Source organism: Ruminococcus sp. AM26-12LB (assembly GCF_003480785.1).
GTDB classification, from domain to species: domain Bacteria; phylum Bacillota; class Clostridia; order Lachnospirales; family Lachnospiraceae; genus Blautia_A; species Blautia_A fusiformis.
Genome location: NZ_QUJX01000010.1, coordinates 1 through 115,343 on the forward strand (window position 1 = coordinate 1; position 115,343 = coordinate 115,343).

Consider the following 115,343-nt stretch of genomic DNA (forward strand, 5'->3'; position numbering starts at 1 on the left):
TTGGGAAAGGTGTGCAGGATAACGGGTACGGGCAGTTTCTGTTCATGTTGGGATACAAGCTGGAAGAATATGGAAAACATCTTATAAAAGTAGACCGTTATTTTGCATCCAGTAAGATCTGCAGTGTATGCGGACATAAGAAAAAGGAACTGGCATTGTCGGATAGAATGTATGTTTGTGAATGTGGAAATAGGATGGACCGGGATGTGAATGCAGCAGTCAACATCCGTGAAGAAGGAAAAAGAATCTATAAAGAATGTGCCTGACGGCACAAGAAAAAAATCCGTAACCGGATAAACATAAAAAACAAAACCGCGGGACACGCGGGGATAGCCTGTTTTAGCTTTGCCCTAAAGGGTAATCGAGCAGGAAGCCCCCACTTCAAAATCGTAAGATTTAAGTGGTGGGAGCATGTCACTTGCTTTGTGGAACAGATTGATATTTACAGGGAGGAATCGTATTTCAGATTCTTCAAGTACATAAGAGTTCACTTTTCGTTGTATTTTAAAGAAAGAGAGACATGGAAACTTTGGAACAACAGCGAAAGTATCTTTGAAAAAGATCAAGGGATTACAATAAAATGATATGTAAATGAAGAGTAAGGGGAAAAATGCTGATTACGGATATTATTAACATTTTGGGGAATGAGTTTAGTAGTATATATTGCGTAAATCGTCAAGATCAGTACATTCAGATTTATAGACATCTAAATGAAAACACAGAGTTAGATGAATTAATGAACGAGAAGAAAACATATGAAACCGTAATACAAAAGTATATAGAGACCAATGTATTTGAAGAAGACAGAAATAAAATGCTGGTTGCTACGGATTTTAATAATATATGCAAACAACTGCAACTGGTCTCACAGTTCACAATACATTACAGGATAAAAAATGGTAATGATATTTTGCGTTATCGTATGAAATGTGCAAGAATTGGAAATGCAGATACATTCGAAAAAATAGTGTTTGCGTTTGCAAGTGAGGATTCAGATATAAGATTAGATGAGTTAGGCATTATGAACTTGAGCAGCACCGGTGAGAAAAGAAAAAGCATCTTTTCTCTGCTTATTAAGTGATGATTGTGAGCTGGATCATCGGAGAATGGACAATGTTATTAATGAGTTTGTAGAGAATGCTCCGATTAAAGGAATAAAGATTAAATATGGTATTTACAAAAATATAGATAAGAATCTTTCAATAGCTACCATATATGATTATGCATCTATGGCGGCAGAAACAGTTATGGAAGATTATAATCATGACTATGCGTATTATACAGATGAACTGGCGCAGAAGAGACTTTATAACCAAATGATAGAAAACGATTTTACAGATGCTTTGAAAAATAAGGAGAGATTGGTATAGACGATATTATTTGGATTATTAATCGGCAGGGATAGTCACTTTCCCTTTATATTCCTGCAGGTTTTACATAAGAAGATGGATTTCGGTCAGCAAAGGCAGCTCCCACAATGCCTTTTGGATATCCGCTTCTGCAAGTTGTAGTAAGTAATTGCTTCCCATCAAAATCATGGGGAAAGCGAACTGGTCTGAAAGACCGCCAGTTAGTGTGATGATGATAAGGAGATTTTGAAACTGATGACAGACAGAGATTATGCAATTAAATCAGTGAAAGAAATTACCTTCCATATGGCAAGTCATGCACAGGATTAAGACATTATACTGATATTAAAGAACTGATGACAAGCTACCAGAAACTGATTTTAGAAAACCAGTTGTATTGGAAGAACTGGATATGGAGTGCCAGGAGAAAATCAATGAAGATATGGCATATGCATTGAGTTATCTGAGCATTTATAACAATCAGCTGAATGTGCCAAAGATGCACCGGGAAATGAATAACCTGATGATCATTTATGGCTTGTCTGATATGATCTATCGTGGAATGACACTGGTGAAGTTCTATGCACCGAATGGTGTGATGCTCAGTGAAATCCTTCATTCCTGTTTTTGCAGTCATTATAATAAGACAGATGTGGAAGTACAGCAGGAGCTAGGAATAGGCAGGACTTCTTTTTATAAAATGAAGAAGCAGGCACTTGGATATTTAGGATTTTATTTTTACGAGATCGTGGTACCGCAGGCAAAGGATAAAAGATTTAAACCGTCACTGGGCGTTGAGGAAGAGTAGGTGAGTAATATGAGATACGAAGATTCGATGAAAGGTGTAGCTGATCAAATAATCAAAGAACAGCAGCGAGCCAGTAAAATTAAAAACAATCCAGAAGAGTTCCATTGGCATGACGAATATGCAACGTTGAATTTCTTTCGGTTTATCTGCAAAAATATCGGTAACTTGAGAAATGGAGAAATTGAAAAAATGGTCACACGTTTAAAGTACATAGATCAGAAAGCAGTGGAAAACCATGTGAATGGTGCTGTTTGGGCATTTGATTATGATAAGATGTTCTGTGTATTGATGGAAAATGAAATTTGTCGAAAGGTGTGTGAAAAGAATAAATATAACAGTTGGATGAATCTGATGGGACAGTATTGTGTTTCAAGGACTTAAAGACGAAGAAAGTTGTTGGAGAGAAATAATTTCCAGCAACTCTGTCTTTAATGAATAGAGTTCATTTTTTTATTCAACTATTCCCATGATATATACAATATGTAAATGTGCAATTCAAATATCAGTTTATGCTAAGTGCAAAAATAATAATAATTACTATTATTGACAAAAGAATAATTATCATGTATAATACAGATATACAAGAAACAAAGTGTTAGAAAAATTGCTAGGAACTTGGTAACAAAAATAAATCGACATTGAAAATGGAAAATGACTATGAAAAAATATGAATGTGAACCATGTGGATATATTTATGATCCGGCAGTAGGAGATCCAGACGCCGGTATCGCTCCAGAAACTGCATTTGAGGATATTCCAGATGACTGGACATGCCCAATCTGCGGATTAGGAAAAGATGTTTTCGTTCCTGTAGAAGACTAAGCAGAAAATGCAGGTACGAAACTGCCAGACATTAAAAGAGCCTAAGAGAACATATAAAAGAAATGGAGGTCAAATTATGACTTACGATTTAAACATTACCTTTGATGACAATTTAGTAACAGGAAATAAAACAATCGATACACAGCACAAAGAATTGATTGACCGTATCCAGAACTTTGTAACTGCCTGTCAAAATGGCGACAGCAAAGTAAAAGCAATCAAAATGCTGGATTATCTGGATGAATATACTGACTTTCATTTCAAAGAAGAGGAAAAGCTTCAGGAAAAATCCGGTTATCCAGAGCGTGAAAAACATTATGAAAAACATGAAGAGTTTAAAAAGACAATTCAAGAACTGTATGAATACCTTCAGGAGTATGAAGGACCAACAGATCGGTTCAGTGAACTTGTACAGAAAAATGTAATCGACTGGCTGTTTGGACACATTAAAACATACGACCGCTCTGTGGCAAAATTTATCTTTATGAAACAAAATCCAGACCGATGCTAAAATAAACCAGGGAACGAGTTCACTCAGAATGTAGACAACGTGATGAAGTAAATTAGGGGCTGTCACAATGCAGCCCCTTTCCTGTTATAGCGATATTCTAGGTAATATATTGCGCTGGCATGACATATTATTTTACTACTACTATATGGGAAGAGCAAGCAGCTCTTCTTTTTTTTGTCCTTTTTATCCAATTTTAAGTTGTAAAGTCTCTTTTCATTCGACAAAATTCTCCACAGACAGAGGATATGCGACGAGCATTGATATGAACATCTATTTATGGAAAGAGGATATTGAAGACGGGGAATCGGTAATGACAGCCGAATATAGACCTGTAGAATACGGAAAGGACTATGATGTTGTCAATAATCCTGATAAATTTCAACTATATATAGATGGAAAAGAGATTAAATAGTAATCTCCTGAAAGCAAGCTTTTTGTCAATTATTTCAAAGAAAAATTAAAGGATAACAATACATAGTTTTGACAATGATATTTTGAAAAAATTTATAGGAATGCTCTATTATCAAATTGACATAGGAATATGGTAGCGTATAATTAGAATTGAATACACTGAAAAAATGGAGGAATTACATGAAAGCACATAAATATTGGTCAGTAGGAGCATTGATCACAATGCTTGGGACTTTTTACACTGGATATAAAAAGCAAAAATCAAGTCACAAATACTTTGCTTTAAGTTCTATGTTATGTATGGTAATGGCGATATATACAGGTCATAAAATGATTACCGGGAATAGGAAGAAAAAGGCGAATAAAGAGAAAGATACAGAAAGGGAGGGATAAATAATGTTGGAAGTAGGGGTTAAGGCACCGGATTTTGAGTTGCCAGATCAAAATGGGAAAATACATAGATTATCGGATTATACAGGAAAAAAAGTGATTTTATATTTCTATCCCAAGGATAATACAGCGGGATGCACGAAACAGGCATGTGGGTTTTCTGAGCGATACCCTCAGTTTACCGAAAAAGGAGCAGTTATTCTTGGAGTCAGTAAGGATTCTGTATCCTCTCATAAGAGATTTGAGGAAAAATATGGATTGACATTTACACTTTTAGCAGATCCAGAGCGGAAAGTTATTGAAGCATATGATGTATGGAAAGAAAAGAAAAATTATGGCAAAGTCTCTATGGGAGTAGTAAGAACCACATATCTTATTGATGAACAGGGGATTATTATAAAGGCAAATGATAAAGTCAAGGCTGCAGATGATCCTGAAAATATGCTCAAGGAATTAGATTAATGAAGATAATATTATCCCCTGCTAAAAAGATGATTACAGATACTGACAGCATAGCGCCGGATGGATTGCCTGAATTTATTGAAAAGACGACAGAGATACAAAGTTGGTTGAAAAGTAAGTCAAAAGAAGAACTGAAGACTATCTGGAAATGTAATGACAAAATTACAGAACAGAACTTCAATAGATTGGAAAACATGGATCTTTATCATTTACTTACCCCAGCTGTCTTATCATATGAAGGAATTGCTTTTCAATATATGGCTCCATCCGTGTTTGAGGACAGTCAATTCGAGTATGTACAAAATCATTTGAGAATAATATCTGCATTTTATGGTGTGCTAAAACCAAGGGATGGTGTGACACCTTATCGTTTGGAAATGCAGGCGAAGGTTGGAATAGGAGAAACAAAAAATCTGTATGAGTACTGGGGAGATTTATTATACCGCTCAGTGATTGATAACAGCAGGATTATAATCAATCTGGCATCGAAAGAATACTCTAAGTGCATAGAAAAATATCTGACACGACAGGATAGATACATTACGATTACATTTTGTGAGTTATCAGGAGATAAACTGGTGACAAAAGGTACATATGCTAAGATGGCCCGTGGTGAAATGGTTAGGTTCATGGCTGAAAACAGAATTGAAAATCCTGAGGATATTAAGAAATTTGATAGACTAGGCTATTCATTCCGCTCTGATTTATCATCAGATGCAGAATATGTTTTTGAACGGAAAAAATGATGATTGAATGATTATTTTAAATAAAAGGTAATCAGTAATATTGATTATTATAATAATAGTAATTATTACTATTATCTATTGACAATAAACAGATTGAGATGCACCACGAAGAGAGATATCGTGCACTTCTTAAGAATATTGAAACTGCACAGGTGTTTGAAAAGAGTGAAGTTAAGGTATGGGAATGCCGTAACTGTGGACATGTTGTGGTAGGAACAAAGGCACCTGAGATATGTCCAGTATGTAACCATCCACAGAGTTATTTCGAAATACGTGAAGAGAACTATTAAAGAGAAGGAGATTATTACAAAGAAGAAAGTGATTATTAAAAAAAGCAGTAATGATAGGCTGTGGCTTTGTTGGTTCTGCATCGGTTGGTAAAGAAGCATTAAAGTTTAAGAATCGACGGATGCTTTGAAGAAAGTTATAGAAACAATTGGATTTTAAATTTTAAACATAGGAAGATAAAAAAGATGGAAGTAAAATATTATGTATGCAATCATTGTGGAAACATTATTGAAATGTTAAAGGATCAAGGCGTACCAGTAATGTGTTGCGGAGAGGCTATGCATGAGTTAAAAGCTGGAGTGACAGATGCTGCTGTTGAGAAGCATGTACCTGTATATACAGTGGACAAACAGCATGTACATGTTGTGGTCGGTGAAATAAAACATCCAATGCTTGATAATCATTTCATTGAATGGATTACACTAAATACAAATCAGGGTATTTATAGAAAACAGCTAATTCCAGGACAGGAACCTATTGCGGATTTCTGCCTCTGTGATGGAGAATATGTAGAAGAAGTATACGCATACTGCAATCTTCATGGACTCTGGAAATGCTAAAAACACTTGACTTTCGTGCTAAGATTACAAAATAATTCAGATACAACAGTAATATATGCTGTGTATTAATATATTTATAAGGAGGAATAAACTAATGAAATATGTATGTGACGTTTGCGGATGGGAATATGATGAAGAGGAAGGTTATCCTGAAGGTGGTATTGCACCAGGAACAAAGTGGGAGGATGTTCCAGAAGATTTTGAATGCCCATTATGTAATGTTGGAAAAGATCAGTTTTCAGAAGTTGAATAGAAGCCTAATCTTGTGTTAAATACAGATGGATAAACCAAAACCCTGGTGCGTGAGCAACAGGGTTTTTTATTGCGATATTTTGTGATGATATCACAGAAAATAATCTACCTTTTGCTTATAATGTAGTTAGAAACTAAGTAAGGAGGTAGTCTAAATGAGATTAAAAGATAAAGTTGCAATCATTACGGGTGGAAGCCGTGGTATAGGATTTGCTACAGCTGATAAATTCTTGAAGGAAGGTGCTTCAGTTGTGTTGGCAGCAAGTTCACAGGAATCGGCAGATGTTGCTGTAGATAAATTAAAAGAAAAATATCCCAATGCAATAGTTGCTGGAATTAGTCCAAATCTGGCAAGCATGGAGTCTGTCAGAAAGGCTTTTAAAGAGGCAACTGAAAAATATGGATGTGTCGACATACTGGTAAATAATGCAGGGATTTCAGAAAACACCTCATTTATGGATTATACAGAGGAGACTTTTGATAAAGTCATGGATCTAAATGTAAAAGGAGTATTTAATACTACTCGTGTAGCAGCAGAATGTATGGTGGCAAGAGGCAAGGGGGTCATTCTCTCAACTTCTTCCATGGTGAGTATTTCGGGACAGCCAAGTGGGTTTGCTTATCCGGCATCGAAGTTTGCAGTAAACGGATTGACTGTATCATTAGCAAGAGAACTAGGACCTAAAGGTATTCGTGTTAATGCTGTTGCACCTGGAATTACAGAAACTGATATGATGAAGGCCGTGCCAAAGGAAGTTATCGAACCTATGATTGAAAGAATTCCATTGCGTCGTCTTGGACAGCCAGAAGATATTGCCAACGCGTTTGTGTTTCTTGCTTCAGATGAGGCGAGTTACATTACAGGTGTTATATTAAGTGTAGATGGTATGGCAAGAAGTTAAGTTAATGAGGTATGGTGATGTAATCACGGAAAATAAATGAAATTAAGACTATAATAAATCTACAAAAAGAGAAAGATAAGGAGGACTGTAAAATGTCTGCTATTAATATCAATAAAAATAATTTTCAGAACGAAGTACTGAATTCCGATAAACCCGTTCTTTTAGATTTTTGGGCATCTTGGTGTGCGCCTTGCCGTATGGTAGTACCTATTGTAGAGGAGATTGCAAGTGAGCGTAGAGATATTAAAGTTGGAAAGATTAATGTAGATGAAGAGCCTGAACTGGCAAATAAGTTCAGTATTATGAGCATTCCAACTTTAGTGGTTATGAAGAATGGGAAGATTGTACAGCAGGTTTCAGGGGCGAGACCTAAGAATGCGATTTTAGAAATGCTTTAGGGGGGGTGTGCTAATGGGATTTTTTGATCTCTTTAAACAGTCGAATATTAATCAAGGCATAGAAGAATATAAAAGGACTGATGATGCAGTTCTGCTGGATGTACGTACACCGCAGGAATATCAGGAAGGACATATACCAGAAAGTAAAAATGTGCCGTTGCAGCAACTTGACAATATTGCTTCTGTAGCGAAGAATAAGGATATCCCACTGTTTGTATACTGTTATTCCGGTTCACGAAGCCGCCAGGCAACTGGGATACTGCAACGAATGGGATATTCTAAAGTAAATAATATCGGTGGCATTGTAGCTTACTCAGGAAAGGTGGAAAAATAAGATGAAGGTAATAATTGTAGGAGGTGTAGCCGGAGGAGCTACAGCCGCAGCAAGAATACGCAGACTGAATGAACATGCTGAAATTACTGTGTTTGAAAGATCCGGATACATATCCTATGCAAATTGTGGACTTCCATATTATATTGGAGACGTGATCACAGACCCGGAAGAACTTACACTACAGACACCAGAGAGTTTTTTTAAACGCTTCCGTATTAACATGAAAATTCATCATGAAGTTATCTCCATACATCCGGAACGTAAAACGGTTTCAGTGAAAAATTTAGAGAATGGTGAGATATTTGAAGAAAAATATGATAAGCTGATCCTCTCTCCAGGTGCAAAGCCAACACAGCCGAGACTTCCCGGAGTAGGTATTGATAAACTTTTTACACTTCGTACTGTAGAAGACACTTTTCGGATAAAGGAATATATAAATAAGAATCATCCAAAATCGGCTGTATTGGCAGGTGGTGGTTTTATTGGTCTGGAACTGGCAGAAAATTTGAGGGAGCTTGGCATGGATGTTACGATTGTCCAGCGGCCTAAGCAGCTGATGAACCCTTTTGACCCGGATATGGCATCCATGATCCATAATGAAATGAGAAAACATGGGATAAAACTGGTACTGGGCTATACAGTAGAAGGATTTAAAGAAAAAGACACCGGAGTGGAGGTCCTGTTGAAAGATAATCCATCCCTTCAGGCTGATATGGTAGTTCTGGCAATCGGAGTCACACCAGACACAGTATTAGCAAAAGAAGCCGGTCTGGAACTTGGCATCAAGGAAAGTATTGTAGTGAATGACAGAATGGAAACCTCTGTACCGGATATTTATGCTGCAGGTGATGCAGTTCAGGTAAAACATTATGTTACGGGTAATGATGCGCTGATTTCTTTGGCAGGACCAGCCAATAAACAGGGCAGAATCATCGCTGATAATATTTGTGGCGGTGATAGTCGTTACCTGGGCAGTCAGGGAAGCTCCGTTATAAAAGTGTTTGATATGACAGCAGCCACTACAGGTATCAATGAAACCAATGCCAAAAAGTCAGGATTAGAGGTAGATACAGTAATTCTTTCTCCTATGAGTCATGCCGGTTACTATCCTGGTGGAAAAGTGATGACCATGAAGGTGGTTTTTGAAAAAGAGACCTATCGTTTGCTTGGTGCTCAGATTATTGGATATGAAGGAGTTGATAAACGTATTGATGTGCTGGCAACAGCAATTCATGCAGGGCTGAAGGCAACCCAGCTGAAGGATTTGGATCTCGCATATGCACCGCCTTATTCCTCTGCCAAGGATCCTGTAAATATGGCAGGATTCATGATAGACAATATAGCAAAAGGTACCTTAAAACAATGGCATCTGGAAGATATGGATAAGATTTCTAGAGATAAAAGTGTTGTGTTGCTGGATGTGAGAACTGTAGGTGAATTTAACAGGGGGCATATGGATGGATTCAAAAACATTCCTGTAGATGAACTGAGGGAACGTATCAATGAAGTTGAGAAGGGAAAGCCTGTTTACCTGATATGCCAGAGTGGGCTACGCAGTTATATTGCAAGCCGTATTTTGGAAGGAAATGGATATGAAACATACAACTTTTCAGGTGGATTCCGCTTTTATGATGCAGTGGCTAATGACCATGCACTGATTGAAAGATCATATGCATGTGGTATGGATTATTAGAAATAAATAAAATATTTTTATAGTTTGATTGTAATATAAAAAGATCCCCCATTTATTAGAATGACTTCCATAATTCTGATAAATGGAGGATTCTTCTTTATATGTTACAGAAAAACAATTTTATGACCTTTGGAGTGTTTCCAGTCTTTTTGGATCAAGGATTGTGATTTTGCCGCGGGAGAGTTTGACGAGACCCTCGCCTTGAAAGTATCGAAGCATTCGAGTGATAACTTCCCTGTGGGAACCAAGATGATTAGCAATCGTCTCATGAGTGATTTTCAGCTCGTTTGTTCCTTCGATAGAGGTCTCTTCTAAAAGAAATGAAGCAACACGCTTATCCAAACTCTTCCACATGATTTGTTCAATCAGCCACATGACATCAGAAAAACGGGTGGCCATTAACTCATTGGTATAGTTTGCGACGGGAGCAGATTCCTTCATAATGTCCTTATAGATTTCAGCAGGGATGATCCAAAGATCAGTATCTTTTTCTGCTTCAATGGTTACTTCAAATTGAATGGAGCGTATGATACATGAGGCGGATAAAAGACACATATCCATATCGAACAGACGGTAAAGTGTAATCTCCCGTCCTTCATCTGAAAGTATGTAAGTTCGAAGCTGCCCGGATTTAACCAGTAATAATCCAGTACAGTCCAGGTTTCCATTGTGAATGATTGTCCCTTTTTTTACATACTGTGTGATTAAATTGTCTGAAATTATTTTTTTCTGTGTTGTATTTAAGTCATTCCATAGTGGAAAACAATTTTCGAAGTTCATAACCGTTATCTCCTTTACGAACATAGTATACTTGCTTTTTTTAGATGCGTCAATTATGTAACTGGCATATGCCATAAATAGAAATAAAAAGAAGTGTAATAAAGTAAATTATCTTTTCTGTGATATCATCACAGAAGCAAGATCTTTTATGCGATATATTAAGTTCAAATAGGAGAAGGAGTTGAAAAATATGACATCTATAAATATAAATAAAGAAAAGTTTGGACAATTAATTCATAAGGAAAAACCGGTTTTGGTTGATTTCTGGGCACCGTGGTGTGGTTATTGCCGTAGAATTGGAGCGGCTTATGAAAAAATAAGTGAAGAATACAGCGATATTCTTATTGCTGGAAAAGTAAATATTGATGAAGAACCACAGATTGCAGAAGCTGAAAAGATTGAGATAATTCCTACGCTGGTTTTATATCGGGATGGAAAGGCAATAGATTCTATTGTTGCACCTGAATCAAAAATAATGATAGAGAATTTTATTAATGAAGCATTGGAAAAATAAAAGGAGGACTGCTGTATGAATGAAAATCATGTTTACGATATGATTATCGTGGGTGGAGGACCTGGAGGGTATACTTCAGCATTATACGCAGCCAGAGCAGGACTTGATACAATTGTTATAGAAAAATTATCTGCAGGTGGTCAGATGTCATTGACCTGGCAGATTGATAACTATCCTGGTTTTGAAAATGGAATTGACGGATTTTCATTGGCAGAGAAAATGCAAAAACAGGCGGAAAAATTTGGCGCTAAAAGTGAATATGCTGAAGTTTATAATATGGATTTAACAGGAAAGCTTAAGAGAGTAGAAACTAGTTCGGGAATTTATATTGGGAAAACAGTAGTGATTGCTACTGGAGCAAATCCAAGAGAACTTGGTCTTGCTAAAGAAAAAGAATTGATAGGTCATGGGGTTGCTTATTGTGCCTCCTGTGATGGTATGTTTTATAAAGATAAGATCGTGGTGGTTGTTGGTGGTGGAAATTCTGCTGTATCAGATGCTGTTCTTTTAAGTCGAATTGCTAAGAAAGTCATCATTGTTCATCGAAGAGATACATTACGTGCAACGAAAATCTACCATGACCAGCTGATGAAAACTGAAAATATAGAGTTTCGATGGAACAATACAGTAAATGAACTGATTTATGGAGAACGATTGACTGGTGTGCGGTTGAAAGATACAGTTACAGGAGAAGAAAACATTATAGAATGTGACGGCCTGTTTGTGAGTATAGGAAGAAAACCGACAACAGATTTTTTAGATAATCAGATAGAACTGGATAATAAAGGATATATTGTGGCAGGTGAAAACACTGAAACGAGTATTCCGGGTGTTTATGCTGTAGGAGATGTCAGAACAAAGTTACTTCGTCAGATAGTAACAGCAGTGGCAGATGGTGCTATGGCAGTACATATGGCAGAAGAGTATGTGGAGAAATAACAATCAGAATTTAATTGTTTAAGAAATTGTTCTTTGGTTAATGGCATTTTTATGTATCCTCTAGTTTTACTAAAATTCAATATGTATTATGTATATAAATAACAGATAATCAGGTATTATCCTTCAGCTATTTGAAAAAATATATATCTACTGCAACTGTTCCGTAATATCTATAGTTTAAAAATGTACAAGAAGCTCGGTTGTCTTATTGGGGACGATTAAGAGGAAGAAATAAACACTATATAATGAAACAATTACATATGAGATGGAATTTTCTATAAGGACACAGGAATCTGGCAGTTCTTAGTGTTACCAAATCCTTCTGTCGTACAGGCTTCATAAAAGGAACTAATATGCGACACTATTGCAATCGAGGTAATATTGACATAGAATTCCATGTATTATAGAATGGTATCTGTAAAAAGAAGGCATGAAGAAAGCAGCTTTAAACGGGCTGCTTTTTTTGTGTCTTCTTTTGTCTTTCCTGAGTACCGGAGGAAAAGGAGTTTTCTGGATGGAGCAGAGAAGACAAAAATAAATAAGAACAGGAGGAAGTATATGGAGGATACCAAAAAAACAGTTTTGGCGGGAAACGGGGAAAAAGATGTTCCGCGTGCGGTCTACGATGGTGTTTTGACAATCGATGTAGACGCGCAGGTTGAAAGCATGGAGGAACAGGAAGAAGCCAGATGGCATCAGCTTTTGAATGCACATCGTACCAGAAAGATCCTGACGGGCCAGCTCGGGGGCATTGAAAAACTGGAGAGTGGATGGATGGTTGCTGTTACATACTTTAATGGTTTCCGGATCATTATCCCAATGAATGAAATGATGATCAACCTTCAGGGAGACGGGCGTGAAAACGCGGATACCTTAAACCGTCAGGTCCGTATTGCTAACAACATGCTCGGCTGTGATATTGATTTCATCATCAAAGATCTGGATAACAAGAGCCGGAGCGTTGTAGCATCCAGAAAAGATGCAATGCTTAAAAAGAGACAGACTTTTTACCTTGGGGAAGATACAGAAAAACCAATGCTCTATGAAGGCAGGATCGTAGAAGCAAGGGTGATCGCGGTAGCTCCCAAAGCAGTCCGCCTGGAAGTCTTTGGTGTAGAAGTATCTGTCCGGGCCAGGGACATGGCCTGGGAGTGGATGGTAGATGCCGGAGAAAAATTCCAGGTAGGTGATCTGGTGCTGGTCATGGTCAATAAGGTGGAAGCAAGCTCTGTTGACCAGATCATTATAGAAGTGGATGCAAAGAGTCCGACAGCCAATATCAATAAAGATAACCTCCGGAAATGCCATAAACAGGGAAAATATACAGGGATCATTACGGAAGTCTATAAGGGAACCTATTTTATCCGCCTTGATATCGGAGTCAATGCCGTGGCACATTCCTGCAATATGTCCGCACTTCCGGGAAAGAAAGATAAGATTGGATTTGTGGTGACCCGCATCAACGACAACTATGAAGTGGCAGAAGGCATTATCACAAGGCTTATCAAAAGAGCTTCCTGAAAATGTTTTTATGATTTTCAAAGAATTCTGTTGACACAGAAAAAGGGATTTCTTTAACATCGGAGATAAAGATGGAAAGGAGTGACGTCAGATGGCAAAAAAGAAGAAAAAACAGATACGGGAAACCTTGTACTGCCCATATTGCAAAAGACCCGGGGTACTTAGGCCTGCAGCTTATGTCTATGGAGATAACAACCTGGATCCGGAGAAATACCTGTATGTATGCAGCGGCTATCCTTCCTGTGATTCATACATTGGGGCACACAAAAAAAGTATGCGTCCCATGGGAACCATGGCTGACAGCAATCTGCGTAATAAGCGGATCGAAGCACACAGAGCTTTGGATGCAATCTGGAAAAATGGTTATATGACCAAACATAGCACGTATATCTGGCTTCAGAACCGTTTGAATCTCCGGGAAAAGGACACACATATCGGGAAATTTTCTTATTACCTGTGTGAACAGACCATCCGGGAATGTACAGACTATATAAAAAGCCGAGAGGAGAAAAAGAAATCCCCGGATAAAATAAGCGTGGCATGACGGAAAGGATGGATGCCCTTGAGACTACAGGCGACAGAAGATGATGTATATCATCTGATGGACCTTAAAGAACAGTATTTTATTATGACAGCAATATGCAGTGTGGCAGAGGGAATCAGCGCATACTTTTTCATATACCAGAAAAGATGCTGGGATCTTGTATATTTGTGTACTGCACTGGCGCTTGCGATAATCCTGCTTCTTCGTCAGGCCATAAAAATCAGCCGGAGGATCATGGAGGCAGAAAACTGTTATATGGCACTTGAAGAGGACAGCCTGGCAGTCTGCCAGCCGGAAAAGAACGGAAAATATGAGTCCTGCAGGATCTTTTACGATGAGATGGACAAGATCGTAGAAGGAACCAGGCGGGGAGTTCCGGAATTTTATATCGTGATCCGAAAAGAAGGGAAAGAACAGAAAAGCTTTTTCCTTTTGGATGAAGAAGAACAGGAACGGGATGTTTTCTGTGTACGATCCTTTGGCTTTGACAATCAGGGATTCATGGAGTTTTATCGGAAACTCAGGTGGATCGTACCGGGAAGAACAAGGATTATCGGGACCAAAACACAGGAAGTATGGAAACTGCGGCGGCCGAATATCGGAATCTGTACGGCAGCAGGCATGCTTTTGGGGTATGTACTTCCAAAACTCCTGGAAATGATGTATGGGTAACAAGTTATATGAAAGAAAACAGATCAGAAGCAGAGATTAGAAAGAGTGAAAATGACAAGGAGGAAATGTCATGAGATGGTATACAGCAATCGGAATGAAAAAAGATGATGCAGATGGAAGGTTTTGTGTCTGGGTAGATGGGGAAGAAAAAGTACTTACAGAAATGGAAACTATTTTGTGGGCTGCGCTCACCTGGTCTTTCTGTGAAGAGGATAAGGTCCATTCCCAGATGCATCGTCTTCTTGTATTTAGCCTTGGAGAAAAACAGGCACAGGAATGGGCGGACAAAGAGGATTTTCAGTTTTGCCTGAACCGTCTGGTAAAGCGGGGCCTGGTTGTGCTGACAGAAGGATGTACCAGAGAGGAAGCTGTATACAGCATTATCAGCCGGTCAGTCATGGCTCCCATGATCTTTTCACCGGCGGAACGCATGAAACATTTTATGGAATCCCTTTCCATGGGAAAAGGACTGAAGTTTTCACTGAGGGCCTTTAAAAAGCCGCTGCTTACAGAAGAGGAATACCAGCTACTTTCCTATCTTCAAAGAGAAGGGGATGTTTCCTGCCACCTGAAATGTTTAAAGGAAGAGGCAAAAAGCAGGGAACCCCATTTAGCAGATTCCCTCCAGGAACAGATACAACGGGAATTTATAAGCCGCGTAGCGCAGCTTTACTATAAGAAACAGCTTGTGATCGACAACATAAGAAGGGAGGACTGCCTTGAAGCAAACGGAACATCCGTATTGGCACAGGCTGTATAGATGCTTGGAAGATTTTGGCACACGTTATCAGAATATACCGGATTTTTTTAAGGACAGGATCCAGCGATATGGTATCCTGTCTCTTTTTATCCTGCTTTTCGGATCATTTATGGGAACATGGATGAAAGATAAAACTTTTATTTTCTGGTCTTTCCTGCTTGGGATTATCGGATTTATAAGAACATATCTTATTTTCCGCACCGCGGATAAAAAGACCTATGAAATCGTGGAAGGGCTGGTAACCGGGATAGACGGGAAAAATCCCTTTGCAAGATTACGGAAGATCCGGGTAAGTGATCCGGCCGGACGGCAGAGTGAACTTTTGCTGGATAAAAACGTAAAAGTTTTGGAGGGAAAACGTTACCGGTTTTATTTTGGCATAAATGAAAAGAAGCTGGTAGGAATTCGCCGGGTGGATGCAGCACTCAATAACGGTACTTTTTTGGGAAACGAAGAAATATAAGAGGAAGAGATTCCTTTTATAGCAGGGAGGGGAGCACCAGGCATGGTTCGATTCCATGCTGCCCTGTTTCCGCAAAAGACTATTGCGGGAAATACAGCAAAGGAGAGAAGGATATGTCAGAAACACTACAGGGAACCGTGAAATGGTTCAGCGCACAGAAAGGATACGGCTTTATCACCGGTGAAGACGGGATTGATTATTTCGCCCACTTTTCGGAGATCCAGATGGATGGATACCGGAAATTAAGCGGTGGCCAGCCGGTCCTTTTTGAAGCAGGGACGGATGCCAATGGGCGAAGCCTTGCCAAAAATATTTCCCCGGCGGATCCAAACGCTGAGTAAGACGTTTTCATAGTGCATGCACAGATTACCTATTCCCCTCAGATACATGCACTTATGCAGACGGATGAAAAGACAGGCGGTATCATGCCGCCTGTCACAACATGTAGCAGAATAATAAAGATAACTCACACAATAACACAATATATAGTTAAAATTAATTGACAACCACAAAATGTTGTGGTAGTCTTTAAATGAAAAATAATTTAACAGTCTATAAAAGACTGTGGTTATTCTTTAGTTCCGGACATTCCGGAAGAAACACTTTGGGGCGGTCTTGCCCTTAATGAGAAAAAATGGATATGCAAAATATAAGGAAGATGCAAGAAGGAAAGAAGATTCTTTTTGTGTCTTTTTTTATTGCATAAAAAGCAGAAAGGAGGAGCACGAATGAAACTGGCAGTTAAGGAAACTGCAAAAAGAAATACCTTAAAAACATCAAAAAAAGAAAACACATTGTAAAATCAGGAGGGTCGATTATGGAGACAATTAAATGGGAAAACGCAAATGCACTGGAAATTGGAATGCTTATGGAGATGGCAGAAGACGGCTATGTGTTTTGCATCGAAGATGGAAAGATACAGGCTGTTGAAGTCCGGATTTTCAGCTAGCGTGGAAAGGCGGACATTATGTATTATAAAGATGACTTTTATAAGGAGTTCCGGACAGAAAAGGAACTGTGCGAGTATCTGGAAGAGATAGACAGCCGGGCAGAATGGATCCGGATCACCAGTAAGAAATTAAAGGTGGCAGCAGCAGGAGAGGAAACCTGCACAGAGGTTCCGGGCATTTCCCTGGAAGCACTGGAAAAAGATACTTTATCTCATTCCAGGCTGGTTCTTATCCTGCCCGAGAGGATCTGTTATATAGGAAATTCAGCAATCAAATCGTTGAAAGGACGGGCCAGGATTGATGGCAAAGCCCTGGCAGATGTCGATAAGAAAACACTGGCAGAGATCTTGAATAAATGCCTGAAGGTTGCAAGAGGAAGAGCACTGATCCGTTTCTGTGAAGGAAAAATAAGGGCAGTCCTGTCTGGTGATGAAAAAGATTATGCCATCATATCCATGCCGGATATGTACATGGTTACCTCGGCATATATCCATGGGGACTATGAGAAGGCAACGTTTTTAAACGGCTATGCAGATCATTATTCTGTTACGGCGTCCTGGCAGCTGGAAGATACGAAACTTACAGATGTTTATAAGGAACTGATGCAGAATTATGGAAGAAAGACCGATAAGGACATAAAAGCAGTTGTACGGATCACTACGTCAGACGTTGGTGTGTCCGGAGCGAATATTTTTTATTCCCTGCAGGAGCCGACAAGAAATGTGATCCTTGGCAATGCCCTGAAGGTTACGCACAAAAACTGTAAAGGAATGGAAGATTTCACGGAAAACATAGAGTCGATCTTTGATTACTACCGGGAAGTCTTAAAAGGGGTCATGCGGCTGTGTGATATCTGGATCGAGCATCCGGCAAATGCCATGGCAGGGATCATGAAGCAGGCAGGATTTGGAAAAAAACTGCTTGCAGAAACCGTGGAGCAGTTTAAGGCTACTACTGGGGATGAGCCATGCAGCGCATACGAGATCTACTGCGGGATCTGTGAATCCATTACCATTGCAAGGCAGGAAAAGACGAATGAGAGAGGACTTTTAGCTCTGGAAGAAAAAATTGCCGGCTGTGTGTCAAAACGCTGGCATGAATATGATATTCCTGGCACTGTAAAATACTAACAGGATTTAAAAGAATGGAGACAGCATGGACTGTCTTTTTTTGATGGGAGGAAAACATGAAGGTTACGAATGGAAAAGATGTGGCAAGGCTGCTGGTAGATGAATACTTGAACTGCCATCCCACCGGACACAAAAAATTTATGGAGTCCATGGCAAAAGAGCAGCAGGAAATAAAAGACAATTACACTTATCTTGGGTTTGCCTGGCTAAAAGGTCTTTCGGAAGTTGGGTATTACGATCTTCGAAACGAAGCATCGAAACTGATGGCCGATGATCTGTGCCTGCATGTAAAGGAACAGCCAGAAAGGGTGCGCCTGGTGTATGAAGGTGCAGAGGAAATGGAGATCAATCAGTCAGATGAAGAGCAGATGGCAAAAATGTTTACCTGCTACCTGCTTGCAGGAAGTATGGACGGATATGGGGAATTTGTGGATTATGCCCTTGATACCCACCGGACACTGCAGCAGAACCTGACACGGTTTTTTGTGGAATGGTTTGCAAAAGCAGAAAAAGGCTCTGCATTTTTAAAACGGGCAAAGATGGTGTATTCCAGGTATTCCCTGCCATATATCTAAATTACGGAGGTATGTGATGGATAGAAAACTTCCGGACTGGTTAAAAGAGAGCAGGGAGGCAGAAAAACTGATCGCATGGCTGAAATCGCCGGATTGTGAAGTAAAAGAATTTTCCGGACAGCTGTTTATAAAGGCAAGATATGGAAACTGTTTCTTTTTCTTTGACTGTTTAAAGGAAAACAGAAAAACAGACCGGAACTGGTGTGCCGTGATCCACATGCCGGAGTATTCCCTTTATGAAGCAGAAGATCTTTTTCTGAAACCGATCGGGATACCGGATGATTTTGGTTTTCCTGTGCGTGAGGATCTGATCCCGAAACTGGAAACACAGATAAGCCGCATTGGAAAGAAACTTATCCGGGAACAATGGGATGAACTTTTGTTAAAAGGCGGGTATGCAGCTGCACAGATGATCCCGGAAATCAGCAGGGTTTATATCCAGCTAAATGCAGACCGTTTTATTAAAAAAGGAAAGCGGCCGGAGGATCTGATCTATCAGCCGCAGTTTCATTTTGCGGATATGAAGTGGGAATTTTCTGACTGGATGTTTCTGGAATATTTAAGCAACCCACAGCGGGCAGCAGAGCTTTTCGCCCAGAAGTGGCTGCTTGAAAAACTTCCGGAGATCTCAAAAAAGAAGATCTGTATCGGATGTATCCGGGAAGAAATGGAAGAAATGTTAAAAAAGACTGGGACAGGGCCGGAGGCAAGCCTTCCGCGTTCTGCTTAGTATAAAAAATGAAAAAATCAGGAGGAAACGAATAATATGGGTAAATACAATTACATGAATCTGAACCAGAAGATGATCAGGATCCGGAAGAAAGTGCCGAAGCTGATTCGCAAACGGTACAGTGAGGACGTTACTTATGATTTTGTAAAACTGGATGATATTTATGAATGCCTGACACCGGCCCTTAATAAATACGGGGTCGATTTTGACATCTTAAGTGAAAGGCCGACACAGATGGACGAACAGGGCAATTCCGTGTTTTTAAAGGAAATGGGAGCGCTCTGGAGATATGAGGCTGACCTGGAGCTGTGCTGGACCAATGCAGACCGTCCGGGAGACAAGGTACGGAGCTTTTTGCATGTCATTGGAACCAATGAAGCACCGGATAAAGCAAAAGGTGCGGCATGGACGTATGGCCTGAAGTATTATTTCTTAAATAAATTCAACATCATGCAGGCATCTGGAATAGACGATCCGGACATGCGTGGGACGGAAAAAGAAGAAATGCCGAAGCAGGAAGCTTCCGTAAAACCGGAAAACCCGAAAAAGAAACAGGAAAAGGCAGAAAGAAAAGAAACTGCAGCAAAGCCGGAGCAAACGGAACCGGTCAGGGAAAAGAAAACGGACCGTAAAAAACTGCGTGATGGAAATGCCATATCAGAAGATCCTGTAAAAGTGGAATATGCAGTGACGGATACAGAAGAAAACCTTCCTGGACAGATGACTTTTGGAATTGAAGAAAGTGAAAGCGGACTGGAAGAATTTTCCGATGAAGAAACCAAAGCGGAAGATCCGGTTCAGACCGAGGAAATCTCCGTAGATGAGGAAATTACTGCCGAGACGGATGCAGACGGTTTCCGTGCAGTAAAAGAAACGGATGAAGTTCCATTTGATGAAGATGATGAGATTTCTTTTGATGCAGAAGAAGAGGAAGAAACACCAGAAGAGACTGCAGAGGAAGTGTTGGAGGATATGGCTCACGAAGAGGATGCAGAGGATGAAGTGAAATGGGCAGAAAAGGTTATCTGCAATTTTGGTGTCTATGCCGGGACCCCTCTTGGGGAAATGATGCAGGATGCCAGAGGTTACCAGACGATCAAATGGCTGGTACAGCGTTACAAAGGCCAGAATCAGGAAATACAGAAAGCTGCGAAGATTCTTTTGAATCATGAAAAGGAAATGCAAAAAGCAGCCTGAAAACAGATAAATAGTTTGAGGTGGCTCCGGGAACGGGGCCATCTTTTATGAAAAGGAGGAAGGCATGTATGCCAGAGAATCGTTTACGATCGCAGAAGTAGCCGATCTTTTGTCAATCCGAAGACTGAGTGATTCTTACCAAGACGAATTTCCGGTGGAATGTCCTTTTTGCGGGGATTTAAGAGGAAAATGCAGTTTTTGCATCCGCAAAAATGGAGAACTGAAGAATGTTTACCATTGCTATCATTGCGGGGCAGCCGGAAACATGCTGACACTGTATGCGGAACTATCCGGCATTTACGGGAGAAACCGGTATAAAGAAGCCTACCGGGAGATAAAGCAGGCACTTCCTTTTTCTGGAATGGATAAAAGACAGCATTCCACGACACGAAATGGTTTCGCTTCTATCGTTTCCAAAAAGAAACGCATTTCCCTTACGGAAGAGGAATGGGATTACCGGGACCATGTATATAAGGAAATGCTCACTTTTCTTAAGCTTAAGGAAACACACCGGAGGAACCTTCTCCTGCGTGGGCTGACGTTAAATGAGGTCAGACAGATGGAAGAACGAGGTTTTTTAAGTACGGATGAGGAGAATTCCGTGGCCATTGCCAGAAAGCTCTTAAAAAAGGGATTTCGCCTGGATGGGGTTCCTGGATTTTTCATCAACCGGGATGGTGACTGGGAAGCTGCTTTTTATAGGAAGAATAACGGGTATCTTTGCCCGGTCCGGGATGGGAAGGAACGGATCATAGGATTCCAGATCCGGCTGGATGTTCCTTTAAAAGAACGGAAGTACCTCTGGTTTACCAGCAGCGGCTTAGAAAAAGGCACATCAAGCGGCAGCCCGGCAGGAATGTTTGGGAAAATAAAGGATGGCACGGTTTACGTAACGGAAGGGATCTTAAAGGCAGAGATCGCATGGATGTGTACAGGAAATCCTTATATCGGAGTCCCTGGAGTTTCCAATCATAAAGGACTGGAAACTGTCTTGCGAAAACTGAAAGAGCAGGGGTTAAAAAGAGTTTACGAATGTTACGACATGGATAAAATGATGGAATTGTCCTGTAAGCACGATGAAAAAAGTGCGTGCCGGCAATGTGAACATGGAATTTATCTGTATCATGGAGAATGCCCCAGAAAGCGCAGAAAGCGGGACATGATCCGAAAAGGCTGTATAAAACTATATGAGATCTGTGAGGAACTGAATGTATCCTGCAAAAGAGTCACCTGGGATACCGATGCATCCGGTACCTGGATGGAACACTACAAAGGCGTGGATGACTGGATCCTTCAAAAAGAGGAAAAAGGAAACAGGAAGACGGCATAAAATGGTTTGGTCAGATAAAAGGGAAACTGGAATTTTTTTCAGTTTCCTTTTTATCTGGCTGAAAAAGCCGGAAGAAAGGAGAAAGCGATGCAGATAAGAGACGGACCAAAAGAAAACTGCAGGGAAAAAAGCGATCATGAAAGGAGAACGTGCACTTGGAAAAAAACTGGAAGAAAAGATGGATGGCGGGTGCGATGGCTTTTGCTCTGTGCTGCACTACGCTCTTGCAGACGGGAGCTTCTGCAGTATCCGCCGCTGAGGTGGGAGGCGTTTCCGCACAGAGCGAGACGCAGATCGAGGTACAGACAGAAACGCAGACGGAGAAAAGCGAGGAGGAACTGATCGAGGAAACCGTTGCTGATCCGGAACTTGCGCTTATGGTTACCGAAGGGGAAGCCTTTGATATTCAGAATGATTTTACAGGACTGAAACTCTCTGACGGAGACCATGTGGAACTGAAAAAAGCAGCAATGGAAGACGGGACTGTATTTGATTATAACCATGCGGGGACCTATAAATGCGTATATCTTGTTACGCCCGTATCCGGGGAAGCCTATCTGGTTGCCAGAAACATTACTGTGACACCAAGGGAAGCAGAAACAGACGGATCCAATGGCGGCCAGGAACAGGAAAGCGGCGATGACGAACCGGAGGCAGACCCCGTCCTCCCGACTATAAGCCCGGAAGATGCCCCGGAAACTCTGGAAGAGCCGGAAGAAACGGAGGAGCCAGAAGAAGAGGAAACAGAAGGATTTTCCGATGAGGAACCAGAGGATGGAAGCCATCAGGTTGACATCGTACAGGGAAATGAATTCAATATTGAACTGGACCACGAGGACGGACGTTACCAGACGGGGGAGACGGTCAACTTTTCCGGTGATATCCCTCAGGGAAGCCTGATCGCAGTGGGAACAAGTCTTATCGAAGCAAACCAGACAGAGAATACCGAAGATCTTCTGTATGCAGAAGTAAGCTACGATGAGGGAACAAATTCCTTCAGCTTTGAGATGCCGGAAGATGATGTTGCATTAAGTGTGCTATATGACCAGGCTGAGGGCGGTATTAGTACCGTGGCAGCTTCCGATGGAGACTTGTGGGATGATTCAACAGACATTGAAGCTAATACCTATTACTATTATTCAGATGGAAAACTGCATCCTTTTGATTCTGTTATGGGACAGGGCGGAAATGATTCCTATAAGTATATCCGTTACAAAGCAGGCGGAAAGACTTATACCGTCTATGCATACTGCATGCAGCACAGTAAACAGTCCCCGCCAAGTGGAACGACTTATAAAAATATGGTCGAACTGGATGAAGGCGGCGATGACCGTTATTTAAGGAAGGCCATGTTTTACGGATATGGCGGTCCCGGATGGGGCGGCACATTCAACGGCTATAATATCAAATCCATCATGGAAAAATACGGCTGTTCCTCCGAGACCCGTGCAATGCAGCATTATCTGGTCGATTATTTATATGACGGGGAATCCGGATTTGGCGGCTCCCTTTCGACAACTGCCAAAAACATGTTAAAAGAGATCAAGGCAGCCCTTGCAAAGATGCCGGATCCAACGACCATGGAACTGACACCAGGGCTCAGTGCTTCTGCAAATGGAAACCAGAGCCCGACATTTACATGGAAGGCAAATGCAGCTTTTGTGATCACGATCCATCTGGAAAACGGGGTCTCCCTTGTAAATGAGACGACAGGAAAAACCGGGACCGGAAATGTGAGCGTAAAGGGCGGTGAAAAATTCCATCTGGAAGCAACCACCCAGAATATTGGAAGCCTGAAAGGAAAATATGCGATCACATCCAACTATCCGCTTAATTTCCATGCCATGCTCTTAAAGCTGGCGAACAGCCAGGATATCGGATTTGGATATTATACAGATACACTGGAGCTGAACCTGGAGGTAGACTGGCCGGATGAAGCAACGGTCAAGATCATCAAAAAAGATAAGGGAAGCAACGCGCTCCTTGCAGGTGCCGTTTACGGCATCTATGCAGATGAAGCCTGCACGAAACTTATCAAAAAAATGCCGGCAACAAATGCAAAAGGGGAATCCGAAGTAAAGATCACCAAAACACAGGATACCGTTTACCTTCGTGAGATCTCAGGCCCGTCCGGATATGTGCTGGATACCAAAGCCTATGGGGTAAAGCTGGTCGTGGGGCAGACCGCTTCCAAGAACTTAACGGATAAAGAGCAAAAGGGTGCACTCACCATTTATAAAGAAGGAGAAGTGCTCACCGGAGCTGCCGTCACGGAAGATGGTGTGACATTTACCTACGAAAAACGGAAATTGAAAGGAGCCGTTTACAGTGTTTATGCAGGTGCAGATATCAAGGCGGCAGATGGCACCCTCATCTATAAAAAAGGTGCACTTGTCAAGGATAATCTGGTTACCGGAGATGACGGAAGCGTTACGTTAAAAGATCTCTATCTTGGCACCTACACTGTAACCGAGACGAAGGCTCCGGATAATTATGTATGCAAAGGAGAGTCCAAGACTGTTGAGCTTGTGTATGCAGGCCAGACCGTAGAAGTGCAGACCGGCAGTGCCACATTTTTAAATGAACGCCAGAAGGCCGCTGTCCGTGTGGAAAAACAGGACGAAGAGACCAAAAATCCGCTTTCCGGAGGTATTTACGGGCTGTATGCAGCAGAAGATATCAAAGTTGATGGTAAGACCGTTGTTCCCAAAGGAACCCTGATCGAAAAAGCAACGACCGGAGCCGATGGAAAAGCTTCTTATAAAGCGGAACTTCCGATCAATTACAGCTACAGCATCCGGGAGATCCAGGCACCGGAACTTTACCTTAGAAACAGTGAGGATACTTACACCTTCACTTTTAAGTTTACCAATGATAAGGAAGAAAAGGTAAACTTTAGCCATACCTTTACAAATAAGCGTGTAAATGCAACGATCGACCTGGTAAAAGAAGACAGCAAGACAGGAAACAGCGCACAGGGAGATGCCGTATTTGAAGGAGCCATTTACGGGCTCTATGCAAGGGAAGACATTAACCATCCGGATGGCAGGAGCGGAGTCCTTTATAAAAAGGACGAGCAGGTAGCTACCCTGACGACCGATAAAGCGGGAAAAGCAAGCGTAAGCAACCTGTATCTTGGAAAGTATTATTTGAAGGAGATCACGCCTCCAGTAGGTTATCTTCTGGACGAAGAGGAGCATGATGTAAACTGTAACTACGAAGGAGACCAGGTAGAGACGGTAAAACGAAATACCGTTTCCAAAGAAGACGTGATCAAACAGCCATTCCAGTTGATCAAAGCAGCGGATAATGATAAGACCGATGCGGATCTTTTAAAAGGTGCCGGATTCTCTGCTTATCTGATCAGCAGCCTGACTGTAAAGGACGATGGAAGCTATGACTTTACAAATGCGACCCCGATCGTTCTTACGGAAGACGGAAAAACAGAAATGTTTACCGATGAACGCGGCTATGCGTGCAGCATCCCGATTCCTTATGGACGCTACATTGTCCGTGAGACTACAACACCGCATAATTTTATGCCGGTAGATGATTTTATCGTAACCGTAACCGAGAACAGCAGCACACCGCAGGTATGGAGAGTCCTTTTGGACGATGAGTTCAAAGCGAAGCTTAAGATCGTGAAACAGGATGACGAGACCAAACAGCTGGTCCTCCTTGCCAATACAGAATTCAAAGTGTACGACCTGGATGCGAAAAAGTATGTGGAACAGGTAACGACCTATCCAAATACGGTTGTCCATAAATCCTATTTTACGGACGAAAATGGTTACCTGATCCTTCCGGAATCCTTAAAATGCGGAAATTACAGGATCGAGGAAGTGAGCGCACCGGATGGCTACACCCAGAATACCCAGTATGTGGAGATCAAAGTTGACAAGAATACAGCTTATCAGATGGATTCTGTCAGCGGGGATGCCATCATTACCGTGACCTATGAAAACCATCCGGTCAAAGGTAAACTGGTGATCCATAAATCTGGTGAAACCTTAAAATCCTTTAAAAAGGATTTTGTATACGAAGAAACTTCCCTGGAAGGGGCAGAATTTGAAATCTACGCAGCAGAAGATATTTTCACACCGGATCATCAGGTGGACGAGCAGGGAAACCGTCACGTGATCTATGCAAAGGATACCCTGGTAAAAACAGTGACCACCGATAAAAATGGGGAAGCTGTTATCAAAGACCTTCCGCTTGGAAAATACCGTGTGAAGGAAACAAAAGCACCGGCCGGATTTGCCTTAAATCCAGACAGTCAGGAAGTATCTTTAATCTATAAGGACCAGAACACACCGGAGATCGAAGAAAAACTGGAATTTTCCAATGAACGCCAGAAAGTAGAGCTGGGTGTGGAAAAACAGGATGCCGAGACCGGAAAGGCTTTAAAAGGTGCAACCTTTGGATTATATAATAAAGAAGCGATTTCTTCCGGCGACAAGGTGATTGTAAAAGCAGATACACTGCTTCAGGAGATCACAAGCAACGAAAAAGGTAAGGCAGCGTTTACGCTGGATCTTCCGCTTGGCAGATACTATGTGAAAGAGCTGCAGGCGCCGGCGGGTTATGTATCTTCCGATGAGATCCTGGAATTTGATGCCACATACCAGGGCCAGGACGTAAAAACGATCAAATTAAAATCCGTGAAGAAAAACCAGCCGACAACGGTAGAAGTAACAAAAGCAGATATCACGACCGGAACAGAACTTGACGGGGCTTCCATGAGTGTACTGGATAAGGACGGCAACGTGATCGATTCCTGGACATCCGTAAAGGATTCCCCACATGTGATCAAGCGACTTCAGGTTGGAAAAACTTACATTCTGCGTGAAGAGCTTGCACCATATGGCTACTTACGTGCAACAGACGTAGAGTTTACGATCTCTGATACTGCAGAAGTACAGAAAGTCAAAATGGAAGATGAAGTACCGGTAGCAAGACTTCTGGTAAACAAGAAAGGGGAATTCTTAGACAGCGTATCCCTTCTTGACAATGCAAAAGGCATGATCGAGCACCTGTTCAACTATGTGACTGGAAACCTGACTGATGTAACCTTCAATGTTTACGCGGCAGAAGCCATCCGTGCAGCAGACGGGGTAAGTGCAGATTATTATGCGGCAGATGAACTGGTCGGCTCCATTACAACCGATGGAAATGGCATCGCCCAGATGGATAATCTCCCGCTTGGACGCTATTACATCGTGGAAAAAGAGACCTCACATGGCTACGTTCTGGATAATGAACCAAGATATGTGGATCTTACATACCGTGACCAGGATACACCTCTGGTTACTTATAGTGCCGACTGGCAGAATGCGCGCCAGAGGGTACAGGTGGAAGTCCTGAAAAAAGAAAAGGACAGTGACAAAGTACTTTCTGGGGCAATCTTTGGCCTCTATGCAGCAGACGACATCGTATCTTCAAAAGGCAAAGTACTCCTTGCGAAAGACACCCTGATCGAACTGAAGACCACAGATGAGGATGGAAAGATCCAGTTTGTTGCAGATCTCCCGGTTGATAGCAGGTACTACATTAAGGAACTTGCCGCCCCGGATGGCTATGTGACAGACCAGGAACCGCAGGAATTCACTTTTGAGTACCAGGGCAGTGGAACCAGTGTTGCAGAGTATGCGTTCACCTTTGAAGATGAACAGACTACGGTAGAACTTTCCAAAGCAGACCTGACGGACAAAAAAGAACTTCCGGGAGCATCCTTAAAGGTAACAGATGAGGATGGAAATACGGTGGATGAATGGGTATCCAAAGAGGAAGCACATATCATCAAGGGTCTTATCGTAGGAAAGAAATACAAGATGACAGAAACAAAGCCGGCAGATGGTTATGTGACTGCGGAAAGTATTGAATTTACCATCGAAAACACAAAAGAAGTACAGAAACACCAGATGCTTGATGATGTGACCAAAGTGGAAATCAGCAAGAAAGACATTACGGATTCCAGTGAGGTACCGGGAGCAAAACTGATCATCCTGGATAAAGATGGAAAGAAAGTTGAAAGCTGGACGTCCACGGATAAACCGCATATGGTCGAAAAACTTCCGGTAGGCGAATATACCCTTCGTGAAGAGCAGGCCCCGGATGGATACCTCATTGCGGAAGATGTGAAATTTACGGTAAAAGATACTGGAAAAGTCCAGAAAATCAAAATGAAGGACGCACATCCGTATGGAAAACTGGTCATCAAAAAGACCGATTCCACCAGTAAGGCAGCCCTTCCAGGAGCAGAATTTGAACTGCGTGAAAAGGAAAGCGGAAAAGTCGTAGAAAAACTGGTAACGGATAAGACCGGAACAGCGACAAGCGGCAAGATTCCGATTGCTACTTATAAAAATGGAAAAGTAGAGAAAACCGTGGAATATATCCTGGTAGAGACCAAAGCACCAAATGGTTATGAATTAAGCAGCAAAAAAGAAGAGATCCGCTTTGAATACAAAGACGGAAAAACCAAGGTGATCGAGATCGTAAAAGAGATCAAAAACACCAAATCCCCTTCCGGCAGCACACCGACAGGAAACAGCCCGAAAACAGGGGACAGCACCAACATCTGGCTTCCGATCCTTCTGGCAGTCCTTTCTGCCTGCGGCATTGGCGGCGTGATCTGGTATAAGAAGAAAAAAGGAAATTAAGGAATACGGTTCAGGGCTGCTCGATTTACGGGCAGCCCTTTTTCCAGGAAGAATAATCGGAGGTTTGTATGAGACACATTAAAGAAATCATGATCGTGGCAGTCTGCCTGATGGTACTCAGTTTTTGCGTATGTACCGGTTTTGGCATTTACTTTATGTATCGGGAAGGTGTGCAGGAATATGAAAATCTGCGTACATACGTCAAGGAAACAGATGAGGATGACCATACAGAAGGAACAGACGGAAGCGATGGGAAACAGACCGTGGTTGATTTTAAGGCATTAAAAAAGATCAATCCGGATATCGTTGCATGGATCCGGATCCCAGATACCAGCATTGATTACCCGGTAGTTCAGGGAAACGATGACTCCTATTACCTGACACATACTTTTAAGAAGACAGAACATGTGGCAGGGGCCATTTTCCTGGATTCCGATAACAATGCCGATTTTTCTGATGACAAGAACATCATTTATGGTCACAATATGAAAGATGGCAGCATGTTCCGCGGACTTCGAAATTTCCTTGGCGATAAATTTTTAAAAGAACACCATATCCTCTATCTGTATCTTCCGGATGAAGGGGTATGGATCTTTGTGATCGTAAAATGCGAGTATACACCGGCAGATGGAGATGCTTTTTTACTTGGAACGCAGGAAGAAGTCCCGACGCTTCTGCTTTCCACCTGTGGAACAGATGCCTCCAAACGTCTGGTCATATGGTGTGAAAGGCAGGAAGAGAAAGGTGGGCAGATAGAATATTCTGACGAGGAAGCAGAAGTACAGGAAGCTACGGATGATCTTGCTTTCTTAGATGGGGAGTTTGTAGAAAACGAAACCCATGATTTTATTTAAATGTTTGCAGAAATTTAATGGATAATTTCTAAAAAATATAACATTTTAATTTTCAGGTCTTTCTGGATGGACAGGAACAATAATAGTCTATCCGGGAGGACCTTTTTTTTATTGCAAGAATGGCGTAAAATGGCACTTTTGATGGAAATACGATTGCAGAAAAATGAAAAAAGAAATATTAGTTCTGACTATCATGTCCAGTATGCCGCAAATCATTTGGAGAAGGCGAAGGACGTGTTTATGAAAGCGATGAAGATCCTCTGGATTTATATAGCCCAGTGGAAGGAAAAATAGAAATTAAACTGAGATGATAAAAAAATATAGAAAAAAGAATTGACAATTGTATTCTACAGTTGTAGAATACAATTAACTTCTACAGATGTAGAAAATAAAATTCTAGGAGAATCCACGATGAAGACAAAATTTATGACACTTATGACGGTAGCAACACTTGGGATTTTTTCAGCTGCAACGGTTATGGCAGCAGGAAATAACGATTTCTATACACAGCCGCCGGCTGGATCTGAATGGGAAAAAGCAGATACGGAAGGTACCTATGCAAGCTATACGAACGGAAATGATTATGTAAATATCTATAAATATTCACTGGAGGATGTCAAAACAGGGATTGCCAAATGCAATGACACATACGATGCCTGCTATCAGACAATTTATTCAGAGGGAAACAGCCTGTATATGGCAGTGGGATATGCAAAAGATGCAGATGACATCAGTGACGTCAGAAAATTTGTAGAATATATTTCGTATCCTGGAAATCCTTCACTTACCAGACAGGAGAATGAAAACCAGACCGATGATTCTTCTGATGATTCTGATAAGGCAACTACAGATACTGCCAGTCAGAAGTCAGGAGGAGATTCAGATTCCTCCGATACAGAAGAAAATGCTTCTGCAAAATCCTCGGACAGCAATGATGATTCCGATATCCTTTCTACCTCACCAATGACATTAGTTGACAGTGATGGAAATACCATTGAGATTAATTACATTCTTCACAAAGATTATTCTTGTGAATATCGTGGAGATGATGGAATGAACTATACCGATAATGGGGATGAGACTTATACCGACGAAAATGGAAATACCTACTCAGCTCTGAATGATGATACTCATCATCTGGGACATACGTTGGAACAGCATGACCTTCAGGATGCAAACGGTAATACTGTGACGGTTACGGAAACTACAAATGGTGATTATTATTTCCAGGACGAAAATGGTACAGGATTTACGGACAATGGAGACGGGACATGGAGTGATGAAAATGGCAGCAGTTATACAGAAATAGACTGATAGTGGTCAGTAGCTGCAGGAATGGCAAGGGCATTTGCAAATTGTGCAAAAGCCCTTGCCATTTCCGTGAACCGTGGTAAAATAGAGTTATTCCTACATTTGTAGAAAATATGTAACAGGAGGTATGAAAAAGTGAAAAAAACTTACCAGAGACTTCCGGAATCAGAGCTGGATATTATGCTCGTTCTTTGGAATAATACTCCGCCGATGACCAGACCGGAGATTGAGAAAGTGATCACTATGAAGAAAAAACTTGCATCAACAACAATTTTGTCATTGCTGACCAGATTGGAGAACAAAAATTTCGTGGAAGTGACGAAACAGGGAAAAATGAATCTGTATACACCCCTGGTTTCGCAGTCAGATTATCAGGCACATGAAAGCCAGAGTGTTCTTGAGAAACTTTATGGGAATTCACTAAAAAAGTTTGTAACTTCACTTTATCATGGAAAGAAGATCAGCTCGGAAGAAGTCCAGGATCTCAGTGAATTTCTTAAGAACCTGGAGGACAGGGAGGAATAGCGAATTATGGAGGTTTTCATTCTACACATTCTGAAACTGAATGTTATTGCAGCAGTAGTAATTTTACTGGTAAAAGTGCTTGCGACTCTGTTTAAAGGACGTGTATCAGCGAGATGGAAGTACCTTATCTGGCTGTTGATTACGATAAGCCTTTGTGTTCCGGTGCGCCTTCCGGCGAATCTGGCACTGGTGGATTTCAAAGTACTTAGAAGCAGTCAACAGAATACGCAAAGCCCGAAGATAACGGATTACGCAGTCAGACCAGAGGAAAGTCAGAAGATAACAGAAAACGTATCATCTGCGAGCAAAGACATGAAAAATCTGACAGAAATCCCGGAACAAAAGAGAACTGTCAGGTACGAATCAGATAAATGGCTGGGAATTGTGGCTTTGATTTTTGCTGCTGTCTGGCTGAGCGTAGCGGTACTTAAACTGACGGGAGAATTGCTGGCATATTATTTTTCTATAAGGAATCTGGAACGGATGAGTCTGCAGGTAAGTGATACGGTGAGTATTCAGATGTACCGTGCAGCGTGTCAAAAGAAGCACGTACGCAGAATACCGGAACTCAGGCAAAACGCAGGTCTTACCACACCGCTTCTTGCAGGACTTTTACATACAAAATTGTATCTACCAGCAACCGGGTATTCAGCAGAAGAAAGAAAACTTATCTTTTACCATGAACTTACACATTATTGCCATCGGGATCTCTGGTATAAGATGCTCCTTCGAATCTGTGCATCGATATACTGGTTCAATCCCTTTCTTCTTATCATGCTGAAAGAAGCGGATAAGGATATTGAGAATCTGTGTGATACAGCAGTTGTTCGCAGAGTTAATAAAAAGGAACATAAATTATATCGACAGCTGCTTCTCAGGACAGTAGCCATGGAAAATCAGATTCCATATGTGACAGCAAGTCTTAATGACAGCGAAATGGTGTTTAAAGATCGGATTCTGTATATGGTGAACATTCGGAAACTCCGCAAAGGAATTCTTCCGGGAATTCTTGTGACGCTGCTGCTTGCAGGCGGTAATCTGGTATTTAATGTCTCTGCCGGGACAGATACAGTTTCAGTAGAGACGGAGAAGTCTGGTATTGAAAAAAATGCAGATCCAGAGAAAAATAATGTACCGGATTATGCACCATTTTCTGAAATGGTAACTATGCAGAAAGCTGCTGAAACCCAGGACGAAGGAGGAGTGACAGAGAATACAGATACAGAGGATTCTGTAGACGAAGAGGAAAAAGCAGATGCGGAAACAAACGATGAACCTGCCATGGAAAACAGCGGACAGGTAAGTGAAACGACCGATGATGGAATTACCTCTGACAACAACGGGTCTGTTTCATCTTATGAAAATCTGCCAGCAGGCGTACCATATACCAGTGGATTCAGTACTACTTCCGGTGTAGCATCAATTGTAGCACCGGGTGGAGGAGATGAAGAATCCAGAGTTCTTTACGATAACGGAGATGGGACCTATTCTGATTATTATGGGAGCCGATACAGTTATCAGGGAGATGGAAACTGGGCAGATGCCAATGGAAATTCATATCGTACCTGGAATGACGAAGGTTATCATTTCGGAAACCAACTGGAACAGCATGAACTCCAGGGCAGTAACGGTACTGTTAATGTAATAGAAACAACAAACGGAGATTATTATTATTGTGACGCAGATGGGGTCGGATACACAGACAATGGTGACGGTACCTGGACGGATGAGAATGGGAACATCTATACAGAATAAAGGATTTGTCCGATCGATGCATATTCAAATGATATTATTTCAGAAGAGGTATTGTATATGACCTACAATTTAGTAGAAATTCAGAAAAGACAGGAATCTACTGACAAATTTGTTCAGAAAGTTGGTAAAACTTTATGGCATTACACTTCTTTTCCAGCCTTGGATGGAATTTTAAGGAAAAAAGAGATTTGGTTTGGCAGCGCAACGAATGTGAATGATGCAAAAGAAGTGATTGGGTTTATTGATAACCTGAAGCAGAACATTGAGAACGGTCTTACCCAAAATAATATAAAACCCAAATGTGATGTTGATAAAATATTTAAAGAAATATATGACAGAACATCGCAAAAACACCTTTTTATGTTCTGTTTGTCACAGGCATTAGACGATGCAGCTCAATGGGACCGCTATGCCGATTATGGACGTGGTGTTGCAATAGAATTCAATACCGAAGCATTGCACAACTTGTTATATTATCATGGGATGATCATTGGCGAACAGTATTATACTCAGGAGACCAGGGATCATGAATTATACAAATTATTGTCTTCATATATTTCCACTGGAATTCTGGAAGGATTTTCCAACTTAGATGGATTCATTGATAATTTAGCATTATGTGCCCTTATTCACAAACATCCTACATTTACTGCTGAAAAGGAAATCCGAATCGCACCATATTTTGTAACGGACAACGATTCTCATATCGAATACAAAACATTCAATATAATAAAAGAGTTCTACATTTTAGATTTACAAAAAGTCTTAGAAACAGAAAATATGCACAGGGAAGATATTATCAATTCAATTATTATCGGACCACGTTCATCCCAGAATCCAAAAGATTTGGAAAACTACTGCAGACATCTTGGATTGCATAAACTGGCTCAAAATATAAAAGTATCTGATTGTCCATTGCGTTAATAGATAAGAGGTTCCACTTACAGTGTGGAATCTCTTTTTCTGTCGAAACTCATCTATCGATTTTTGTTGTTGTCGGTTGCTTCATATAGTACACTGTCGTTATAATTATTAACCGGCAATGGAAAGAATGAGGAAATCGTATTGGATACCACAGATTACACTTCATGTGCAGAGATTGAAGAAGCAAATAAAGCGTTTTTCGAAACCAAAAGGAATCGAAAAACGCTTTTTCATATATGACATATAAAAAAATGGAATCATAAACGATAGCATATTATTTGCGAATATCTACCAGTCCCTTTTTCAGTATATATTCCGAGAACTCATATGAAGCTCCGTCTCCAGTCACATTCAGATACAGATTTTTGAGGTCACTTTCATTTACGATCCAGGCCATGTTCAGCTGTACACTTTCGCCTGGTTTTATAGAGGAAATGTAGTTTCCACCATTGCCATAATTTTCAGAGACACTATAATATACCATTCCTCCAGTCTTTGCCACGCCGTCCCAGCTAATGTAGTCATAGCCATCGCCGGCCTGTTCTGTTGGAATGTAAAGCTGTACTTTTCCATTTTCCTTAGTCAGGGTCAGTAAAGCACCAAGATAAAGCATATGGTCGATTTCCTCATTTGAATGATTGGTATAGGTAACTGTAACATAGACCAGTTTCTGATTCACTTCCTCTGACTTCACAATTTCATCCAGGGAATCGATTCCGTCGCCAGATTTCACATAATTCAATGTGTTTGTAGATAGCTTTCCATCAGCATCAATGGCTTCCGCCCATTCTTGTGGTATTTTGTCCGGATCGAGAAGCTGAAGATCATCAGAAATTTGAACAGAATCTACCTTTACAGAAATCGTTTTTTCCAGATATTCACCATTTGTGTTTTCACCAATCACATCCAGATCAAAGGTGTCACCAATTTGGTAAATGGGTAGTTTTTTCTCATTTACAGAAGTACTTATTTCATCATTATCATCTTCTGTCTTTTCAGATATCATCTCTCCGCTCCATGTAGGTAATCCGGCGGTCTTTACCATAGTCGTGTTTCCCTCAATCACCAGATTTTCTGCAACTTTTATGGCTTCATCCTTTGACACATCATCTCCGATGTAGATCATAAGCACACGATATAAATCCGGGCAGATAAGATAAATTCTCTGGTTAAGAGCCCCGTTTTCGGTAATGCTATTATATTTGAGATATATCCCCTGGTATTTTCCAAATGTACGCTCTTCACTATCAATAACATTCTGATCCTGTACTACCTGTCCCAGATCATTTTTATCCAACAGGACAAATGAAAAACTGAACCCGCCAGTCATGTCATGCTCAGGATATTGGAGATGGTACTCGTCAATCCAGCTCATGCCCTCCGGAACATATTTAGTAGACAGATCTACCTCTGGGACCTCATCTGGAAGTACGGTCTTCTTTGCTGCATCACCAGCATCAATTTTGACTGAAACACCATAAGAACCCTGTTTTTCCAAAAACCAGTGATACAGATTTACTCCTGCATATACTGCCGTGGAAACTGCCAGCACACACGCAGCTGCCACTGCGGCAACTTTCGGAGCTGTCCATCGTTTTCTTCTTCGCAGATTCGCCACTTTATTATCCGCCAGCTGCTTTGCCACCTCATTTTGAATCATATTATGGATAAAATCCGGTGTTTCGGGAATATCGTTTTTCATATCTTCTAATCTCATATTGACACCTCCTGTAATTCCTGCCTTAATTTTCCTCTTGCCCTTGCAAGTCTCTTTTGAACGGCACCTTCCGATATTTCAAGGATCTGGGCGATTTCTTTTACACTGAAATCTTCTATATAGTATAGAATAACGGGTAAACGCAGTTCCTCTTTTAAGGAATTTACGGCTGTATATAATTCACTGTAATTCTTTGTTTTTTCTAATTCCAGTTCCTGTCTGTCAGCTAGATTTTCCAATGGGATAAATTTACTGGATTTACGCACAAGACTGTAACATTCGTTGATTAAGATACGGATTAACCAGGTCCGGGCATAGTTATCGTTTTTTAATGTACCGACGTTGGAAAAAGCCTTCACAATTGTTTCCTGAATAGCATCTGCACAGTCATAGTCACTAAATAAAATTGTTTTTGCAGTTGAGTATAATTGTCTTTCTGAATCTAGGATCAGAGATCCAAGTTGTTCCTTTGTCATTTAAACACCACCTCTTTTTTTGCCAGCCAGCATTTTCTTTACATCTATTAGACGTGCAGAAATCAAAAATATCCCTAATAATTTATTCTTTTTCTTATAAATGGACAAGTTCGTGGTTTTGCACAAAAAAATGTCTACTTTCAATAGTATTCCATAATGAATGAGATAACTACCAAAAAGATTAATCATTTGTTGGACATTCTTTCGCTCTCCGATGTGAAAAAGAAAAAAATCTCCAATCTGTCAAGCGGATTGAGGGCAAGGTTTGGAACTGCATAATTCCGACCTCAAAGCTGCCGGAATGTGAAATGCGGCTGCGCATTATCAATCAGCGAGGCGAAGATCACAATCAGGTTTCTATTCGTTATCTGTCCGAACACTTGGAAATTGATGAATCTGTTACAACGGAACCACGATTGGAAGATCTGTATCTGTGGTTGTTTCCGCAGACAGATTTGGAAAAGGAGGACAGATAATATGCGACCCCGGATAGGATCAAATCGGCTTTGGAAACTTATCAAAGCTGCGGTCGAGAATATGGGCCGGTCGAGGAAGATGGCTTTCATCTGGCTGTATATATTGAAAAAATCGTCCCGATCCGTCCTTTACTGAACGGTCTGTCCGAAGCGTTTGCTGATCCATTAACAGACATTGGTGCTGATTTAATGGATATTGACCCGAATGACATTAACGGAGCCTATTATGAAAAGTGCGCAAAACATTTACAGGATGTCATGCGGAACGAGCAAAGAGAAAACGAAACCGCACAGCAGAAAGCTCTTGAAAAATATTCAGAACTTGATACGCCATTTTATCTTCATTCTGGAATTTCTAAAGATGCCTTTGATTATATTGAGTTTTATATTTTGTTCCTTGCTATTTTGTGCGTGGCAATCGCAGTACCTACTTTCGCTGGAGAATATCAAACGGGCGGTGACAGCATCCTGCGAACCACCGAATACGGGCGTAAACAATTAGCAATTACCAAGATTCTGGCGGCATTTACACTTTGCGTTTACACAAACCTATGATGAATTTTACGGAAATATTGTAGCTAATAGCATTGTTTATGCGTTGAAAATATCTGAAAAATTGATGATAGTAGAAATATAATATTAAAATAAAAAATTGTTTTACTATAGAGAAATATATAGTATAATACAACCATAAGAAGTGATAAAAAAATAACAAGTTGACCTAGCCAAACATAATAAGTTTTACTGTTGTGTTTGGCTTTTTTTATTTGATAGCCAGAGCGGGAAGTGAGGTGTCTGCAATGCTAATTTGTGTTATCTTTGATTTGGGAATGGCAGTGATTATGTTTTTATTCGGAATCTGCTTTGTAAAATCAAATGGAAAGGCCGCTGCATTTTTGTCTGGCTATAATATGAAATCTAAGGAAGAACGAAAACAGTATGATGAAAAAGAAATGTGCAGAGTATATGGAAATCGGATGATGTGGATGGCACTGCCATTTGTAGCCGGGGCAGCCATAGATTTATTATACAGTGGAATCGGGTGTCTGGCAGCGTGTGTAATATGGACCGTTCAATTTGTTTTATTGATGAAAGAACGTATGAAACGAGAAAAAATAGAAAAGAACATTTAGGCAAAAATTATATGCGAAAGAAGATATACAAGCTATCCAGGAACAGGATAATTCTCGGGAACAAGAGGAACTTTAATTACTTAAAGGAGATGACGTGAATATGAGATGTCCATATTGTGAAGGAAAAATGCGAAAGGGTCAGTTGCATGCGGTTGGTGCAGGGGCAGGACTGGAGTGGAAAGAAGGCTCTGAGAGTTTGCGGTTAAATACGGATCCAGAGTTGGCAGCAAGGATATCTGGAGACCGCATAGCTGCCTATAATTGTGATTTTTGCAGAAAGATTATTGTCCCTTACGAATATTGAGATTTTCAATTCTTTGAAAAATATGCTTTAAGTAGAGATGGGAACCAATTGAATTCGAATACGATTAATTGCGAGGAATCAGGCGATGAAGATAAAACGTGGAGATATTTACTATATAGAGTTGTATCTGGAACCTGGAAAAATTTCTGACCACAATAAAAGAAGCAATGGAACATTGTCATTTACCGGAGTGGAACTAATGGATGCTATTGTGTCAGCTGGGATGCCAGATATATATTTGAACAAGGCGAACAAAAGAAATCGTAAAGAGGAGATATATTTCAAAATTAAATTGTTTGAAACATATGTTGCTTTATTGCCAAACGGAGAACTTTTATTCGATCCTGCAAGAAAAGTCTATTTGGATAGTACAGAAATTGGTGCAATTAATTATTGGATTGGAATGATACTTATCACTGTACTGGGAAAGAAAAAATATGGTTATGAGTATATGGTTCACTTATCGATGATATCAAACTTTAGTTCACATCCACGTATAAAAAAACATCGATTTTTTTCAGTTAATGGCAAAACTACATACAAATCACCGGATCTAATAGCAATAAACAATTCGAACCGTTATTATGGTGTTTTCGAATCAAAAGGTTATAGCGCTTATGATTCAAATGCTATGGAACGTGGTTATATTCAAGCAAAATCAATAGATAAGATAAATGGAAAACCTCCAAAAAATTCTTTAGTTGTAATGACCGTAACAGGAAAGAGAATAGAGATAACGGAAAAAGACCCAGAGGGTGGAATGGAACAGATTGAAGTCAATTTAAGTTTCCTGCAAATATATCATTATTTGCCGATTGTTGAGTTGATTGTGGAATTAGGCCCAGAGGAACAGGAAGACTGGACATTTGGTTCTCTCGTATATGAGGAAGAAAAGTATTCTATTGGAATTCCTACGGTTTTGTATAAGGAACTTCTGCCAATAGCAGAAGGTAAGGAAGAAAATTTACTGGATGAGTTTCTTGAAAAAATTTCTTCTAAGGAAACATATTTATTAGATATCGTTCCGGATGAGGCAAGGCAGCATATTCTTCATGTAAAATAGAAATATGGAACCTTAAATCTTTATCAACAAATTAATGTAGATGTGGGAGGAAAGGGATATGAAAAAAGAATATAAGGTACTTATTTGTATTCTGGCTTTGATATTCAGCATAGGTGCGACTTGCATAGGTTTTGGATTGATTGGGAGCTCTTCTATGAAATTTGGAATGAAATATGTGTGTGATTTCGTTTTTCTGATGCAAACAATAGCTACATGCTGGGTTGTTATAGAATTGCTCAAAAAGTAAGCTTATTAGAGGGCTTTGAGTAAGTACCAGTATCTGACATATGAGAGGAAGGCACTGTTATGGATGGTATAAGCAGCAGGAAATTAACATGGGGAATTTGCATCGTTGGAATTGCGATTGCGATAATAAGCTTCTTTTTCTTACCGGAGATTATTCCCGTTCACTTTGCTGGGAATGGAGTCGCAGATGACTTTGGCAATAAGATAGAAATTTTTTTAATGCCGATACTCCTTCTGGCTGTTACAATCTTGAGTGGTATAAAAAGTATAAAGTATGTTCTGATGCATTCGAAGACTTGGCTAACAGTTGGTCAATATAACCTGATGATTGATTGTATTTTAGGAATTATATTGATCGCAGAAATTTTTATGATTTATGCTTCGTTTGTTTAAAGGCTGATCTATAAATAAAGAAGCAGATATATGGCAGTTTCTGGTTCATTGGGCAGGCTGTTTTATATCAAAGTGTGAAGAGGAGCTGGTTCATGATGAAAAAAGTAATTCCAATTATTTTATTTACGGTATCAGCAATATTGCTTTCTGCATGTGGCAGAAAAGAAGAACTGTACGAGATTCCTGACCTGTCACAGTACAAGACAGATTATGTAGGAGATTCTTCGAATGTTATAAATATTGTAAGTGGGCAAGAGTATCCGGAAGGATATTCTTATGATAGCATACAGATACAGTCTGAAACGAAGCCTTATGGATTAACAGTATTTCTAAAAGTTGAGCCGTCTGCAGTTAAGATTGAAGATGAATTGCAAGTTAATGCGGATATGACATTTGATTTGATTGGTAATTTGGAAACACTTGATTATAAAATAGCGGATAGCAAGGAAATCATTGCATCGTATGAACGGTAGATCATTCAGTGGTTAATATTTTGTCTGCTATTATGTAGTAAGAAAAATAGGAAAGCGAAATATATATTTGGAGGACAGCAATGAGAAAATGCGAAAAGTGTGGAACAGTCATGAGAGCGGATTTAAGACTTAAAGTTAATGGCGGTGGCTATGGGATCATTGTAGATGTAGATGAAAAACAAAAAACGACAACTATAGATGATGTTAAAGTTGCAGTCTGTCCAGAGTGTGGACATACAGAAATGTATTTAGAGGATTTAACTAAATTGAAGTAAAATTAGATATGATTGAAACAGGATAAAAAATTTTGATGGAATGCTTGTGGAGAAAATAAATATGAAAAAACTTAATTATACAGAAGATTTATTGAGAGTTATCTTCTTTTGGATAGGAATATTCTTTCTTGTTTCCGGTGTCTTAAGTTTTCTTGGAATATCAAAACCAGCAGTAAACTCAGGCATTCAGAATCCAGACATGTTGGGAACTGTGTTTTCTATAACGGGAGTGCTTTTGTGTATAATAAGTGCTGCTCTGGGAATTTATACTGCAAAGCTTGATAAATTACATTTACAATTAATCGAAAATGGTACAAAAGTGAAGGGCTTGGTAGAAAAAGTATATTTGCAAAAATACACAAGATATAGAAGACAGATTCCATACAGGATTTTATATAGTTTTACATATCATGATAAAGTGTATTATCACAAAAGCCGTTTGGTATGGGAAAAGCCGGATCTTAAAAAAGGTGACTTGATTACCGTATATGTAAATAATCTTGGTAAATCAACAGTTTATAATTGCAATGAAGCGGTCTGATATCTAGCCTCTATATTTCGGAAAATACTGCACGATCTGTGGTTTACAGAAGAGCAGCTTCAAAGAATGCTGAGGATGAAAAATGCAAATCCATCAGATGTATGGAAATTCAGAGATTATTAATGGACAAATTGAAAGCTGAAAGGAAAACGGCCTATCCGTTTTCAACATTGGCGGATCCGTCTGCTAATAAGTGGTTTACAAATCAAAAAACATGGTAAGAGTATTTTCATAATTCTGTTCAATTTTGTCTATGTTTTCGAGAATTCTGTTCATGTACAAATGCAACTAAATTAGAGTATAATAAGGGAAACCATTAAAACTGGGTTTTCCGTATTGGACATTCCTGTGATGGCAGGAGTGTCCTTTACATATAGCGGTAAATTCTGAAGTAGTTGGCATAGAAGTTCATAAGGTAGTTGATATATGCTTTAAATCTTTTCATTTCGTTTTCCTCCTTTCTTTATCTTACAAGCATATTATAATATCAGAAGACGTATATTACTTGCCAAATGGGAAGAAAAAGTAGACAAAACTTGCAGGAGATTAATTGGAATGTACTGGTAAGAGTATCACAGACATTTGCCTAGATGCAGGAGTTGAGAGCCAAAGGACATTTAACCGGGTATCTCGTGAAAGATATAAAGTAACGTCAAGGGAATACCGGAATCTTTATCGTGAACAATATATAAGTCAGACCCAGGATGAAATATCTGGAATGGAGAAATAGGATGGCATTTATAATCTGTATAGCAGCACTCATAATCATGATGTTTGTATTTACCAAAATGTTGTTAAGTTTTGGCAATAACAGCAGTGCGGCAGTTGAATCTGTTGATGCGACTGTAGTTGAAAAGAAGCAAGGAATCTATACCCATATGCAGTCTGAATCACATGTACCTTGGTTTCGCGTTGTATTTGAGATGACAGATGGAAGTTTGATGGAATTTCAAATGCAACAGGGAGATTTTCGTGAATTGGAAAAAGGCGATCGAGGTATGCTGACTTATCAGGGAAATCGGTATATATGTTACCAAAAATATAAATTTAAAAGTGAAGCACAGGAGGAAGAAAAATGTTAAGTGAAAGCATTGCAAAACTGGTACAGTATGGGATTACAACAGGTCTGACACCAGAATGTGAAAGAAATTACACAACAAATCTTCTGCTGGACGTTTTTCATGAGGATGACTATGAGAAACCGGACAGCATTGAGGAACCTGTTAATCTTGAAGCAACATTGGGCGAATTGCTGGACGAAGCTGTAAAAAGAGGACTGATCGAAGACAGTATTGTATACCGGGATCTATTTGATACCAGATTAATGAACTGTCTGATGCCGCGTCCGGGCCAGGTGCAAAAAGAATTCTGGGATAAATATAAAAAAAGCCCAAAGGAAGCAACCGATTATTTTTATAAACTGAGTCAGGATAGCAATTATATCCGCAGATATCGCGTAGAGAAGGATCAAAAGTGGAAGGTAGACAGTCCATACGGTGAGATTGACATTACCATCAATTTGTCCAAACCGGAAAAAGATCCAAAAGCAATTGCCGCGGCAAGGAATGTAAAATCCGGAAGCTATCCGAAATGTCTTCTTTGCCCGGAAAATGAAGGATATGCAGGACGTGTTAATCATCCGGCAAGGCAGAACCACAGGATTATTCCGATCACAATCAATGATACTCCTTGGGGATTCCAGTATTCTCCGTATGTGTATTACAATGAGCATTGCATTGTGTTTAACGGCCAGCATACTCCAATGAAAATCGAGAGAAATGCATTCATTAAACTGTTTGATTTTGTAAAACTGTTTCCGCATTATTTCCTTGGATCTAATGCAGATCTGCCGATCGTAGGCGGCTCGATCTTAAGCCATGATCATTTCCAGGGTGGACATTATACATTTGCAATGGCAAAAGCACCAATTGAGCAGCACGTGGTACTTCCGGGATTTGAAGATGTAGAGGCTGGAATTGTAAAATGGCCGTTATCTGTACTTCGTATTCGTCATAAAGACTCTAACCGTTTGGTAGATCTGGCAACACATGTGCTGGAAGTATGGAGAGGTTATACGGATGAAGCAGCATTTATTTATGCTGAAACCAATGGAGAGCCTCATAATACAATTACACCAATTGCACGTAAAGTAGGGGATATCTACGAATTGGATCTGACATTAAGAAACAACATTACAACAGAAGAACATCCGCTGGGTGTGTATCATCCGCATGCAGAATATCATCATATTAAGAAAGAGAATATCGGCCTGATCGAAGTTATGGGCCTTGCAGTTCTTCCGGCCAGATTAAAAGGTGAGATGGAACTTTTGGAAGAGTATATTCTTGAAGGCAAAGATATTTCTTCAAATGAGCAGATTGAGAAACATGCAGAGTGGGTTAAGAAGTTCCTTCCGAAATATCCGGAAATCACAAAAGAAAACATCCATGGCATTCTTCAGAAAGAGATTGGAATCGTATTTACCCATGTTCTGGAAGATGCAGGAGTATACAAATGTACGACCGAGGGAAGAGAAGCATTCATGCGTTTTCTTGAAACATTATAAAAATTGAAATAAAAGGATTCTTTGGGAAATGGGAGGTAAGTGAAACCTCCCATTTTTTTTTAAGGAAGATGATGAAAATAGAATATTTTTTATAAGGTGTGAAACCTTCCTAGGCTTTTCTTTTAGATGTAAGAAGAAGTAGCAGTGGAACAAAAATAAAGATCCTCCATAGTGCAGGAATGGTGATATTGTTTCGGAATGCAAATGCACTGCCAGAAGAATCTGCCGGTATGTAAATGCGAAGATCTACAGTACAGGATGAACTTTCATCTCGTATATCTAAAGGAAGCTGAGAATGATATACTTTGCCTTCATGGGTGAATTTAACAGGCAGTGCCCAGTAATAATGACGCGGACTACCAAAATTATAAAGATAATATCCGTCTGCTTTGATTAAATTTGGATTTTCATGGTAAAGAAAATAGTTTTTATTGGCATAAAAGAATGTCCCGCCCATTAATAGAAGCCAGATCAGCACCAGTGCAGCTTTATTCAAAAAAGGACTATCAAATACTCTTTTCAAAAAATCACCTCCTGTTAGATAAGGACATTTTATCAAATGAACCAGGAAAATTCGATAGAAAGAAAAAATTTATTATTATGAGAACCGATTTGCTTGTATCTGCATCTGATTAGTGTAAAACAAACACGTGTATAATCCGGCCGGACAGAAGGAGAAAACAGAGAAGCGATTTTGTATAGAAGAAAATAAGTGAGATCTGATTAGGTGCTGTCGTGAATCAGTCAAGGATGAAAAATCCCTGACCGGTCATGGCAGCCCTTTTTTTCCTGTTTTCAGGGTTCTGTTCACAGAGAAAAAGGAAAGTGTCTGAAAGTACCCCAAAAGTGCTAAATGTGAGATAAATGATGATGCGGTGTTCCTATCCGTAAAAGAGCAGGGGAAAAATGTTTTGTAGAAATCAGCTTACTGTTTGTAAAAGAAAATGTTTTTTCCAGCAGCCTTGGTTATTTTTTATTAAATCGGAGATATTAAAATCAGACGATTTAAAAAGTTTGTCTGAATGCTGTTTATCGTTAAAAACAGGGGGCATGGATGGGAAAAAGAAAAGAGATAACCGGTAAGGATAATGGAAAGCAAAAAATGTGGATAATGATCACTGTCATCATAGTGTTCTTTGCTATGGCTGGCTATGCAGGAATGTCTTATTACTATTCAGACAGATTTTTTCGGGGAACAACGATCAATGGAATTAACTGTTCTGGAAAAACATCGGAAGAGGCAGAACAGGCGGTTGCTAAAAAAGCAGAGGATTATCTGCTGGAAGTAAAGGCAAGAAATCTGAAATCACAGAGTATCAATGGAAAATTGATCGGATATCGTTATGTTTCGGATGGCAGTATTTCCCAATATCTGGATGAACAAAAACCATATAAATGGGTTCGGGGATTTTGGAAAAAGCAAAATTATACAGCCAAGGAAAACATGACCTATGATAAAGTGAAGTTAAAAGAACAGATGGAAAAACTGGAATGTGTAAAAAAAGAGAATCAGACAGCACCAGAAGATGCTTATGTAGCTTATAAAGATTCGAAGTTTGAAATCGTACCGGAAACAGAAGGGAATACCCTGGATTTCAATGGAGCTTATCAGGCACTGTCAGAAGCGATTACTGACAAAAAAAGAACGATTGACCTGAATAGCTGTCCGGCTGTTTATGTAAAAGCGGCAGTAATGAAAGATGATCCAGATCTTAAAAATTCATTGGAAGAATGCCAAAATCTGATCCGGACCAAAATCGTATATATATTTGGAGAAGAAACGGTAACATTGGAGGGGGACGAGATCAGAAACTGGCTCATTTTTGATGAGAGAGGACGGCTGCAAAAAAATGAGGATGAACTGAGACAGTACGTGGCAGAATATGTGGCAAAGCTGGCTGCCACACATGATACCGTAAATACAGAGAGGGAATTTTGTACAACAAGCGGACGTACTGTTCAGGTGTATAGTTCCGTTTATGGATGGAAGATCGATCAGGAAAAGGAAATAGAAACCATTATGCAGGAAATGATTGCAGGAGTACAGATAAACCGGGAACCGGTATACGCTATGCGGGCAAATGCACGGGGTATGAATGATATAGGCAGCACGTATATTGAAGTGGACCTGTCTGCACAGCATTTATATTACTATCAGGATGGTTCGATCATTTTGGAATCGGATATTGTGTCAGGAGATATGCAGTATGCAGAACGGCAGACACCACCGGGAATTTTTCAACTGTATTACAAGAAAAGTCCATCTGTGCTGAAAGGAAAGATGTTGGAAAATGGGAAATATGAATATGAAAGACCAGTAACTTACTGGATGCCTTTTAATGGGGGGATCGGGTTTCATGATGCTTCATGGCAGCCATACTTTGGAGGAAATCGTTTCCGAGAAGGTGGTGGATCCCATGGATGCATTAATCTTCCGGCGGACAAAGCGGCAGAACTTTATAATAGGATAGACGAAAGTGTGCCGATTGTCTGTTTTTATTAAAAATGGGCAGGATATATCGTTTTATATAGAGGTTTGTTTATAAAATGGAAGATCTTAATTGGTCTTCTGTTTTTTTATAATTATCAGCAATAATTTCATGGAAGAAAAGTGTGTATGTTCCGTCCAGATATGGAAAGAAGTCTTTGACCATTTTGACCGGCAACCGAAAAAAATCGAGACAAATGAGAACTATTCGATTGATGAAGATGCAAAGGAAATCTTGCAGGAGAAAAGCAAGAGGATGCTGGTTACAGAAGCAAAACGAATGGCAGTGTATTAAAATTAGGTGGATGTAATTGAGGAAAAAATATGATATCATGTTAGTAACAAAACGGAAATTATGGAGGGAATAGAGTGTGAAAAAATGCAAATATTGTGGCAAAAAACTCAATGATAATTTTGAATTTTGTAACAGTAAATGTGAAAATTGTTATGAAAAGATGATGGATAAAGACAGCCATAAAATCAAGTATTTTACATTAGGCATTATTTTGGGATTCTTAGTTATGTTTTATGGCATTATTTCTAACAATAATGTCTTTATAATAGGAATTGGGATTATAGTAATGGGTATAGATGTTGTTTTATTGCCATTTACAACTCCTGAAACAATTAATTTTCTAGGATATCAAAAGTCAAAATTCGCAGGAAGAATATCAGGCATATTGCTTATAGCAGTTGGAGTATGGATGTGTTTTATTCAATGATAAATCCCAGCCTGCAAAATTGAAAATAAATTGAAAGTCACGAAATCGGAGGAGTTAATGATTATGTGGAATGAATTAGGCTTAAGCGGGGGAACCGCAATTATTATTTTGATTGCGCTGTATTTCGTCATCAAATGGGCAGTGAAAAATGGAATCAAAGAAGCCTACAGTGCCATTACTGGAAAGAAAACGGAAGAAGATGTCAGAAACGAAAAAGAATTGAAAGAACTCGGATTTGAGTTAGAAGATAAATAAAAGTTGACCGAGCTATTTAGAGCGAATGATGCTTCTTGTCCAAAGAGCAAGAAAAGGTAGATTAGAAAGTGTTTTTTACAGGCAGGTGATTAGATGAATGATCAATTCTTACAAGGAGTAATATTCGATTGGAATAGAATTGATAACGATAGTTATTTAAATAGAATTAAGGCTTTTAAAGGGATTGAAAAACTTGTTTTCAATAAACCAATTACCTTTTTTGTCGGAGAAAATGGCAGTGGTAAATCTACTTTATTGGAGGCACTTGCTGTAGCACATGGTTTTAATCCGGAGGGTGGAACAAAGAATTATGTTTTTTCTACGCATGATACACATTCAGAATTGTGTGATGCGATAAGAATTTCCAAAGGCTATCGGAAGGAAAAGTGGGGTTATTTTCTTAGGGCTGAAAGTTTTTATAATGTTGCAACGAAGGAAGAAGAATATGCGGATCTCACACATCCTTCCGCTAAATATCATGAAAAATCACATGGAGAGAGTTTTCTCGCATTGGCACAGAATAATCTGCGTCCAAATGGCTTGTATCTTTTTGACGAACCTGAAGCTGCATTATCCCCACAGAGACAGCTTACATTGTTGATGCAAATATATAGTTGTGCAAAAGAGGGAGCACAGTTTATTATAGTTACGCATTCGCCAATTTTGTTAGGAATACCTGATGCAGATATCTATTGTTTTGATGATGGACGAATACATTTATGCGAATATGAAGAAACAGAGAGCTATCGGATAACAGAAATGTTCATAAACAACAGGCAGATGCTGTTGGATAAATTGCTAACAGATTAGACAAGAAAGGAATCGACGGATTCAAGTTTGTGAAATTAAGAAAATCTGGATTGTAGAGGAAAATATTACATGAAGAAATTAGTATTGGTATCATTAAAAACGTTTGCCTTTTTTGTAGGCTGGGCTATATGTGTTTCAATTTTGCCTATACCAGATACAAAAAGTGCGGCAGTCTGGAGATTTTGGGCAGAATTGATTCCATTATTGTCAGTTATTGGTTTTACAATTATTTTCTGGTTAATAGATAAAAGAAACATACGATTACATCTGACTGGAAAACCTGTTTATAATATCGTACTTGGGTGTATCACAGGAGCTATTTGGTTAGGAGTATCTGTTGTAATATTATCTTTAACAGGGGCCATACATATTAATGGCAGAAACCAAATTTCTATGCTTTGGTTATGGTTATTTTCAGCTTTTATCAATAGCGTTATGCAGGAAGTGTTAGTTCGTGGTTACTTATATCAGATGATAAAAAATAATTACAACATAGTTGTCGCTGTCCTTATATCTACCGGATTATTTACATTTGCACATGGTGGGGCTTTTGAGGCAGGAATACTTCCTGTACTAAACGTTATAACGATGAGTCTTTTCGTGACGGCAGTTTTGGAATACACGGAATCCTTAGTTGCTCCGATTGTAATCCATTTTTTATGGAATGGAGTTGGTGCAATTATTTTGGGTGGAGTATCATTAGCAGAAGATTATCCGCATTTGTTCAACATGGTAATTAGTGGAAATTCAATTTTGTCGGGTGGCAGCTGTAAAATTGAAGGTGGCATAGTTGTACTGTTTATGAACTTGATTTTAATGTTTGGATTCGTAATGGCAAAAAAGAAAAGGGACAAAAATCTATAATTTCAGTTTTATTGTACTTTTCTAATTCGAGACACACTGTGCCCTGAATTGAGCTGGTCACATTATCGTGCCCTGATGCGTATAAATGATGAGAAAACAAGAACAAATGCAATGTAGACCTGGGATTTAAAAAACTATACTATAGAAAAGCGTTAGAGGTGGCAGCGGGAATGAAAAATAAAATTTTGGTGATAGAAGATGACCGTGCAATTTCAGAATTGCTGTGCATGAACCTGGAGGCAGCAGGGTATGAGACTGTGGCAGCGTATGATGGGGAAGAAGCCCAGAGGCTGCTCTTATGGCAGGAGGATGCGGACCTGGCAGTAGTGGATATCATGCTGCCGGGAAAAGACGGGTTTGCATTGATGGAGGATTTTAAAAAGAAGGAGCTTCCGGTGCTCTACCTGACTGCAAAGGATGATGTGGCTTCCAAGGTGAAGGGATTAAAGCTGGGTGCGGAAGATTATATGGTAAAACCTTTTGAGATGCTGGAACTTCTGGTACGCATTGAGAAGGTACTGGAGAGGACGGGACGGGCCAAGAAAGTCTTAACGGTCCGGAACATCCTGGTGGACATGCAAAGCCATCAGGTCTACAAAGACGGGCTTCCGGTAAGCCTAAAGCCAATGGAATATGACCTCTTTGTGCTGCTCCTGCAAAATAAGAATATTGCGCTTGGAAGGGAAGAACTGTTAAAACTGGTCTGGGGAGAAGACTACCTGGGAGAAAGCAGGACGGTGGATGTCCATATCGGACAGCTCAGAAAAAAGCTGGAACTTTATGATGAGATCAGGACGATCCCGAAACTTGGATACCGTCTGGAGGAATAAGGATGAAGCTGTGGAAACGAACGGTACTTCTTATGCTGGTAACGTTATTATGTGCCCTGCTCCCAGTGGGAACGCTAAGTCTTTATATCACAGGAAAACGAAGCCTCAATAATGCTGCAGAGACCTACGGAAGACAGCTGGAAAATGGCAAGATACTCCTGGAACAATTTTGGGATAACAGCAAATATGAGCAGATGTCCGAGACTGGAAAGCGGGCTTATATGGGATTTCAGTTCCAGCGATGCTGTGGGGAAGGCATGGCCCTGATCGACCGAAAAAGCAATGCCGTCATTGAAAACCTGACAGATTATAAAGTGGTGGGACTCGAAAATTTAGGCTTAAAGGATGAAGGAGATCCGTATGCCTACAAGATACAGAAACTGGGACAGAAATACCTCCTTCTCCAGCTGGAACCATTATCCAGACCGGAAGGATACGAAGTCCTCTCTGTCCGGGAAGTCACAGGGCTTTTTGCAGAGCTGAGACAGACCGCTGTCTGGTTTTTGGGAATTTATCTGGCTGTGTTCCTGATCGCCGGCCTTTTTATTTATATGATGATGCGAAGAACTGTGGAACAGATGGAGAAGCTACAGGAAGTGGCAGAGAAACAGGAGCTGCTCATGGGGGCACTTTCCCATGAAATGCGTACCCCGTTAACGTCCATTATCGGGTATTCGGATACCCTGCGCCATGTAAAGCTGAAAGATGAACAGAAAGACCGGGCACTGGAACATATCAACCGGGAGGGAAAACGCCTGGAGGCTCTTTCTGGGAAGATGCTGCAGATGCTGGGGCTTTATCAGAACCATGCCATACAGATGGAAATGACCATGGCAGGTGACCTTTTAAACCATGTCATAGACATGGAAAAAGAACAGGCAGAAAAGAAAGCGGTGCACCTCAAGATGGAATGTGAAGCCTTTTCCATGAAAATGGATCCGGCCTTGATGGAAAGCCTTCTGATAAACCTGATCGACAATGCCCTAAAGGCTACGGATGCCGGTGGAAGCATTTGGGTAAAGGCTTATGAGAAAGCTGGAAAAAAGATCTTTGAGGTGTCGGATACCGGAATGGGGATCCCGGAGGAAGAACTGGGAAAGATCACAGATGCATTCTATATGGTGGACAAATCACGAAGCCGAAAAGAAGGCGGATCTGGACTTGGGCTGGCACTCTGTGTGAAGGTGGCTGAAATCCATGGCGGATTTCTGAAGATCGAAAGCCAGCCAGGAGAGGGGACCACGGTAAGAGCCATCTTCTGATTTACAATTTGTTTACATCTTGATGAATACATCAGCGAAGCAATATGGTACTCTTTTCTCATAAGAAGAGGGTACCTTTTTTAATACCGAAAGGAAAGGATGGAAAAAGGATGAAGAAAATAAAAATGTTTATGGGAGCCGTTCTGTGTATGAATCTTTTGACATTATCCGGATGTGACCGTATTGTCCAGTCTGCTGTTGTGGAAGAAAAGGATCAGACAGAACAGAAAAAAGAAGAGAAAAAGGAGACAGTTCAGAAAACCGTTGCCGAACAGGTACAGGCACCGGAAACATACCAGACAACGATCCAGGCAGATCTAAGATCAGCGGGCCGGGAGGATAAAGAAACCCCGATGAATTTTACCCTGACAGCGGATGCACCGATAAAAGTGCCGGATGTAGATGCAATCTGTTTAAAAAAAGTAAAAAGATTGGCGATTCCTGAAGAAGAACAGAATAAAATAAAAGACACATTCGGAAAAGGACAGTCCATGCAGGAAGAGAAGAATGAGAACGAACAGGCGGGGACGTATACAGTAGATGGACTGACCTATCGGTATTCTTATGTACAGAGCGAGCAGGTATCGGATGTGGAGGAACTTGGATTTCAGATAGCGAAGTTTAGCTTTGATGATTGTGGGGACATGACCCTGGCATCAAGTGAGAAAAAAGAAAGGGAAGAACGCTTTCAAAATTATATAAAGGCAGGAAGCGGGAAAGTATCTGAAAAGGAAGCAAAGGAGAAGGTTTCAGGTCTTGTGTCCGGAAACTGGGAGATATTTGAAAGTTCCTCAAAAGCACTTACTGAAGGAAGCACTACCCTGGAAAAAGATGACTTCATTTTTGAACGGATGATAGACGGGGTTCCGGTTAATTATGTGAGGGAAACCTCTCTGCCTGTTAATGAACAGGCTCTTGAATGGGAAAACGAAGATGGAACACTTCATGAAGGACAGTCTGAAGGATGGGAAAATGAAGTACTGACGATGGACTTTTGCAGTGGGACACTTCAGAGTTTTCTGCACCGAAATCCCATAGAAGCATCGAATGCTTCCGATGAAAGGCTGTTCCTACTTCCTTTTGATGAGGTCAAGGATATCTTTGAAAAAACGATCACTTTGCAGGTCATGACAGAAGACAAGAATCGGCTGATCTCTGTCGATGGAGGAAGCCACTACCGTTATCCGTCCATTGATGCACAGAGTGCGGAGATAACCATAACAAAGGTACAGCTGGGTTATATGTGCATGCCAGACAGTGAAGGCAGCGATACCGAAGCAGTCCTGATCCCGGTGTGGGATTTTTATGGAACCTGGACATCCAAAGAGCCAGAGTATGAGTACGGAAATGGGGAGGATGGACCGGTCATAGGAGACGTGACGATGGATGCTGCAGGTGTTCCACTCCTTACGATCGATGCACGGGATGGAAGCGTAATACAAAGGATTCAGGCTGGATGGGCGGCTTCTATGGGTTCCAAGGATATAAAATAGAGTGTGAATTTCAATTTCTAAGCAATGATGACAGAAAGACCTGGATTTTCAGGTCTTTCTGCTTTACAGGAAAAAGAAAAATACGTTATACTTTTCCTATAGAAAAAGGTTGGAGGAATATGTATGGCAGAAAAAATGGCAGAGCAGATCGCAGAGATTTTAAAAGAACCTAATTTTCAAACGGCAGAGAAAGCACTGACAGATTTCTGCGGACCGATGGATGGGGAATTCAGGAATCTTCTGGTGGATATTATTGTGGAACGATGGATTGATACGCCTAAAGACGTACCGTTTTCCTATGCCCGCAGCATTTGGAATCGGAAAGATATAAATAGAGAAGAGTATCAGGCATTGCTGGAGGAAATCCGAAGCTATCCCATCGCACCGATCAACAAGGCAAAGATATCGGATTTTTTATGGGTTGTGGAAAATGATTTTTCAAATGCTAAAATAGCAGAAACGGCTTATTGCGAACACTTGAAGAACACCGGTGCATTTGCAGATCATATCATGGCTATAAACCGGATCTTGTTTATCTCTAAAAAAATCCGAAGCAAGGAAATCAATGAAGAGGTGCGAAAGAATCTGCTGATAAAAGTATTAGAAGAGTATGATAACAGCAGCCACGCAAAAATTGGATATTTGATAAAAACTGCCATGGAGGAAAAAGTGGATACAGGATATCTGATCCCTTATGTGGAAAATATCTTGAAAACTTACGATGATAATAGCTGTGATGCACCGCTCATTGGTAAGTTTTGTGATCTGTTGGAAGAACTCTATTGCAGAAAAAATAACTGGCAGAAGAAAAAGTGTATTACTGAACCTAAACTGATTGCGATACGAAGACGTAAGATTCAGGCTATCCGGATGGAGGCTGAATATGCCGGGGCCTCTTCTAAAGGAAATTTAATGAGAAAGATTCACTATTTGAAAGAGGTTATTCAGTTGTTAAAGACCATACAGGGTACGGAAGAAGAAAGAAAGGCACTGTTGCAGGAAATAGCACAGATAGAAGAAGCTTCCCTTTCGGAGATGATGGTATGGAGTGATAAACAGGATGCCAGCGGCATTGTAAAAGAACTGTTCCGCCAACTGGAAGATCTTGATAAAGAAGAGGCATTATGTTATTTTGCTTCATTTCTTCCGATTCCGGTAAGAGAAAAGGTAAAGAATCAAGTATTAAATAGGACTGGGATCCTGAACACGATATTTCCAGCGGCAATCCTTGGAAAAGGAGGAAAATTAATTGCTAAAAGCAGGCCTGTGAAAAAGCCTGATGGAACAATCGATGAAGGTGCGCTTAAGGATAATATGGAGCGGACAGCAGCCATGGAGATGGATTATTTTGCACAGATTCTGGTGAGAAATACGTTTGAATATATTCGTTCCAGATTTGTGATCGAAGAGAGTGATGTAAAAAAGATTGTAGATGTAAGTTGTGCGATTCCGGAGGGGAGAAAAGAATCGTATACCAAGGGTCTTATGTTTGGCTTTTCAGGAGATTTTTTGACGGCGCTAAGTATCCTGATTCCACAGATAGAAAATGCAGTAAGATATCTGGCAGTGGAATGTGGAGAACCTGTTTACAACATGAATGAAGAAGGGATTGAAGAAATAAAATCAATGCACGCTGTCTTAGAATTGGAAGGAGTAAAAGAAAGTCTGGATGAAGACCTTATATTTGCTTTAAATACGATTTTCTGTTCAAAATTTGGATTTAACATGCGCAACAATGTGGCACATGGAATGCTGGATGATCAGGCATTCCAGAGCTTTAAAGCTTTGTATATCTGGTGGTTTGCACTGAAATTTTGCTATCTATTCTGCGGAAAATTACAGGAGGAGAATAGAAGCAAAATAAATAAAAAGCTGAAACAGCTGATGGAGAAGAAAGATAATATGGATGAGAATTAATATAAAATGGTTGGACGGATGGTATGGTTTCCTTAAAAAGTGTTCGGAAGTATCTGGCAAGCATAGCGTTTGGATATCAAAACGCACTTTGGGGACGGCCTCAACCCCCGGAATGTGTAGCACTGAGAGTAAATCTATAAATATAATATGAATTATAAAAACACTCCAACTTATTAGTAGTCAGAGTGTTTTTCATAAACATATATTTTGAAATAAAAATATAGAGAAAGTATTTTGGTAGTTACGGATTTAAGAAAAACCAAAATTCATGTCCCTGGCATACAATATAGCGCTCCAACCACTCATTAAAAGGAAGGTTAAAACGATCGGTGTCAGGAGCTGGATAACATAAATAATCTTCTCTACCTTCTAATACAGCTTGTAAATCCATGGTTATATCACCTATATCTTGCAGAAAAAGAATGGGAAGATGATAGGTGAATTCTGGATCAGATAAAATGGGTGTATTATTCCAAACCTCTTTTTGATTAAGAGCTTCTTTTAAAGAGTAGATGGTACAGCTGACTAGAGAACTACCCTCTTCTCCACAAAAAAGCTCCATTCCATTTGAACAAGATAAAAAGGCTTTATACGAAGCGGGAAGTTTCATGTTGGGAAAATATTTTTCAAATAACTGAATTTCTTCGGAGGATACAGGTGGGTAAAATTTATGAGTTACTTTTATAGGCTCATCACCTAAATGCCATTGATAGACCCAACCATTATTATCCATTTCATATTTTAAATTTTTGAAAATTCTGTGTATTGCATTTACATCTTCCATTATGTACTCTCTCCTTAATAATTTCTAAACCAAGAAGTTATTGCTCTATGGCTTTCGGTTTTGACAGGCATTAAATTCAATACCGCCCTCGTAATATTTAGAAACACAAAGCCGTACGGTTGCTGAACTAACGGCAAGTTTTTCAGCGATATCGTTGAAAGTCATGCCATCAGATTTATATAATAAAATTTTGGCACGATCTACAATTTGTGCCTGAATTGTTCTTTTTTTTGATAATGTTTTAAGGTAATCTTTGTCTTCCTCTGACAGAGTAAGATATGTTCTTCTCATAGCGTTCATCCCTTTCTTAGATAACACTATTATACCACACATTATCCTCAAAATATATAGTAGCTATTTAATTTACGTTATACTAGAAATGTGAACTTCCGTAATAATTAACTCTCGAAAGGCGGCGCCATGTATCTCGATTTTCAAGTAAAAATACCAACTGAATCAGCTGGCATTACTCGTAAAAAAATTAAGGGAACCACTTACATTTACTATGCATATGAACATAATTACAATACAAAAAAAGGGTATACTGTCCCTAAGAACACGACGATTAGAAAGTGTACAGAGGATGATTCGGAGCTGATGTATCCGAACACCAACTTTTTGAAATTTTTCCCGGCTGAGGAACTGCCGGAAACAAAAGGCAGTGCTTACAGGAGCGGGTGTCTCAGAGCTGGTACCTATTTTGTACTGCGTAAGATTATAGCGGAGTATCACCTGGATGAAATGCAGGGAGATATCATTGGAAAGAACAACGGTTTGTTTCTGGACTTGGCAGTGTATTCCATCATTGCAGAAAACAATGCCGGACAGTATTATCCCGATTATGCGTATAACCACCCATTATTTACAGACCGGATGAAAATCTACAGTGACACAAAAGTCTCCGATTTTATTAACAGCATAACCAGGCTCTGCCAGATTGGTGGTGCGGTGGAATCGGTGCTGGGTTCTGCAATTGAGGAAGAAGATATCCCGAAGCTGATTGGCTTCTTAAAAAGGCAGGAAGCAAACGGAAAGTTTTTCTCAAAGGCAATGCAGAAAGAGCCAGTTGCAAATACGGAGGAAGTGTAATGCCGGAGGGAGTGGGTTTTCCATTCCCTTCATTGTTTTTTATGAAGGGCGCACTTATGGACAACCAGAGGTCGTCCGTATAAGTTTGCCACAAGTGCCAACCGGTCTGCGCTCACGCTTGCCGGGCTCGTTCCGTCGGCGGGCATTTCATGCAGACCTGCTCATGCCGTAGGAGGCACTCTTCGCCAGAGGGGCGCATTCCATGCAGGCTGTTATGCACAGGGCACTCTTATGCAGAGGGCGTTCCGGCAGATACCTTTTTCTTTTAGGAAAACGTTACCTGCCGGAAATCAAAGCCGGATACGGCAGAAAGGAGGAAACGGATCATGGCAATTTTTCATTATACAGTAAAGATTGTTGGACGCAGCAAAGGAAAATCCATCATATCGGCGTCTGCTTATCTCAATGGCGATGTGATGAAAAATGAAGAAACAGGCAGGATCAGTTATTACACTTCCAAAAGAGAAGTTGTTTATACCAACCTGTTGATGTGTGAAAATGCACCACAGGAATGGCTGAATGTACCTGCTCTTTTATATCAGACGGTTCCAGAAATCTGTCCGATATAAAAGAGCAGATAACAAAGATGCCGCACTGGAAAAATTTAAACTCACTTTTCAGAAACAGCGTTTGTGGAATGAAGTTTTGAAGATTGAGAAGACCTCGGATGCACAACTCGGCAGGTCATTTGAGTTCTCACTTCCGAAAGAATGGAGCCGACAGGAACAGATTGATTATACAACTGAATATATTCAAAAGACCTTTGTAGATAAGGGAATGTGTGCGGACTGGAGCATCCACGATAAAGGCGATGGAAATCCTCATGTGCATTTACTTGTGACGATGCGATCATTCAATCCAGACCATTCATGGGGAAACAAAGAAGTCAAGGACTGGGATTTTGTCAGAGATGAAAATGGAAATATTGTGGTGGATGAATCCCATTCGGACTGGTGGCAGGATAAAAAGAACCCTGACCGTCATGGAATCCGAATCCCGGTATTGGACGAAAATGGCAATCAGAAAGTCGGTGCAAGGAACCGTAAACAGTGGAAACGTGTATTAACCGATGCTACCGGGTGGAACAATCCGAAAAATTGTGAACTGTGGCGGAGTGAATGGGCGAATGTATGTAATGCTCATTTGAAAGTGGAAAATCACATTGACCACCGTTCTTATGCAAGGCAGGGAAAATTTGAGATACCAACGATCCATGAGGGTGCGGATGCCAGAAAAATTGATGAGAAATTTCAAAACGGACAGACATCCTCCGCTTCATGGAAAGTGGAGGAAAACCAGATCATTAAAAACGCTATTCCGATAAATCTCATGGTATTCCTATTACTATCACATGTTATTTATATTGGAATCCGATGTTATGTGAAAGACTGGCAGGAAGAACGGGGATATTTTTAAAATCTAATTTGTTCATTTGCGTTATTTATATTTATTTTCATGCTAATATATATTATCATATTAGCATGAAAGGAGAATCTATATGACTCAATTTGAAAAATTAGATTTGTTATTGCGTGAATGTGGAGGGACAATTCAGACATTTCAAGTCCTAAATAATGGAATTAGTAAGTCTGTGTTTTATGCCTATGTGAAGGAACGAGGATTAGAGCAAGCTTCTCATGGTGTGTATGTATCACCTGATACGTGGACAGATGCGATGTTCCTTTTGCATTTGCGTTGTGGTCAAGCTGTATTTTCTCACGAAACTGCATCGTTTTTTCATGATTTAACGGACAGAGAGCCTTTGAAATACACCATAACAGTAAGAACTGGATATAATCCAAGCCGTTTGCAGGAAGACGGTTTTCAAGTGTATACAGTAAAAAAGGATTTACATGAAATAGGGATCACAACTATGCTGACATCATTTGGACATTCAGTTCCGGTTTATGATATGGAGAGAACGATTTGCGATCTGCTTCGCAGCAGGAAAAATATTGAAATGCAGGTCTTCCAAGATGCATTAAAGCAATATGCGAAACGTAAGGATAAAAACTTACGGATGCTTATGAAATACGCAGCTATGTTTCATGTTGAAAAGATACTAAGACCATATTTGGAGGTGTTACTTTAGATGATAACAACAGCAAGACAATTAAAGGATTTAATTCGTAATATGTCAAAGAAAAAATCCGCAGATGCACAGATTTTGATGCGGAATTATATGATGGAACGTTTTTTAGAACGAATTTCTTTATCAGAGTATAAAAACCAGTTTATATTAAAAGGTGGAATGCTGGTGGCGGCAATGGTTGGTCTGGATGCCAGAGCTACTATGGATCTGGATGCTACCATAAAAGGCACTAATGTTAGTGTGGAGGATGTAGAAATGATTATATCCCAAGGGAAGGAGTTGCATCATGAATAAGATTTTGATTATAGATGATGACAAAGCACTGTGTGAATTGATTAAACGTAGCGTACAAGCAGAAAACATAGAAGCTGATTTTTGTAATACCGGAAAAGAGGGCTTACAAAAATTAAGAGAGCAGGAATATCAGCTTGTGGTGCTGGATGTGATGATGCCCGGTATGGATGGTTTTGAAACGCTGGAAGAAATTCGCAAGGAGTACAGCTTACCGATTTTGATGTTTACATCTAAAAATGACAGCATTTCTAAAGTACGAGGCTTACGGGCCGGGGCGGACGATTATCTTACAAAACCGTTTGATATGGACGAACTGATTGCCCGTATTGCGTCTCTTATACGCCGCTACACTCGCTTTAATCAGCAAGCCGGAGCCATACAGAAGCTAAATTTTAACGGACTGCAGATTGACCTTGAAAATCGTTCTGTTACTACATCAAACGGCACTTTTGAACTGCCCCCAAAGGAATTTGATTTACTCCTGTACTGTGCAAAACATCAAGGGAAAATTTTGACAAAACAGCAGATTTATGAGGAAGTATGGGGCGAAGAATATTTCTATGATGACAGTAACATTATGGCGATTATCAGTCGGCTTCGTAAAAAATTAGAAGTTAATTCTTCAAGCCCAAAGTATATACAAACGGTCAAAGGGATTGGATATCGGTTTAATAAGGAGGTGTAGCCAGCATGGAAATCATCGTATTCTTATCCGTTGTGATTGTTGTTGTGGCTGTATTGACTTCCATCGTTCTCGTTCGGCGTGTAAAAAAACAAATAGCAGAAATGACCGATGTGCTGGTTGATGTGAAAAACGGAAATGGCAACCGGCGTATTCTATCTGCAACAAATGAACTGACAGCACCTCTTGCTTATGAAATCAACGAGATCGTTGTGGCCTATGAAAGCAGACTTTCAACTGTACGGCAGACGGAAGAAACCAACCGCCAGCTTATGACGAGCCTTTCCCATGATGTGCGAACGCCCCTTACTACTCTGATTGGGTATCTTGACGCTGCACACAAAGGACTGGTCACAGGAAAAGACCGGGATGATTATATTGAAACCGCCCGCCGGAAAGCCCATGATCTGAAAGAATATATTGATGTACTCTTTGACTGGTTCAAGTTAAATTCTAACGAGTTTGCTTTGGAGATCCAGAGCGTTGAAGCTGCAGAGCTGACAAGAAATATCCTAATCGACTGGATACCGATTTTTGAAGATAAGCAGGTCGATTATGACATTGATATTCCCGAACAGCCTATCCGGGTAAGATTGGATATGGACAGCTATATGAGGATCGTCAATAATCTCATTCAAAATGTAATCGCTCACAGCCATGCAGACAAAATCAAAATTGCCCTGTCAAAGAGGGAAAATAACATGGAGCTGCTGCTTGCGGATAATGGAGTGGGAATTGAGAAGGAAGATTTGAAACACATTTTTGAACGGCTCTATAAGTGTGACAAAGGACGGTCTGACAAAGGCAGCGGTCTTGGTCTTTCTATTGTCCATCAGCTTGTAGAAAAGATGGGTGGGAGCATAACAGTTGAAAGTGTACCGGGAAAAGGAACGGAATTTACTTTGCTTTTTCCTTTGGAAATTTAAGCGGGTTCCCGTCTTTATGGCGGGAGCCTTACTTATTTTCAGAAATCTTTTAGAAAATGGCATGGGAACCTTCTCAATCCCCAAACGGATTGAGAAGTAGCGGAATAGGATTTGCATTGCAATTCATTCCTTAATTGCAAGGTTAATGCAAGGTTGCGGCAAGGTTAATGCAAGGTTGGCATGATAGAATACCTTACAGAACAGGAGGTTTTGAATATGGATACAAATTATATCATTGAAACAAAAAATCTGACGAAGCAATACGGCTCACAAAAGAGTGTGGCTGACTTAAATATCCATGTGAAGCGTGGGAAAATTTACGGTCTGCTGGGCAGAAACGGAGCCGGAAAAACCACTACCATGAAAATACTGTTGGGCTTAACGAAGCCGACTTCCGGGGAGGTCAAAATCTGGGGAAAGTCTTTGCAAGGGAATGAAAAGAAGTTGCTCCCCCGCATTGGCAGTCTAATTGAGTCCCCCGGCTTTTATCCGAATTTGACCGCAACGGAAAATCTGCGTATTTTTGCTACTCTGCGGGGAGTGCCGAACAGCCATGCAATCAAGGACGCTCTGGATTTGGTCGGGCTTCCTTACAAGGATAAAAAGCTGTTTTCACAATACTCTCTTGGTATGAAGCAGCGGTTGGCGATTGCCCTTGCAGTCATGCACGACCCGGAACTTTTAATTTTAGACGAGCCTATCAATGGACTTGACCCTATCGGTATCGCAGAAGTACGTTCCTTTATTCGTGAGCTTTGTGACGCGCGAGGGAAAACAATTTTAATTTCAAGTCATATCCTTTCTGAAATTTCTCTATTGGCTGATGATATTGGAATTATCAACCGCGGAGCATTACTGGAAGAAGAAAGCCTTGCGGAACTGGAAGCAAAAAGCAGCAAGCATATTCGCTTTACCGTTTCCGATACCGCACAGGCGGCAAGACTTTTGGAACGTACTTTCCATGAAAACAATTTTTCTATACAGGACGACCATAATTTACGCTTACATAATCTTGATTTACCTGTCGGAAAAATTGTAACCGCTTTTGTAGAAAACGGATTGGAGGTATCAGAAGCCCATACCTGTGAAGAAAGCCTTGAAGATTACTTCAAGCGGGTGACTGGAGGCGAGGGAATTGCTTAAACTAATCAAATGCGAATTTTTGAAATTGAAACGGAAGCCATTGATATTTATTTCCCTACTGATTTCTGTTTTCATGCCATTGCCTTATGCTTTCTTTCTGGCAGATGTAAACACTGATGTGGATGCTGTAAATGGAGTGATGTCCAGCCTATTCCAACTTAGTGCATATTTGTTTTTGATGCCACTTCTTGTGATACTGGCTTCGAATCTGTTGTTTGAGGAACTCGATAATGACACACTGAAAAACCTTGTTACCATACCGGTAAATAGAACCAAGCTAATGCTGTCCAAAATGCTGGTTTTACTGTTGTTTGCCGTTGGCTTTATGGCAGTTGGAGGATTGGTAAACCTTGCGGTTTTGTTGTTTCAGGGTTGGGAGCCGGTTGGTTTTTTGACCTTGTTTGGCGTTGGGATTGAAGAAGGGTTGATTATGTGGGTTGGCGCACTTCCCTGCATTCTGCTCGTTATTCTTCTTAATAAAAACTATATCGTGTCTGTTGTGATTACCTTTTTCTATACGATTGCGAATTATATCCTTTCCATGAACGATATGTTTCTTACACAGCCTTTTGGTTTGAACATAGGAACCCTGTTCCCGGGACCGCTGGCCTTCCGCTGGACATTTCAATTTTATGACCAAAGCCAGACCAGTGCGGAGTTGGCAGATTTGTTGGAACGGGTCAGTCCGTATTTTCTGAATAGTGTTCAGGTATTTGGTGTGATTATTGTAGAAGCCATTGTATTTCTTGCTCTGATTGCATTTGTTTACCGGCGTCAGGAAATCTAAGGGGGTGTGACTATGTGGAACTTATTAAAATCGGAATTATTGAAACTGCGCCGGTGCCAAATCCTTTTGGTAGGGTTTGTGGCACTTGCACTTTGTCCTTTGGTGCAATATGGAAGCCAGTTGATTATGGAGGCGGAGTACCGAAATCCAAACTATGATTTTTCTGCACTATTTGAAAATGTTGTTTGGGGAAACACTCAGATATTCCTTCCAATTTCACTGGTAATGATCGGAGGATGGCTTATAGACAGAGAATCCACTCATGATACACTGAAAAACATCATGACAATTCCTGTTTCTATGCCGAAAATGTTGGGAGCTAAGTTACTTTTAGTCGGTATGCTTGCAGTTCTGCTGGGAATATACAGCGTTGGCATTACCTTGATTACTGGTTTGATGGTTGGATTATCGGGATTGACAGCGGAAGTGTTTTTTCATGGAGGTACGCAGATCGTGTTAGCAGCTCTGACGACCTATTTGGTCTGTATGCCGCTGATTCTGATTTTTGGGCAGATCCGAGGGGCATATCTGGGCGGTTCCATTCTGGCGTTCTTCCTTGGATACAGCATGTTGTTTTTCAAAGGTGGTATCTTTGCCAGCATCTATCCTTTCTCTGCTGCGCTGATTTTAGTAGGATTTGACATGAGTGAATATGCTGGAACAACCACATCATCAAATCTTTTGTTGGCGGTTATTGGGGTTGGTATCATGGTTCTTTGGACTGTGCTGTTGTTACTGATGTCCAGTAACAAAAAAGAAATAAAATCCCGTAAACAGACAAATGCCAAGGGAAAAGAAAAGCGTGCTATACGCAGGAAAGGAAGGTGATAGCTGTGAAGAAAATAGTCTTATCATTATGCCTGATGCTATTGGGTGCTTCTGTGCTTTCAGGTTGCACAAAAGATGAAGTTCTCGATCAGTATAACAATATTGTTCAGTCTGCTGGTTCCATAGCGCTTACTGGAAATTCATCCTTACAAGGTACGAAAGAAAAAGGAATTGATGATTATACTGGAAGCTATACAGCCAACTATGAGGATTTTTCAGATACAGAGTATTTGTTCGGCGGAACTTCCATAAAGCGTGAAGCTGGTAAGGATCTGTCTATTGACTGCGCGCTGGAGGTTACGGAGGGAACTGCAAAAGTATTTTGGATTTCTGGAGCTGATGAAGCAGTCACTTTGTTTGAAACAACTGGAACATATAGTGATACAATTACACTCCCTGAAGGTGGAAACTATATCGGTATTGAATGTGAGAATTTCACTGGAAACATTGAATTAAATATTGAATAATACTCTGCTGGACGACGGCAAAAGAAAAAAAGCCGTCGTAGAGCAGACAATTTGAAACGCCCATTTGAAACGGCGGCTTTGATTTTCAGAGCCGCCGTTTCTTTGCGTCTACACAAACCTATGACGACTTGCGGGGACACGGTAGCCGATTGGAGGTTAATTTACCGTGTCCTGTTTGCTTTTTCAAAGCCCACATGATCTACATCAGTTAAAAAAGTATTACTCCTCCCGGGCACGTATAACATTGCATCGGCATTATCGTTCCATGTAATTCAGTATAATAATGGCTGTTCTTGGCGCGCCAGTTTTCCATCACGGAAATCTGGCGTTTTCTTATAGATTTGTACTTGCCTGTTTATCCAATATACGGGAATATTAAAGTAGCTTCACACCCTTTCGGGAAAACATTAGTAAGTTTGAAATTGCCGTTATGAGCTATGGCGACTTGTTGGACAATCAGCAATCCAAGCCCATGTCTTAAATCAAGCCGTTCATCTGTGATTTCCATATAATGCGGTTTTTCTTCCAGCTCTTGTAGCTTTTCAGCAGACAGACCCGTTCCGTTATCCGTAACCGCCAAGATAAGATGGTTTTGCGATGCTGTAAGCGAAAGGCAGACTTCACAGCCCTGTGGGTTGTGTTTTATGCTGTTCTGGACAAGGTTGTTTACAGCTCGCGAAATCAATCTGGCATCACATTCCAACACAGCATTTTCGGCGTCAGGAGTGATCTTAATTCCGATGTTGTAGCTATCGGAAATTCCTGTATTCAACAGGTCTGCTACATAGGATCGCAGTAGTTTGGATAAGCGAACCATCTCTTTATGAAGCGGCTGCATCTCATATTCCAACTGCGATACTAAATTCAAATCCTGCACCAGCTCTTTGATTTTTACACTTTGCTTCCGTACTATTTCCGCCTGTTCACGGATGCTCTTGCTGGCAGCTTTACTTTCTGCAATACGGCCTGCATACCCCATAATCATGGAGAGAGGTGTGCGGATGTCATGGGAAACGCCGCTGATCCAGTTCGCCCGCGCTTCATTTTGCCTATTCAAAATGGAAGAAGCTTTGTTTACACTGCTTGCAATTTCCGATAGTTCTCCGCTGATATGAAGTGAAACTGGCTTTCCATCTGCCAAAGTTTCCACAGCGGACACAATCGGTTCGGTATTGTGAATGATTCTGCGTTTGGAAAAGTAATAGGCTGAAAAGAGGCACAGCAAATCCAAGCCAAGCATCCCCAGAACAAAGATGGGGAGTCGTTGAAGTGCTGCAATGGAATAGTAATTGCTGGTGAGTTTTGTGTAGCTGTCTGTGGGATAGCCCAGCACCAACAACCCATCATCGGTGTTCCAAATAAAAACCGGGTAATCCTCAATATACCCTTTTGAAAATAGTGCGACATCTTGAATTGTGTAATTTTTCGGCACATTGTCCGGCAAATCAACCGACCAATAACATTGACCATCTGTGTTCAAGTAGATCGCCCAAATATGATTCTGTCGGAGCATTTGCACCGCCTCATCCGATAATTGTTCCGGCGTAGCGGCGGTAGCAGTCATTTCCAACATGGCTTGCGGGGATGAATCGCCATAATCCTCGGTCACAATCTTTTGAAAAGTCAGACCGAATACTACTGCATTAAGAAAAAGCAATATCAGAATAAAGGCAACGAACGACACAAGATATTTAGATATATAACTTCCGAATGATTTCATGACATCACTTCCTTGCTATCAGCTTATAGCCTAATCCTTTAATGGTTATTAGGGACACGGGTTTTGATGGATCGGTTTCAATCTTTTCCCGGACGCGCCGGACATGAGCATTGAGGCTGTTTTCGTAGCCAAAAGGATTATCCCCCCAGAGGGCTTCACAAAGCGCATCTACGGTAACAATCTTTCCAGCATTACGGGCAAGCGTTTCAAGTAAAGTATGTTCTTTGGCTGTCAGGGAAATAATTTCGCTGCCCTTATGGACTTCGGCCCGGCTGAAATCAATCGTACATCCATCCAAAACAAGCAGCGGTGAATCCTCTTTGTAGGTCCGCCGCAGTACCGCATAGATACGCAGTAACAGTTCCTGCGGCATAAAGGGCTTAGAAATGTAGTCATCTGCACCAAGCCCCAATCCCGATAATTTGTCGGCTGCTTCGTCCTTTGCTGTTAAGAAAATGATCGGCACATTGGTAAAAGTGCGGAAATGTTGCATCAGAGAAAAGCCATCCCCATCCGGCAGCATGACATCCAAAACAATTAAATCGGGAGTTTCCTCTTTTGCGGTCAAAATAGCTTCTTTGACCGTCATTGCGGTAAGGACAGTTTCAAATCCTGCATCTTTCAATATATCTGAAACCATTTTCAATAGTTCCTGTTCATCATCTACCAACAGGAGCCTTTTAGTATGTAAAAAGGAATTATCCATAGCAGTTTCTCCAATCTGATTTTATTTGTTTCTATTATATCATGGGCTGTCCATTCTGCGTTCTTGTTCCTTGAAAAGTAAGGTAAAAGTAAGGACGGGAGAATGTAGATGTCAGGTTGAAGTTGTACCATAGAAGCATCGAAAGGAGATGTTTCTATGGACTATATCATTACAACGGAACAGTTGACCAAAAAATATAAGAACTTCACTTCGGTCAATCATGTTTCGCTTCATATTCGCAAGGGCAGCATTTATGGTTTTCTTGGCCCGAACGGGGCAGGCAAATCCACTACCATGAAAATGCTGTTGGGGTTGACCGACCCCACAAAAGGCAGCTTTACCATTGATGGGAAACAGTTTCCGCAGGATCGGATTGCCATTCTCAAAGAGATCGGCTCTTTCATCGAAGCGCCGTCTTTCTACGCGAATCTCACCGGGCGGGAAAATCTTGACATTATCCGCCGCATTTTGGGACTGCCGAAAGCGGATGTGGAAGATGCTCTGGAACTGGTAGGGCTGACCGAGTTTGGCGACCGGCTGGCAAAACAGTATTCGCTGGGAATGAAGCAACGCTTGGGCCTTGCCGGGGCACTCTTGGGGCGTCCGCCGATTCTGATTCTGGACGAACCCACAAACGGTCTTGACCCGTCTGGTATCCACGAAATCCGCAATCTGGTAAAATCCTTGCCCGGCCTTTACGACTGCACGGTGCTGATCTCGTCCCATATGCTGTCTGAAATCGAATTGATTGCAGATGACATTGGGATTCTCAACCACGGGCGGCTGCTGTTTGAGGGAAGCATGAATGATCTGCGTCAATACGCCCTGCAATCCGGCTTCGCTGCGGACAATCTGGAAGATGTGTTTCTTTCTATGGTTGAGAAAGATAACATGGACAGAAAGCAGAGGGCAAAATTATGAAAACGCTGGCAATCGAACTTCGGAAAGGAAAGCGAACCGGCGTGATTCCCGTGCTGCTGGCCGTTGGTGTCTTGGGAGCCGCCTACGCATTTGTCAATTTCATTGTGCGGAAAGACACACTTCTGAATTTGCCGCTGGCCCCGATGGATGTCTTGTTGACCCAGCTCTACGGCATGATTATGGTGCTGAATCTGTTCGGTATCGTGGTTGCTACCTGCATGATCTACAACATGGAATTTAAGGGAAGTGCCGTAAAGAAGATGTATATGCTTCCCGTCAGCGTCCCGGCCATGTATCTGTGCAAATTTCTGATTCTGACGGTCATGTTTTTGGTTGCAATCGTGCTGCAAAACCTGGCACTTGCACAGATTGGAATGACGGACTTGCCGGACGGAGCATTTGAGATGGGTACGCTGGTACGCTTTGCCGGATACTCTTTTCTCACATCCATGCCGGTACTGTCGTTTATGCTGCTGATTTCCTCGCGCTTTGAAAATATGTGGGTGCCGCTTGGAATTGGTGTTGCCGGTTTTCTGAGTGGTATGGCCCTTGCAAATTCGGGGCTGACGCTTTTGCTGGTGCATCCTTTTGTGATTATTCTGAAACCAGCAGTAGCCATGAGCGCCCAGCCTGATTCGACGGTTGTCCTTGTCGCTTTGGTGGAAACACTGTTGTTCCTTGCTGTGGGCTTGTGGCTGGCGAAGTACAGACGCTACGAGTAAGGAGGGATAATAAGAAATGAGTTTTTTGGATTTACTCAAAATCGAGTTTATGAAAGTAAAACGCTCCAAAATCGTACCCCTGATTTTCATTGCACCTTTATTGGTGGTGGTTTCTGGGGTTGCGTATTTGAGCAACTACTTTACACCGGAATACACCAATGCGTGGGCTGCCATGTTTATTCAAAGTGCGCTTGTTTACGCCTACTATCTGCTTCCATTCAGCATGATCGTGGTTTGCGTGATGATCGCAGGACGAGAAACAGGAAATAACGGGATTCTGAAAATGCTGGCGCTGCCGGTCAGCCGCTGCGCATTATCCATTGCCAAATTCTGTGTGCTTACCTTTTATCTGTTTATGGAGATGGTGGTGTTTCTTGTCGTATTTGTAATTGCTGGGTTGATTGCGACACAGACAATGGGAGTAACAGGAACCCTGCCGATCCTATATCTTCTGAAATGGTGCTTGGGGCTGTTTCTGACTATGCTGCCGTGCATTGCGGCTATGTGGGCCATCACTGTGCTGTTTGAAAAGCCGCTTCTTTCTGTGGGATTAAATCTGCTGCTTGTGATTCCCGGTGTATTGGTTGCGAATACGCCGCTGTGGATCGCCTACCCGTACTGTTACAGCGGTTATCTCGTTTCCTGCTCTCTCCATGACTTTACAGCAGAAACTTCCGACGCCGCTTTTTCGGTGTTTCCGTTCCTGCCGTGCGCGATTGTAGTGTTTGGCCTGTTTTTCGCGCTGGCTGTCACCCAATTTGGGAAAAAGGAAATGAGGTAAAACTATGGAAAAGAAAAAAATACCAATCAATCAGTATCGCTGCGCTCGTTATGAGCATCCTGCCGTTGGCGGCTCTCGCCCCATCGCTTCTGCACCTTTCGCTGTCGGACGGAGTCCGAACCGCTTGGGCCGGAGCCAATATCGTTTTTGTTCTGCTGGGCCTGATTCTTTCGGTGGTATGTGTGCGGAGCAGGGAAAGCCGCAGCGTTATCAATATCGTATCTACGGCAATCAGCGCGTTTTGGGCGTTGCTGATGGTGGGAATTGTTGCGCTTGCCATGTTCCTTACTTTCGTTCAGTGAGGAAACGGTTATGCGTAGAGTTGGGAAATTTATTGGATGCTGCCTGATCGCGGTTTCTTTGCTGGTTTGTACTGCCTGCTCCGTCTCGATAGGTTAGAGCAAAAAGCCAAACTGTACTATGGTAACTATTGCTGCAAAACGGATTTTGATTTAATCCGAAAAATTAAAGCCATAGTCAGTAACTAACTACAGACACCATCTGCCGGACGACGGCAAAAGAAAAAAGCCGTCGTAGAGCAGACAATTTGACACGCCCTTTCTTTGCGTTTACACAAACCAATGATGAATTTTCCGGAAATATTGTAGCTAATAGTGATTTAAACTGTTGTATTTGTTTAAAAATCAAAAAATTTCTAATGAATCTTCTGCATCTATCCACATTTGCAAATTTTCATCAAGATATAATCTTGCATATTCCAGTGGTTCATCAATAGCAAGTGCATCTAATACACAGTCTGATCCAGGCGTGATTTTTAAGTCCTTCTCAGCTTCCCAACAATCAATGCGGAGCATATAACCAGTAAACATCAATGCTGTTTCTGTGTGGATTGCATTCTGCAAATATCGTTCTCATCGTATAGCATCTCCTTATCATTCAATCAATCATCAGTTACAAAAATTAGAAGCATTTCAATCAGTTCACCATGTCACTTTCATTTTGTGTTATAATGTGTTATCAGATTTTTTTGCCCTTGTATTTGCCCTTATCAGAGTTTGTAAACACTGGTGGGACGATATAACACAAGGGAAACAATAAGGGAAAGCTCACCTGCGACAAATTCAGTGTTTTCAATGGTTTACAGTGAATTTGATAACAAAATATAACAGTTATTAAATCTCTTAAAACAGGTGAAATCTCAATCGAAATTGACCGAGCGCATTGGGCGAGAGATACTTCTTGTTTGAATGTTGGAATGATTATAGGTATTTGTTTTCGGTATGAAAATACCGTTTATTTATTCTAGACATAAGATGTCCGGTTGAAAATTAACGGATTCTCGTTTTATGTCGTGGTAATTTTGGTGCATATTGGTAAGCTGTAAGTGGAAGAGAGGTAGAGATATGGATACAAAAAAGATTGGAGCTTTTTTAAAGCAATGTCGTAAAGAAAAGAATCTTACGCAAGAACAGCTTGCCGAGAAGTTTGGGGTATCTGCAAGAACAGTTTCCAGATGGGAAACAGGAATAAATATGCCAGATCTCAGTGTACTTGTTCAACTTGCTGAATATTACGATGTTGAGATGAGAGAGCTCCTGGATGGAGAAAGGAGCCAGACTATGAATAAAGATATGAAAGAAACACTGGACAAAGTTGCGGTGTATGAAGAATGGGTGAAACAAAAAGCATTAAAGGCTGGAAATCTTGCATTTGCATCAATGTTTGTGATTGGTGTGTTAGCGATTATTATTCAGATGCTATTAATGGTGGATACTCGTTTGGTTTTGGGAGAGATAGTAACTGTCTTAGTAGGAGGAATCCTATATGTAGCTATTATGGTGTATAATGGAATATGGGATAAATGCCTGCCAAAAAGTGCTGCTATATGGCGAAATTTTCTCACCAGTGTAATATGTGCAGGAATTTTTACAGTCATCTATGGTATATGTTTATTTAGAATGGGAGCTACAGAAACACAGATAACACGATTGGCATTGGGATTTCTGATAGGTATTACTATTGTGTCATTTATTATTCTTAGGACCTTAGCATTTATTAATCGAAAAAGAAATCAGAATTCACCAAATGTTCAGGAGAGAAAAGAAACTTCCCAATCTAAGACAGAATGGACAAAGATTTATAATGCACAGAATATAGTAGAGACAGAACAGCTCGTAGAAATGTTAAAGCAAAGTGGAATAGAAGCTTTTTCCCAGGAAGCAGGTGCGAATGTTGCAATGCATGGAGCACCTGGATTTGGAATATATGGTATGGATATATTCGTGAAAACCGATGATGCAAAGAAGGCAGTACAGCTGATCAAGGAGATTAATAACCAAGAGAATGAAGAAATTTTTTGACATTGTCACATATGCGTGCTAATATGATTATAGAAAAAGTGTGCTGCCGATAGACGGTTAGTCCACATACTTAATTGATTGAAAATAACCGTTCAGTTTTGCTGGGACGGTTATTTTTGTGTCTTGTTATTAACTTTGCCGAATACCTTTGAGTAACGAGGGAGTGAGATATATGGAGCAATTATTGATTGTTGAAGATGATATTGGTTTGAATCAAGGTTTATGCAAAGCACTGAAAGTAGATGATCGGAAGATCATTTCCTGCCAAGACCTGAAAACGGCGAAGGAGCAGCTGCTTTGCGGCGGTGTATCCCTGATCCTGTTGGATATCAATCTGCCGGATGGCAGTGGGCTTGAATTGCTACGGGAGGTCAAGGAAAACACACCCGGGATTCCTGTTATTCTGCTGACTGCCAATGATACCGATCTGGACATCGTAGACGGACTGGAGAGGGGCGCTGATGATTACATTACCAAGCCCTTTTCTCTTTCGGTTTTGCGGGCAAGGGTGAATACCCAACTGCGAAAGCAAGCGTCAAACCATAAAAATGCGCCGTTCCATATGGATCTATTTCACTTTGACTTTGAGGCTATGACCTTTTATGTGGGAGATTCAAAAGTGGAATTGAGCAAAACAGAACAAAAATTACTGCGTCTGCTTGTTGAAAATCGTGGTCGAACCATGACCCGTGGAGACCTTGTCGACCGGATCTGGACAAATGGCGCAGAATATGTGGATGAAAATGCTTTGTCTGTTACGATCAAGCGTCTGAGGGATAAGCTTGGTGCACAGAAATACATTAAAACCGTCTATGGAATCGGTTATAGCTGGGTGACAAAAGATGAATAAAACCGGTATTGTGATCATACTGCTGTGTTTTCTGGCGGCGGCAGCTGTTGTGTTATGGGAGCAGAGAAAGACCAGAAAAACGATGGAAGAAATCGAAAGGATGCTGGACGCTGCCATGACCGGCTCCTTTTCTGAAACCAATTTTGATGAAAGTCGGCTGTCTGCTTTGGAAACAAAGTTTGCACACTATCTTTCCGCAGCAGAAGCATCTTCTCGAAATGTAGCGCAGGAAAAAGACAAAATCAAAACCTTGATTGGGGACATCTCGCACCAGACAAAAACGCCGATTGCAAACCTGCTGTTATACAGCGAGCTTCTGAAGGAGGAAACTCTGCCTGCATCGGCGAAGGCAAATGTGGAGGCGCTGTACAAACAATCGGAAAAGCTGCGATTTTTGATCGATTCTCTCGTAAAGCTTTCCAGACTGGAAAATGGGATCATTTCACTCACCCCTCAGCAAGCAGCGCTACAGCCGCTGCTTGAAAGCGTAGTAGAACAATATGCCGCCAAGGCTTCTGAAAAAGGATTGTCTTTGCGACTGCAGGATACCGATGCTTTTGCTGTATTCGACTTCAAATGGACAGCGGAAGCGCTGGCGAATATCGTAGACAATGCCATCAAATATACAGAGCATGGCACAATCAGGATTTCTGCCGTAAGTTACGAAATGTTTGCAAGGATCGATATATCGGATACTGGCACAGGCATTTCGGAAAGTGAGCAAGCGAAAATATTTGCTCGCTTTTACCGCTCAAATAGTGTGCAGAAACAAGAAGGTGTGGGCATTGGCTTATATCTTGCCCGACAGATCATATCCGGCGAGGGCGGTTATATCAAGGTTGCTTCCGTTCCGGGAAAAGGAAGTGCGTTTTCCATATTTCTGCCGAAATAACAACAATTCTTTCAAAACTGTTAGATTTTTTTGCGCCCTCGCAAGAATGTGGAAAGAATCCTATGCGATAATCTGTATGTGTAAAAGGATCATTTCCTTTCATACATACAGATTTTTTCATGGAGGTACTCATTTATGGAAGTTTTACAGGCAAAAGACCTGAAAAAGATTTATGGCTCCGGCAATAACGCAGTTCATGCGTTGGATGGAGTTGATTTAAGTGTGAAGAAGGGCGAATTTGTTGCAATTGTCGGCACGTCCGGCTCCGGTGATTATGTTAAAATAAGACTAAGTTAGCAGATTCCTTATAAAATAAGGGCTCACGCCAATTTAGTCTTTTTTCTATTATACCATAAAAGGTAGAAAATTCATAGACCGGGAATGAATTTTTCATAGTAAAAATCAAATGGCAGGGGCTCTTAAAGATAGAAACCTATTGCTACTGGTCCTGTCAAAATTATATCCATTCTCACAGGCGGTCAAGTTTGTGAAAAACCATTCGGTTACAATATATTGAAAAAAATATGTTAAGGACTAGGTTAGTTAAAAGATTCTGTTAGCTGGCTTAGTCCTTTTTTTCTTGGGAGGACAGAGCAATGATAAAGGTGATTATGATTGTTGGAATAATTTTTTTCCTCGTTTCGTTGTATGCGTGTCTGGTGGCAGGCAAAAGAGCAGATGAAGAAATAAGTGCTTTATTTGAAAAAGAAAAGAAGCAGGGGAGTGAGGAATAAACGTATGAATGGAGGTATTTATAGCACTGGAAATGAAATTGTAGATGAAAATGCAAAACTGAATATATCTGGAAATATCATTCCGCAGGTGTGGTATCGGACAATCATCAGAGAAAGTGGAAAGCCAAATCTAACAGCTATTATTATACTGGCAGATATTGTGTACTGGTATAAGCCTACAGAAATCAGAGATGAAGGAACCGGACAGGTCATTGGGGTAAGAAAGAAATTTAAGTCAGACCTTCTTCAGAGAAGTTACCAGCAGATCAGCGAACAGTTTGGGATTTCCAAAAAAGAAGCGACAAATGCAGTGGTATTTTTAGAGAAGCTGGGTGTGGTAAAACGGGTATTTAGAACCATTTCCATGAATGGGATTGTTGTAAATAATGTTCTGTATCTGGAATTGATCGTAGACCGGTTAAAAGAATTGACTTATCCAGAAGAAACAGGAGCAGATCCGGTTTCCTTTGAAAAAAGAAGAGAGAAATCCAAAGCAGAGAAAATCAGTTCCCATACAGCCATAGAGGAAGAGATACATTTTGTAGAAGAGAGGGCTGTCCCTTTCCAAAGGGAGAGGGTGTCACCATTCAAAGAGGGAGCATACCCCGACAGGGAAACAGAGCCCTGGATACCCAAAGAGGTACCTCAGACTGATAGCGGGCAGACAAATACAGAGATTACTACAAAGACTACAGCAGAAAGTACCCAAAAGAATACAACAGAAATAGGGAATGGGTATAGAGATAATCCTATCTTATCCTATCAGGCAGCAGAAGAACAGTTCAAAGATCAGATTGATTATGATGCGATATGGATAGACAGACCTTTTGACAGAAAACTGCTCAATGAGATTGTAGGGCTTGCAGTAGATGTTTTGACGTCCAATGCAAAGACCATAAGGGTAAATCAGGAAGAACGACCTCTTGGCATTGTACAGGGAATGTATAAAAAGCTGGATAAGTTTACCGTAGAGTATGTGATAGACTCAATTAAGCAGTGTACAAGGAAAGCCAATAATATCCGGGCAGTGCTGCTTACCGCTTTATACAATGCCACATTGACAGCAAACAGCTATATATCCAATCTGTTTGCTTATCAGGAAGCTATCCCTCAGACGTAAGGAGCGTGATAGAAAGTAACAAAATTAAGAAAATTCAGGACAGCTCATGGATATACACAGATAGAACTTGCGGCTGTCTTGGGTATCAGTCTTCGGACGTATCAGAGGATTGAATACGGACAGCAAAAGCCCAATGTCTATGTAGTTGTCCGACTTCAGCGGTTATTTCAAAAAGATATTAGTGAGATTATGGAGGAATATACAGAATGAGGGAAGAAAGGTTTCGTATTCAGTGCCCCAAACATTTTCTGGTTGGAGATTCAGGGCGTTTTGAAAAATCTCCACAGGGTAAGGATTCGGATTTTGTAGTAGATTATGCTCCACCGGAAATGTTTGAAGCCGGGATTGTCTTACAGGAGATGGGGACGGAGGGAGATACCTATTGCACAATGTATGTCTATTTTGCACCAGAGGAACACCTTCCGGTTTATATGGACAGCATGAAATACGACCTACAAAAAGTATCCATTCGGAAAATTTTTGTTGATACCGAGGAATACCTCATAAAAGTAAATGAGAAGACAAAAAAGTTTTATGCGGGTGAGGACGGTTGTTGGGGTTCCTATACGGAACTTTACCGGAAAGAGAATGGGGAACGTCTGACTGATGCAGTGATTGTTTTTCTGTGTATGCCAGATGAAATGAAGTTTCAGGAAATGGAAGCTGTGATGGGGGAACTGTTTGAAAAACTTCCTGTGATAGACAAAGAAAAGAAAGAAACAGGTCAAGAACCAAAGAGAACAAGATAAAATACAAACTATAACTTTCAGGAGGATAAGAACGTGGAAACTAAAATGATTATTGGAATTGATCATGGAAACCGTAACATGAAAACTGCAAATACGGTATTCTCAGCAGCAATCCAGCCTTTGCAGGCAAGGCCGGACAGCCTGGAGCACATTTTGGAATACCAGAACCAGTTTTATTATGTGGGAGGGAAAGTGCCGGAAAAGGAGTGTGTGGATAAGACAGAGAATGAAAATTATTATCTTCTTACCCTTGCAGCACTGGCGCAGGAAATGCGTTTCCGGGGATTGACAGACGCTTCCGTAAAAATGGGAGCTGCCCTGCCGCCCAGAAGATTTCAGCAGCAGAAAGAAAGTTTCAAGAAATATCTGTTAAAGACAAAGGAACTGCATTTCCGTTATGAAGGGGTACATTATCATGTGTCGTTGGAAAATGTGTTTGTTTTTATGCAGGGGCATGTGGTGATCCATACGCTTTTAGAAGCGGTTCCCGGTTATTGCCTTTTAGTAGATATTGGTGGAGGAACTACCGACCTGGTAGAGTTTGTTGACGGAATGCCGGACGGGAAGTATTCGATTTCAGATAAGGCAGCTTTGTACTGTATCGGAAAAGTCAATGAGGAAGCCATTGCCAAAACAGGGGCAGGGGTACCGGCATATATTACAGAAGCATTTATGAGGACAGGAAGCTATGACTGCCCGAAGCAGTATCAGGACGTCATAAAAAACTGTTTGAAGTCCTACGCAGAGGAAATTTATGGTATCATACAGGCAAACCATTATAATCTGGATCTGACCAAAATGGTGTTTATGGGCGGCGGTTCTTCCATTGTGGAGCATTTTGGAGCCAATGAGGGAAAAGATGTACAGTTTGTAACAGATATACATGCCAATGCAAGGGGCTGTGAAGAAGCAGTGAAAAGTATTATCCGGGCAAAACAGAGGAAAATGCGGACAGCATGATAGGAAGTGAAAACTTATGGATACGGAAAAAGTATATACAACTTCACTGCGGCTGTATAAAAGCAGACCGGTACATCATCAGGCTTATCGGTATCTGAAGGAGTATAACAAAGATATTTTCAAGACAAAAGACGACTTTATAGCAGAAGCAATCGTTTATTTTGCCAAGTATCTACAGCAGGAAGAAGAAGTACAGCAGATGAAACTATTAAATACCCTTCTGGAGAACCAGAAAGAACAATTTTGTAAAATCGTAAAAGAAGCGGTTTCAATGGCACAGGAAGAAGCCTTTGAGAAGCTAGGTGTGCTGGAAAAGGCAGTTCAGGGAGAACTTTCTGACGGTGGAGCGATAGCAGAGGACAGGGAAAAGGAAGAAGCCTGTATGGAAAAAGATTTACGGTTTGCGGAATTTTATGGGGCATTTGAAGAATAAGGAGGAAAAAGATATGGCAGTAGGAAGAAGTGTATGGGAAGTTGTAAAAGGGATTTTCATTGCAGTGGGGAAACTGCTGTATCTGACAGGGAAACTGGTAATATGTTTGTTTCTGCTGGTTCTGCAGCTTGTTTTGGCAGTGTTCCATGCAGGGAGCAGGGAATAGAAAGGGGATTGACAGGTGCATTGGATACGGGACAGACCGTATACAAATGATAGAAAAAAGAAGATAGAAAATGGAAAGCAGGCTTGTGTGGCCTGCTTTTTTTGACGAAAAAATGAAAAGGAGCAAAGCTATGATGAAAGGAAAAAAGAAAAGGCTGCTGGCTGGGACGCTGGCACTTCTTCTTAGTTGTTCTACGTTACTCAATACAGGGATCACCGCACTGGCTTCTGAACAGTCTGAGGAACATGCACAGATACAGGAAGTAAAACAGGAGGAGGCTGCTTCGGAAACATTACCGGAGTTGGAAGAGGTAAAGGAGCAACTGACAGAAGAAGAACTGGTGTATGCAGAGGACCTTACCATAAAAGCAGGAGAGCCCTTTGACCTGGAAACAGATTACAGGGGTTTTCAGAAAAATGATGAAAAAGTAAAGGTAACGTTTCTGAAAGCAGAAGGGGACTCCGGCAATTCTTTTGATTTCAATACCCCAGGTTCTTACCAGGCGTTTTATTGTGTTGATCCGTTAAGCGGAAGCCCTTCCTATCAGATTATGAGAAGAATTGTGGTAGAAGCAAGGGAAAACAGCACACAGGAACCCCAGGGAGAAGTAAGCCAGCATACCGAAGATGACTCCGGTGAGGACGGTGAGGCGGACCCTGACCCGGAGATACCGGAGGTACTGACGGAAGAACCGGAAATGCCAGATGCAGGGGCAGAGTTGATTGATCTGACACCAAAAGAGGATAAGGGAATGTTCTTATCGGTTGTTCCGGCAGCAATGGAGCAGCAAAAAGGAAGCAATGTACATCTGGTACAGGGAGAAAAAATCCCATACCCTTCTAACGTGGGGAACTATTCTACTTCCTATTTCACTGTAAATGGCCATGTAGCATATTGTCTGGAGTCTATGAAGGCTTCCCCGCCGACCTCGGATTATGTAGCAAATGAATTTGAAAGCAACCCGGAATTGCAGAAAGTCCTTTATTATGGATATGGCGGTCCTGGGGACATTACCGGGGAGTATATGCCCTCTTTTGACTGGAAGACAAAGTATATTTTTACGCATTTAGCTGCCGCTTATTCTTATTGTGGCATGGACGGTTTTTATGGCTGTACCTTTGAAGATATTAAGGCAAGCGGTGTGTGGGGATATATCCAGCATATTTACAGCCTGGAAGCACCTCCGACAGCAGCAATCACGTTGTCCCCAAAGGAAGCAAAGGCTTATGAAAGTGGAAAGGAACAGCGTACCGGGGAGTTTACTTTAAAAGGTGACCATAGAAACTATATTACTTTAAAAATGCCAGAGAATGTGACTTATCACAGTGGAAGTACAAAACAGACAGGAACCGTAAAGATCAATGGGAATACCACATTCTATTTCAGCGCTCCCAAAACTGTAACGGGTACATGGAACAGCGGTAAGCTGAAAGGACAAATGGGAACCCAGTGGAAGACCTTAGTATTGTCTACGGGTTCTGGTTCCCAGGACATTGGGTATGGGGCATTTTTTGAAGAAGAAAGTGCTTCTGTGGAATTTACGGTGAAGTGGCTGGACCTGGCAAGGGTAAAGGTAACAAAAAAAGATAAGAACAGTAAAGTAAATCTGTCCGGCGCTGTTTTTGGTATTTATTCAGACAGTGCATGTAAAAATCTTCTTGTGCAGATGCCGGCCACAGACAGCAACGGTACTTCTGAGGTGGAGCTTCCGAAAACCCAGGATACGGTATATTTAAAAGAAATTTCTGTTCCAGAAGGATATAAGCTGAATACAGAGTCTTTTAATGTGAAGCTGGAAACAGGAAAAACAACTTCTGTTGCAGTGACGAATGAGGAACAGAAAGGAAAAATCACAATCCGTAAAAAAGGTGAGGTTCTGACTGGAGTAACCGGAGAAGAGGGGAACCTGACTTTTGTATATGGAAATGCGGACTTTGCAGGGGCAGAATATAACATTTATGCGGCAGAGGATATTTACAGCCAGGATAAAGTGACGAAGGTGCATAAAGCAGGGGATCTGGTAGAAAGTCTGACAACCGGGGAAGATGGAAGTGCTGTTTCCAAAGAATTGTATCTTGGAAAATATAAGGTTGTAGAACAGAAAGCACCGGAAAATCTGGTGATTGGAAAAACAGAACAGGAACGTACCCAGTTTGTAACCTTGTCCTATGCAGGACAGAATGTAGAGTTATCCCAGGGGGAAACCACTTTTACCAATGCAAGACCGGAGATTTCCGTAAATGTAGTGAAAAAATCGAAACATGATGACGTTACCCTGGAGGGTGCGACGTTTGGATTGTATGCAGAAGAAGACCTGACAGCGGCAGACGGAAAGGTTCTTGTAGAAAAGGGAAGCCTGGTGGAACGTGCTGTTTCCGACAGGGAAGGAATGGCTGTGTTCCATGCGGATATTCCTTTGAATTTCCATTACAGCGTAAAAGAAATCCAGGCACCGGATAAGTATTATATGACAGATGAGGTGTATCGTTTCTTCTATGAATATAAAGACGATAGCACCTACACATATACTTTTTCTCATGATTTTAAAAATGAGGAAGTACGGGGAGAAGTTCATGTAAGTAAGATTGATCAGGATTCCCAGGGATTTATTTCCCAGGGTGACGCAACCTTAGTAGGGGCAAAATACGGATTATATGCTGCAGAAGATATTGAACACCCCAATAAGAAAGATGGGATTGTCCATAAAAAAGGGGAACTTGTAGCGCAGGGTACGATTTCCAGTGAAGGAACTGTAGATTTCAAAAACCTGTATCTTGGAAATTATTTCGTGAAAGAAATAGAGCCGGCAGAAGGGTATCTGTTAGATGAAACAGAGTATCCCGTAGAGGTTTCGTATGAAGGACAGGAGGTACAGATTGTACACCGGGAAGTAACTGTAAAGGAAACTGTAAAGAAACAGGCCTTTCAGCTTATCAAGATCTCAGAAGACGGGGAGCAGACAGAAACAGAACTGGTAGAAGGAGCTGGATTTAAGGTATTCCTCATCAGTGAGCTGTCTGGTGTAAAATATGGAAGTTTGAAGCCGGGAAATGGTTCTTATTATACCCCGGAAGATTTTATCACCTATGATTACAGCAAAGACGAAACCGCTTCTTATTGGGAGAATGGTAAAAAGATTACGGTACCAGAGCTGTTTACAGATAAGAAAGGATATTTAAAGAGTCCAGAACTTCCTTATGGAACCTATGTGGTGTTTGAGTCTACAGTTCCGGAAAATTTAAAAGGGATTCGTCCATTTATCGTACAGATTTCAGAAGACAGCCGGGAACCCCAGGTATGGCGTGTGTTTGATGACCGTCCTTTGCAGTATTACTTCAAGATTGTGAAAAAAGATGCCCAGACACAGAAGCCGGTGCTGGATAACAGTGCAGCTTATAAGATTTATGATGTGGAAGCAGAAAAATATGTGGAAATGATCGTAAGATATCCAAAAAAAGAAGTGGTATCTGTGTTCAGGACCAACGAAGAGGGATACCTGATTACACCGGAGCAGTTAAAATGTGGCACTTACCGGATTGAAGAAGTGGAAGCACCGGAAAATTATGTACAGGTAGGATTTGAAAATGCCCTCTTAAAAGACGGGAAGGAAGTTCCGCTGAATGAAGTTGCAGACGGAGGAACATACCAGGAGGCAAAGAAAGCGCCGATCACCATTACCGTAGATTCTGATACCGTACACCAGGTAGAGGAGGAAACCGGTAAATTTATTGTTGTCATTGAACAGTATAATGATGAAGCAGTAGGAAGCCTTACAATCCATAAAAAAGGAGAAAAACTTTCTGGTGCTTCTAAAGTAGAAGAAAAGTTCCTGACAAAGATGAAAAACGGTGTAGCAGGTTTCGTAAATCAGGTAAGCAGTTTCTTCACTGGGGAAGAGGTCATGGAAAAAGAGAAAGGTTATGAATTTGACTATGAAGAGGGAAATATGGAAGGTGCAGAATTTGCCATTCATGCAAAGGAAACCATTTATACCCCGGACGGACAGAAAGACGAAGCAGGAAACCGCATTGTAAAATATGAAAAAGATGCCCTGGTAGCTCGTATGGTGACAGATAAAGAAGGAAAGGCAGTCCTGAATAATCTTCCTATCGGAAAATACTATGTAGTGGAAGAAAAAGCAGGTCAGAACTGCGTGCTTGACCCGGAAGCAAAAGAATTTGAAATTGCATATAAGGGACAGGAAGTAGCAGTGGATTATGTAACAATGGAACTTACCAATCAGCGACAGAAAGTTTCCCTGAGTCTTCTGAAGAAAGACGCAGAAACCGGAAAACCGCTGGAAGGAGTGGTATTCGGGCTGTATGCGCAGGAGGATATCAAAAATGCTGCCGGGGAAGTAGTTGTAGAAAAAGATGCCCTGATTGAACTGGGAACAACAGATGAAGAGGGCAAGCTGGTATTTCAGGCAGATCTTCCTCATGGGAAATACTATATTCAGGAAGTAGAGCATAAGCCGGGATACCTGCCAAATGATGAGGTGTATTCCTTTGATGCGTCTTATACAGACCAGACCCTTGAACTGCTCGCTTTTTCAGAAGAAATTTCTAATCAGCCTACCATTACGGAGTTTGCGAAAGTAGATTTAACCGGTGGACAGGAAATTGAAGGTGCAAAAATGCAGATTTTAGATCAGGACGGAAAGGTGGTAGAAGAGTGGGTATCTAAGAAAGAACCCCATGTAGTCTATGCACTGGAACCAGGAGAATATGTACTGCATGAAGAGCAAGTGCCTACGGAACAGGGATATGTCCGGGCAGAAGATGTGAAATTTGTTGTGGAAGAAACAGTGGACGTACAAAAAGTGAAAATGGAGGACGACCATACCAAAGTTTCAATTTCCAAAACAGATATTACAGATGGTAAGGAGATTGAAGGGGCGAAGCTGCAGATCCTGGATCAGGACGGGGAAGTGGTAGAGTCCTGGACCACAGGAGAAGAACACCTGATTGAGTATCTTCCGGTAGGCACTTATACCCTGCACGAAGAGGCGGCAGTTGACGGATATATTGTGGCCAATGACGTGGAGTTTACAGTAGAAGAAACGGGAGAAATTCAGAAAGTGAAGATGGAAGATGAGCGTGCTATGGGACAACTGGTTATCGTAAAAACGGATACAGACAGTAAAGCAGCTTTAGAGGGAGTAGAATTTGTTCTGCTGGAAAAGGAAACCGGAGAAGAAGTAGGACGTTTGAAGACTGGAAAAGATGGAAAAGCAGTTTCAGAACTACTTCCAATTGGAACTTATAAAAATGGTGTTTTCAAAGAACCGATCACCTATGTGCTGAAAGAAACTGCCACTTTAAAGGGATATGAGAAGACGGAAGAAGAGTGGGAAATCGTATTTACCTATCAGAATGATAAAACACCAGTTATTGAAGTGGTAAAAGAGATCCAGAATAAAAAAATACCAGAAACACCAGGTACCGTAAAACCAGGACCAAAAACGGGTGATGATACAAACTGGTTCCTGCCTTTGCTGGCTCTTGGTGTAAGTGCAGGTATGGTAGCAGGCCTACTTTATTACAGAAAAAGACATAAAAAGGCATAGGAAATAAAAATCAGTTTTTAAACTTGGGAAAGGGCAGCTGCGGCTGTCCTTTCTTTGGCAATATGAGGTGAGAAGCATGGAAGAGAAAAAAAGAATACGGTTTATTGACAGCCATTATCATACCCTGTTCAGCATAGCAGACGGGGACTCCATAGAGATTGTATATCCAGATGGAAAAAGGGAAGAACGGGTTTGTACCTATATTGATGAATACCACACACAGGTAGGGGCAAGGGTGTTCCATATTTGTCAATTTGCAGAAATCATGGAAGCAAATGGAAAATCATATTGCCCGGCAGAATGCAAGGAAAAGGAAGAAAGAAAAGAGGCAGTCAAAGGGGAGAAGAAAACCGGAACTACCCGTATGGAAAGGAGCAGGCGTTGAGGATAGGGATTATAGATGCAGATCTTTTATACCGGAAAAGACACCGGTTTCCTAACTTGGCATGTATGAAACTTTCCGCTTATTGGAAGGAGCAGGGATTTGAAACAGAGCTTCTTTTGGATTATAGCCAGGCAGGGGAATATGACCGGCTCTATGTATCAAAAGTGTTTACGGATACCTTTGTGCCGGATCATATTTTGACGAGGGAAACAACCATTTATGGAGGAACTGGATTTTTTTACGATAAAGCACCGGTACTTCCAGAAGCGATTGAACACCATACACCGGACTATCATTTGTATGACCAGATGGTAAAAGAAAACAGTGCAGGAGAGAAAAAGAAGAAGGAGTTCCAATTTTATACGGATTATTCCATTGGTTTCCTCACCAGGGGGTGTTTTCGGAAGTGCAGTTTCTGTGTAAACAAAAATAGCACCGGTGCAGTAGCAGCAAGCCCATTGAAAGAATTTTATGATCCGTCCAGAAAGAAGTTATGCTTTTTGGACGATAATTTTTTTGCCTGTGCAGAGTGGGAAAAAATCTTTTCCAGTGTCCTGGAAACAGGCAGGCGGTTTCAGTTCCGGCAAGGGCTGGATCTGCGGATTATGCAGAAAAGGCAGATGGAACTTCTGGCATCTGGCAAATTGGATAATGGTATGATTTTTGCCTTTGACCATATTAAAGATCAGGAATTTATTGTAAGAAAATTGGAACTTTTGCGGGAAGTAATCCCAGTTTCTTACCAGAAAGTTAAGCTGTATGTACTGTGCGGCTATGACTGGGAAGGGACCTGGAAAGCAGATTTTTGGGCAAAGGATATTCGGGACGTTTTCATACGGATTGAGATTTTGATGCGGTATAAGTGTCTGGCTTATTTGATGCGCTATGCCGCATGGGAACGGGCACCGGAAATTTATAAGGGAATGTATATCAACCTAAGTCGTTGGTGCAATCAGCCCGCCCAGTATTCAAAAAAGAGCCTGCGGGAATTTTGTACCGGACAGGGAGAGTATAGTTCCTGTTTCCGCTACCTGACTGCTTTTGAAGCTCTGCACCCGGAAATGGCACATTATCTGGATATGAAATATGAAGAGGTGCAGTATGGGAAAATTTACGGCTGAAGAAATTCAGATTGCAAAGGCAGTGGATTTAGTGGATTTGGCGGAGCAGATAGGGATTCCATTGAAAAGGAAAGGCAGGTTCTATCAGGCAGTGGGTATGGACTCTGTGATGATCTTCAACCGGTCTTCTTGGTGCCGGTTTAGCCAGGGGGTAGGTGGCAGCACCATTGACTTTCTGGAATATTTCAGAAACATGGATTTTGTGGAGGCAGTCAAATATCTGCTGGAGTTTGCCGGATATATCCGTACTGAAACCATGCAAAAATTTCAACCGGAAAGACAGACTGAAAAAATAGAAGAGACAAAACAGAGAAAAGACATACCGAAAGACCCTTTTGTACTTCCTTCAAAATCAGAAACCAGCCGCCGGTTATATGGCTATCTGATAAAACAGCGGAAGCTGTCAAAGCAGATGATTGATTTTTGGGTAAAAAAGGGGATTTTGTATGAGAGCGGAACGTACCATAACCTGGTTTTTGTGGGAAAAGATACGGAAGGTATCCCACGTTTTGCCAGCCAGAGGGGAACCCTGGATAAATATGGAAAACCCTTTAAAGGAGATGTTACGGGGAATGACAAAACTTATGGGGTTAATCTGGTAGACCAAAACAGTGATACGCTCTATGTATATGAGGCGGCCATTGATGCCATGTCCGATATGGAACTGCGGGAAGATTATCAGAACAATATCCTGGTACTTGGAATGCTTTCCGATGGTCCTTTGGAAAAGTTCTTAAAAGATTATCCTTATATCAGGAAGATACAGTTCTGTTTGGATAATGACCTGCCGGGAAGACAAGCGGCAAAAAAATTGGCAAGAAAATATACCCTTATGGAGTATGAGGTTTTTGTACGTCTTCCACCTATGGGAAAAGACTATAATGCTTTTTTGCAGTATAAAAAGGAAAACCAAGAGCTTTCCAGCCTGGTAGAAAAGGAAAGGCCGCTTTTTACTGAAACAAAAGGGACAAACATACAAAAGATAGAAAAAATGGTAGGACACAGGAACATAGTACCATACCAGATAGCACAGGCAAGATAGGAGGGTATTCTTTTGGAAAATAGCTATGATGAGGAATGTTTCAAAAAATGGGAGATCGACGAATGCGAAGCGGAGATGGAAAAAGTAGTGCAGTGGATAGGAAAGAGGAAACTGCATGGACGTGTACGGGTTGCGTTTATCGAAGAGAGCTATGAGCGGCAGGGATACCGCATGGGGATACCCAAGCAGGCGTATGTGTCCAGGGTGCTGGCAAACATCAGGAAAGAAGAGCGGTGAGAAAGAAATAACCAATTCGAAAGTTGGAGTGTTAGGAAAGGAGGTGGTGCAGACCAACAGAATTTTTGACAGAAGGATAAACTCTGGATACGGGAAGGGGTGATTCTATGATTGTAAGGTAATGCCAGATGGATATTTCGTTTGTAGCTGTGGATTTCTCATGAAGACTATAAAAAATTTAGGAGACAGGAGGAAATAAGTGAGTAATCCTAGGTAAAATGTGTAGCTACACCTCATGAAATATGAGGAATGAAATATAGTTTGGTAAATTTTTGTGAGTTTGATAAATATGCAGCAAAGAGTTATTGTGCGATTCATGGTACAAGTGAAACATTGAATCTGGGAGATATTACAAAAGTGGACGAAAGGGAGATTGAACCGTTTAACATGATCTGTGGCGGAAGCCCCTGTCAGGATTTTTCCCTGGCAGGCAAGCAGGCAGGCGCGGTTTGGAAATGCCGAAGCTGCGGGTATGAGTATAACCCTCTGCAGGTACATTATTCCAAAAGGGACGCCTGCGGCATGTGTGGTTCCCATGATATTGATAAAACACGTTCTTCCCTTCTGGTGGAGTGGCTCCGTATGATACGGGGTGTCAAACCAGTATGGGGAATTTATGAAAATGTAAAAAATATTGTAGGAAAAAAATTCCGGGATACCACATTCCGGTTGTTTGAAGAAGAACTGCATGAATACGGATACCACACCTATTGGAGTGTTCTTAATGCAAAGCATTATGGAATACCCCAGAACAGGGAACGGGTATATCTGATTTTGATACAGAAGGAAATGGATAATGGAACATTCCAGTTTCCAGAACCGCTGGAGTCCTTCCAGTGCCTTATGGATATTCTGGAGGATACGGTAGAGGAAAGATACTACTTATCCCAGGAAAAAGTACGCCGCTTGATTGAAGATATGGAAGAGAGAAAAGCGCTTTTGTTTGAGCCGGACGAAAAAAGCCTGAAGGCTTTTCGGGAAAACCGGGTAAAGCGAGCCGGAAATATCAAAGGGGTGTTTGAACAGACTGGACGGGTCTATCTGCCAGACGGGTGCTGCCCTACGGTAACTGCCTGTGGTGGTGGCGGGCAGCAGCCCAAAATTCTTCAAGTAGGAGATATTCATACCGATTATGGTTCAAGCGGGGTTATTTATTCCCCTTTAGGAAGCAGCGGTGCGGTTTTAGCAGGACATGACCAGCCAAAGATTGTAGAAAAATGTCCAGGAGCAATCCGGGGCAGGTATGATCGGGAAGGCCGGATTGTGCAGACTTTGGAACTGGGAGAAAAAGAAGTCTGCCATACCCTTACTTCTGTGCAAAAAGATAATATCATTCTGGTACGTCAAAAGACACAGAAAGGTTATGAGGAATGTTTGGAAAATGGTGTTGTAAATCTTAGTTATCCGTCTGTGGAAAAACGGGGAAGGGTACAGGAGCATGGGGAACTCTGCCCTACGCTTACGACATCAAATGGAATACACCGCTTAGAGTCTTTGTTCCGTATCCGGAGGCTGACACCTTTTGAATGCTTCCGGCTTATGGGCTTTTCCGATGCGGATTTTTGGAAAGCAAAAGAAGCAGGCATAAGCAACAGCCAGCTTTACAAACAGGCAGGAAATTCCATTGTTGTTGATGTGCTGTACTATATTTTTCTGGAACTATACAAAGCCATGCCATATCTGTTTGAGGATATCCGGCTTTCTTCCTTTTTCAGTGGGATTGGAGCTTTTGAAAAGGCATTGGAGCGTTTGGAAGAACAGGTAAACCAATAATTTCATAAGAGAAACCCAAAGCGGCAAATGGTCCATAGAGAGTCTTCCCATACTTGTTGAAAAGAGAGAAATTGCGGAAGAAGAAGCAGCCTGCAAGGAGTCTGTGCAAAAGCGTTGATAGCAGAATGGAAGAACTGCTGTCACATCAGACACAGGAGGCTGACAGATTTGCTAACAGAACTAGGGTTTTGTTAGCAGAAATAGAAGTAGGAAGCGGAAAAACCGATAGCAGATGTTTAGAACTGCTATCGGTTTTTCCCTATATGGAACGCAGGTCTGCTATCAGTATCTGCGTTTTGCTATCTATTTTATCCGGGGTATTAGGGGGTGCCCCCTAACAAGATGGGATTTTGTACGGTAAAATCCGTATCTTGCAGAGGACTGGCAGAGCCAGTCCGGATGCCGGGAAGTTATACAGTGACCGATAGCAGGTCTTAGGAGTTGACAGCGGATAGCGTTGGAGTAGAAATCGGTAGATGAAATCTGTGATAAAGATAAGGAAAGGGGGAGCATGAAAAAAGAAACAATGAAATGCAGAAAAGAAATCCGGCTGTACTCATGGGAGCTGGAAGAGTTACAAAAACAGGCAGAAAAGATGGGGCTTTCTGATTCCCAGTATCTTCGTATGCTGATTACCAACCGTCCCAGGGATTACCCGGAAATCCGCAAGGAACTGGAACGCATGAACCAGGAAATCAACCGGATTGGTGTAAACATCAACCAGATTACCCATAACAATAACAGCGCCCTTTATTCCAGGGAAGATAAACACCGTCTGTATGTGTTTTTGAAGCAGATAAAAACACTGGTAAGCCAGGTGCAGGAAAGGCTGTAGGTTATGGCAATTACAAAGTGCCTGCACATGAAACAGGCGAAAACAGGTTATCCGGCAAAACATCTGGCAAACGGTCTTCGCTATATTATGAACCCGGAGAAAACAGAACATGGCCGCTATGTCTGTGGGCATAACTGTATTCCCGAACAGGCATTATCCAAGATGGTAGATACCAAACGTCATTTTGGAAAGCTGGATAAAAGGCAGGGTTACCATTTCATTCTTTCGTTTGAGGAAGATGAGGTTTCGGAAGAAGAAGCCTTCCAAGTGGTAGGAGAGTTTGTGACAGAATTTCTTGGGAAGGATTTTGAAGCGGTTTATGCAGTCCATAATGATACGGATCATATTCATGGGCACATTATTTTTAATTCGGTACGCTGTACTACAGGATATAAATACGATTATAAAAACAGGGATTGGGAAAACATTATCCAGCCTCTGACCAACCGGATATGCAAGGAGCATGGTTTATCTGTGCTTGATCTGGAAAAGGTAAAGGAGAAACGTAAACAAAAAGGACAGGAAGAAACATCTCTTTCGGAACGGGACAGGCGGATTAAAAGAGATATGGATCAGGCATTACAGGACGCAGGTTCTTATGAGGAATTTCTTGAAAATCTTTCCAACATGGGATATGAGCTGCGGGGGAGAAAACGTCTTTCCGTTCGGGAACCCGGAGCAGGAAGGGCAAGGCGGCTGGACCAGCTAGGGGAAGAATATACAGAGGAAAGGCTTCGGCAGCGTTTTGGACGCCTTCCAATCCCGGAAATAACCGGAGAGGAGATACCGGTAGAATGGACGTATGTGTTTATTCCATACCGGGAGCGGCATTTGACCAGATACCAGAAGGAACGCTTTCTTCGCAGGTACCGGCAGGGGAAACCAATGGCAGACTCTAAAACCTGGAAATACAGGGCAGCAATCCAGGAATTGAAAAAATTGCAGGAGGAATTTGATTTTCTGGCAACTTATCGCATACAGGATAAGGCGCAGTTGAAAGCCATTTCTGATGCAACAAAGGAACAGCTTTGGGAAAACAGCAGGGCAAGAAAGCAGTTACGAAAAGAAATGCTTCCTTATGAGGAAATGCTTCTGCTTCTCAATAAGCTGCAGGAAAAACAGATGGAAGCAGAACTTTATCAGGAAGGGTATCAGGAATTTTTTCAAGACCACCAGACATACCAAAACCTTCTTGGGCAGTTAAAAGAAATGGGATATTCCTTGTCTGAGGCAGAACAGACAGACGCTTATTTCTTTGAGAAAGAGGAGCGTTTGCGGATTGAACGGAAAAAAATCTTAAAAGAAAAAAGGATTGCAGAGCGTCTGAGTGAAAAAGCAGAAGAAAAAGAAAACTTGGAAGCACAACAGAAGGAAAAGAATAGGGAAACGTCTGCAAGGGGCAGAGGAAAAGGAGGGTAAATGACAGTAGAAGGACAACGGTATCTGGAAGAATGCCGGAAAGTTTTAAAAGAAGAACAGATGGACGCAGTTTCTATGGGGCTGGATTTTGGTCTTCCTGTTTCGGATATCCAGAAGGTAGTTAAGAGTAACCAGGAAGCCCCGGTGATGAAAGCAATCATCATAGGGCTTATGGAAGGGATTGGGGAAATCGACTTTTTATGTGAAGGAAATTATAACCAGTTCCAGGTACGGGAAATCGTAGAGGGCTTAAAAAACGGGCTGGATCTGGAAGAGGTGAAAACCTATGCCGGAAATGAACTGCCGGCCAGCCGTATGCGGACCATGCGGATACAACTGGAAGAGTCAAAGGCAAAAAAAGAAGTTCCGAAAGATGAAGAAATGCGTTCTTATATGAAAAATCTTATGGGGATCATGGAACAATCCATTCAGCAGTTCCAGGAAAGCAATGACCGTTTTACAGCCTTGTCCTCTCTGGTAAAGGAGCATGTTGTTGAAGAGAAAAACCAGGAGATTAAAGACCTGTATGAGAACCTGCAATATAAAGATAAAAACATACAGGAATTAAAAGAAAAGCTGGCAAAGAAAGAGCAGGAAATTCAGGATCTGAAAAAAGAAGCAGAAAAATACAGGGAAAAAACAGAAGCTGCTTCCAGGGAAACAAAAGTGGTATTGGAAGAAAAAAGCATACAAACAGCGGAAGGGCTGCAAAAAAGTAAGCGCCGGCTGCTTGGGATTGCCATGCTTGGGAAAAAAGTACCCAAAAGTGTTGTGGAGAAAATTCTGGAATATAACCTGTCCGCAGAACAGTTGGAAGAAATCCGTCAGTGCGTAGAAAGTGGGCTGGCAGATGCAGAAATTCTTCAGGTGATGGAGAACAGCCCTTCACCAGAGAGAATGAAAAAAATGCGGGAAATTATCCTTTTGATGCGGAAACGGAAGGCGGGTGTGTAAATGGCAGAACTTGAACATGTGGTAAAAACATTTTCCCTTTTGGAAGCTGCCGAAAAGGAACAGCCCTTTCTTACCAGGGAGCAGAAACAGGATTTGTACCGTATTGCTTTTCATAAGGAGTCTATGGAAGAGGTAGAAAAAATTATTTTGCAGTTACAGGTGCCTCATGCAGGAAAGGAAGAAAAAGAGCGTATCCTTTCCCATTACCTTGAACCGTTTTTTCAGGTTCCGGAAAATATTTTGCAGATTGAGAATTATATTTTTCAGCTTCAATATATGACCTATGAAAAGGAAAAAGCAAACCACATGCTGGAGGCTCTCTTAAAACAGGAAAATATCCAGTATGACCTGGAAGCCATGCTTACAGAAGGAAAAATAAAGGCGGCTGTTCCAGTAAAAAAGGACAGGGCAATGGGATAGGAGGGAGAGCATGAGTGAAATACAAGATGCGGCGCAGATCATTAAAGTTTCCTTTGAAGGCGCAGAAATCATTCTGAAAATGGGAAATACAGGCTGGCAGTTTGTAAAAGATATTTGTGCGGTATTTAAAAAAGTTCTGGACCAGGAAAAACTGTCAGGGAAAACTTCTGTACAAAAGCTCCTGAAAATGGGAGGCGATTTACAGGTTTTCCGTTTTGAAACAAAAGACCTGGAGCGGGTAAAAGCCCTGGCAAATAAGTATGGGATTTTATATTCCATTTTGCCGGATTTGAATGAGAAGGATGGTATGAGTGAAATTTTGTTCCATTCCCAGGCAGCACCCCGTATTCAGTCCATGATGGCAAAAATTGAACATTCCAATATTGGGACGTTAGATGAATACTATGAAAATGCAGAGCCGGATAAGGTGGAGCAGTTGGTAGAAGAAGTAAAAAAGCCTGCCCTGCCGGAGCCGAAGGAGTGTGAACTGGTTGCGCGGGAGCTGGCGAAAAACCAGGTGGAGAAGATCAGTGATGTCCGTTCCCGTCTGAATATGACCTGGCTTCAGATCTGGCCGATTATCTGCTACATGGAAGAACAGGGGATTTTGGAGAAAGGGAAGGAAGGTACGGTAACACTGACCAGGACACCGGAACAGATGGAAGAATTGGTAGATTCCCAGCAGTGGAAACAGTTGTTTGGGGAAGAGGAAGCCCAAAGACGCAGCACTGGAAGCAGCCAGGAAACAGAAGAAAAGATGCAGGTCATTCAGCGTATCCAAAAGGAGAAACGGAACAATCCAGGTGTGAATGCCATTACTATAGACCAGAAGCTGGTATATGAAGAAACAGAGCATCATATCAAAACCAGGATTCCGTACCGTAAGAATGAATTTATCTGGCTGGATAAATCGGAAATTAGCTGGATTAATGACCATAAGACGATTTTTGCAGGATTGGAAAAGAAGAAGGAGTATGCAATTTTAGACCTGGAGGACCGATTTCTTAGAAAAACTTCGGGGGAAGATTTATATAGGGAAAGCTATGACCCGGTACACAGGGAACGTGCCAGACAGGAGCAGGAAAAGATACGCAGAAGAAGGGAGCAGAATTACAGGAAGGCACAACAGAACCTGGAAGCAGGGAAAAGAACCATACAGGGGCGAAGGAGGTAGAGAACCGGAGCAATTCAGAAAAAGAAGAAACAGTCCTGGGGCATGTATCTTATTGGTGGCATAGCTTCCGGCTATGGAGGTTATCTCTTGAACGTGTGTTATCAGCCCGGAAAGGATATCAATTATTTTTTAAACCGTCTGGATCAGGTGATGGTAGCCCCGTTTGCCAATTATTGGAACGAAACTTCCTTAAAAGCAATCATTTTGGGGATTTTTGTATATGTGATTGGTATGGTCATGTATGTCACCAGCCGGAAAAACTATATGCCGGGACAGGAATTTGGTACCGCTGTTTTTGCAGATCCGAAAAAAGTGGCAAAGCAGTTTGCGGATAAAGATGAACACAATAACCTGATCTTATCCCAGAATGTCAGGCTGTCCATGAATACCAGAAAGACCAGGAGAAACCTAAATGTCCTGGTAATCGGAGGAAGCGGCGCTGGAAAAACCTTGTTCATGGTGAAACCCAATCTCCTTCAGTTAAGCAGGGCTTCCCAGATCATTACAGATCCCAAAGGGGAGATTTTAAGATGCTGCGGAGGTATGCTGAAAGCGCATGGATACCGGATACGGGTGCTGAACCTGGTGGAAATGGAGCAGTCTAACGGATATAATCCATTCCGCTATATCCGCTCTGAAACAGATATTGTAAAACTGGTTACCAACCTGATCAATAATACCACACCGAAAAACGCACAGCCCAGTGATCCATTCTGGGAGAAAGCCGAGTCTTTGTACTTGCAGGCCATTTTTCTTTATGTGTGGCAGGAGTGTGAAATGGAGAAAAGGAATTTCCGTATGGTTCTGCAGCTTTTGAATGAGGCGGAAGTCCATGCAGACGGTTCCCCTTCTGATTTAGACCGGCGTTTCCGCAGACTGGAGAGAAAAAAGGGAAGCAATCACCCTGCTTTAATCCAGTATAATAAAGTGGTCCGGGGTGCCGGAGATACGGTAAGGAGTATCATCATTTCCGCAAATGCAAGGCTGGGATTGTTACAGAACCCACAAATTTTGCGGATTCTGGATCATGATGAAATGGAGATTGAGGAGATTGGGCTTGGTGTTGACGGGGACAGAAACCGGAAGACTGCACTTTTTTGTGTAACGCCGGATTCGGATAAGAGTTATGCCTTTTTAATTGGTATGCTTTATTCCCAGATTTTCCAGGAATTGTATTACCAGGCAGACTTCCATTACAATGGAAAACTTCCCATTAACGTCAATTTTATGCTGGACGAATTTGCCAACGTGCCATTGCCAGATGACTACTGCAGCCTCCTTAGTACCATGCGTTCCAGGAATATTTCATGTACCATTTTTATCCAAAACCTTGCCCAGATCAAGGCTTTGTTTGAGAAAACCTGGGAAACCATACCGGGTAATTGTGATTCTCTGGTATATCTTGGTGGGAATGAACAGTCCACGCATAAGTATATCAGTGAGTCCCTGGGAAAAGGGACCATTGATAAAAAAAGCAGTGGGGAAACCAAAGGCCGGCAAGGGAGCAGTTCCCGGAATTATGATGTGCTGGGGCGTGAGCTTTTGACACCGGACGAAACCCGAAAGCTGGATAACTCAGAGTGTATTTTGTTAATCAGGGGTTGTGATCCTATTATTGATAAGAAATACAATACTTTTGCACACTCCAGATTTTCGGAAACAGAAGATGGCGGGGCTGCGCCTTATATCCATGACAGAATGGCTGCCCAAAAACAGGCGGTACAGATTTTAAGTGAAGAATCCCTGGATTATTATAAGAAGAAAAAGGAACAGGGAGAAGATGTTCAGATTGTGGAACTGTCTTTTGATGAAATTTTTTCTTATGAGCCTATTCCTAAGAAGATTTTTTCGGAGGAAGAGCTGAAAGAGAACCAGAAGAAGAGAACGGTAGAGGAGGTGAGGCCGCCGAAGAAAACGGAAAAACCGGTACAGACAGAGGAAGAAAAACTTTCTGAATTATTGGAAAGCCATGTTTATAATGAGGAACAGTTGGGAGAAATCATGCTTGCCATTGGTGCTGGAATTTCGTATGATAAAATCCTTCAAATGGCAGATACAAAAAACAGTGCTGAAAAGATGAAGGAAATCCGTAAAAAATTTACAAAAGAAACAGCCTCGGATTAAAGAAGGCAGATTTTTGGAAACCTGTAGTTTTTGCATTACGCAGGGCAGGTTTTCAAAAATCTGTCTTTTTGCGTAATGCGGTATTAATCACATGAAAAGGAGTAAAAAGATATGAAGATCAAAGAGGTTATCAGAAAGAAACAGAACCGCTTGAAAAAATCTCTACTGGGAGTCCTGGCAGTAAGCGCTGCCACTGTTTCCCTGTTCCCCCAGACTGTCATGGCTTCCGGGGTAAGTGACGTGACACAGCCGCTTATGAATTTAAAGACACTGGTGATCAGTATTATCGGTGCGGTGGGTGTGATTATCCTGGCAAAAAACGTGATGGAATTTGCACAGGCTTACCAACAGCAGGACAGTTCTTCTATGAACAGTGCCATTAAAGGAATTGTTGCAGGGCTTATTATGGCAGCCATTTCCTCCGTTCTTACTTTCCTGGGAATTAGCTAAAACCATTCTTCTTTTTGAGATAAGCAGATAAGAAGAGAGGTGAAGTGATGTTTAATTTAGGAGAGGCGATCCTTGCACTTTTGGAAATCGTGTTTGGATTTTGGAATAACCAGGTCAGCCTCGTATTTGAACTTTTAGGACAGTCCCCTACCGGGTTCAAAGGAGGCGGGCCCTGGGGGATCATTGAAGGGATTGAACCCCTTTTTGTTGGGATAGGCTCTGCCCTGGTAGTCCTTTTTTTCGTCATTGGGTTTTGTGCAGAGTCGGTAGATATCCGGGAAGAAATCCGGTTTGAAGCAATCCTCCGTATGTTTATCCGGGTTGCCATTGCACAGTGGCTGGTATCTTATAACATTACCATTATGAAAGCCCTGTTTACTTCCTGTGGAAACCTGGTGGGGCATTTGGGGCAAAACCAGAGTGTGGAGTTATCCATTGACCCGGCGCAGGCAGAAGTGATCAAAGATTTGGGATTTGGAACCAGTATCGTGTTCCTGATACTTGCTGTTTTCCTGTCTTTAATCGTTATTATCTGTGGTTTCTTCCTGCTGTACAATGTTTATTTCCGCTTTTTGAAAATTATGGTAATTGTACCTTTTGGGGCGATTGCCAGCAGTACCCTGGCTGGAAACCGGGGGCTTAGCAATACCTTTGTAGCCTATATGAAATATTTTATCAGTGTCGTTTTTGAGGCAGTCACAATGGCGCTGGCAATTCTTTTGTGTAACCAGTTTATTTCCTCCGGACTTCCGACCTTTACCGGAGATTATGAGGACTGGGCCAAAACCCTGATTTATTTGGGGGAAATGACCTTTACGGTTGCGCTGACGGTAGGCACTGTAAAAGGAGCGCAGAACCTGACTTCCAGGGCACTGGGATTGTAGGAGGAAAGGATTGTGCAGGAAAAAGGGATACAGATGACACTATTTGAATATTTTCAGGACGCAGAATGCTTCAGCCTTAAAGAAGCAGTGGCTTGTGTAGAACAGGTAAAAGAGGTAAAAGAACCCAGTATCCGGGTAAGAATTTATGAGGGAATAGAAAAGGGGCTTTTTTCCAGGATAGCCAAAGGAGTCTATACGGTTACCAAAGAACAGGACGGAGAAGAGGTAACTTGTATGCTGGTTCAGGGAAATGGCAGGGATTTGAGCTTTTTAAAAGATAACAGTATAGATGCCATTATTACAGACCATGCTTATGACCTGAAAAAAAGCCTGAAAGGGGGAAACCGGGATTTTGCCGCCTATGAATGTTTTCAATATACGCAGGAAGACTTTGATGAAAAATACCGGGTGTTGAAAAAAGGGTGTTTTCTGGTAGAGTTCATGCCGGAAGAAAATGGGGAAAATTATGAATACCTCTATCAGATGAAAAAAATGGCGAAAGAAGCAGGACTTGAATATTATGCAAAAGTCGCCTGGAAAAAAGGAAATTTCGTTGCCAATACGGGAAGAAAATCTAAAAATACGGAAGAGATTGCATTTTTTACGAAAGGAAAAGCCAGGAATTTACGCCCAGATGCGAAAAAGGATAAGGCGGAGCCAGGAATATCCCACTATATGTCAGGCGCCAGGGGAATGCTTCCAACGGTCTTTGACATTGAACCGCCAGGGAAAAACTCCCGTATTCATCAGGCAGAAAAACCAGTGCAACTTTTGCAGCAGATCCTTGGATTTGTAACAGAAGAAAAGGAGTGGGTACTGGATCAGTTTGCAGGTTCGTTTTCCCTGGGGGAAGCAGCACTTTTAAATGAACGGAATGCAATCTGCATTGAAATTAATGAAGAATATTTTGAAAAGGGAAAAGAAAGGCTTCTGTCTGCAAAGAGCAGGAGCCGGTAAGAAGGGAGGATATGTAAATGGAACAGGAAGAAAAACTCAGCCTGGATTTTGGCAATGGGGAGATCTATGAGGTCTGGCTGGAAGTTGCAACTTATCCGGCTGATAAAAACATCAAAGTTTGTGTGTTTACGGAAAAAGAGGAAGAGATATGGAAACTTTTTGAATTGACCACAGATATGGGAATTCCGCTGGAAAAGAACCAGACCTTTTTGCTCCCAGGCTATGATCTGGAGCAGATCGTAGAATTTATCAAAAAAAACGGGCTTGGACAGTTAAAAGAAGAAATTTGCTGTTCTGGTTGTATGGAATATCCACTGTTTGAATTTCAGGAAGAAACTTTAAAGAAATTGGACCCGGAGGGATATGCAGCCTATGAGCAGGCATACCAGGAACGGGGAGAAGTAAAAAATCCAGAATTTCAAAAGGAAATCAAAACAGCAGATTTTCAATGGGCGTATGAAACCGAAGAACTGGCATTGCGGGTAGATTATTACGCAATGAACCAGAACCTTTATGTGGAACTGTATAGTAAGGAAGATGGGGCGTGGGAACCGTTTTCAGATTTGACCGTAAACCTTCCCGGATATTGCCTGGAACCTGGAACTGCCTGTATCAGCGGTGATTTTAGTAAGGAAAATATCCAATTTATTCAGGAGCATGGACTGGGAACTTTGCTTCCCTGGAAGGCACAATCCGGTATGGGGCAGTACGCGGTGGTGAAATTTCATCTGGAGGAGCTGCGTAAGTTTGACCAGGCTGGGGTTGCCGCCTTTTGCAATCAACATGGATTACAGAAAACCATGCAGGAAGAGCGAAGACAGAGCAGATAAAAAACAGATACAGGAGGTTATGTATGGAGATTGAATTAAGTGAGGACCTACAGCATTATAAAGAATCCCTGGTTCTAGGACTTACAGCAAAACAGTTTTTGTTTTCGGCATTGGCATTGGGCGTAGGAACTGGGATTGTCCTGCTTTTGTATGAAAAAATCGGGATTACTTTGAGCTGTTATGTGGCAACCCCTTTTGTTGTACCTCTGGCACTGACTGGGTTTTATAACTATCATGGGCTGACATTCTGGCAGTTTGCAGGGAAGATGATTTATTTTTCCTTTTTTAACCGCCCTTTGGTGTATGGCTCTACGGAATCGGTGCAGGAACTGAAACAGATTTATATGGAAACCCGTCAGGAAGAAGAACGGGAAGTACAGCAAAGGAAAAAGGAACAGAAAAAAGAGAAGAAAGGTGGCGATGTCAACGTGGTGAAAAAGAAGGCAATCCGTATGGGAATTGTAACGGTAGTGATGATTGTACTTGGTGCGGCAGCAGCGGTGTGGTATAAGATGTACCGTTGACCAGAATATTCAATCAAGGCGTGAAATAGCGCCTGCTCTCCATTTCAGGAGAGGGATACACAGACATGTAGCGGCAGATGGAAGCTGCTGTGTTTGTGGTCCCATCTGCCTGAAAGGAGGAAATTAGAGATTGTCAATTTTTTCAGATAAGTTTGACCAGTTAAAAAAAGCAGATAAAGCAGTAAAATCCCCGAAATATCTTCAGGAAGTCATGGGGATTGGGAGAATTGCAGAAAATGGCATTTTTGAAGTAGGGAAGGGGATATATTCCAGGACATACCGTTTTTTGGATATTAACTATGTAACCGCAGGTGCAGAAGAACAGATGCGGATTTTAAAGCAGTATTGTAAGACGGTAAATGCCATTGATATATATTTTCTTATTACCATTTTTAATCGGAATAAAAATATGCAGGATTTCCGGGAGCATGTACTTTTCCAGGAAAAAGGAGATGGTTTTAACTGGCTGCGTGGAAGTTATAATCAGATTATTGAAAAGCGCATTGTAGATGGAAGGCAGGGGATTGAGCAGGAAAAACTGCTGACTGTATGTGTAGAACGGAAATCCTACGAACAGGCAAAAGCATTTTTTGCCACTTTTGAAGCTACCTTAAAACAGAACTTTGGAGAACTTGGTTCCTGCATTGAAGAATTAAATGCAGAAGAGCGGCTGCGGGTACTTTTCAATTTTTACCGTATAGGGGAAGAAGAACAATTCTCCTTTGATTTCAGACAGGCGTTAAAAAAGGGCGGTGATCCTAAAAATGATATTTCACCAGGGTATATGCAGTTTTACCCAGGTTATTTTGAAACGGAACGGAAAAAATGCAGGGCATTATTCATTAAAAAATATCCGTCTTCTTTATCGGATACCTTTTTAAATGAGATTACCAGTCTTCCGGTTCATAGCATCACTACAATCTGCATTGTACCAGTACCAAAAGAACTGGCAAATAAGGTTCTTCAGAAGAAATATCTGGGCATTGAAAATGATATTTTAAAGCAGCAGAGAGTCCGTAATAAAAATAACGACTTTTCCAGTGACATTTCTCATATCAAGAAAGTCCAGAAGGAGAAGATTGTAAATCTTATGGACGACGTGCGGGAAAATGACCAGAACCTGTTTTATACAGGGGTTAATTTCTTGATCATGGCAGAGGACAAAAAGGAGTTAGACAGTGTAACCGAAACCATTAAAAATATCGGCAATGGACGCATGTGCCAGATTGAAACCCACTATTATCAGCAGAGGGAAGCTATGAATACCATACTTCCAGTGGGAAACCGGCAGATCAGCACAATGCGGACCATGCTCACCAGGGATATTGCAGCCCTTCTTCCCTTTAATGTACAGGAATTAAACGAAAAGTCCGGCGTCTGCTATGGCATTAACCAGGTTTCTCATAACCTTTGCATTGGAAACCGGAAAAAACTGGCAAATGGAAATGGAATGGTATTCGGTGTCCCCGGCTCCGGAAAATCCTATTTCAGTAAGTCGGAAATGCTGCAGGTGTTCTTAGGAACAGATGATGATATTATCTGTATCGATCCGACACTGGAATATTTTGATATTGCAGAAGCCCTGGGAAACCAGGCGGCAATCATTAACCTGTCTACCTATACAAAGAATTACATCAATCCTTTGGAGATGGATGTCTGGGCGCTGGATTTAAACGATTCCCAGGGATATATCCGAGATAAAGGGGAATTTATGCTGGGGCTGTGTGAACAATGTTACGGGGATAATCTAAACAGCCGCCATAAATCCATTATAGACCGTTGTGTACGAAAGCTGTATATCGACATTGCAAAGGCAAGGGAAAAGCATATCCCTACCATGTCAGAATTTTATGAGTTATTGTTGGAGCAGCCAGAAGAAGAGGCAAAGGACATTGCTTTATCGTTGGAGCTGTTTGTAAATGGCTCTTTAAATATTTTCAATAACCATACCAATGTGAATGTACAGGCAAGGTTCATTGTCTATGGTACCAGGGACCTGGGGAAAGAGCTGGGAGCCATTTCCACTCTGGTCATGCTGGAAAATATCAGTGCCAGGATTGCAGAAAACGCAAAGAAAGGAAGGGCAACCTGGCTTTATATAGATGAGTTCCATACGGTTCTTGACCGGGAGTATAGTGCGAAATTTTTGTTCAGCCTCTGGAAAAAAGTGAGGAAGCAAGGGGGACTATGCACAGGAATCACCCAAAATTTGGTTGATATGCTGCAGAACTATACAGCCATGACCATGCTGGGGAACAGTGAGTTTATTGCCCTGTTAAAGCAGTCCAATGTAGACAGTCAGGAATTATCCACTGCAGCAGGAATTCCAGAAGCACAATTAAAATATGTAGATAATTCTCCTTCCGGTACGGGGATCATTAAGTATGGAAATACCTGTATTCCATTTGATAACCGTATGGAAAAAGAAGCCAATCCGCTGTATGCGCTTTTCAATACCAACCTTCACGAAAAGGCGTTGCAGACAAAGCAGGAGTAATGTAATCTGAAAGGAACTTTTTCTTTTATCTGTAAAGGAAAAGGTATGACAGACGAGAAAAAATTAGGCAACAGCAAAAATTATAAGTCGGTAAAGTAGAAAAAGGATAGGACAAAAAGAGTGCAGTTCTTTTATCAGGCACTCTTTTTGTATATCATGGGAAAGGTGGCAGAATGGCTGAAACATATCAAATAGAAATGAATTTAGAACAGTTGGAAAGACTTTTAAAAAATCTGCCGGAGGGAATTATGCTGGAGATTTGTTTTGGAAAGGAAGAACATGGAGAAGACACATAAAATAGATGTGGTAAGTATACGCCTGGTGGAAGAACCTCCTCTATACAGTAGTAAAGAATTAAAAAATCCCTGTGATGTGGCAGAACTCTTTCAGGATTTTTTAAAAGATTGTGACCGGGAAATGTTCTGTATTTTAAACCTTCGGACAAAAAACCAGGTTATTAATGTCAACGTAGTAGGTATGGGAACGTTAAATAGTGTACTGGTTCACCCAAGAGAAGTATTCAAATCTGCGATTTTATCCAATGCCAGCAGTATCATTTTGGCACATAACCACCCTTCCGGTGATCCAGAACCAAGCAGGCATGATATAGAAGTGACAAAGCGATTGGCAGAAGCCGGCAATCTTATGGGGATTGAGGTGTTGGATCATATCGTGGTGGCTGAGAACCGGTATTTTAGTTTCAGGGAAGAAAACATACTGCCAGAATACTTTCAAATGGAAGAAGTAGCAGCAGAGCAATCTCTTCCTTATGTAAAGAGTGAGAAAGAGAAGGTACATTAATTATTGCAACAGTGAAATACATTGACTGGTTTTGACAGAACATGTATAATAAAATAAGAAACAGAAAATAAAAGTAGCTAAATAGACAAATATCGTCAAAGTGTAAACATAAAATTCTTGACGAACAGGTTGTATTATGCTATAATCCCAAATCTTGAAGGAGTATACATGGCAAAGAAAAAAGTTTATGCTGTAAAAAAGGGTAAGCAAACCGGTTTGTTTTATTCATGGAATGAGTGTAAAGAGTCGGTAAGTGGATATCCGGGAGCAGAGTATAAAGGTTTTGAAACAGAAGAGGAAGCGAAAAACTATTTAGAGAATAGGATACAAGAAATTAAAAAAGTAGATATAGAAGAGAACACAACAAACCAGTTAGTTGTATATGTAGATGGTAGTTTTGATGAGAAAATAGGAAAATATGCTTTTGGGTGTATTATTCTTACACCAAGAGGAGAAACTATTAGAGAATCAGGAAATGGAAATGAACCGGACTCTTTAGCAATTAGAAATGTTGCTGGTGAAATGCTTGGTGCTATGTATGCAGTACAATGGGCAATTAAGAATGGTTATCATAACTTAGAACTTCGTTATGATTATGAAGGAATTGAAAAGTGGGCTCAAGGAGAATGGAAGGCAAAGAATACACTTACTCAGAAATATGCAAATTTTATGAAGAGTAAATCAGATATTCTAAAAATTTCTTATCAAAAGGTAAAAGCTCATTCTGGAGATCATTATAATGAAGAAGCAGATAAATTAGCCAAAGCTGCTTTAACAGAAGGTAATGGGATTCCTAAAGTTAAAAGAGGCGATTTTTGGTTTACAGTTGAGGGAATTTCAGATGAAGATTTGTCAACAGTTATAGCACTTGCTGTTGATGAAATTGGAAAAGACAATCTAATTATAGATGAAAAAAAGATTGCTCATGGAAAAGCAGTTTCTTTAAAATGTAACAAAAGTAAAGATAGAGTAGTTGTGACACATTATCAAAAGCATAATAAAGTAGTAATGCAAGGAAGACCAGAAGTGTTATTTTCTACTATTATTGGATATATTACTGAATTAATAGAAGTAGAAGAAATTCCTAAAATTTTTAATGACACATATAATCTTAACATAGATAAAGACGAGGTTCGCTCTGAATTTCAGTTTTATATGCCAAATGCTTATGATAAGCTACCGTCTAAGAAAATGGAAAGATCTCTTCATCAGGCTGTGTATAATTTAAAGGTCACAGATGATATGTTTGATGGAACATATTTGGCTCAGCCGGCAATTCGTGTTGTAGAAGCACAATTAAAAATAGCATTAATAGAATGTGGTATTATACCAAATGCGCAGTACATCAAAGAAAATCATTTTGATATGTTTGATAAAATAGGTGTAAAATATAAGCTGAAACCAGAGAGATATGGAAATGCAAAGCCTGAGCAGGTAAAGTATATTGGAAATATTTATACGTTTTATAACAGCAATCGCCATCCAATAGAACATTGGGATGACCCTACAGCACCAATTGATACTACAAAGATGCTGGATATAAAAGGTGCTCATGATTTGATTAAAAGAGCATTGGCGATTATTGATGAATATTATGAAGTGATTTAGAAATTAGGAGAAAGGAGTAAGTTAGATGAATAACTTTGATATGATTGTGATAAGTGAAGAAAAAGAAAATATTCTTGTGGTTATGAAGACTAGCGAGCCTCCTTTTGATTACCTTGCAGAGATTGAGGCTTCGCTAAGGGAAAAACACTATATCGGTGTAGTAATGATTGATGAATTGCTACATAGTGGGAATACGGAAGAACGGTTTATTCAGGGATACTTTGATGGTGCCCGGTTTGACAGTGGGCAATTTGCCTTTGAGCTTGTTCCGAAAAAGAGCAAATTAAGGGAACCTGTTTGTTTTTACTTGCATCAAGACAGGGAAAGCCTTGAATATTCTATTTTAACGACCAGACAGCAGAAGCTGATTGAGCATGGCTGTATCATTTAAAAAGAAAATAAGAAGTAACACAAAGAGCATTATCGCTAAAAACGGTAGTGCTTTTTTTGTGCATAAAAAGGAGGTATTGCTACGTGGAAAAAGGTGAGATGGGCGAGAATGCCACCGGACGTTTGACAACGTATTATGTGGCAGAATGTATGGAATTTAACCGCTATGGAGAATACAGGGAGGATATCCACAGTGCAGAAGAGGCAGTAAAGATCTATCAGAGTATTCCTTCTGAAAGGTTGAATGCAGGAAAAGGAATTGGGCTTCATGTGGAGGAAGAAGATGGTATTCCATTGGAATTTTCCCTGGTTTATAACGGGGAGTTGGATGTGGATCTTTTGAGAGATATCTATGATCAAAACCAATACCCAGAGGTTTTTATAGCTGCCAGGGAACTGAGTGCTTATCTTCCGGAAACAAAAGTCATTGATACCAAAGGGCTTTTAACAGAGAAAACCTTGGAGGCTACTGTTTTTGCAGATGAAATGATTAAACTGGAAAAAAATCTTGACCCTGATTTTTACCATACCTTTTATCCGAAAGAAGCAGAACATAAGGAAGCTATTATATGGAAAGCCTTATGTCAAGACGGAAAAGAGGAATACAGCAGGTGGCTGGGAAGCAAGATATTTGAGCAGAAATCAGTGTTGAAAGAACAGGCAGACAAGCTAAAGACAACACTGGAACAGGTAAAACTTATTCCGCCGGTGGACTTGAAACCCTTTGTGTATGTGCGGATCAGTGAACACCCGGACATTCCATTGGAAGAAGCCATGCCATTAAATCAAGCGGTAGAATTGTTCGGAAAGCTGGATCGGCAGGCAGTGGAAGAGAAAGATATGGCAGGTTATTACAAAACACATTTTGAAATCTGTTTTCTCTCAGAGGGGGAAGTCATGTCTTATACCGGGCGCCAGGATTTTGGTGACGGGGAAGGAAATCTGCTGGATCATGTAAAAGCATTTGCAGATTATTATCTCCATACAGAAGAAGGGCAGCAGCTTATGAAACAGACCGCCAGGACAACAGAAGAATGGGAACATGAACAACAGCAAATGAGATGGGTACTGGAGGAGATGCTTCCTACCCTTCAGTATTTCTGCAACCTGGAAAAACTGGAAACAGCGGTTCTGGAAGAACAGGAAATAGAAAAGAAAGTCCCTTTACTGACGCAGGGGGACGCATCACGAAAAGCATATCAGGAAGCCATGCTTGCCTATATCCGGGAAAGCAGGATTGCATTAAATACAGGGAAGGAGCTGCCTTGTATGCCGGATATCCGGGATTTTGCAACTGCCTGTCCGGATAAATCATACAAAGAACAGGTTATGGAAGAGATACGACAGGAAGCAGAGTCATACGGTATGACCGTAGAAGCGTATGCAGCAAATGGATATGAGCCGCCAAAAAGGGGCGGCAGATAAAATTAGGAAAGGAGGCGGAGTTTTGGCCATGTAAAAGATATCTTCCCTCCTGAAAAAAATTGGATTTAGAAAAAACAGCAATAGAACGTATCCGCACTGCCAGCCAGATGTCCCTGCAACATTATGGGCTTCCTTTGGTAGTGACGGACAGTGGAGGAAAAGACAGCGCCGTATGCAGGGAACTGGTGCGGCGTTCCGGCGTGCCATTTGAACTGATGCACAACCTGACTACTGCAGATGCCCCACAGACTATTTATTATGTGAGGGAACAGTTTCAGAAGGCAGAACAGGCCGGTATAACTTGTAGTATCAATAAACCTTACTATAAAGGGCAGCGGATAACTATGTGGAGCCTGATCCCCATGAAAATGATCCCTCCTACCAGGACTATCCGGTATTGTTGTGAGGTTCTAAAAGAAAATGGTGGGGCTGGGCGTTTTATCACCACAGGTGTCCGGTGGGCAGAAAGCCGAAAGCGGAGGAAAAACAGGGGGATTTATGAAAACTTTGTCCCAAATGGAAAAAAACGTGCCATTATTTTAAATAATGATAATGATGATACCAGGCGACTCTTTGAATCATGCCTGTCAAGGGGCAAACACGTATGCAATCCCATTGTTGACTGGAGTGACCAGCAGGTCTGGGAGTATATCCAGGCAGAGAAAATACCCATGAACCCTCTTTACGAAATGGGATTTCACTGGGTTGGCTGTGTAGGCTGTCCTATGGCAGGAAAACAAAGATACCGGGAGTTCCGCATCTTCCCGACCTATGAGAGGGCTTACCGGCGGGCTTTTGCTAAAATGCTGGAGTTAAGGAAAGCTGCAGGAAGGCAGTGCAATTCCCGCTTATGGTCAGATGTAGATGCTTTTTTCCGTTGGTGGATGGAGGATCCTGGTATCCCCGGACAGTATGAATTGTCCTTTCATGAAGATACCAATGAGATTTATTATGACTATTTGTAGTGGAAGGGAGGAGGAATTATCGCAAAATATCAATTATCTTTTGGACTGCAGTATGAAGCCTGGATGCTGGAAATCCGTATTCCGGACTGGCTGGAGTTTCCTTCTAAGGAGCAGGCACTAAAATATGGTGAGCAAGCTGAGGTTTCCGTTTTCTTAAAAGCGGAAGCTATTTTTTTGCTCTTTGATGGCAGTAAGGAGAAGATTTTACCGCAGCAGACGGAACTTTATCAGTTTTCCTACCTGAAAGAAAAGACTTATGACAGACTGGGACCGCCACTTTCCCCGGAAGACATAGACCATTTGGTAGAAGTGGGGGAATTGGAGCAGGTACTGTTCAGTGAAAAATATATCCTGACAGAAGATGATTACCAGGAATTTTCCGGAAACCTTATGGAAGCCTTTCAGGAATTGGAAAAGGAGTACGGTCCACCACCCAGAGAAAAGGAACAGGGGTATCTGTTTCAGGCGCTCTGGTATCAGGCAGAAGAATTAAACCCCGGAGAGGGGGACTGCTTTGGAGATTAAGGTAAAAAAAGAAAAAGAGCCGGAGCTGAAATTAAAAAAAGAAGCCCAGGTGACGGTGCATAAGAAAAATCCTATTTTATCTGCAAAGGAAAAGAAAGCTGCTTTTACCTCTAAGCCGGTGGCCGATCTTTTAGGGCAGAGAAAGAAAAAAGAAGGGGCAGAAAAAGGGAAACAGCCGAAGCAGGGCAGAGAAGCGCTGTTTGAAAAACAAAAGGAAAAGAAAAAGCAAGCCGGGAAAGAGGCAGCAATCCGGGGAGCAGCAGAAGATAGAAAACAAAATGGAAAGGCCAAAAGCACCGTATCTGTACCGGGAACCTTACAGCCGGATCAGATGAAACAGGGGGTAGCACCAAACAGTCAGCCCTCTGCTGGTTTCCAGGCGAAGGAACAGTATCGGAGGGAACAGGCTGCAAAGCTGGCGGAAACAAAAAAATCTTCCCTGGCGAAGCAGACTGCCATAAAAGGGGTACGCCGGGGAGAGGCTGCTATATTGACCCAGTTAGAGGGCGGGGAGGAAGTCAATGATTCCCTTTATGTCATGGGGACAGCAACAAAACCGGCAGAAAAGCTGTGGAAGGATCGGAATTATAGAAAGGCAGAGCAGGAATTAAAGGTAAAACAGGCAGATGGGAAGATCACCAATAAGCAGTTTTACAGACAAACAAGAGCAGTGAAAAAGAAACATATGGAGAAACAGAAAAAACAGGCAGTCCGGCAGAGAAAAATCCAGTATATGATCAATAAGCTCACCGGAAATGGGCAGCAGGACAGTTTGGCACAGGTGGCAAAAGATATTGTAAAGATGAAAGCCTCTGTGTTTATGCTGAAGGTGGTCCAGTTTGCCGGGGCGCTTTTGGCTCCGCTGTTCAGTATTCTTCTTGTGGTGGCAATCCCTGTAGTGATTATCTTTTTCCTCTTATACTGTTCGCCACTTGGTGCGTTCATGCCAAATCCGTCTGAGGAGAACCCTACCGTCCGAGAAGTTTTAAGCGGTTACTACATGGACTTTAATACAAAACTTGGACAAAATGGGGAAGATGGGGCAGTTACCTATCTCCATGAGAAAAACGGGAATTATGTGAGTAATTACTATGATACTTTAATGGTTTATATGGTGAAGTATGGAACCGGGGATATAGGTGTGGATATGGATCAGCGGCATAAGGACAAGCTGAAGGAAATCTTTGATGAAATGAACAGTTTTGAAAACACGACCATAACCACCACCATAAAGGCAGGGGAAAGCCTGGGAAATGTTGTCACCAGCGGTTATTGCCAGTGCAGTATCTGTTGTGGACAGTGGGCAGGAGGACCTACAGCCTCCGGTGTCATGCCAAAACCGGACCATACCATTGCAGTAGATGCACAAAACCCCTTTGTCCCTATGGGAACCAGGATCATTATGAACGGGATTGAATATACCGTAGAAGATACCGGAGCATTTGACCGGTATGGAGTACAATTTGATGTTTTCTGTGCAGATCATGCAACTGCGTCTGCCTGGGGACATCAGACTTTTGAAGCGTTTCTGGCAGATGGGGACGAAAATGAGATTACGGTAACAAAGAAGGGCTGCTACGTCAAGAACCTGAATTATGAGGACTATATTGCACTTGGAAAGCTGACCGAAAAAGAAGAAGAACTTTTAAGGGAAGTCATGAGTGAGGAATTCCGAAATGAGATCCCTTCCTTTGGCGTAGGAAGTGACGTTGCAAATCTGGCACTGACGAAGGTAGGCTGCAAATACAGTCAGGAACACCGGTATGAGGAAGGATATTATGATTGCAGTTCCCTGGTACAGCGGTTGTATCAGGAGGTAGGCATTTCCCTTCCGGCGATTGCCTCTACCCAGGGAGAATTTATGGTAACACATGGGTTGGAAGTTACAGAAGGCGAACTGGAGCCGGGAGATCTGATTTTTTATTCTTATGAGCAGAATGGGCAGTTCCGCAATATTTCCCATGTGGCAATTTATGTTGGTAATGGCAGAATGGTACATGCAGCCAACAGCAGACGTGGAGTAGTGAATGACCCGTTCAATCCGTCGAACATTGGGCTGTATGGAAGACCCAGCCGCTTGCAGTAAGAAAGGAGAAGCATGGACGAAAAAGAATATGAAGTGACCATAACAGAAGTCCTGGAGAAAAAAGTAAGATACCGGGGCAGGAATGAACTGGAGGCAACTGCAAAAGCAGAAGCAGATTATTATGCAGAAAAAATCGTGCTGGGGGCAGATGATTTTTCCTATCGTGATATTTCTGCAAAAGAACTGGTACCTGTAAAAGAAAGAAGGAACAGCAGATGAAGCATATCACAAAAGTACGGGAACTGTATGAGGAAACCATACACTGGATTTCAGAGTCGGAGTATTCCTGGAAAAATTTCCTTTCCTGCATGGGGCGCTTGTATCAGTTGGACTTCTTAAATACCTGTATGGTATATGCCCAGCGCCCAGATGCGTCCGTTCTTGCAGGATATGATGCCTGGCTGGAAATGGATTTGCCGGTTGCCAGAGGAAGTAAAGGAATTGCAGTATTTCCTTCCAAAATTTTCGGGGAAGGAGTTACCCATGTTTATGATATTCAAGATGTAAAGGGACAGGGAATCCGGCCCTGGAACTGGCAGGTGAATGGGACAAACCGCAGACTGCTGGCAAGGGAGCTGTTCCCGGAAATCTACGAACAGGAAAAAAAGTTTAAAAATTCTTTAGACGCCTTTACAAGAACAAATGTTTGGTTTATGATAGAAGAGGAAGATGAAATTTTAAAATCCTTGCAGAAGCTGGCTGTCCTTATCGGAGAGGGACAGGAGGTAAAAGAAAACCAGATTACAGAGTTTCTTGTAAACAGTGTCTGTTATGCGGTGAAAAGCCGCTGCGGTATCCGAGATGACACCCTGGATTTTTCTTTTATCTGCGGTTTTTCAGAGAATGAGGAGGTTCTGTACCGGACAGGACGGTTAGTATCCCATTTATCTGGGCGGATTGTGTTACAGATTGCAAGGACCATGAAGAACATAGACCTTGAAAGGAGGCAGTATTATGGAAGGGATCGCAGGAATCCAGTACAGGGAAATGAATGGCGTACAGATACCAGTCTTAGAGGGCGTGATGAGCGAGGAGAAGATGCTGGCGTCCCTGAACCGTTACGGCAGGATCGCAGCACAGGAAATGAAGAGAACGGACCAGGCACAATACGAAATGATGCTCCTGTCCGGGAAACTGATGGAGCGGCTTATGAAAATCCAGACAGAAGCGGAGGAATACCACGAGAAACTGGCAGAAAGTTTTCTGAAGACCTGGACCAGGGAGGACAGGATAGACCCTTACAACACGTTGGAAATGACCAACCTTCGGATACAGGCGGATATGGAAGCACAGAAACAGGTTATGGAGGAGATCATTCAGCTCAGGATCGGATAAAACAGGAAAAAACAGAAGAGGATACAGAGAAAGGAACTGCTTCGGCGGTTCCTTTTCTGTCTGGGGAGATAGAACCTGCACAGCCGGAAAACTGGCAGAAAGAGAAAATTCTTCTGGAAATGACGGAGCAGGAGATACCATATAAAATTTATGAGTTTTACCGGAACAATCCAGAGGAAACAGACCGGGAAGCTTATCTTTATGAATTGTATGGAGATGTAAAAAGAGAAGCCCATACAAAAGACGGTATCCTGACCGCAGAAAGCGGTTCCAGTGGTTTTTATATCCTTTGGAGTGAGGGAACTTCCATGAAGGAGGCGTTCTGGTACTGGGACGAAGTTTCTTTGGAAATTGGGAAACGGATTGAAAAAGGGACCTATCTTCCTTTGTTATCTGTATCGGAGGAAGCCTTAGAAAATGGGGAAGAAACAGAGGAAGAAACCTTACAGCCAGAGAAAGTGCAGGAAGTGATTGAGGAAAAGGAACCAATCCCATTAGAAGAGATTGGCATAGCCTTTTATAAACAGAATATCCAGGCGGATATTTTAAAGAAAATGCTCTGTCTGGTCTATACGACCAATCAGCTACCGGAAGAAAAAGACCATTTTTTGAAGATGCTTTTGCTTCGGGAAGTACCGGAAGGCCAGCCTTATTATCTGGTGCGGACAGAACATGGAAGCTATGAGCTTTGTATTCAGGAAAATGGGATTAAGATCACCCTGCCGGAAAGCCAAGATTTTCTGCAGGAACTTTCCTGGGATCAGTTTGGCGGGCTTACTGCACATCTGGCAGAGGAGGACCAGATTGCCTATACCGAAGATTCAGAAACCTTAGAGCAGCAGGAGAATATGTACCGTCTGCTTCCCTGGTTTCCGGCATTATGGGAAGAATATAGCGAAATTCTTAAAAAGGAAGAGCTTTGGCAGGAAGGAAGAACCTCTGTCCAGACAGAAGGCAAGGAAGAAGCCGGAGATTATTATTACCCAGAAGGGTGGTTGCAGTTTACCGGTGGGGATAAAAGCCGGTATCAGAAAAATATCCGGGCAATCCGTATCTTAAAAACACTGGAGCAGGAAGAGAGAAATGCCACAAAAGAAGAACAGGAAATTCTTGCGGGGTATGTAGGGTGGGGCGGGCTGCCAAATGCTTTTAACAGTAAACGCCCGGAGTGGAAAAAAGAATATCAGGAATTGAAGGAACTGTTGACCGCAGAAGAATACGCCCAGGCAAGGGCCAGTGTCAACAGTTCTTTTTATACGCCGCCGGAAGTCGTGCGGGGTGTTTATAAAGCCCTGGAGCAGTTTGGATTCCAGAAGGGAAAAATTCTGGAACCGGCTATGGGGATTGGAAACTTTTTTCATGGTCTTCCGGAAAGTATGCAAAAATCCCAGCTTTATGGCGTGGAGATTGATGCCATAAGCGGAAGGATTGCACAAAAGCTCCACCCTTCAGCCAGTATCCAGATTAAAGGATTTGAAAAAACGGAATTTGAGGATAACAGCTTTGATGTAATTGTAGGAAACGTGCCTTTTGGGGATTTCCGTTTGTATGATCCCCGATATAAAAAGATGAAGTTGAAAGTCCATGATTATTTTATCCGGAAAAGCATGGACCTCCTTCGGCCAGGAGGCATTTTGGCAGTGGTAACTTCAAAAGGGACGTTGGATAAAAATGACAGCGCTGTGAGAAAAAATTTGGCAGAACAGGCAGACCTTTTAGGGGCAGTCCGGCTTCCGGCAGATTCTTTTGGAAAGAGCGCCAATACCGCAGTTACCAGTGACCTTTTGTTTTTTCAGAAAAAAGCAGAGCCTTCGATTGGGGAGCCGATCTGGACTTATACAGGGCTTACGGAAGACATGGTACCGGTAAATGAGTATTATCTGGAACACCCGGAAATGATGCTTGGGAAAATGGTCTGGTTTGAACAGTTTTTCGGGAAAGATTCCAAATATACAGCCCTGGTCAATGAAGCGGAAGACTTTGACCTGGAAAAAAGAATTTTGGACGCAGTTGGAGAGCTTCCTAAAAACTGTTATGAAGAAAGCATAGCAGAAAAAAAGAAGGAAGAGCAGGACGTCTTAGCTGCTTCCCCAAAGATACCTAATTATACGTTTACGGTGATACAGGACGAAGTATATTACCGGGAAGGGGAGTCTTTATACCGGAGTCAGGCAAAGGAAAGTGTGAAGCGCCGGATACGTGCCATGCATAAAATCCGCCTTCTGGTGCGTGAAATTTTACAGATACAGCAGGAAAATTGTTCTGACCAGGAACTGAAAAAGGCACAGGAACAGTTAAACCGTTTGTATGATGCCTTTGTGAAAACGCATGGATATTTCTGTGACCGGACAAATAAAATGGCGTTCCGGCAGGACAATGATTATCCCCTGCTTTCTTCCCTGGAAGTAGTTGATGAGGACAAAAATGTAACCAAAGCCGATATTTTTTACAAAAGGACCATACGCCCCAGAGATGTGATAGATAAAGTGGAGAATGCCCAGGAAGCACTGCATATCAGTCTGTCAGAATATAACCGGGTGGATATTCCCTATATGCTCACCCTTTATCCGGGAAACAGGAAAGAAATGCTCCAGGAATTAAAAGGGTTAATCTACCAGAACCCTGTACTGGCAAAGGAAGAAGATCCCAATGCAGGGTGGGAAACCGCAGATGAGTATTTAAGCGGAAATGTGCGGCAGAAGCTCCGTACTGCAAGGATTTATGCGCAGAACAATCCCTTGTTTGTGGACAACGTGGAAGCACTGGAAAAGGTACAGCCAAAAGAACTAACAGCGCCTGAGATCAGTGTAAAACTGGGAACAACCTGGATTGAAAATGAGGATTACGAACAGTTTATCTATGAGCTTTTGGAAATCCCGGAGAACAACCAGAGAAACTATTGCGCTCATAGTGGCCATGCCCTCAAGATTGAGCGCTTAGATGCAGATATGTCTTACCATATTGACAGGGGAAACTTTTTTGGAGGAACCATTCGTACCAGACAAACCTATGGCACAAGATTTATGGATGCAATCAGCATTATAGAGGAACTGTTAAACAGCCGGATTGTGACCATAAGGGACCGGGTGCAGGAAGGGGAAAAAGTACGTTATGTGATTAATCGGAAGGAAACCATGCTTGCCAGGGATAAGGCGGAGCAGATAAAAGAAGCCTTCCGGGACTGGATTTTTAAGGAACCAAAGCGCAGAAAAAAATATGTGGATTTTTATAATGAAACCTTTAACTGCGACAGACAACGAAGCTATGATGGCTCTTATTTAAAACTGCCGGGACTGAACCCCCTGTTAAAGCTGCGTCCTTATCAGAAAAATGCTGTAGCAAGGGCATTGCTGTGTGGAGGAAATACCCTGCTTGCCCATACAGTAGGCGCCGGTAAATCTCTGGAAATGATCTGTATCTGTATGGAGATGAGGAGGCTGGGGCTGGCAACGAAACCCCTTCTTACCGTTCCGAACCACCTGACCTTCCAGATGGGGGCGGAATTTTTGCGCGCCTACCCAGATGCGAAGATCCTGATTACCAGAAAAGAAGATTTTCAGAAGGAAAACCGCAGGCGCATGATTGCCAGAATGGCAACAGGGGATTATGACTGTATTATTATCGGTCATACTCAGTTCCAGAGAATTGCCATTTCCCCTGACCGGCAAAGAGCCATGATAGAAGAGCAGGCAGAGCAACTGATAGAAGCCATTAACCGGGCAAGGGAAGAAGAGGGAAAGAACTGGTCCATAAAGCAGATGGAAAGCAGAAAGAAAAAACTGTTGCAGAAAATCGAAGAACTGAACAATGAAGAAATCAAAGATGATGTGATGTACTTTGAAGAAACAGGCGTAGATGCCTTATTTGTAGATGAAGCGCACCTGTTCAAGAACTTGGAAATTTTTACGAAAATGAACAATGTTGCGGGTCTGGGTTCCAGCGGTTCCCAGAGGGCTATGGATATGCGTATGAAAATCCAGTATATCAACGAAAAAAATCAGGGAAGGGGCGTCATTATGGCAACGGGAACCCCTCTGTCAAACTCAATGGTGGAACTTTATGTGATGCAGTTATATCTGCAGGAAAGGCGGCTTCACGAAAAGGGGATTTACCATTTTGATGCATGGGCTTCTGTGTTTGGGGAAGTTACCAGCTCTTTGGAACTGGCACCGGAAGGTACTGGTTACCGGATGCGGACCAGGTTTAATAAGTTTATCAATCTGCCGGAACTGATACACCTGTTTAAAGAAGTAGCAGACATTATTCTGCCTGATATGCTAGATATTAAGCGGCCAGAATTAAAGGACGGAAAATATAAGGTTGTAGTATCGGAAGCCTCTGATTATGTCAAAGAACGTATGCAGGAAATGGTGGAAAGGGCAGAAGCAATCCATAGAGGTGTGGTAGATCCAAAGGACGACAATATGCTCCGGATTACCGGGGAAGCAAGGCTTTTGGGTACAGATCCCCGGCTTTTGGACAGTTATGCTCCGGTAGATTCGGATTCCAAACTGAATAAAGCAGTAGAAAACATTTACCAGGAATATGTACAGTCCCAGGAACAGAAAGGAACCCAGATTGTTTTTTCGGATATTGGGACACCCGGACCTGGGAAAGCGTTTACCGTCTATGATTATTTAAAACAGGAACTGATTACCAGAGGTGTTCCAGAGGAAGAAATCTGTTTTATCCATGATGCAAAAACAGATGAACAGAGGGACCGTATGTTTTCCGATGTCAGAGCCGGAAGGAAACGGATTATTATAGGAAGTACCGAAAAACTGGGGGTAGGAACCAATATCCAGACCAGAATGGTGGCGGCTCATCATATCGACTGCCCCTGGAAACCTTCTGATATTGAACAGCGGGAAGGGCGCATTATCCGCCAGGGGAATGAAAATGAGGAAGTCAATATTTACCGCTATGTAACAAAGGGTTCTTTTGATGCTTATTTATGGGGCATTGTAGAAACAAAACAGCGGTTTATCAGCCAGGTATTTACCAGCCGGGAACTGGCAAGGATCTGTGAGGATATAGATGAAACCGTATTAAATTTTGCAGAAATTAAAGCGGTAGCTTCCGAAAATCCCCTGATTATGGAAAAAATACAAGTAGATAATGAAGTGGCACGTCTGAGAATTCTAAAAGCTGCACATGAAGGGAAACGGTTTACCCTGCAAGATGCGGTCACTTTCCAGTATCCGAAAAGGATACAAAGCCTGAAGGGAGAACTGCAATTACTTCAAAAGGATTTGGAGCGCAGGAACCAGGCTATGGAAGTACAGCCGGGGTTTGCAATCACGCTGCAGGGAAAAGTTTATGAAAAACACAAAGAAGCAGGTGAAGTTCTGCGTGGGATTATAGAAGGGGTAACAGCTTTTACCAGGCACGAAGTCGGTATATATAAGGGGTTTCAGGTATCTGTCCAAAATGATATGCTGGGACCGATCTTGTTCCTTCAGGGAGAGAAGGAGTATAGTGTGGAGTTAAAAAGCAGTGACTCCGGTAACATGGTCCGTATAGAAAACCGCTTGAATGCCCTTGATAAAGCAGTGGAGGACGTTCAAAAAGAAATTAAGACCTGCGAAAATGAGATAAAAAATGCAAAGCAGGAATATGAAAAGCCCTTCCCGTATGAGGAGCTTTTAAAAGAGAATATTACCCGGCAGATGGAGATTGATGCAGAACTGGAAATCAAGGACCAGGAGGAGTGTGTGGAAGTGCAGGAGGAAACTAAAAATCTTCCATGCCAGACAGCAGTTCGGTAACGAAAAATAGAGTAGAAAAGGAGATCACAATATGGAATATAATATCAGAGTATATAAACCGGAATTGAAACAGGAAGAAGGAAAAATCAATAACCTGAAAGGATTTGCTACCATTACCTTTGATGAGGCCTTCTGTGTGAAAAGCCTTGCAATTAAAGAGTCCTCGAAAGGAAATCTGTATCTCGATATGCCCCGTTACAGAGATTATGAAACAGGGGAGTATGTTCCTTTTTTCCGGTTTACGGATAAGGAATTTCAAAAGGAAGTGTTGGATACCGTAAGGGAAGCCTATGAGAATATGACAGAAACGAAAACAGACTGTAAGGGCTGTTGGGGAGAGGAAGAACTGTATTACAATCTGAGTGTAAATCCGGTACAGGGAAGCGATACATTTAAGGCAGATGTTGCCATTCGTCTGCAGGACGTATTGGCAATCCAGCAGCTTCATGTGATCCAGGCATGGAACGGAAAAACCTTTGTAGGTATGCCCCAGAAAAATTCTGCAAAAGGAGAACGGGAGGACATTGCCCATGCAGTCAATGCAGAATTTAAGGCAGATTTGGAAAGTGCAATTATGGACGAATACAATAAAAAGATGGAATATGCCAAAAACCAGAAACAGCAGCGAAGAGGGAGATAGGAGCTATTCATAAAAAGACTGGTATTTTTGGAACAATAATGGTAGAATGAAGAAAATATCAGCATGGGAGGA

The 115,343-nt window shown here is 41.5% G+C and carries 119 protein-coding genes and 7 pseudogenes; 117 read left to right on the plus strand and 9 right to left on the minus strand.

Annotated elements, in window-relative coordinates; translation table 11 throughout:
• The 18 genes and pseudogenes from DW694_RS08665 to DW694_RS08745 form a co-directional block, all read left to right on the plus strand.
• Positions 1 to 266: zinc ribbon domain-containing protein (locus tag DW694_RS08665; RefSeq protein WP_147420727.1), on the plus strand; the 266-nt coding region annotated here is incomplete at its 5' end.
• A gap of 344 nt (positions 267 to 610) precedes the next feature.
• The gene (locus DW694_RS08670) at positions 611 to 1,081 is read left to right on the plus strand and encodes a hypothetical protein (RefSeq protein ID WP_015524970.1); all 471 of its coding nucleotides are present in this window, start codon (positions 611 to 613) and stop codon (positions 1,079 to 1,081) included.
• 25 nt (positions 1,082 to 1,106) lie between these two features.
• Entirely contained in the window at positions 1,107 to 1,370 is a 264-nt protein-coding gene (locus DW694_RS08675) for a hypothetical protein (protein WP_015524971.1), read from the plus strand.
• Positions 1,371 to 1,761: 391 nt separating this feature from the next.
• On the plus strand, positions 1,762 to 2,157 hold the full coding sequence (locus DW694_RS08680; RefSeq protein WP_015524973.1) for a hypothetical protein: 396 nt from the start codon (positions 1,762 to 1,764) through the stop codon (positions 2,155 to 2,157).
• A 9-nt stretch (positions 2,158 to 2,166) separates the two neighbouring features.
• Positions 2,167 to 2,538: a hypothetical protein gene (locus DW694_RS08685; protein WP_059086885.1), complete on the plus strand. Its 372-nt coding sequence runs from the start codon at positions 2,167 to 2,169 to the stop codon at positions 2,536 to 2,538.
• Positions 2,539 to 2,814: 276 nt separating this feature from the next.
• Complete coding sequence (gene rd, locus DW694_RS08690; RefSeq protein ID WP_015524975.1) at positions 2,815 to 2,979, plus strand: rubredoxin; 165 nt, start codon at positions 2,815 to 2,817, stop codon at positions 2,977 to 2,979.
• Between the two features lie 76 nt (positions 2,980 to 3,055).
• Positions 3,056 to 3,490 carry a hemerythrin family protein gene (locus DW694_RS08695; protein WP_015524976.1) on the plus strand — a complete coding sequence of 145 codons (435 nt, stop codon included), beginning with the start codon at positions 3,056 to 3,058 and terminating at the stop codon, positions 3,488 to 3,490.
• 262 nt (positions 3,491 to 3,752) lie between these two features.
• Positions 3,753 to 3,902 (plus strand): hypothetical protein, encoded by a 150-nt coding sequence (locus DW694_RS16895; protein WP_015524977.1) that lies wholly within the window; start codon positions 3,753 to 3,755, stop codon positions 3,900 to 3,902.
• Between the two features lie 179 nt (positions 3,903 to 4,081).
• Positions 4,082 to 4,294, plus strand: a complete 213-nt coding sequence (locus DW694_RS08700; protein WP_005421604.1) for a DUF6219 family protein — start codon at positions 4,082 to 4,084, stop codon at positions 4,292 to 4,294.
• 3 nt (positions 4,295 to 4,297) lie between these two features.
• The gene (gene bcp, locus DW694_RS08705; RefSeq protein WP_005421605.1) at positions 4,298 to 4,753 is read left to right on the plus strand and encodes a thioredoxin-dependent thiol peroxidase; all 456 of its coding nucleotides are present in this window, start codon (positions 4,298 to 4,300) and stop codon (positions 4,751 to 4,753) included.
• A complete protein-coding gene (yaaA, locus tag DW694_RS08710) occupies positions 4,753 to 5,499 on the plus strand; it encodes a peroxide stress protein YaaA (protein ID WP_005421606.1) in 747 nt (248 codons plus the stop codon). The genes bcp and yaaA overlap by 1 nt, the downstream gene beginning before the upstream one ends.
• Positions 5,500 to 5,588: 89 nt before the next feature.
• Positions 5,589 to 5,789 (plus strand): annotated as a pseudogene (locus tag DW694_RS08715) (rubredoxin-like domain-containing protein); the annotation flags it as partial.
• A 183-nt stretch (positions 5,790 to 5,972) separates the two neighbouring features.
• Positions 5,973 to 6,347: a desulfoferrodoxin family protein gene (locus tag DW694_RS08720; RefSeq protein WP_015524981.1), complete on the plus strand. Its 375-nt coding sequence runs from the start codon at positions 5,973 to 5,975 to the stop codon at positions 6,345 to 6,347.
• Positions 6,348 to 6,441: 94 nt separating this feature from the next.
• Positions 6,442 to 6,600 carry a rubredoxin gene (locus DW694_RS08725; protein WP_005339874.1) on the plus strand — a complete coding sequence of 53 codons (159 nt, stop codon included), beginning with the start codon at positions 6,442 to 6,444 and terminating at the stop codon, positions 6,598 to 6,600.
• A 154-nt stretch (positions 6,601 to 6,754) separates the two neighbouring features.
• On the plus strand, positions 6,755 to 7,501 hold the full coding sequence (locus DW694_RS08730; protein WP_005421611.1) for a 3-oxoacyl-ACP reductase family protein: 747 nt from the start codon (positions 6,755 to 6,757) through the stop codon (positions 7,499 to 7,501).
• Between the two features lie 92 nt (positions 7,502 to 7,593).
• Positions 7,594 to 7,899 (plus strand): thioredoxin, encoded by a 306-nt coding sequence (gene trxA, locus DW694_RS08735; RefSeq protein ID WP_005421612.1) that lies wholly within the window; start codon positions 7,594 to 7,596, stop codon positions 7,897 to 7,899.
• A 13-nt stretch (positions 7,900 to 7,912) separates the two neighbouring features.
• Positions 7,913 to 8,233, plus strand: a complete 321-nt coding sequence (locus DW694_RS08740) for a rhodanese-like domain-containing protein (protein WP_015524982.1) — start codon at positions 7,913 to 7,915, stop codon at positions 8,231 to 8,233.
• A gap of 1 nt (position 8,234) precedes the next feature.
• Positions 8,235 to 9,926, plus strand: coding sequence for an FAD-dependent oxidoreductase (locus tag DW694_RS08745; RefSeq protein WP_059085769.1), 1,692 nt, complete (start codon positions 8,235 to 8,237; stop codon positions 9,924 to 9,926).
• A gap of 120 nt (positions 9,927 to 10,046) precedes the next feature.
• Here DW694_RS08745 and DW694_RS08750 read toward each other — a convergent pair whose 3' ends face one another.
• Positions 10,047 to 10,781, minus strand: coding sequence for a Crp/Fnr family transcriptional regulator (locus DW694_RS08750; protein WP_353615810.1), 735 nt, complete (start codon positions 10,779 to 10,781; stop codon positions 10,047 to 10,049).
• A gap of 115 nt (positions 10,782 to 10,896) precedes the next feature.
• Here DW694_RS08750 and DW694_RS08755 point away from each other — a divergent pair, with 115 nt between their 5' ends.
• The 20 genes from DW694_RS08755 to DW694_RS08850 all read left to right on the plus strand — a co-directional run bounded on the left by DW694_RS08755 (position 10,897) and on the right by DW694_RS08850 (position 34,062).
• Positions 10,897 to 11,220, plus strand: a complete 324-nt coding sequence (locus DW694_RS08755; RefSeq protein ID WP_005330449.1) for a thioredoxin family protein — start codon at positions 10,897 to 10,899, stop codon at positions 11,218 to 11,220.
• Between the two features lie 15 nt (positions 11,221 to 11,235).
• A complete protein-coding gene (gene trxB, locus DW694_RS08760; RefSeq protein WP_059085771.1) occupies positions 11,236 to 12,159 on the plus strand; it encodes a thioredoxin-disulfide reductase in 924 nt (307 codons plus the stop codon).
• A gap of 558 nt (positions 12,160 to 12,717) precedes the next feature.
• Entirely contained in the window at positions 12,718 to 13,680 is a 963-nt protein-coding gene (locus DW694_RS08765) for a S1 RNA-binding domain-containing protein (RefSeq protein ID WP_110925766.1), read from the plus strand.
• A gap of 91 nt (positions 13,681 to 13,771) precedes the next feature.
• The gene (locus DW694_RS08770) at positions 13,772 to 14,224 is read left to right on the plus strand and encodes a zinc-finger-containing protein (RefSeq protein WP_110103101.1); all 453 of its coding nucleotides are present in this window, start codon (positions 13,772 to 13,774) and stop codon (positions 14,222 to 14,224) included.
• A gap of 18 nt (positions 14,225 to 14,242) precedes the next feature.
• Positions 14,243 to 14,896: a hypothetical protein gene (locus DW694_RS08775; protein WP_110103102.1), complete on the plus strand. Its 654-nt coding sequence runs from the start codon at positions 14,243 to 14,245 to the stop codon at positions 14,894 to 14,896.
• Positions 14,897 to 14,966: 70 nt separating this feature from the next.
• Complete coding sequence (locus tag DW694_RS08780) at positions 14,967 to 15,656, plus strand: hypothetical protein (protein WP_110103103.1); 690 nt, start codon at positions 14,967 to 14,969, stop codon at positions 15,654 to 15,656.
• A 121-nt stretch (positions 15,657 to 15,777) separates the two neighbouring features.
• Positions 15,778 to 16,119, plus strand: coding sequence for a hypothetical protein (locus DW694_RS08785; protein ID WP_147420728.1), 342 nt, complete (start codon positions 15,778 to 15,780; stop codon positions 16,117 to 16,119).
• A 113-nt stretch (positions 16,120 to 16,232) separates the two neighbouring features.
• Complete coding sequence (locus DW694_RS08790) at positions 16,233 to 16,460, plus strand: cold-shock protein (protein ID WP_005423033.1); 228 nt, start codon at positions 16,233 to 16,235, stop codon at positions 16,458 to 16,460.
• A gap of 476 nt (positions 16,461 to 16,936) precedes the next feature.
• A complete protein-coding gene (locus DW694_RS17200; protein WP_005423021.1) occupies positions 16,937 to 17,068 on the plus strand; it encodes a hypothetical protein in 132 nt (43 codons plus the stop codon).
• A gap of 18 nt (positions 17,069 to 17,086) precedes the next feature.
• On the plus strand, positions 17,087 to 18,199 hold the full coding sequence (locus tag DW694_RS08795; protein WP_118031066.1) for a hypothetical protein: 1,113 nt from the start codon (positions 17,087 to 17,089) through the stop codon (positions 18,197 to 18,199).
• Positions 18,200 to 18,255: 56 nt separating this feature from the next.
• The gene (locus DW694_RS08800) at positions 18,256 to 18,774 is read left to right on the plus strand and encodes a hypothetical protein (RefSeq protein WP_118752869.1); all 519 of its coding nucleotides are present in this window, start codon (positions 18,256 to 18,258) and stop codon (positions 18,772 to 18,774) included.
• Positions 18,775 to 18,790: 16 nt separating this feature from the next.
• Positions 18,791 to 19,504, plus strand: coding sequence for a hypothetical protein (locus DW694_RS08805; protein ID WP_118752870.1), 714 nt, complete (start codon positions 18,791 to 18,793; stop codon positions 19,502 to 19,504).
• Between the two features lie 36 nt (positions 19,505 to 19,540).
• Positions 19,541 to 20,701 (plus strand): ERF family protein, encoded by a 1,161-nt coding sequence (locus DW694_RS08810; protein WP_118752871.1) that lies wholly within the window; start codon positions 19,541 to 19,543, stop codon positions 20,699 to 20,701.
• A gap of 64 nt (positions 20,702 to 20,765) precedes the next feature.
• The gene (locus DW694_RS08815; RefSeq protein WP_118752872.1) at positions 20,766 to 22,031 is read left to right on the plus strand and encodes a hypothetical protein; all 1,266 of its coding nucleotides are present in this window, start codon (positions 20,766 to 20,768) and stop codon (positions 22,029 to 22,031) included.
• 155 nt (positions 22,032 to 22,186) lie between these two features.
• Entirely contained in the window at positions 22,187 to 28,693 is a 6,507-nt protein-coding gene (locus DW694_RS08820) for a SpaA isopeptide-forming pilin-related protein (RefSeq protein WP_353615811.1), read from the plus strand.
• Between the two features lie 68 nt (positions 28,694 to 28,761).
• Positions 28,762 to 29,547, plus strand: a complete 786-nt coding sequence (srtB, locus tag DW694_RS08825; protein WP_118752873.1) for a class B sortase — start codon at positions 28,762 to 28,764, stop codon at positions 29,545 to 29,547.
• Between the two features lie 411 nt (positions 29,548 to 29,958).
• Positions 29,959 to 30,861, plus strand: coding sequence for a hypothetical protein (locus DW694_RS08835; RefSeq protein ID WP_015542765.1), 903 nt, complete (start codon positions 29,959 to 29,961; stop codon positions 30,859 to 30,861).
• Positions 30,862 to 30,993: 132 nt separating this feature from the next.
• A complete protein-coding gene (locus DW694_RS08840; RefSeq protein WP_059085781.1) occupies positions 30,994 to 31,383 on the plus strand; it encodes a BlaI/MecI/CopY family transcriptional regulator in 390 nt (129 codons plus the stop codon).
• 6 nt (positions 31,384 to 31,389) lie between these two features.
• On the plus strand, positions 31,390 to 33,138 hold the full coding sequence (locus tag DW694_RS08845) for a M56 family metallopeptidase (protein WP_015542764.1): 1,749 nt from the start codon (positions 31,390 to 31,392) through the stop codon (positions 33,136 to 33,138).
• Between the two features lie 57 nt (positions 33,139 to 33,195).
• Complete coding sequence (locus DW694_RS08850) at positions 33,196 to 34,062, plus strand: DUF2971 domain-containing protein (RefSeq protein WP_055056206.1); 867 nt, start codon at positions 33,196 to 33,198, stop codon at positions 34,060 to 34,062.
• A 274-nt stretch (positions 34,063 to 34,336) separates the two neighbouring features.
• Here DW694_RS08850 and DW694_RS08855 read toward each other — a convergent pair whose 3' ends face one another.
• Both DW694_RS08855 and DW694_RS08860 read right to left on the minus strand, forming a co-directional pair.
• On the minus strand, positions 34,337 to 35,779 hold the full coding sequence (locus tag DW694_RS08855) for a DUF4367 domain-containing protein (protein WP_110103110.1): 1,443 nt from the start codon (positions 35,777 to 35,779) through the stop codon (positions 34,337 to 34,339).
• On the minus strand, positions 35,776 to 36,255 hold the full coding sequence (locus DW694_RS08860; RefSeq protein ID WP_110103111.1) for a sigma-70 family RNA polymerase sigma factor: 480 nt from the start codon (positions 36,253 to 36,255) through the stop codon (positions 35,776 to 35,778). Before DW694_RS08860 ends, DW694_RS08855 begins: the two co-directional genes overlap by 4 nt.
• A 506-nt stretch (positions 36,256 to 36,761) precedes the next feature.
• Here DW694_RS08860 and DW694_RS08870 point away from each other — a divergent pair.
• The 13 genes from DW694_RS08870 to galT all read left to right on the plus strand — a co-directional run bounded on the left by DW694_RS08870 (position 36,762) and on the right by galT (position 43,725).
• Positions 36,762 to 37,286 (plus strand): hypothetical protein, encoded by a 525-nt coding sequence (locus tag DW694_RS08870; RefSeq protein WP_226844624.1) that lies wholly within the window; start codon positions 36,762 to 36,764, stop codon positions 37,284 to 37,286.
• Between the two features lie 245 nt (positions 37,287 to 37,531).
• Positions 37,532 to 37,864, plus strand: coding sequence for a DUF3784 domain-containing protein (locus DW694_RS08875; RefSeq protein ID WP_055056119.1), 333 nt, complete (start codon positions 37,532 to 37,534; stop codon positions 37,862 to 37,864).
• A gap of 100 nt (positions 37,865 to 37,964) precedes the next feature.
• The gene (locus tag DW694_RS17440; protein ID WP_055056118.1) at positions 37,965 to 38,168 is read left to right on the plus strand and encodes a PF20097 family protein; all 204 of its coding nucleotides are present in this window, start codon (positions 37,965 to 37,967) and stop codon (positions 38,166 to 38,168) included.
• An 85-nt stretch (positions 38,169 to 38,253) separates the two neighbouring features.
• Entirely contained in the window at positions 38,254 to 39,231 is a 978-nt protein-coding gene (locus tag DW694_RS08885) for a hypothetical protein (protein ID WP_055056117.1), read from the plus strand.
• A 58-nt stretch (positions 39,232 to 39,289) separates the two neighbouring features.
• Positions 39,290 to 39,478 (plus strand): hypothetical protein, encoded by a 189-nt coding sequence (locus DW694_RS08890; protein ID WP_055056116.1) that lies wholly within the window; start codon positions 39,290 to 39,292, stop codon positions 39,476 to 39,478.
• Between the two features lie 59 nt (positions 39,479 to 39,537).
• Positions 39,538 to 39,870 (plus strand): DUF1648 domain-containing protein, encoded by a 333-nt coding sequence (locus DW694_RS08895; protein WP_110103112.1) that lies wholly within the window; start codon positions 39,538 to 39,540, stop codon positions 39,868 to 39,870.
• Positions 39,871 to 39,962: 92 nt separating this feature from the next.
• Positions 39,963 to 40,343, plus strand: coding sequence for a DUF4825 domain-containing protein (locus DW694_RS08900; protein ID WP_055056114.1), 381 nt, complete (start codon positions 39,963 to 39,965; stop codon positions 40,341 to 40,343).
• A gap of 80 nt (positions 40,344 to 40,423) precedes the next feature.
• On the plus strand, positions 40,424 to 40,618 hold the full coding sequence (locus DW694_RS08905) for a zinc ribbon domain-containing protein (protein ID WP_110103113.1): 195 nt from the start codon (positions 40,424 to 40,426) through the stop codon (positions 40,616 to 40,618).
• 61 nt (positions 40,619 to 40,679) lie between these two features.
• Entirely contained in the window at positions 40,680 to 41,159 is a 480-nt protein-coding gene (locus DW694_RS08910; RefSeq protein ID WP_110103114.1) for a hypothetical protein, read from the plus strand.
• A 27-nt stretch (positions 41,160 to 41,186) separates the two neighbouring features.
• On the plus strand, positions 41,187 to 41,282 hold the full coding sequence (locus DW694_RS17445; RefSeq protein WP_179963059.1) for a hypothetical protein: 96 nt from the start codon (positions 41,187 to 41,189) through the stop codon (positions 41,280 to 41,282).
• Positions 41,283 to 41,709: 427 nt separating this feature from the next.
• Positions 41,710 to 41,889 carry an AraC family transcriptional regulator gene (locus DW694_RS08915; protein ID WP_110103116.1) on the plus strand — a complete coding sequence of 60 codons (180 nt, stop codon included), beginning with the start codon at positions 41,710 to 41,712 and terminating at the stop codon, positions 41,887 to 41,889.
• A gap of 1 nt (position 41,890) precedes the next feature.
• Positions 41,891 to 42,241 carry a DUF2500 domain-containing protein gene (locus tag DW694_RS08920; protein WP_158526443.1) on the plus strand — a complete coding sequence of 117 codons (351 nt, stop codon included), beginning with the start codon at positions 41,891 to 41,893 and terminating at the stop codon, positions 42,239 to 42,241.
• Positions 42,235 to 43,725: a UDP-glucose--hexose-1-phosphate uridylyltransferase gene (gene galT / locus DW694_RS08925; RefSeq protein WP_110103117.1), complete on the plus strand. Its 1,491-nt coding sequence runs from the start codon at positions 42,235 to 42,237 to the stop codon at positions 43,723 to 43,725. The genes DW694_RS08920 and galT overlap by 7 nt, the downstream gene beginning before the upstream one ends.
• Before the next feature lie 109 nt (positions 43,726 to 43,834).
• Here the strand turns inward: galT and DW694_RS08930 are convergent, their stop codons facing one another.
• The gene (locus tag DW694_RS08930; RefSeq protein WP_044961941.1) at positions 43,835 to 44,248 is read right to left on the minus strand and encodes a hypothetical protein; all 414 of its coding nucleotides are present in this window, start codon (positions 44,246 to 44,248) and stop codon (positions 43,835 to 43,837) included.
• Between the two features lie 531 nt (positions 44,249 to 44,779).
• On the opposite strand from DW694_RS08930, the gene DW694_RS08935 reads away from it, so the two are divergent.
• The 10 genes from DW694_RS08935 (at position 44,780) to DW694_RS08985 (ending at position 54,366) form a co-directional block, all read left to right on the plus strand.
• The gene (locus DW694_RS08935) at positions 44,780 to 46,228 is read left to right on the plus strand and encodes a L,D-transpeptidase family protein (protein ID WP_021652238.1); all 1,449 of its coding nucleotides are present in this window, start codon (positions 44,780 to 44,782) and stop codon (positions 46,226 to 46,228) included.
• 97 nt (positions 46,229 to 46,325) lie between these two features.
• Positions 46,326 to 46,508, plus strand: coding sequence for a hypothetical protein (locus DW694_RS08940; RefSeq protein ID WP_118070527.1), 183 nt, complete (start codon positions 46,326 to 46,328; stop codon positions 46,506 to 46,508).
• 76 nt (positions 46,509 to 46,584) lie between these two features.
• The gene (locus DW694_RS08945; RefSeq protein ID WP_021651963.1) at positions 46,585 to 46,935 is read left to right on the plus strand and encodes a DUF2116 family Zn-ribbon domain-containing protein; all 351 of its coding nucleotides are present in this window, start codon (positions 46,585 to 46,587) and stop codon (positions 46,933 to 46,935) included.
• A gap of 63 nt (positions 46,936 to 46,998) precedes the next feature.
• Positions 46,999 to 47,190: a DUF6019 family protein gene (locus DW694_RS08950; RefSeq protein WP_059085796.1), complete on the plus strand. Its 192-nt coding sequence runs from the start codon at positions 46,999 to 47,001 to the stop codon at positions 47,188 to 47,190.
• A 93-nt stretch (positions 47,191 to 47,283) separates the two neighbouring features.
• On the plus strand, positions 47,284 to 48,000 hold the full coding sequence (locus DW694_RS08955; protein WP_118069956.1) for an AAA family ATPase: 717 nt from the start codon (positions 47,284 to 47,286) through the stop codon (positions 47,998 to 48,000).
• A 69-nt stretch (positions 48,001 to 48,069) separates the two neighbouring features.
• The gene (locus DW694_RS08960; RefSeq protein ID WP_118069958.1) at positions 48,070 to 48,864 is read left to right on the plus strand and encodes a type II CAAX endopeptidase family protein; all 795 of its coding nucleotides are present in this window, start codon (positions 48,070 to 48,072) and stop codon (positions 48,862 to 48,864) included.
• 170 nt (positions 48,865 to 49,034) lie between these two features.
• Complete coding sequence (locus DW694_RS08970) at positions 49,035 to 49,694, plus strand: response regulator transcription factor (RefSeq protein ID WP_118752874.1); 660 nt, start codon at positions 49,035 to 49,037, stop codon at positions 49,692 to 49,694.
• A gap of 2 nt (positions 49,695 to 49,696) precedes the next feature.
• Positions 49,697 to 50,956 carry a HAMP domain-containing sensor histidine kinase gene (locus DW694_RS08975; RefSeq protein WP_118607973.1) on the plus strand — a complete coding sequence of 420 codons (1,260 nt, stop codon included), beginning with the start codon at positions 49,697 to 49,699 and terminating at the stop codon, positions 50,954 to 50,956.
• A 110-nt stretch (positions 50,957 to 51,066) separates the two neighbouring features.
• Positions 51,067 to 52,449: a DUF6034 family protein gene (locus DW694_RS08980; RefSeq protein ID WP_118752875.1), complete on the plus strand. Its 1,383-nt coding sequence runs from the start codon at positions 51,067 to 51,069 to the stop codon at positions 52,447 to 52,449.
• A gap of 123 nt (positions 52,450 to 52,572) precedes the next feature.
• Positions 52,573 to 54,366, plus strand: a complete 1,794-nt coding sequence (locus tag DW694_RS08985) for a DUF4209 domain-containing protein (protein ID WP_118752876.1) — start codon at positions 52,573 to 52,575, stop codon at positions 54,364 to 54,366.
• 241 nt (positions 54,367 to 54,607) lie between these two features.
• On the opposite strand, the gene DW694_RS08990 is transcribed toward DW694_RS08985, so the two are convergent.
• Together DW694_RS08990 and DW694_RS08995 are read right to left on the minus strand one after the other, a co-directional pair.
• Positions 54,608 to 55,150 carry an SMI1/KNR4 family protein gene (locus DW694_RS08990; protein WP_118069966.1) on the minus strand — a complete coding sequence of 181 codons (543 nt, stop codon included), beginning with the start codon at positions 55,148 to 55,150 and terminating at the stop codon, positions 54,608 to 54,610.
• Between the two features lie 45 nt (positions 55,151 to 55,195).
• Positions 55,196 to 55,441, minus strand: coding sequence for a helix-turn-helix domain-containing protein (locus DW694_RS08995; RefSeq protein WP_243003937.1), 246 nt, complete (start codon positions 55,439 to 55,441; stop codon positions 55,196 to 55,198).
• Between the two features lie 633 nt (positions 55,442 to 56,074).
• Between DW694_RS08995 and DW694_RS09000 the strand changes: the two are divergent.
• The 11 genes and pseudogenes from DW694_RS09000 to DW694_RS09050 all read left to right on the plus strand — a co-directional run.
• Positions 56,075 to 56,239, plus strand: a pseudogene (locus DW694_RS09000) (relaxasome subunit MobC); the annotation flags it as partial.
• Positions 56,240 to 56,565: 326 nt separating this feature from the next.
• Positions 56,566 to 57,547 (plus strand): annotated as a pseudogene (locus DW694_RS09010) (MobA/MobL family protein); the annotation flags it as partial.
• 21 nt (positions 57,548 to 57,568) lie between these two features.
• Complete coding sequence (locus tag DW694_RS17205) at positions 57,569 to 57,655, plus strand: DUF6040 family protein (protein WP_242997104.1); 87 nt, start codon at positions 57,569 to 57,571, stop codon at positions 57,653 to 57,655.
• Between the two features lie 82 nt (positions 57,656 to 57,737).
• Complete coding sequence (locus tag DW694_RS09015) at positions 57,738 to 58,331, plus strand: hypothetical protein (protein ID WP_021651954.1); 594 nt, start codon at positions 57,738 to 57,740, stop codon at positions 58,329 to 58,331.
• Positions 58,332 to 58,598: pseudogene (locus DW694_RS09020) on the plus strand (nucleotidyl transferase AbiEii/AbiGii toxin family protein); the annotation flags it as partial. It abuts the gene before it with no gap.
• A 19-nt stretch (positions 58,599 to 58,617) separates the two neighbouring features.
• Complete coding sequence (locus DW694_RS09025) at positions 58,618 to 59,310, plus strand: response regulator transcription factor (RefSeq protein WP_118069970.1); 693 nt, start codon at positions 58,618 to 58,620, stop codon at positions 59,308 to 59,310.
• A gap of 5 nt (positions 59,311 to 59,315) precedes the next feature.
• Positions 59,316 to 60,233 carry a HAMP domain-containing sensor histidine kinase gene (locus DW694_RS09030; RefSeq protein ID WP_118069972.1) on the plus strand — a complete coding sequence of 306 codons (918 nt, stop codon included), beginning with the start codon at positions 59,316 to 59,318 and terminating at the stop codon, positions 60,231 to 60,233.
• Positions 60,234 to 60,449: 216 nt separating this feature from the next.
• Positions 60,450 to 61,376 (plus strand): ABC transporter ATP-binding protein, encoded by a 927-nt coding sequence (locus DW694_RS09035; RefSeq protein ID WP_118069974.1) that lies wholly within the window; start codon positions 60,450 to 60,452, stop codon positions 61,374 to 61,376.
• Entirely contained in the window at positions 61,369 to 62,163 is a 795-nt protein-coding gene (locus DW694_RS09040) for an ABC transporter permease (protein WP_118069976.1), read from the plus strand. The genes DW694_RS09035 and DW694_RS09040 overlap by 8 nt, the downstream gene beginning before the upstream one ends.
• A 12-nt stretch (positions 62,164 to 62,175) precedes the next feature.
• A complete protein-coding gene (locus DW694_RS09045; RefSeq protein ID WP_118069978.1) occupies positions 62,176 to 62,991 on the plus strand; it encodes an ABC transporter permease in 816 nt (271 codons plus the stop codon).
• Between the two features lie 5 nt (positions 62,992 to 62,996).
• Positions 62,997 to 63,458: a hypothetical protein gene (locus DW694_RS09050; RefSeq protein WP_118069980.1), complete on the plus strand. Its 462-nt coding sequence runs from the start codon at positions 62,997 to 62,999 to the stop codon at positions 63,456 to 63,458.
• A 355-nt stretch (positions 63,459 to 63,813) separates the two neighbouring features.
• On the opposite strand, the gene DW694_RS09055 is transcribed toward DW694_RS09050, so the two are convergent.
• Both DW694_RS09055 and DW694_RS09060 read right to left on the minus strand, forming a co-directional pair.
• Positions 63,814 to 65,178, minus strand: coding sequence for a HAMP domain-containing sensor histidine kinase (locus DW694_RS09055; protein ID WP_117657553.1), 1,365 nt, complete (start codon positions 65,176 to 65,178; stop codon positions 63,814 to 63,816).
• 4 nt (positions 65,179 to 65,182) lie between these two features.
• A complete protein-coding gene (locus DW694_RS09060; RefSeq protein ID WP_015515120.1) occupies positions 65,183 to 65,884 on the minus strand; it encodes a response regulator transcription factor in 702 nt (233 codons plus the stop codon).
• 156 nt (positions 65,885 to 66,040) lie between these two features.
• On the opposite strand from DW694_RS09060, the gene DW694_RS09065 reads away from it, so the two are divergent.
• The 4 genes from DW694_RS09065 to DW694_RS09080 are packed head-to-tail and all read left to right on the plus strand — an operon-like array spanning position 66,041 to position 68,657.
• Positions 66,041 to 66,805, plus strand: a complete 765-nt coding sequence (locus DW694_RS09065) for an ABC transporter ATP-binding protein (RefSeq protein ID WP_118064589.1) — start codon at positions 66,041 to 66,043, stop codon at positions 66,803 to 66,805.
• Positions 66,802 to 67,527, plus strand: a complete 726-nt coding sequence (locus DW694_RS09070) for an ABC transporter permease (RefSeq protein WP_118069982.1) — start codon at positions 66,802 to 66,804, stop codon at positions 67,525 to 67,527. Before DW694_RS09065 ends, DW694_RS09070 begins: the two co-directional genes overlap by 4 nt.
• A 16-nt stretch (positions 67,528 to 67,543) precedes the next feature.
• On the plus strand, positions 67,544 to 68,308 hold the full coding sequence (locus DW694_RS09075) for an ABC transporter permease (protein ID WP_118069984.1): 765 nt from the start codon (positions 67,544 to 67,546) through the stop codon (positions 68,306 to 68,308).
• Between the two features lie 4 nt (positions 68,309 to 68,312).
• Positions 68,313 to 68,657 (plus strand): hypothetical protein, encoded by a 345-nt coding sequence (locus DW694_RS09080; protein ID WP_178087455.1) that lies wholly within the window; start codon positions 68,313 to 68,315, stop codon positions 68,655 to 68,657.
• Between the two features lie 295 nt (positions 68,658 to 68,952).
• On the opposite strand, the pseudogene DW694_RS09090 reads toward DW694_RS09080, so the two are convergent.
• Positions 68,953 to 69,184: pseudogene (locus DW694_RS09090) on the minus strand (DUF6061 family protein).
• Between the two features lie 488 nt (positions 69,185 to 69,672).
• Between DW694_RS09090 and DW694_RS09095 the strand changes: the two are divergent.
• The 41 genes and pseudogenes from DW694_RS09095 (at position 69,673) to DW694_RS09280 (ending at position 115,271) form a co-directional block, all read left to right on the plus strand.
• The gene (locus DW694_RS09095) at positions 69,673 to 70,629 is read left to right on the plus strand and encodes a helix-turn-helix domain-containing protein (protein ID WP_118069988.1); all 957 of its coding nucleotides are present in this window, start codon (positions 69,673 to 69,675) and stop codon (positions 70,627 to 70,629) included.
• A gap of 172 nt (positions 70,630 to 70,801) precedes the next feature.
• Entirely contained in the window at positions 70,802 to 71,479 is a 678-nt protein-coding gene (locus tag DW694_RS09100; protein WP_118069990.1) for a response regulator transcription factor, read from the plus strand.
• Positions 71,472 to 72,371, plus strand: a complete 900-nt coding sequence (locus DW694_RS09105) for a HAMP domain-containing sensor histidine kinase (protein WP_118069991.1) — start codon at positions 71,472 to 71,474, stop codon at positions 72,369 to 72,371. The genes DW694_RS09100 and DW694_RS09105 overlap by 8 nt, the downstream gene beginning before the upstream one ends.
• Positions 72,372 to 72,506: 135 nt before the next feature.
• Positions 72,507 to 72,641: pseudogene (locus DW694_RS09110) on the plus strand (ABC transporter ATP-binding protein); the annotation flags it as partial.
• A gap of 326 nt (positions 72,642 to 72,967) precedes the next feature.
• Entirely contained in the window at positions 72,968 to 73,105 is a 138-nt protein-coding gene (locus DW694_RS16905; protein ID WP_155512674.1) for a hypothetical protein, read from the plus strand.
• 4 nt (positions 73,106 to 73,109) lie between these two features.
• Positions 73,110 to 74,225, plus strand: coding sequence for a DUF6017 domain-containing protein (locus DW694_RS09115; RefSeq protein WP_118752877.1), 1,116 nt, complete (start codon positions 73,110 to 73,112; stop codon positions 74,223 to 74,225).
• A gap of 33 nt (positions 74,226 to 74,258) precedes the next feature.
• Positions 74,259 to 74,435, plus strand: a pseudogene (locus DW694_RS09120) (helix-turn-helix transcriptional regulator); the annotation flags it as partial.
• Positions 74,432 to 74,974: a hypothetical protein gene (locus DW694_RS09125; protein WP_117689839.1), complete on the plus strand. Its 543-nt coding sequence runs from the start codon at positions 74,432 to 74,434 to the stop codon at positions 74,972 to 74,974. The pseudogene DW694_RS09120 and the gene DW694_RS09125, both read left to right, overlap by 4 nt.
• A 33-nt stretch (positions 74,975 to 75,007) precedes the next feature.
• The gene (locus DW694_RS09130) at positions 75,008 to 75,934 is read left to right on the plus strand and encodes a ParM/StbA family protein (RefSeq protein WP_117688059.1); all 927 of its coding nucleotides are present in this window, start codon (positions 75,008 to 75,010) and stop codon (positions 75,932 to 75,934) included.
• Between the two features lie 16 nt (positions 75,935 to 75,950).
• Entirely contained in the window at positions 75,951 to 76,367 is a 417-nt protein-coding gene (locus DW694_RS09135) for a hypothetical protein (protein ID WP_117688060.1), read from the plus strand.
• A 13-nt stretch (positions 76,368 to 76,380) separates the two neighbouring features.
• Complete coding sequence (locus DW694_RS16910) at positions 76,381 to 76,533, plus strand: hypothetical protein (protein ID WP_155512673.1); 153 nt, start codon at positions 76,381 to 76,383, stop codon at positions 76,531 to 76,533.
• Positions 76,534 to 76,663: 130 nt separating this feature from the next.
• Entirely contained in the window at positions 76,664 to 82,102 is a 5,439-nt protein-coding gene (locus tag DW694_RS09140) for a SpaA isopeptide-forming pilin-related protein (protein WP_182465490.1), read from the plus strand.
• Positions 82,103 to 82,178: 76 nt separating this feature from the next.
• Complete coding sequence (locus tag DW694_RS09145) at positions 82,179 to 82,487, plus strand: hypothetical protein (protein ID WP_117467702.1); 309 nt, start codon at positions 82,179 to 82,181, stop codon at positions 82,485 to 82,487.
• Positions 82,484 to 83,608 (plus strand): hypothetical protein, encoded by a 1,125-nt coding sequence (locus tag DW694_RS09150; protein WP_118752879.1) that lies wholly within the window; start codon positions 82,484 to 82,486, stop codon positions 83,606 to 83,608. Before DW694_RS09145 ends, DW694_RS09150 begins: the two co-directional genes overlap by 4 nt.
• Complete coding sequence (locus DW694_RS09155) at positions 83,589 to 84,650, plus strand: DUF3991 domain-containing protein (protein ID WP_165853161.1); 1,062 nt, start codon at positions 83,589 to 83,591, stop codon at positions 84,648 to 84,650. Before DW694_RS09150 ends, DW694_RS09155 begins: the two co-directional genes overlap by 20 nt.
• Positions 84,651 to 84,662: 12 nt before the next feature.
• Complete coding sequence (locus DW694_RS09160) at positions 84,663 to 84,887, plus strand: hypothetical protein (RefSeq protein WP_025577443.1); 225 nt, start codon at positions 84,663 to 84,665, stop codon at positions 84,885 to 84,887.
• Between the two features lie 249 nt (positions 84,888 to 85,136).
• On the plus strand, positions 85,137 to 86,660 hold the full coding sequence (gene dcm / locus DW694_RS09165) for a DNA (cytosine-5-)-methyltransferase (RefSeq protein ID WP_118752880.1): 1,524 nt from the start codon (positions 85,137 to 85,139) through the stop codon (positions 86,658 to 86,660).
• 511 nt (positions 86,661 to 87,171) lie between these two features.
• Positions 87,172 to 87,495: a plasmid mobilization relaxosome protein MobC gene (mobC, locus tag DW694_RS09170; protein ID WP_242990165.1), complete on the plus strand. Its 324-nt coding sequence runs from the start codon at positions 87,172 to 87,174 to the stop codon at positions 87,493 to 87,495.
• A 3-nt stretch (positions 87,496 to 87,498) separates the two neighbouring features.
• Positions 87,499 to 88,914, plus strand: a complete 1,416-nt coding sequence (locus tag DW694_RS09175; protein ID WP_118752881.1) for a relaxase/mobilization nuclease domain-containing protein — start codon at positions 87,499 to 87,501, stop codon at positions 88,912 to 88,914.
• The gene (locus DW694_RS09180; protein ID WP_117467697.1) at positions 88,915 to 89,868 is read left to right on the plus strand and encodes a hypothetical protein; all 954 of its coding nucleotides are present in this window, start codon (positions 88,915 to 88,917) and stop codon (positions 89,866 to 89,868) included. It begins immediately after the preceding gene.
• The gene (locus DW694_RS09185; RefSeq protein WP_117467696.1) at positions 89,869 to 90,288 is read left to right on the plus strand and encodes a hypothetical protein; all 420 of its coding nucleotides are present in this window, start codon (positions 89,869 to 89,871) and stop codon (positions 90,286 to 90,288) included.
• A gap of 10 nt (positions 90,289 to 90,298) precedes the next feature.
• Positions 90,299 to 91,462 (plus strand): PcfB family protein, encoded by a 1,164-nt coding sequence (locus DW694_RS09190; protein WP_117467695.1) that lies wholly within the window; start codon positions 90,299 to 90,301, stop codon positions 91,460 to 91,462.
• Positions 91,463 to 91,555: 93 nt separating this feature from the next.
• Entirely contained in the window at positions 91,556 to 93,586 is a 2,031-nt protein-coding gene (locus DW694_RS09195) for a VirD4-like conjugal transfer protein, CD1115 family (RefSeq protein ID WP_242999530.1), read from the plus strand.
• A gap of 111 nt (positions 93,587 to 93,697) precedes the next feature.
• Positions 93,698 to 94,036, plus strand: a complete 339-nt coding sequence (locus tag DW694_RS09200) for a hypothetical protein (protein ID WP_021651237.1) — start codon at positions 93,698 to 93,700, stop codon at positions 94,034 to 94,036.
• 47 nt (positions 94,037 to 94,083) lie between these two features.
• Complete coding sequence (locus tag DW694_RS09205; protein WP_025577460.1) at positions 94,084 to 94,920, plus strand: hypothetical protein; 837 nt, start codon at positions 94,084 to 94,086, stop codon at positions 94,918 to 94,920.
• A gap of 12 nt (positions 94,921 to 94,932) precedes the next feature.
• Positions 94,933 to 95,877, plus strand: a complete 945-nt coding sequence (locus tag DW694_RS09210) for a site-specific DNA-methyltransferase (protein WP_286186955.1) — start codon at positions 94,933 to 94,935, stop codon at positions 95,875 to 95,877.
• 17 nt (positions 95,878 to 95,894) lie between these two features.
• A complete protein-coding gene (locus DW694_RS09215; protein WP_117689846.1) occupies positions 95,895 to 96,707 on the plus strand; it encodes a DUF4313 domain-containing protein in 813 nt (270 codons plus the stop codon).
• Positions 96,708 to 96,730: 23 nt separating this feature from the next.
• Positions 96,731 to 97,231: a PrgI family protein gene (locus tag DW694_RS09220; RefSeq protein ID WP_055056111.1), complete on the plus strand. Its 501-nt coding sequence runs from the start codon at positions 96,731 to 96,733 to the stop codon at positions 97,229 to 97,231.
• A 130-nt stretch (positions 97,232 to 97,361) separates the two neighbouring features.
• Entirely contained in the window at positions 97,362 to 99,728 is a 2,367-nt protein-coding gene (locus DW694_RS09225; RefSeq protein WP_055173279.1) for a VirB4-like conjugal transfer ATPase, CD1110 family, read from the plus strand.
• A 173-nt stretch (positions 99,729 to 99,901) separates the two neighbouring features.
• Positions 99,902 to 100,024 carry a hypothetical protein gene (locus tag DW694_RS17210; protein WP_255610470.1) on the plus strand — a complete coding sequence of 41 codons (123 nt, stop codon included), beginning with the start codon at positions 99,902 to 99,904 and terminating at the stop codon, positions 100,022 to 100,024.
• Positions 100,008 to 100,529, plus strand: a complete 522-nt coding sequence (locus DW694_RS09230; protein ID WP_055173282.1) for a JAB domain-containing protein — start codon at positions 100,008 to 100,010, stop codon at positions 100,527 to 100,529. The genes DW694_RS17210 and DW694_RS09230 overlap by 17 nt, the downstream gene beginning before the upstream one ends.
• Positions 100,530 to 100,697: 168 nt before the next feature.
• Positions 100,698 to 102,137, plus strand: a complete 1,440-nt coding sequence (locus DW694_RS16915) for a viroplasmin family protein (RefSeq protein WP_021650937.1) — start codon at positions 100,698 to 100,700, stop codon at positions 102,135 to 102,137.
• Positions 102,138 to 102,162: 25 nt separating this feature from the next.
• Positions 102,163 to 102,528, plus strand: a complete 366-nt coding sequence (locus DW694_RS09240; RefSeq protein WP_021650936.1) for a type II toxin-antitoxin system RnlB family antitoxin — start codon at positions 102,163 to 102,165, stop codon at positions 102,526 to 102,528.
• Positions 102,529 to 102,611: 83 nt separating this feature from the next.
• Positions 102,612 to 103,952 (plus strand): LPD25 domain-containing protein, encoded by a 1,341-nt coding sequence (locus tag DW694_RS09245; RefSeq protein WP_118752882.1) that lies wholly within the window; start codon positions 102,612 to 102,614, stop codon positions 103,950 to 103,952.
• 59 nt (positions 103,953 to 104,011) lie between these two features.
• Positions 104,012 to 104,917 (plus strand): phosphoadenosine phosphosulfate reductase family protein, encoded by a 906-nt coding sequence (locus DW694_RS09250; protein ID WP_330421669.1) that lies wholly within the window; start codon positions 104,012 to 104,014, stop codon positions 104,915 to 104,917.
• Positions 104,918 to 104,980: 63 nt separating this feature from the next.
• Positions 104,981 to 105,442 carry a hypothetical protein gene (locus tag DW694_RS09255; RefSeq protein WP_025577477.1) on the plus strand — a complete coding sequence of 154 codons (462 nt, stop codon included), beginning with the start codon at positions 104,981 to 104,983 and terminating at the stop codon, positions 105,440 to 105,442.
• Positions 105,432 to 107,528 carry an NlpC/P60 family protein gene (locus tag DW694_RS09260; RefSeq protein WP_118752883.1) on the plus strand — a complete coding sequence of 699 codons (2,097 nt, stop codon included), beginning with the start codon at positions 105,432 to 105,434 and terminating at the stop codon, positions 107,526 to 107,528. The genes DW694_RS09255 and DW694_RS09260 overlap by 11 nt, the downstream gene beginning before the upstream one ends.
• Positions 107,529 to 107,540: 12 nt before the next feature.
• On the plus strand, positions 107,541 to 107,747 hold the full coding sequence (locus DW694_RS09265; RefSeq protein WP_055056107.1) for a DpnD/PcfM family protein: 207 nt from the start codon (positions 107,541 to 107,543) through the stop codon (positions 107,745 to 107,747).
• A gap of 804 nt (positions 107,748 to 108,551) precedes the next feature.
• Positions 108,552 to 108,863 (plus strand): TnpV protein, encoded by a 312-nt coding sequence (locus DW694_RS17450; protein WP_353530041.1) that lies wholly within the window; start codon positions 108,552 to 108,554, stop codon positions 108,861 to 108,863.
• An 848-nt stretch (positions 108,864 to 109,711) separates the two neighbouring features.
• Positions 109,712 to 114,631 (plus strand): N-6 DNA methylase, encoded by a 4,920-nt coding sequence (locus DW694_RS09275; RefSeq protein ID WP_353615812.1) that lies wholly within the window; start codon positions 109,712 to 109,714, stop codon positions 114,629 to 114,631.
• Positions 114,632 to 114,662: 31 nt separating this feature from the next.
• Positions 114,663 to 115,271: a septation protein SpoVG family protein gene (locus DW694_RS09280; protein WP_117854518.1), complete on the plus strand. Its 609-nt coding sequence runs from the start codon at positions 114,663 to 114,665 to the stop codon at positions 115,269 to 115,271.
• The last annotated feature ends 72 nt before the right edge of the window (positions 115,272 to 115,343 follow it).

Bases quoted from the DNA above. Each gene is read 5' to 3' on its own strand.
- DW694_RS08795 (WP_118031066.1), top strand. From the start codon at position 17,087: ATGTATTATAAAGATGACTTTTATAAGGAGTTCCGGACAGAAAAGGAA.
- DW694_RS09240 (WP_021650936.1), top strand. From the start codon at position 102,163: ATGAATAACTTTGATATGATTGTGATAAGTGAAGAAAAAGAAAATATT.
- DW694_RS08725 (WP_005339874.1), top strand. From the start codon at position 6,442: ATGAAATATGTATGTGACGTTTGCGGATGGGAATATGATGAAGAGGAA.
- srtB (WP_118752873.1), top strand. From the start codon at position 28,762: ATGAGACACATTAAAGAAATCATGATCGTGGCAGTCTGCCTGATGGTA.
- DW694_RS09230 (WP_055173282.1), top strand. From the start codon at position 100,008: ATGGAGAAGACACATAAAATAGATGTGGTAAGTATACGCCTGGTGGAA.
- DW694_RS08765 (WP_110925766.1), top strand. From the start codon at position 12,718: ATGGAGGATACCAAAAAAACAGTTTTGGCGGGAAACGGGGAAAAAGAT.
- DW694_RS08910 (WP_110103114.1), top strand. From the start codon at position 40,680: ATGAAAAAACTTAATTATACAGAAGATTTATTGAGAGTTATCTTCTTT.
- DW694_RS08680 (WP_015524973.1), top strand. From the start codon at position 1,762: ATGGAGTGCCAGGAGAAAATCAATGAAGATATGGCATATGCATTGAGT.
- DW694_RS08815 (WP_118752872.1), top strand. From the start codon at position 20,766: ATGTATGCCAGAGAATCGTTTACGATCGCAGAAGTAGCCGATCTTTTG.
- DW694_RS08990 (WP_118069966.1), bottom strand. From the start codon at position 55,150: ATGGAAGATGTAAATGCAATACACAGAATTTTCAAAAATTTAAAATAT.
- DW694_RS09100 (WP_118069990.1), top strand. From the start codon at position 70,802: ATGGAGCAATTATTGATTGTTGAAGATGATATTGGTTTGAATCAAGGT.
- DW694_RS08970 (WP_118752874.1), top strand. From the start codon at position 49,035: ATGAAAAATAAAATTTTGGTGATAGAAGATGACCGTGCAATTTCAGAA.
- DW694_RS09025 (WP_118069970.1), top strand. From the start codon at position 58,618: ATGAATAAGATTTTGATTATAGATGATGACAAAGCACTGTGTGAATTG.
- DW694_RS09205 (WP_025577460.1), top strand. From the start codon at position 94,084: ATGTTTAATTTAGGAGAGGCGATCCTTGCACTTTTGGAAATCGTGTTT.
- DW694_RS08935 (WP_021652238.1), top strand. From the start codon at position 44,780: ATGGGAAAAAGAAAAGAGATAACCGGTAAGGATAATGGAAAGCAAAAA.
- trxA (WP_005421612.1), top strand. From the start codon at position 7,594: ATGTCTGCTATTAATATCAATAAAAATAATTTTCAGAACGAAGTACTG.
- DW694_RS08695 (WP_015524976.1), top strand. From the start codon at position 3,056: ATGACTTACGATTTAAACATTACCTTTGATGACAATTTAGTAACAGGA.
- DW694_RS09135 (WP_117688060.1), top strand. From the start codon at position 75,951: ATGGATACGGAAAAAGTATATACAACTTCACTGCGGCTGTATAAAAGC.
- DW694_RS09180 (WP_117467697.1), top strand. From the start codon at position 88,915: ATGACAGTAGAAGGACAACGGTATCTGGAAGAATGCCGGAAAGTTTTA.
- yaaA (WP_005421606.1), top strand. From the start codon at position 4,753: ATGAAGATAATATTATCCCCTGCTAAAAAGATGATTACAGATACTGAC.
- DW694_RS08720 (WP_015524981.1), top strand. From the start codon at position 5,973: ATGGAAGTAAAATATTATGTATGCAATCATTGTGGAAACATTATTGAA.
- DW694_RS08745 (WP_059085769.1), top strand. From the start codon at position 8,235: ATGAAGGTAATAATTGTAGGAGGTGTAGCCGGAGGAGCTACAGCCGCA.
- DW694_RS08960 (WP_118069958.1), top strand. From the start codon at position 48,070: ATGAAGAAATTAGTATTGGTATCATTAAAAACGTTTGCCTTTTTTGTA.
- DW694_RS17200 (WP_005423021.1), top strand. From the start codon at position 16,937: ATGGAGACAATTAAATGGGAAAACGCAAATGCACTGGAAATTGGAATG.
- DW694_RS08780 (WP_110103103.1), top strand. From the start codon at position 14,967: ATGAGATGGTATACAGCAATCGGAATGAAAAAAGATGATGCAGATGGA.
- DW694_RS16915 (WP_021650937.1), top strand. From the start codon at position 100,698: ATGGCAAAGAAAAAAGTTTATGCTGTAAAAAAGGGTAAGCAAACCGGT.
- galT (WP_110103117.1), top strand. From the start codon at position 42,235: ATGTTAAGTGAAAGCATTGCAAAACTGGTACAGTATGGGATTACAACA.
- DW694_RS08845 (WP_015542764.1), top strand. From the start codon at position 31,390: ATGGAGGTTTTCATTCTACACATTCTGAAACTGAATGTTATTGCAGCA.
- DW694_RS17210 (WP_255610470.1), top strand. From the start codon at position 99,902: ATGGCTGAAACATATCAAATAGAAATGAATTTAGAACAGTTGGAAAGA.
- DW694_RS08770 (WP_110103101.1), top strand. From the start codon at position 13,772: ATGGCAAAAAAGAAGAAAAAACAGATACGGGAAACCTTGTACTGCCCA.
- DW694_RS08900 (WP_055056114.1), top strand. From the start codon at position 39,963: ATGATGAAAAAAGTAATTCCAATTATTTTATTTACGGTATCAGCAATA.
- DW694_RS09115 (WP_118752877.1), top strand. From the start codon at position 73,110: ATGAATGGAGGTATTTATAGCACTGGAAATGAAATTGTAGATGAAAAT.
- DW694_RS08860 (WP_110103111.1), bottom strand. From the start codon at position 36,255: ATGACAAAGGAACAACTTGGATCTCTGATCCTAGATTCAGAAAGACAA.
- DW694_RS09190 (WP_117467695.1), top strand. From the start codon at position 90,299: ATGAGTGAAATACAAGATGCGGCGCAGATCATTAAAGTTTCCTTTGAA.
- mobC (WP_242990165.1), top strand. From the start codon at position 87,172: ATGAAAAAAGAAACAATGAAATGCAGAAAAGAAATCCGGCTGTACTCA.
- DW694_RS09045 (WP_118069978.1), top strand. From the start codon at position 62,176: ATGTGGAACTTATTAAAATCGGAATTATTGAAACTGCGCCGGTGCCAA.
- DW694_RS08670 (WP_015524970.1), top strand. From the start codon at position 611: ATGCTGATTACGGATATTATTAACATTTTGGGGAATGAGTTTAGTAGT.
- DW694_RS08850 (WP_055056206.1), top strand. From the start codon at position 33,196: ATGACCTACAATTTAGTAGAAATTCAGAAAAGACAGGAATCTACTGAC.
- DW694_RS09200 (WP_021651237.1), top strand. From the start codon at position 93,698: ATGAAGATCAAAGAGGTTATCAGAAAGAAACAGAACCGCTTGAAAAAA.
- DW694_RS09055 (WP_117657553.1), bottom strand. From the start codon at position 65,178: ATGAAATCATTCGGAAGTTATATATCTAAATATCTTGTGTCGTTCGTT.
- DW694_RS08920 (WP_158526443.1), top strand. From the start codon at position 41,891: ATGGCATTTATAATCTGTATAGCAGCACTCATAATCATGATGTTTGTA.
- DW694_RS09060 (WP_015515120.1), bottom strand. From the start codon at position 65,884: ATGGATAATTCCTTTTTACATACTAAAAGGCTCCTGTTGGTAGATGAT.
- DW694_RS08800 (WP_118752869.1), top strand. From the start codon at position 18,256: ATGAAGGTTACGAATGGAAAAGATGTGGCAAGGCTGCTGGTAGATGAA.
- rd (WP_015524975.1), top strand. From the start codon at position 2,815: ATGAAAAAATATGAATGTGAACCATGTGGATATATTTATGATCCGGCA.
- DW694_RS08810 (WP_118752871.1), top strand. From the start codon at position 19,541: ATGGGTAAATACAATTACATGAATCTGAACCAGAAGATGATCAGGATC.
- DW694_RS16910 (WP_155512673.1), top strand. From the start codon at position 76,381: ATGGCAGTAGGAAGAAGTGTATGGGAAGTTGTAAAAGGGATTTTCATT.
- DW694_RS09065 (WP_118064589.1), top strand. From the start codon at position 66,041: ATGGACTATATCATTACAACGGAACAGTTGACCAAAAAATATAAGAAC.
- DW694_RS08835 (WP_015542765.1), top strand. From the start codon at position 29,959: ATGAAGACAAAATTTATGACACTTATGACGGTAGCAACACTTGGGATT.
- trxB (WP_059085771.1), top strand. From the start codon at position 11,236: ATGAATGAAAATCATGTTTACGATATGATTATCGTGGGTGGAGGACCT.
- dcm (WP_118752880.1), top strand. From the start codon at position 85,137: ATGAAATATAGTTTGGTAAATTTTTGTGAGTTTGATAAATATGCAGCA.
- DW694_RS08750 (WP_353615810.1), bottom strand. From the start codon at position 10,781: ATGGCATATGCCAGTTACATAATTGACGCATCTAAAAAAAGCAAGTAT.
- DW694_RS09070 (WP_118069982.1), top strand. From the start codon at position 66,802: ATGAAAACGCTGGCAATCGAACTTCGGAAAGGAAAGCGAACCGGCGTG.
- DW694_RS08980 (WP_118752875.1), top strand. From the start codon at position 51,067: ATGAAGAAAATAAAAATGTTTATGGGAGCCGTTCTGTGTATGAATCTT.
- DW694_RS08995 (WP_243003937.1), bottom strand. From the start codon at position 55,441: ATGAGAAGAACATATCTTACTCTGTCAGAGGAAGACAAAGATTACCTT.
- DW694_RS09175 (WP_118752881.1), top strand. From the start codon at position 87,499: ATGGCAATTACAAAGTGCCTGCACATGAAACAGGCGAAAACAGGTTAT.
- DW694_RS09265 (WP_055056107.1), top strand. From the start codon at position 107,541: ATGGACGAAAAAGAATATGAAGTGACCATAACAGAAGTCCTGGAGAAA.
- DW694_RS09220 (WP_055056111.1), top strand. From the start codon at position 96,731: ATGGAGATTGAATTAAGTGAGGACCTACAGCATTATAAAGAATCCCTG.
- DW694_RS09255 (WP_025577477.1), top strand. From the start codon at position 104,981: ATGCTGGAAATCCGTATTCCGGACTGGCTGGAGTTTCCTTCTAAGGAG.
- DW694_RS09215 (WP_117689846.1), top strand. From the start codon at position 95,895: ATGGAACAGGAAGAAAAACTCAGCCTGGATTTTGGCAATGGGGAGATC.
- DW694_RS08675 (WP_015524971.1), top strand. From the start codon at position 1,107: ATGGACAATGTTATTAATGAGTTTGTAGAGAATGCTCCGATTAAAGGA.
- DW694_RS09280 (WP_117854518.1), top strand. From the start codon at position 114,663: ATGGAATATAATATCAGAGTATATAAACCGGAATTGAAACAGGAAGAA.
- DW694_RS08905 (WP_110103113.1), top strand. From the start codon at position 40,424: ATGAGAAAATGCGAAAAGTGTGGAACAGTCATGAGAGCGGATTTAAGA.
- DW694_RS09035 (WP_118069974.1), top strand. From the start codon at position 60,450: ATGGATACAAATTATATCATTGAAACAAAAAATCTGACGAAGCAATAC.
- DW694_RS09145 (WP_117467702.1), top strand. From the start codon at position 82,179: ATGGAAGAGAAAAAAAGAATACGGTTTATTGACAGCCATTATCATACC.
- DW694_RS09030 (WP_118069972.1), top strand. From the start codon at position 59,316: ATGGAAATCATCGTATTCTTATCCGTTGTGATTGTTGTTGTGGCTGTA.
- DW694_RS08875 (WP_055056119.1), top strand. From the start codon at position 37,532: ATGCTAATTTGTGTTATCTTTGATTTGGGAATGGCAGTGATTATGTTT.
- DW694_RS08740 (WP_015524982.1), top strand. From the start codon at position 7,913: ATGGGATTTTTTGATCTCTTTAAACAGTCGAATATTAATCAAGGCATA.
- DW694_RS09080 (WP_178087455.1), top strand. From the start codon at position 68,313: ATGGAAAAGAAAAAAATACCAATCAATCAGTATCGCTGCGCTCGTTAT.
- bcp (WP_005421605.1), top strand. From the start codon at position 4,298: ATGTTGGAAGTAGGGGTTAAGGCACCGGATTTTGAGTTGCCAGATCAA.
- DW694_RS08975 (WP_118607973.1), top strand. From the start codon at position 49,697: ATGAAGCTGTGGAAACGAACGGTACTTCTTATGCTGGTAACGTTATTA.
- DW694_RS08700 (WP_005421604.1), top strand. From the start codon at position 4,082: ATGAAAGCACATAAATATTGGTCAGTAGGAGCATTGATCACAATGCTT.
- DW694_RS08895 (WP_110103112.1), top strand. From the start codon at position 39,538: ATGGATGGTATAAGCAGCAGGAAATTAACATGGGGAATTTGCATCGTT.
- DW694_RS08940 (WP_118070527.1), top strand. From the start codon at position 46,326: ATGGAAGAAAAGTGTGTATGTTCCGTCCAGATATGGAAAGAAGTCTTT.
- DW694_RS08730 (WP_005421611.1), top strand. From the start codon at position 6,755: ATGAGATTAAAAGATAAAGTTGCAATCATTACGGGTGGAAGCCGTGGT.
- DW694_RS16905 (WP_155512674.1), top strand. From the start codon at position 72,968: ATGATAAAGGTGATTATGATTGTTGGAATAATTTTTTTCCTCGTTTCG.
- DW694_RS09015 (WP_021651954.1), top strand. From the start codon at position 57,738: ATGACTCAATTTGAAAAATTAGATTTGTTATTGCGTGAATGTGGAGGG.
- DW694_RS08855 (WP_110103110.1), bottom strand. From the start codon at position 35,779: ATGAGATTAGAAGATATGAAAAACGATATTCCCGAAACACCGGATTTT.
- DW694_RS08785 (WP_147420728.1), top strand. From the start codon at position 15,778: ATGAAAGATAAAACTTTTATTTTCTGGTCTTTCCTGCTTGGGATTATC.
- DW694_RS09105 (WP_118069991.1), top strand. From the start codon at position 71,472: ATGAATAAAACCGGTATTGTGATCATACTGCTGTGTTTTCTGGCGGCG.
- DW694_RS09095 (WP_118069988.1), top strand. From the start codon at position 69,673: ATGGATACAAAAAAGATTGGAGCTTTTTTAAAGCAATGTCGTAAAGAA.
- DW694_RS09125 (WP_117689839.1), top strand. From the start codon at position 74,432: ATGAGGGAAGAAAGGTTTCGTATTCAGTGCCCCAAACATTTTCTGGTT.
- DW694_RS17205 (WP_242997104.1), top strand. From the start codon at position 57,569: ATGGTATTCCTATTACTATCACATGTTATTTATATTGGAATCCGATGT.
- DW694_RS17450 (WP_353530041.1), top strand. From the start codon at position 108,552: ATGAGCGAGGAGAAGATGCTGGCGTCCCTGAACCGTTACGGCAGGATC.
- DW694_RS08805 (WP_118752870.1), top strand. From the start codon at position 18,791: ATGGATAGAAAACTTCCGGACTGGTTAAAAGAGAGCAGGGAGGCAGAA.
- DW694_RS08885 (WP_055056117.1), top strand. From the start codon at position 38,254: ATGAAGATAAAACGTGGAGATATTTACTATATAGAGTTGTATCTGGAA.
- DW694_RS08985 (WP_118752876.1), top strand. From the start codon at position 52,573: ATGGCAGAAAAAATGGCAGAGCAGATCGCAGAGATTTTAAAAGAACCT.
- DW694_RS08950 (WP_059085796.1), top strand. From the start codon at position 46,999: ATGTGGAATGAATTAGGCTTAAGCGGGGGAACCGCAATTATTATTTTG.
- DW694_RS08755 (WP_005330449.1), top strand. From the start codon at position 10,897: ATGACATCTATAAATATAAATAAAGAAAAGTTTGGACAATTAATTCAT.
- DW694_RS09075 (WP_118069984.1), top strand. From the start codon at position 67,544: ATGAGTTTTTTGGATTTACTCAAAATCGAGTTTATGAAAGTAAAACGC.
- DW694_RS08790 (WP_005423033.1), top strand. From the start codon at position 16,233: ATGTCAGAAACACTACAGGGAACCGTGAAATGGTTCAGCGCACAGAAA.
- DW694_RS09275 (WP_353615812.1), top strand. From the start codon at position 109,712: ATGTACCGTCTGCTTCCCTGGTTTCCGGCATTATGGGAAGAATATAGC.
- DW694_RS09185 (WP_117467696.1), top strand. From the start codon at position 89,869: ATGGCAGAACTTGAACATGTGGTAAAAACATTTTCCCTTTTGGAAGCT.
- DW694_RS08685 (WP_059086885.1), top strand. From the start codon at position 2,167: ATGAGATACGAAGATTCGATGAAAGGTGTAGCTGATCAAATAATCAAA.
- DW694_RS08890 (WP_055056116.1), top strand. From the start codon at position 39,290: ATGAAAAAAGAATATAAGGTACTTATTTGTATTCTGGCTTTGATATTC.
- DW694_RS16895 (WP_015524977.1), top strand. From the start codon at position 3,753: ATGAACATCTATTTATGGAAAGAGGATATTGAAGACGGGGAATCGGTA.
- DW694_RS09140 (WP_182465490.1), top strand. From the start codon at position 76,664: ATGATGAAAGGAAAAAAGAAAAGGCTGCTGGCTGGGACGCTGGCACTT.
- DW694_RS17440 (WP_055056118.1), top strand. From the start codon at position 37,965: ATGAGATGTCCATATTGTGAAGGAAAAATGCGAAAGGGTCAGTTGCAT.
- DW694_RS09155 (WP_165853161.1), top strand. From the start codon at position 83,589: ATGGGAAAATTTACGGCTGAAGAAATTCAGATTGCAAAGGCAGTGGAT.
- DW694_RS08955 (WP_118069956.1), top strand. From the start codon at position 47,284: ATGAATGATCAATTCTTACAAGGAGTAATATTCGATTGGAATAGAATT.